Genomic DNA, 109,680 nt, shown 5'->3' on the forward strand with positions numbered 1-109,680 from the left:
TCGATGTACTAAGCAGCCCGCGAAATCTAATCAACATCTCGGCAGGCAAAAAGTGAAGTAAAATTTCTATAAGAGGAAAAATGCGAAGGCATAAAAAAATCCAGTCACCGCTAAGTGACTGGATTCTTTGGAGTATTTTGGTCGGGACGGAGTGATTCGAACACTCGACCCCTTGCACCCCATGCATGCCAAGCCACCGTAAAGGCATGATACCACAGGATTTTCCGCCAGGCGCTCGCTGCAACGAAGGCCAACGAGGGCGGACAGATCCGAGCAAAGTCACTTCGAAAGTCACTGGCTCAAGCCAGCCCGCCTTCGGCGTTCTGCCGACCCCGTCAGCCGTCCTTGCTGGCGTCCATTTCAATCCGTTTCACGCTCAGATCGCTTTACCGGCAACAATGGACTGCGCAGAAAACTAACAGATGGGACATACAGCGTATTCAGCGCATAGCTGCGAGACTTCAGCAGCTGGTTGCCGCCAGTGCCTGGAGCTATGGCTCCGACAGTGGCATTGAACAGGATTGGCTTGGCGCCGATAGACTGGATGTAATTGACCAGGTATGTGATCTGAGCCTGGAATAGCAAGCCGGTGGTGTTGTGGTAGTAGTCGTTGGTACCAACCATAATCCACACATAGTCCGGCTTCTCGCCCGGCACATCATTGAAGAAGCGCGCCACCAGCTGGTCACTTCGATTGCCAACGATACCCTTGCTGACAACAGTTGCCTTGTTCAATCGCTTGATCAGGTGGTAGTGAAGATCCCCGCCGGAGGCAAACCAGCTATCTCCGAACAGGACGTGCTTGCCGCGGTTGATGTCTTCAGCCTGCGACAGCGCATGGTAGTGAGTGATGGAGCCAGGGTAGAACACCGATTCACTCGAGGACGGCACCGTCACCTTAACGCGAATCTTGCTTCCGGCCGTGATCGTGTACGGGATATCAACTGATGCGATTGTGTCATCGCGGGTAACTTGGGTTCGTGCCGCTTCGATGATCTCACCACTTGGGCGAATCTCAGTGACAACAATGTCGAGGGTTGCGGCTTGCTTGCCGGCCTGCTTGCCCGGGTTGATCACTACGTTCGTGACCATGTTTTCGTAGAGTGAGACGACAGGCTTTGATGCAACCCCGGCCCCAGCATTGCCGGAATGCACCGCGATACCAACCCCATCCTCAGGCTGTCCACCAACATCCCCGTAGCCGGCCGCTGGTTGCGGGACAGACCGTGCGCCGTTGATCACTTCCCAGCCGGACGCTGACTTGTACTGCGCCGCGCGACGAAGCATTGGGCGCTCTGCCAACTGGCGCAGCGCGTCATCAGCAACGCAGACGAACCCGAAGTGGTTGGCGTGAGCATCATTGCCATAGAAGTTGTAGAACTTCGCCCCTGCCGGCATTGCCCGTGGCAGCGGCCTGTCGATGACTACCTGGTCTGGCTTCACGTCCTTGATGACAACCGGGTAGAGCGTGTCATCGTCACCCTGGTAGCAAGCAAGCTGACCACGACTGAAACCGGCAGTGGATGCGAGGTTGATGGTGAAGTCCCCGAGCTTTGATTCGCTCGTTGAAACAGCCTCAATTGCGCCGCCTGGCTCATTCGTGTACCAACCCACGCCAGCCAACGTGCCGAAATGAAGATCAACTAATGCAGGGTTCAGGTCGTTGTGTTTGATAGGCTCAGCGACAGCTGATGCAGAGATCAAGACCGCAGTGAACAGGGAAAACAGAAATCGCATGCGGAACTATCCGTCCATGAATCGTCCCGCATTATCACACAAGAGACTGTTGCCAACACAAGTCGGCTACAACCCACGTTGTGATAGGCGAGCCTGTTCCATTGACTGCGCTAAGCGTCATGTACCGCAGAGCGGTATCTGCCCTGGCGGCGATGAAGTCCTTGGTCGGGGAAGTCCCGCCGAAATCACTCGGGTCTACCGCGCCGGCGCCATCTGGGGTTGACGAGAACTGCACTCGCAGTGTCAATCCGGTAACCGCTTGTGTCAGGAAGCGCACGAAGCCAGGCAGCCTGGTCTGCCCAGGGCTCACGGCAAGCAGAACAGTCGCCTGTGGAGTTCGAGGCGCTGTGCGCCATCCAGGACGACCTGGGTGAAGGTTCCTACCTGTTCCGGAACCGCACCACCAATGTCCGTTTTTCACTTCGCGAACTGGGCGATGGTCCGGTGCGGCGCAATGAGAAGATCCCTTCCTGCTCGTTCTTCTGCGAAATGGCAGAATCCGAGATAAGCCTTGCTTAATAGTGCCTATAAATTTGACGATCCGCTGCCACCAATTCCAGTGCCCGGTATCGCATGCTTTCGATTACGCTAGAAACATATTGAGGAAACACGTCACGCAAGATACCGTCTCTCACATCTAGGTGTTCATGAGTAGCACTTAGCTCCCTCACGCCACCATGAACGAGAGCATTACGCACAACCCGAACATTCTTATCAAGAAAATCGATAAGCGATTTATTGAAGTGCTTACCATCTGCAGACTCAATTCTCTCAATATATTTGAAAAACAGCGATCCACCGCCCTTGAACTTCACCCACGGAGTTCCTTTAATGCTATATAACTCAGTTGCTATTGCGTCTAGATTTTTTTCAAGCATAGACCAGAGCATTATCACTTGAGACTCAATGACGTATATTGGAAACTCCTCCTTGAACACCCCATCTAAATCGTATTCAGAGCCAGAAATTCCAGATATGTGAAGCTCATCTCGCTCATCATCATAATTGAACCCATGAGCCTCGCGCGAAGCTTGGTCAAAGCTATCACAGAAAGACCGAGACTGCTCATTTTGCTGATCAATAAACGCAGCCATAAATTTAACGGCGTCAAGCAAAGAATATCTCACCGATGTTTCATGGGTCCCTGGATTAACATTAAATACAAATTCCACGAACTCTCTCCGTCAGCATAGCTACATATACCGATTTTACACTCATAAGGTATCCCCATGCCCACAGAAAACCGATCCAGCGCAGAGCAGAACGCAAAGCAGGCCTTCCGTGACTACTGCGACCGCTGCGCCGAGATAGTGGCGACCTGGCCGGTGTGGAAGCGTGAAGCGATCAAGTCACCTCCCGTGCCTGCTGTTGTGTGCAGGCCTGGCATCAATTGCGGCAAGTGCTTCGGGTGCGCCAGCAGAGCGCGAGGCAAGCAGCCATGACCGAAAGAGCACATTTGTACTCCACCCAGCTGTAACCCCTCTCCCCTCTATTCACTGCCGCGATATTGCGGCCAAGGAACCTGCATGCCTGCAAAACAGTATCCGCTGGACGTGCAAAGCGTCGGCAGCGACATGTACATCGCGATGAGCAAAGGCCACCACGATCTTGAGGAGTTCATGAAGGCGGCGGTTGCCGAGCATCCTGGCTGGTCGCTTGGAGGGCCAGCGCATGTCTGGGTAAAGACCACGCCAGGTAACGGTACTTACGACTGTATGTACAACATCGTCCAGCAGGGCGTTCGTGGAGCATGGCCGGCGACCTACTGCTGGGAGTTCGGCGAGGACTACAAGCGCTACAACGCCGAGGTGCAGCCATGACCCGCCTCGCCCTCTGCCTCCTGCTGCTGGCCACCGGCGCCAGCGCAACCGAGAACGTCATCGATGTGCAGCACGACAGCCAGCGCGGCGTCACCTGCTACCTGCTCAACGGCGTCGGCATCAGCTGCATCCCCGACAGCCAGCTCAGCGCAGGCAACGAGCGCCAGCTCTCCCCGCACGAACAGCAAAACGGACCAACACCTGCAGGTGCGCCTGCGCCATGGAATGAAGAGAGGTATTCGCTGTGAAGGCGCTTTCAATTCGCCAGCCATGGGCCTGGCTGATCATCAGCGGCGGGAAGGACATAGAGAATCGAACCTGGCACACGAAATTCCGAGGCCGTTTCTTGGTGCACGCCGCCGCAGGCATGACCCGGCGTGAGTTTCTCTCGGCGTTTGATTTCATGGCGCACAGAGGGATCAAGCCGCCATTCCCGGTGCCGCCTGACAACCTGTTGCGAGGCGGGCTCATCGGCTCAGTTGAGCTTGTCGACAGCGTCGATCACAGCGAATCTCCCTGGTACATGGGCGAGAAAGGGTTCGTGCTGCGCGATCCGCAACCGCTGCCGTTCCTACCGATGAAGGGGCGCCTGGGGTTCTTTGACGTGCCTGAGGGTGCGCTGTGCACCTGCCCGAGCGGCGACGGCTCACTGCGCTGGCCGTGCCCGGCTCATCCGCCGAAGGAGGAACGCAAATGATCGCCCTCGCCTACATGGCCTACCTGATCTATCGGGCGCCGCGATGATCCCGCATACAGGCTGGCTGCGGCGCCAGCTTGAGTCGGCGCTGATCCTGCTGGCCGCCTGGATCCTTGGCGGCCGCAACGTCACCAGATGCGGGGTCGTCTCGCGTCGAGACAACAACGAAATGTTCGAGATGGACGGCGACTTACGCGCCATCGCCCGCCGTATCCGCAAACAGTACAGAGAGTAACCCCTCCCCAACTACTCAAGCCCGCCGACATGCGCGGGCATGGAGAGCTATTGCCATGCCAATCATCACCGTGACCACTACAGTCGTCACCCGCTTCGATGTGCCCGAAGGGCTGAGCATCGATCTTGTACGGCACCAAGCGCTTCCTGACCTCAGCGAGGATGAGGTGGGAACTGACGCAGTTTTGGTCCTGCAAGACACCGCCATGAACATGGTGTACCTGGGCTCAGCAGAAGCTCGATCACAGTCAGTTGGGCATTCCATCGCCGAAGGCGAGGCCTGACCACCAACCTGCCGCCACCGGCGGCGTGGAGACCATCCTGTGAACCTGATCGACTGCTACGTCACGAAGATCCTCGGCGAGCCGTACCGCAAGTTCGGCGCCTGGTGGGTCGATGTCGAGTACAACGCCTACGGCAAAACCAGCAAGACCCAGCTGATGGCCAGGACCGAAGAAGGTGCACGGCGCTTTCAGGTCGGGCACCACTTCTTGGCCTGAGGAGGACCAAATGGCAAACGCCACAGCTGCAGCGCAGCCAGGCCTGCTGCCGAGAATCATCCGGGCCGGCGAGGCGCCTGGATATCTCGGCATGTGCAAGGACGAATTCAAGAACACCGTGAGGCCATACGTCCGCGAGTTCCCAATAGGGAAGCAGGGCATCGGCTTTGAACGGCTCGAGCTGGACGCCTGGGTCGACGCCTATATCGAGGCCATGGCCGTTGAAAAGGCGAGCAATCAGGACAACAATCGGCCCCGCAGCGAGCGCTTGGCCGTGACCTACAAGGAGAACCCATGGCCAAAAAGGCAATCACAGGCCTCCAGAAAATGCCCAGCGGCATCTGGAAAATCGACAGAGGGGAGCGAATTCAAGAGAGCACTGGCACTTGTGACCGGGAAGAAGCGGAGCAGTACCTGATCCACCTGCTGGAGAAAATGCGCCAGCGAAAGGTGTATGGCGTTCGCGAGATCAAGACCTTCGACCAGGCCGCGGCGCGTTACCTGGTCGAGCACAAGGACCAGCCATCGATCAGACTAACTGCGCTGTACCTGGACCAGGTCATGCCCTACCTGGGCAGCCTGCCACTGACGCACATCGACGATGCCGCTTTGGCACCGTACATCCGTGATCGCAAGGCCGGGGCTGTGTTGCCGGATGGGAAAGTGAAGGAAGGCGTCAGCAACAGGACCATCAACATCGCGATCGAGCGCGTGATCAGGGTCCTGTCGTTGGCGTGCAGGAAGTGGCGGGATGAGGAGCGCCGACCGTGGCTCGACAGCGTTCCACTGCTGACCAAGCTCGAGGAAAAGAAGGCGAGCCGCAAGCCATACCCCATGTCATGGGAGGAGCAGTCGGCTCTCTTCGCTGAGTTGCCCGACCACCTGCAGCGCATGGCCCTGTTCAAGGTGAACACCGGCTGTCGCGAGCAGGAGGTCTGCAAGTTGAGGTGGGACTGGGAGATATTCGTGCCCGAGCTCGACACCAGCGTGTTCCTGATCCCGGCCGAGTTCGGCGGCCGGCATGAGAATTCCGGAGTGAAGAACAGGGACGAGCGCCTGGTTGTGCTGAACAGCGTGGCGTGGTCAATCATCGAGAAACAGCGCGGGATCAGCAGGGAATGGGTGTTCCCCTACAATGGCACCGCGATGCATCGGATGAATGATTCGGCGTGGAAAAAGGCGCGAGTGCGCGCGGCCAAGCACTGGCAGGAGCAGCATTTGAGGCCGGCGCACCCAGGGTTCGCTTCAATACGCATCCACGACCTGAAGCATACCTTCGGCAGGCGCCTTAAAGCAGCAGGTGTAACAGAGGAAGATCGGAAGTCGCTGCTTGGCCACAAGAACGGAAGCGTGACCAGCCACTACTCGGGTGCCGAGCTCGGGCAGTTGATCGAAGCGGCAAACAAGGTATCGGCAACCGACTCGCGCGGACCGGTTCTGACAATTTTGAAGAGGCGGATCGGGTAAGAAATTGGGCGAAGTCACTCGAAAAGTCACTAGCCCCAGAAATAACAAAGCCACCATAAGGTGGCTAAGTCATTGAGGTATATGGTCGGGACGGAGTGATTCGAACACTCGACCCCTTGCACCCCATGCAAGTGCGCTACCGGGCTGCGCTACGCCCCGACAAGGCGGTTCTCAATGTTGCCGAGAACGAGAAGAAATGTACCCTAACCTTTTGATTAATGGAAGCTTTTTTTCAAAAAACTTTCCACTCATCGGCTTTGGTCACTTCTTGAGCACCACCAACACATCCTCCAACTCCGCAATCATCTGCCGAATCAGCTGCTTGTATTGGCTGGACTCATCCTTGACCTCATCACTGGAGAGCCTTAACCGCGCCCCGCCAATGGTAAAGCCCTGGTCATACAGCAAAGCGCGGATCTGGCGGATCATCAGCACGTCTTGCCGCTGATAATACCGCCGATTCCCACGGCGCTTCACCGGGTTGAGCTGCGGAAATTCCTGCTCCCAGTAGCGCAGCACGTGCGGTTTTACCGCACAGAGCTCGCTGACTTCACCGATGGTGAAGTAGCGTTTGCCCGGGATGGGGGGCAGCTCGTCGTTATGGCTTGGTTCCAGCATAGGCCTCTACCCGGGCTTTCAGCTTCTGCCCTGGACGAAAGGTGACGACGCGGCGCGCGGTGATCGGGATCTCTTCCCCTGTTTTAGGGTTGCGGCCCGGCCGCTGGCGTTTGTCGCGAAGGTCGAAGTTGCCGAAACCGGACAACTTGACCTGCTCGTTGTCTTCAAGCGCGTGCCGAATTTCTTCGAAAAACAGCTCGACCAGCTCCTTGGCCTCACGCTTGTTAAGCCCCAGCTCCTCGTACAGCCTTTCGGCCATCTCAGCTTTCGTCAGAGCACCCATGCCGTTATTTCCTTAACGTGGTGTTCAACCTTTGTTCAAGCGAGGTGAGGATGGTTTGCAGGGTTTCATTCACCTCATCGTCGTTAAGAGTGCGCGATGGATGTTGCCAGGTCAAGCCGACGGCCAGGCTTTTTCTATCAGGATCAATGCCTTTACCCTGGTAGACGTCAAACAGCCTGAGGTCTGTGAGCCATTCGCCTGCATTGTCACGAATTACTTCAAGCACCGAGCTAGAAGCCACATCACGACCTGCGATCAAGGCCAGGTCACGGCGGGTTTCCGGGAACTTGGACAGCTCGCTGAACTTCGGCAGGCGGCCTTCGACTACATCACCGAGCACCAGCTCGAAGACGAACACCGGGCGGTCGAGGCCGAGGGTCTTGGCCAGCTCCGGGTGGATGGCGCCAAGGTAGCCGACTTCCTTGCCGTCGCGCTCGATGCGGGCGGTCTGGCCGGGGTGCAGGGCTGGGTGCTTGCCGGCGACGAAGCTGAAGTCGCTCAGGGCACCGGAGTAGCCCAGCAGGGCTTCCACGTCGGCTTTGACGTCAAAGAAGTCGATGCCGTCGCGACCGTTCGCCCAGCCTTCAGGCTGGCGGCTGCCGGTGACGACGCCGGCGATCATCGGCTGCTGCTTGAGGTCACCGAGTTGGCCGACAAAGCGCAGGCCGCTTTCGAACAGGCGCACGCGGTCTTGCTGGCGGTTGAGGTTGTGCTGCATCGCCTTGACCAGGCCCGGCCACAGCGAGGCGCGCATGGCGGCCATGTCGCTGGAGATGGGGTTGGCCAGCAGCAGCGGCTCGACGCCTGGGGTGAACAGCTCGAACAGTTTCGGGTCGATGAAGCTGTAGGTGATGGCTTCCTGGTAGCCGCGGGCGACCAGCAGGCGACGCAGGTTCGGCAGCTCGCCGCGGGTTTCCGGGCGGGCTTGCGGGGCCAGGCGGGCCTGCGGGTAGCGCACCGGCAGGTTGTTGTAGCCGTATAGGCGGGCCAGCTCTTCGATCAGGTCGACTTCCAGGCTGACGTCGAAGCGGTGGCTTGGGACGGTGACCGTCCACTGCCCTGCCCCATTGGCGCTGGTCTTCAGCTCCAGGGCGTTGAGCAGTTGCTCGACCTGGGCGGCGTCCATTTCCATGCCGAGCATCTGGGTGATGCGTTCGGCGCGCAGGGTAATCGGGGCGATGTTCGGCAGGTGCTGCTCGCTCACGGTCTCGACTACGGGGCCTGCTTCGCCGCCGACGATCTCCAGCACCAGGGCGGTGGCGCGCTCCATGGCTTCACGGGCCAGTTGCGAGTCCACGCCGCGCTCGTAGCGGTGCGAGGCGTCGGTGTGCAGGCCGTAGGAACGGGCCTTGCCGGCGACGGAGATCGGCTCGAAGAAGGCGCTTTCGAGGAACAGGTCGCGGGTCTTCTCGGTGTTGACGCCGCTGTGCTCGCCACCCATCACGCCGGCAATGGCCAGGGCGCGGGTGTGGTCGGCGATCACCAGGGTGTCGGCGCGCAGGGCGACTTCCTGGCCATCCAGCAGGACCAGCTTCTCGCCCTCCTCGGCCATGCGTACGCGAATGCCGCCGTTGATTTCGGCGAGGTCGAAGGCGTGCATCGGCTGGCCGAGCTCGAGCATCACGTAGTTGGTGATGTCGACGGCGGCGTCGATGCTGCGCACGTCGCTGCGGCGCAGGCGCTCGACCATCCACAGCGGGGTCGGCTTGCTCAGGTCGACGTTACGGATCACGCGGCCCAGGTAGCGTGGGCAGGCGGCCGGGGCGCTGACTTCGACCGGGCGCACTTCGTCGTGGGCGGCCGGTATGGCTGGCACAACTGGGCGGGTGACCGGCACGTCGTACAGGGCGCTGACGTCACGGGCCAGGCCGGCCAGGGACAGGCAGTCGCCGCGGTTCGGGGTCAGGCCGATCTCGATGCTGGCGTCGTCCAGGTTCAGGTACTGACGGATGTCCTGGCCCACCGGGGCGTCGGCAGCCAGTTCCAGCAAGCCGTCGTTCTCTTCGGTGATCTGCAGTTCAGCCGCCGAGCAGAGCATGCCGAACGACTCAACGCCGCGCAGCTTGGCCTTCTTGATCTTGAAGTCGCCGGGCAGTTCGGCGCCGATCATGGCGAACGGGATCTTGATGCCTGGGCGGGCATTCGGGGCGCCGCAGACCACCTGGAAGGTTTCTGCGCCGTTGCTCACCTGGCACACGCGCAGCTTGTCGGCGTCCGGGTGTTGTTCGGTGGTGAGGATCTCGCCCACCACGATGCCGCTGAACTGGCCGGCAGCGGGGGTCACGCTGTCGACTTCGAGGCCGGCCATGGACAGGCGGGCGACCAGTTCGTCACGGGAGACTTGCGGGTTTACCCAACCGCGCAGCCACTGTTCACTGAATTTCATGCTGTTCTCCTGAAAGTTGCGTCGATTGGGCCTAGCGGAATTGAGCCAAGAACCGCAGGTCGTTGTCGAAGAACAGACGCAAATCGTTGACGCCATAGCGCAGCATGGCCAGGCGCTCGGCACCCATGCCGAAGGCGAAGCCCTGGAATTCTTCCGGGTCGATGCCGGACATGCGCAGCACGTTCGGGTGGACCATGCCGCAGCCCATCACTTCCAGCCAGCCGGTCTGCTTACAGACGCGGCAGCCGTTGCCGGAACACATCACGCACTGGATGTCGACTTCGGCGCTCGGCTCGGTGAAGGGGAAGAACGACGGGCGGAAACGCACAGCCAGTTCTTTCTCGAAGAACACCCGCAGGAACTCTTCGATGGTGCCCTTGAGGTCGGCGAAGTTGATGCCGCGGTCGATCAGCAGGCCTTCGACCTGGTGGAACATCGGCGAGTGGGTGATATCCGAGTCGCAACGGTACACACGGCCTGGGCAGACGATGCGGATCGGGGGTTGCGAGGATTCCATGGTGCGGACCTGTACCGGCGAGGTGTGGGTGCGCAGCAGCATGTTGGCGTTGAAATAGAAGGTATCGTGCATCGCCCGGGCCGGGTGGTGGCCGGGGATGTTGAGCGCTTCGAAGTTGTGGTAGTCGTCTTCGACCTCAGGGCCTTCGGCGATGCCGTAGCCGATATGGGTGAAGAACTGCTCGATGCGCTCGAGGGTACGGGTGATCGGGTGCAGCCCGCCGGTGGTCTGGCCACGGCCTGGTAGAGTCACGTCGATGCATTCGGCGGCCAGGCGAGCGTTGAGCTCAGCCTCTTCAAAACCGGCCTTGCGTGCGTTGAGCACGTCAGTGACGCGTTCCTTGGCGTCGTTGATCAGCGCGCCAACCTTGGGGCGCTCTTCGGCTGGCAGGTTGCCCAGGGTCTTCATCACCTGGGTCAGCTCGCCTTTCTTGCCGAGGAATTGAACCCGGATCTGTTCCAGGGTAGTGATGTCTTCAGCGCGTTCCACGGCCTCGAGGGCTTGGGCGACCAGCGCGTCCAGGTTTTCCATGTACAGACTCCAGATACGAAAATAGGGGAAGAGCTTTTGAAGGCTCTTCCCCTATCCGATGACGTTTTACACCCGACGGCGCAGGCGCCGCCGGATGATTGTCGTGGGTACTTAAGCCAGTACGGCTTTAGCCTTCTCGACAATCGCAGCAAACGCCGCTTTTTCGTTCACTGCCAGATCGGCCAGAACCTTACGGTCGATTTCGATCGACGCCTTTTTCAGGCCAGCAATCAGACGGCTGTACGACAGACCGTTGGTGCGGGCACCGGCGTTGATACGAGCGATCCACAGTGCGCGGAACTGACGCTTCTTCTGGCGACGGTCGCGGTAGGCGTATTGGCCTGCCTTGATGACCGCTTGCTTGGCAACGCGGAATACGCGCGAGCGTGCACCGTAGTAGCCTTTAGCCAGTTTCAGAATTTTTTTGTGACGCTTACGAGCGATAACGCCGCGCTTAACACGAGCCATGAGTAACTTCCTCTATCTTAACCAGAATTAACGAACGCGCAGCATGCGCTCGACTTTTGCCACGTCAGACGGGTGCAGCAGGCTGGCACCGCGCAGTTGACGCTTACGCTTGGTCGACATTTTGGTCAGGATGTGGCTCTTGAAAGCGTGCTTGTGCTTGAAGCCGGAAGCCGTCTTCAGGAAGCGCTTCGCAGCACCGCTCTTGGTTTTCATTTTTGGCATGTTGGAACTCCGCATTCGAATAAAAATTACACAATAATCATCAGGCCTGCCGTGCCCGGGAGATTACTTCTTCTTTTTGGGGGCGATGACCATCATAAGCTGGCGTCCTTCCATCTTCGGATGCTGCTCAACGGTGCCGTATTCCACGAGGTCGGCTTCGACCCGCTTCAACAGCTCCATGCCCAGCTCCTGGTGGGCCATCTCACGGCCGCGGAATCTCAGAGAGATCTTGGCCTTGTCCCCATCACTAAGGAAACGTACCAGGTTGCGTAGTTTTACCTGGTAATCCCCTTCTTCCGTCCCTGGACGAAACTTGATTTCTTTGATCTGGATCTGCTTCTGGTTCTTCTTGGCTTCGTTGGCCTGCTTCTTCTTCTCGAAGAGGTGCTTGCCGTAGTCCATCACCTTGCAGACGGGCGGTTGCGCGTCTGCAGAGATTTCCACCAGATCCAGCTTCGCTTCATCAGCGATACGCAGCGCTTCATCAATCGAGACGATGCCAATCTGCTCGCCGTCAGCACCAATTAACCGAACCTCGCGTGCCGAGATATTCTCGTTGATCGGGGCTTTCGGTGCAGTTCGTTTATCGTTTCTCATTTCACGCTTAATAGTCATTACTCCGATTCTTGGCGACCACGCCGGGAAACCGCTTGCGACAGCAGCTCAGCGAACTGCGCGACGGGCATCGAGCCCAGGTCAGCGCCTTCGCGGGTGCGCACAGCGACGGTTTGCGTTTCGACTTCGCGATCCCCTATAACCAAAAGGTAAGGGACCCGCAGCAACGTATGCTCGCGGATTTTAAAGCCGATCTTCTCATTTCTCAAGTCCGACTTGGCACGGAATCCGCTACCGTTCAGGGCTTTTTCTACCTCGAGGGCGAAATCGGCCTGCTTGTCGGTGATGTTCATGATCACGGCTTGGGTCGGGGCGAGCCAGGCCGGGAACACGCCGGCGTAGTGCTCGATCAGCATGCCGATGAAGCGTTCGAACGAGCCGAGGATGGCGCGGTGCAGCATCACCGGGCGCACGCGGCTGTTGTCTTCGGCAATGTAGCTGGCGTCCAGGCGCTCCGGCAGGTTCGGGTCGTACTGCAGGGTGCCGCACTGCCAGTTACGGCCGAGGCAGTCGCGCAGGGTGAACTCGATCTTCGGGCCGTAGAACGCGCCCTCGCCCGGCTGGTATTCCCACTCCAGGCCCGATTCGTTCAGGGCGTCGGCCAGGGCGCCTTCGGCGCGGTCCCACAGCTCTTCGGAGCCCACGCGCTTGGCTGGGCGGGTCGAGAGTTTCATGGCGACGTCGGTGAAGCCGAAGTCCTTGTACACGTCCAGGGTCAGCTTGATGAAGTCGGCGGCTTCTTTCTTCACCTGGTCTTCGGTGCAGAAGATGTGCGCGTCGTCTTGTACAAAGCCACGCACGCGCATGATGCCGTGCAGGGCGCCGGACGGCTCGTTACGGTGGCAGGCACCGAACTCGGCCAGGCGCAGCGGCAGGTCGCGGTAGGATTTCAGGCCCTGGTTGAACACCTGCACGTGGCACGGGCAGTTCATCGGCTTTACCGCGTAGTCGCGGTTTTCCGACGAAGTGGTGAACATGTTCTCGGCGTAATTGGACCAGTGGCCGGAACGCTCCCAGAGGATGCGGTCGACGACCTGCGGGGTCTTGATCTCTTGATAGCCGTTTTCACGCTGGACCTGGCGCATGTACTGCTCGAGCACCTGGTACACGGTCCAGCCGTTGGCGTGCCAGAACACCATGCCAGGGGCTTCTTCCTGCAGGTGGAACAGGTCGAGCTGCTTGCCGATCTTGCGGTGGTCGCGTTTTTCGGCTTCTTCGATGCGCTGGATGTAGGCGGCCAGCTGCTTCTTGTCGGCCCAGGCGGTGCCGTATACGCGTTGCAGCTGCTCGTTCTTGGCATCGCCGCGCCAGTAGGCGCCGCTCAGCTTGGTCAGCTTGAACGCTTTGAGGAAGCGAGTGTTCGGCACGTGCGGGCCACGGCACATGTCGACGTATTCTTCGTGGTAGTACAGGCCCATGGCCTGTTCATCCGGCATGTCCTCGACCAGGCGCAGTTTGTAGTCTTCGCCACGCTGGGTGAACACGTCGATGACTTCGGCGCGCGGGGTCATCTTCTTGACGACGTCGTAGTCCGTGTCGATCAGCTGCTGCATGCGCTTTTCGATCGCGGCGAGGTCGTCCGGGGTGAAGGGACGCTCGTAGGCGATGTCGTAATAGAAGCCTTCGTCGATCACCGGGCCGATCACCATCTTGGCGGTCGGGTACAACTGCTTCACCGCGTGGCCGATCAGGTGGGCGCACGAGTGACGGATGATCTCCAGTCCCTCTTCATCTTTGGGGGTGATGATCTGCAGGGTGGCGTCGTGGTCGATCTTGTCGCAGGCATCGACGAGCTTGCCGTCGACCTTGCCGGCGAGGGTCGCCTTGGCCAGGCCTGCACCGATCGAGGCGGCGACTTCGGCTACGGATACCGGCTGGTCGAACGTGCGTTGACTGCCATCGGGAAGAGTAATAACGGGCATGGCGCCTCCTCTCCTAGTGGTGACCCCTACCAAAGGTCACGTGGGTTGGGATGAGCCAGTACAAGATCCGCCCTGCCTTTCCCGCGGGAAAGCCTGCCTCACAGTGGCAGAGACCTGTTCGGTCTGCCAGGGACGAACCAGAGTGACTGGAAGGTAAACGCTGCAAGCCGCAAGTGGCGAGCTGCAAGCCGAGCATGCTAGCACGCGGGTTGCACCGGGAAGCAGAAATATTTGGAAATTACGGCCTTGGGGTGAACTTGTACGGAAAATTTTCTATCAGACCTTCTGAAGCAACCTACTCTTGATGAGACCTTAACCTAAGGAGTGTCTGGTTATGCGACTTCAGTCCCTTCTGGCTGCCTGTGCCGCAAGTGCCCTGCTGCTGCCTCTGGCCGCCCATGCGGGCAATTTCCCAGCAGGCAAGGAAGCGGCCTACATGACCCAATGCCAGCAAGTGGCCATGGGCCAGGGCCTGGACACGGCAAAGGCGAAGAAGCACTGCGAATGCGGCGCCCAAACCATCAAAAAGAAATTCAACGACAAGGAGATCGAGGACCTCGACAGCCAGGACGGCGTGGATGCCAAGCTGATGCAGAAGGCCCAGGTGGCCGTGCAGGCAGCCTGCAAGCCGAAATAGAGGGGTCGCGGGACGATTCGACGCATCTTTTGCGCCAGATCAACATCCTGCGAAGGTAAAAGGCGCTAGATGCGCAGAAATGGACTATGATGTCGCCGGTGCACCTGTAGCCTCGGCAACATCGCACTTCGATAAAAATCATGTTTCTGGAGATTCACCTCATGTCCAATCGCCAAAACGGCACCGTCAAATGGTTCAATGATGAAAAAGGCTACGGCTTCATCACCCCAGCAGGCGGCGGCGACGACCTGTTCGTACACTTCAAGGCCATCGAATCCGACGGCTTCAAGAGCCTGAAAGAAGGCCAGGCTGTAACCTTCGTTGCCGAGAAAGGCCAGAAGGGCATGCAGGCTGCACAGGTTCGTCCGGAGTAATTCGGATCGCAACAAAAAACCCGCCACTTGTGGCGGGTTTTTTATGGGCGCGTTTCGGGTTTTGCGAAACGGCCCTCCGTCTGTAGGAGCGGCTTCAGCCGCGATGCAGGCGACGCGGTGCGAATGGCACCCGCTGTGCGGGTGATCGCGGCTGAAGCCGCTCCTACAGGGGTAGCGCCTAGCTTCGGGTCAGCCGCAATTGACGCGGGTTACCACGCCCTTTTCGTCGACATTCAGGTTCAGCCGCTCGGAGCGGTATTCCAGGGTGATCACGTCGTGCGGGGTGAGGACGCGCGCCATCTGCGAACCACTGGCCTTGCGGGCCTGGTCCAGCAGTTCCGGCGAGGCTTGCTTGCCGACAGCGAAGCCGGCGCCACTGGCCTCGCAGCGGCCGTCGTTGCCGGCCGGGGCGCTCGGGGCGCTGCTGCCGCCCGAGGAGCCGCCAGTGCTGCAACCTGCCAGGACGGTGGCCAGCAGCAGGGTCGCCAGGGAAGCGCGGGTACGGAACATGAATCCTCCTAGATCGATCTGGGTACTGCCTTATCCGACAGTACCGCGGAATGTTTGTTGCAAAACCGCACGATTCTGCCCGAACTCGCCACATGACGCGAAGGGCAATCGTGACTGGATTTTGCACCAAACCGTAGGTTCGGCCAGATGCGCCGCTTATACCTAAGTCGCAGGCCGCTTGATGCAAAGGCATGATTTACTGCAATAAGTGGAGCGCGACATGCCTCCCCTTCGAACGCCAGGACGCGGTATTCGACCTATCACCCAGGCCACAACGAGAACCGCCCCATGAGCAGCCACAGCATCGATGCCGACATCAAGGTCAAGTGGGACGAAGGCCAGAGCGCCTACAGCCCGGGCACGCCCGAAGAGCTGGTGCTGATCGCCATCGACCTGCTGGTACGCGACCTGGGCGGCGAGGCGGCGCGCAGCTTCATCGAGCAGGTGCTCGAGCACCACGCGCCGCAGGGGGCTATTTCAATCGAGCCAGCCGTGCGCTGAGCAGGTCGAAGAAGCCCTGGGCATCGCCCTCCTTCACCCACATCACATTGGCCGGCTGCTTGAGCACGCCGTACCAGTCGGCGACGGTCTGGCCGAAGGTCGGGCCTTCGCGGCTGTCGACTGCCAGGTGCACCTGACGGCCCTGGAACAGCTCGGGCTTGAGCAGGTAGGCGATGACGCTGGCGTCGTGTACGGGGCCGCCAGGGATACCGTAGGTGTCCATGTCGTACTTGATGTAAGCGTTGAGAATGTCCACCACCAGCTTGCTGGCATGGTTGTTCACCGCGGCCAGCTGCTTTAGGCGCGCGTCGCTGGTGAGCACCTTGTGGGTGACGTCCAGCGGCAGGTAGGTCAGCTTGACGCCGCTGGCCAGCACCACTTCGGCGGCATGGGGGTCGGCGAACAGGTTGAATTCGGCGGCCGGGGTGATATTGCCGCCATTGAAGTGGGCCCCGCCCATCACCACCACTTCCTTGATACCGTTGACGATCTCGGGCTTCTGGATCAGTGCCAGGGCCAGGTTGGTCTGTGGGCCGAGCATCGCGATGGTGATGCTGTGGGGCTCGGCGGCGCTCAGGGTGTCGATCAGGTACTGCACGGCATTGCCCTTGGCCAGGGGCTTTTTCGGTTCGTGGACCTGGACGCCGGTGAGGCCTTCCTCGCCATGCACGTTGGCAGCGTAGATGGGCGTGCGCACCAGTGGGCGCCCTGCCCCGGCGTACACCGGGATCTCTTCGCGACCACCCCATTCACGGGCCAGGCGGGCGTTGCGCGAGGTTTTTTCCAGGCGCACGTTGCCGGCGACGGTGGTAATGGCGCGGATCTTCAGCTCTTCGGGGGACGCCATGGCCAGCAGCAGTGCCACCACGTCGTCGGCGCCGGGGTCGGTGTCGATGATCAGGTCGCGAGGGGCGGCCTGCAGGGCGGTGGCGGCTAGCGCGGACATGAGGACGGCTCCTTGGAGCAGGCGTTTGAGGGACATTCAGCACTCCTTGTTGCTAGGGGATGGATTCAACAGGGGCCGCCTTGCGGCCCTTTCGCGGCACAAGGCCGCTCCTACAGGAACCGCATCGCCCCTGTAGGAGCGGCCTTGTGCCGCGATCGAGGGCGCAGCCCTCGCATTCGATATCAAAAGGTGACGCCGGCCATCAGCGCGATATTGCTGTAGGGCCGGCACTCACCGGTACGAACCACGGCCCGTGCCTGCCGGCACAGCGCCTTGAAATCGGCATGGTTCATCACTTCCCGTTGGCCAATCTCGCCACGGGCATGCATCTGCTCAACCTCGATCAGCCCCAGCGGCGCGGCCTGGAACATTTCCTCGGCCAGCACATGCCGCTCCACCTGCATCTCGCTCAGCACCACGCGCAACACGCTGGCGAAGTCCGGGATGCCAGGGGTCAACGCCAGGTCGATGAGCTCCACGCCGGGCGGCACCGGCAAGCCGGCATCGCCAATCACCAGGATATCGCCATGCCCCAGGCCGGCGATGGCCCGCGACAGGGCGATATTCAACAACGGCGTCTTTTTCATGGCGCCAACTCCTTCAGGTAGGGTATCGACGGCTGCGCGCCGGCACGGGTCACCGACAATGCGGCGGCGCGCTGACCGAAGCCGATGGCCTGCTCTTCCGACAGGCCGCGCGCCAGGCCAGCGGCAAAGCCGCCGACGAAGGTATCGCCCGCCGCCGTGGTATCCACCGGCTGCACGCGAGGGGCCGGGAAATGCCGGCTGCCGGCGGCATCGACCAACAGTGCGCCGTCGGCGCCCAGGGTAACGATCACCTTGCCCGCCCCCAGCTGGCGCAGGCGTTCGCCGGCGCGGCGGGCGCTGTCCTGGTCGCTGACCGGCACACCGGCCAGGGCCTCGGCCTCGCTCTCGTTGGGGATGAGGTAGTCGATATGGGCGAACCACTCCGACGGCAACGGGCCGCTGGCCGGCGCCGGATTGAGGATCACCGTCTTGCCCAGTTCACGGCCGCGGGCCAGAGTCCAGGCCACGGTGGCGCTGGGCACTTCCAGCTGGCAGATGATCACTTCGGCCTGCTGCAGCAGGTTGTCGAAGCGGCGCACCGACTCAGGCCCGAGCAGGCCGTTACCACCGGGGATGATGACGATGGCGTTCTGGCTGGCGGCGTCCACCACGATCAGCGCCACACCGCTGGACACGCCCTCGCACACGCTCACGCCCTGGCAATCGACGCCCTCGGTCTGCAGGGCCTGGCGCAACTGCTGGCCGTAGGCGTCGTCACCGACATTACCGACCATCGCCACGCTGGCGCCCAGCCGGGCCACGGCCACGGCCTGGTTGGCGCCCTTGCCGCCGGGGGCGGTGAAGAAACTCTCGCCGGCCAGGGTCTCGCCTCCCCGGGGCAGGCGCTGGGCGCGGGCCACCAGGTCCATGTTGAGGCTGCCGACCACTACCACCTTGGCATCCATGGGTATTCCTTAACGGTAATCGTTGAACAGGTCCGGGCGTGGCCCGGTGGATTCGCGCAGGACGATGCGCGGGGCGACGATGCGCTGCTCCGCGCCCTCATGCTGGCGCGCGCCGATGCGCGACAGCAGCAGGCCTGCGGCGTTTTCGCCCAGCTCGCGGATCGACTGGCCGACCGTGGTCAGCGCCGGGTACACGTAGCGGCTGAGTTCGATGTCGTCGAAGCCGATCACCGACAGCTCGCCCGGCACGTCGATGTTGCGCTCGGCGGCGGCGCGCAGCACACCGAAGCCGATCATGTCGTTGGCGGCGAAGATCGCCGTGGGCCGCTCGCCATCGAGCAGCCGCGCCGCCGCGGCATGGCCACCGGGGCTGGTGAAGTCGCTGTGCAGCACATGCCCCTTGGCCACCGCCACCCCGGCTTCGGCCATGGCGCGACGGAAACCGGCCAGGCGCAGTTGGCTCACGCCGGTGTCGGCGGGGCCGGCGATGGTGGCGATCTCGCGGTGGCCCAGCTCCAGCAGGTGACGGGTAGCCAGGTAGGCGCCGTGCTCATGGTCGATGCGCACCAGGTCGGCGGCGACACCGTCCAGGGCGCGGTCGACGATGACCATGGGCGTGCGCACGCCGCCGAGGCTGTCGAGCAGGTCCTGGTCCTCGCCCACCGAGGCGACGATCAACCCGTCGATGCGTTTTTCCAGCAACACGCGCAGGTAGCTGCGCTGCTTTTGCGGGTTGTCGTCGGAGTTGCACAGGATCACGCAGTAGCCATTGCGCTCGCAGGCGTCCTCGATACCCCGGGCCAGTTCGGCGAAGTACGGGTTGACGCTGTTGGGCACCAGCAGGCCGATGGTGGCGGTGCTGCGGGCCTTGAGCGAGCGGGCCACGGCGCTGGGCACGTAGTCGAGCTCGGCGATCGCCGCCTCGACCTTGAGCCGCACGGGCTCACTGACCGGGCGGGTCTTGTTCAGTACATGGGACACGGTGGTGTAGGAAATACCCGCCAGTGCCGCGACATCTTTGATGGTTGCCATGGTTTCAGTTCCGCCGGTTCGCGCGCCGGCTACGGTAAGTGTCGAGCACCACGGCGATGACGATGACCGCCCCGGTGATGATGCGTTTGGTCGGTTCCGAAGCGCCGATCTGGGCCAGGCCCGCGGCCAGCACCGAGATGATCAGCACACCGAAGAAGGTGCTGATGACCGAACCGCGCCCGCCCATCAGGCTGGTGCCACCGATCACCACGGCGGCGATCACCTGCAGCTCGAGACCGGCGCCGGCGTTCGGGTCGGCGGCCTCCAGGCGCGAGATCTGGAACAGCGCGGCGAGGCCCGCGAGCACACCCATCAGGGTGAACACCAGGATCTTGTAGGGGCGCGGGTCGATGCCGGCCAGGCGCACGGCCTCTTCGTTGGTGCCGATGCCGATCAGGTAGCGGCCGAACACGGTGCGGGTCAGCACCAGCTGGGCCAGCACGATCACCAGCAAGGCGATGATGAAGGCCGGCGAGATGCCGAAGGCGATGGGGTTGGAGAACCAGGCGAAGGCATCGCCGATGTAGGCGGTGCGCGAGTCGGTGAACTGGTAGGCCAGGCCTCGGGCCATCTCCAGCACGCCCAGCGAGACGATGAACGAGGGGATGCGCCAGGCCACGGTGATGCTGCCGGTGATACTGCCGGCCAGTGCCGCCACGGCCATGCCAAGCAAGGCGGCGGGCAATACGCTCCAGCCCCAGCCGAGGATGGCCACGCTGACAGCCGAGGCGGCCAGGGCCAGCACCGAGCCCACCGACAGGTCGATGCCGCCGATGATCAGCACGAAGGTCATGCCCACCGCCAGCACCATCAGGTCGGGAATCTGGTTGGCCAGGGTGCTGAAGGTGGCATAGGAGAGGAAGTGGCTGCTCAGCATCGAGAACAGCACGATCATCGCCAGCAAGGCGCCGGCCAGGCCCAGGTAGGTGCCCAGGCCATAGTAGTTGCCGCTGCGGCGGGCGGGCGCTGCGCCCGGGGTGTCGAGTGTGGTTTTCATGCATCCATCCTGGGGGCTGCGTCGTGCAGCAGGGCATCACGTTTCTGGTAGCCGGCGAAGGCGGCGGCGAGCAGTTGGTCCTGGCTCCAGTGGTCGCGGTCGAAGGTGTCGATCAGGCGCCCGGCCGACAGCACGGCGATGCGGTCACAGATCAGCATCAGTTCGCGCAGGTCGCTGGACACCACGACAATGGCCTTGCCCTGGCGGGCGAGCTCGGCGAGCAGGCCATAGATGTCGAACTTGGCGCCGACGTCGATGCCACGGGTGGGCTCGTCGAACAACAGCACCTGGCAGTCGCGCTCCAGCCAACGGCCAATCACCACCTTCTGCTGGTTGCCACCGGACAGCTCGCCCACCGCCTGCGCGGGGCTGGCGCTGCGGATGCGCATGGCACCGATCTGACGCTCGGCCAGTTCACGCTCGGCGTTGCTGTCGAGCACCCCGGCGCGGGACACGGCGCCGAGGTTGCCCAAGGCGATGTTGGCGCTGATCGACTGGGTCAACAGCAGGCCTTCGCCCTTGCGGTCTTCGGTGATCAGGGCAATGCCCGCCTTGACCGCGGCCTTGGGCGAGTCGATGGTCACGGGCGCTGGCGGTTGGCCAAGGGCGACCTGGCCGCTGTCGGCGCGGTCGGCGCCGTAGATCAGGCGCAGCAGCTCGGTGCGCCCTGCACCGATCAGGCCGGAGATACCGAAGATCTCCCCTGCCCTGACCTCGAGCGACACCTCGCGCACCTTGTCGCCACGGCTGAGCTTGTCGACCTTGAGCAGCGGCGCGCCGATGGTGCGCTGGCCCAGGTCGATATGCTCGCCCAGCTCGCGGCCAACCATCAGGTTGACCAGTTGTTCGCTGTTGTAGCGCTGGATCGGCTCGGCGCACACCAGTTTGCCGTCGCGCAGCACGGCGATGCGCTGGGCCACGCGCTGCAACTCTTCGAGGCGATGGGAGATATAGACGATGGCCACGCCGCGCTGGCGCAGGCGCTCGATCTGGGTGAACAGCAGCTCCACCTCGCGGGCGGTGAGCATGGCCGTGGGTTCGTCGAAGATCAGCACATGGCAGTCGCCGATCAGGTTGCGGGCGATCTCGACCATTTGCTGATGGCCGATGCCCAGCTCGCCGACCGGCGTGTCCGGGTCGATCGCGTCCAGGCCGACCTGGGCCATGGCCGCCGTCGCCAGCTGGCGCAGGCGCTTCTGGTTGACCCAACCGAGCCGGCTGGGCAGGTTGTCGAGGAACAGGTTCTCGGCCACGGTCAGGGTGGGCAGCAGGTTGAGCTCCTGCATCACCATGCGCACGCCCAGGCGCTCGGCTTCGGCGCGGCTGCCGGGGCTGTAAGGCTGCCCGCGATAGGTCATCTGCCCGGTGGTGGGGACCTCCAGGCCGCTGATCAACTTGGACAGGGTCGACTTGCCCGCGCCGTTCTCGCCGGTCAGGGCCAGCACCTCGCCGCCGCGCAGCTCGAGGGTGACGTCGCCGAGCACGGGCTGGGCGTAGGTCTTGCCCAGGCCGCTGACGGCCAGCATGGTTTCATTGGCCGCTACTGACATGGCCATTTCTCCTGGATAGACATACCACCCCTGTAGGAGCGGCTTCAGCCGCGATCACCCGCGAAGCGGGTGCCAGGCATCGCAATGCCCGCATCGCGGCTGAAGCCGCTCCTACAGAGATCATTTTGTCACTGGGTAATCAGCTCGACCGGGGTCTGGATGACGTTGTCGGCATCCACGCCGGGCTTCTCGCCCTTGAGCATCTTCAACGCCGCCTGGATGCCGAACACCGCCTGCTGGCTGGCCGCCTGGTCGAGGGTGGCGAGCACGCGGCCGTCCTTGAGCATCGGCTTGATGGCATTGATGTTGTCGTAGCCGACCACCTGCACCTGGCCGGTCTTGCCGGCGGCGCGCACGGCCGAGACCGCGCCCAGGGCCATGCTGTCGTTGCCGGCCAGCAGCGCCTTCAATTCGGGGTATTCGTTGAGCATCGAGGCGGCCACGGCGTTGCCCTTGTCGATCTCCCAATTGCCGGACTGCACCGAGACGATCTTCATCTGCGCGGCTTCCATGGCGTCCTTGAAGCCGGCGGTGCGCTGTTGGGCGTTGGTGGTGGTCGGCACGCCTTCGATGATGCCGACCTGGTCACCGGCCTTGAGCTTCTGCTGGGCCAGGTAATCGCCGACCAGGCGCGCGCCCTTGCGGTTGTCCGGGCCTACGAACGGCACGCTGATGCCCTTGCTCTTGAGCACGTCGGGGTCGAGGCGGTTGTCGATGTTGACCACGGTGATGCCGGCGTCCATGGCCTTCTTGATTACCGGCACCAGCGCCTTGGAGTCGGCCGGCGCAATGACCAGGGCCTTGGCGCCGGTGGCGATCATCTGCTCGACGATGCGGATCTGGTTGCCGGTGTCGGTCTCGTCCTTGATGCCGTTGGCCACCAAGGTGAAGTCGTTCGGGTGGTCTTTCTGGTAGGCCTTGGCGCCGTCTTCCATGGTGCGGAAGAACTCGTTGGCGAGGGATTTCATCACCAGGGCGACCTTGGGGGCGTCCTCGGCGTGGGCGGCGGACATGGAGAAGATCAGCGAAGACAGTACGGCGAGGGCCAGCGGACGGCCGGAGAACGGCAGTTTCATGGAATTGACTCCGAATCTTGTGGTTTTTATCGGATCGCAAACGTTTGCGGTGACCAACTATGGAAACAGGCGCCGCTTTTGTCAAATCCCCGCGCAGGCCGCCCCAGGCTACGCCGGTCGGATTATCCGCAATTTATCCGAAAAACCGAACACCTTTTCCTGCAAATGTTCGGAAAGCCGAACAAGGGCAGCCCTGGTGACCTTGCGGTCAGCTCTCGATATCCCCAGTCTTTTCAGGGGATTCAAGATGAAATACGACGAACGGTAGTTGCTGGTACGAAATCTGCCTTTCCAGAAGTGCGACATAACGCACATCTCACCCAGGAAGAGAGAAGCAGAAATGATGAAATCCGCATTCCAGACCTTCGCACCGGGCGCCCTGGCCCTGTTGCTGGTCCTGCCAACCTCGGTTTCCGCCAAGGAAGCCGCGCAACAACAGAAGCTCGCCAACGTGGTGATCCTGGCCACCGGCGGCACCATCGCTGGCGCCGGCGCCAGCGCTGCCAACAGCGCCACCTATCAGGCCGCCAAGCTGGGCATCGACAAGCTGATCGCCGGCGTGCCGGAACTGCAGGACCTGGCCAACGTGCGCGGCGAGCAGGTGATGCAGATCGCCTCCGAGAGCATCGGCAACGAAGACCTGCTGAAACTGGGCAAGCGCGTCGCCGAACTGGCCGACAGCAAGGATGTCGACGGCATCGTCATCACCCACGGCACCGACACCCTGGAAGAGACCGCCTACTTCCTCAACCTGGTAGAGAAGACCGACAAGCCGATCATCGTGGTCGGCTCCATGCGCCCGGGCACCGCCATGTCCGCCGACGGCATGCTCAACCTGTACAACGCCGTGGCCGTGGCCAGCAGCAAGGATGCCCGCGGCAAGGGCGTGCTGGTCACGATGAACGACGAGATCCAGTCGGGTCGCGACGTGAGCAAGGCGGTCAACATCAAGACCGAAGCCTTCAAGAGCCAATGGGGCCCGCTGGGCATGGTCGTGGAAGGCAAATCGTACTTCTTCCGCCTGCCGGCCAAGCGCCACACCCTGAACTCCGAGTTCGACATCAAGACCATCAGCAGCCTGCCGGCGGTGGATATTGCCTACGGCTATGGCAATGTGACCGACACTGCCTACAAGGCCCTGGCCCAGGGTGGCGCCAAGGCGATCATCCATGCCGGTACTGGCAACGGTTCGGTGTCGTCGCGCGTTGTGCCGGCCCTGCAGGAACTGCGCAAGGACGGTGTGCAGATCATTCGTTCGTCCCACGTCAACCAGGGTGGCTTCGTACTGCGTAATGCCGAGCAGCCAGACGACAAGAACGACTGGGTCGTTGCCCATGACCTGAACCCGCAGAAGGCGCGGATCCTGGCAATGGTCGCGATGACCAAGACCCAGGACAGCAAGGAACTGCAGCGGATCTTCTGGGAATATTGATCGGCGCTTGAGTTGAACCGGGGCGTTGTTTGCTCCGGCCAGTTCGCCGGCAAAGCCGGCTCCTACAGGGGATTGCGCCACACCTGTAGGAGCCGGCTTGCCGGCGAACAGGGAACCAATCCCTCTACCACGGTCTTATAGGGCTTTCGCCCTACCTGCTGTTGCGAAATGGCCCACAGTCAAATACTGTATGCACATACAGCAAAACAAGGAACAGACCCGTGGCCACCCCCTCCTCCGCCTCGCCAAGCAGTTATGAGCAACTGGGCCAGCGCATCCAGAAGATCATCAACAGCCCGACCGCCCAGCGCAGCCGCGCCGCGCTGATCTTCCGCCTGGAGCACGAGTCGCCCGACGACTGGGAAACCCTGCTCGAGGAAATCGCCGAGAACGACAACGTCACCCTCGCCCACCGCGACGATGGCGGTGTGCAGATTTTCTGGACCGTGCCGAAGGAAGACTGACCGCGCATGAGAGTTTCGCTTTTTGCCACCTGCCTGCTGTTGATCACCCCATTCGCCCACGCCGACGCCCCACGCACCTTCCAGGAGGCCAAGAAGGTCGCCTGGAAACTGTATGCGCCGCAGTCCACCGAGTTCTACTGCGGCTGCAAGTACAAGGGCAACAAGGTCGACCTGGCCTCCTGCGGCTACGAGCCGCGCAAGAACCTCAACCGCGCCTCGCGCATCGAATGGGAACACATCGTCCCGGCCTGGCAGATCGGCCACCAGCGCCAGTGCTGGCAGGACGGCGGGCGCAAGAACTGCTCGCGCAACGACAAGGTCTACCAGCGCGCCGAGGCCGACCTGCACAACCTGGTACCGAGCATCGGCGAGGTCAACGGCGATCGCAGCAATTTCAGCTTCGGCTGGTTGCCCGAGCAGCACGGCCAATACGGCAGCTGCCTGACCCAGGTCGACTTCAAGGCCAAGAAGGTGATGCCGCGCCCGTCGATCCGCGGCATGATCGCGCGCACCTACTTCTATATGAGCAAGCAGTACGACCTGCGCCTGTCCAGGCAGGACCGGCAACTGTTCGAAGCCTGGAACAAGACCTACCCACCGCAGGCGTGGGAGCTGCAGCGCAACCAGCAGGTGGCCTGCGTGATGGGCCGCGGCAACGAGTTCGTCGGCCCGGTCAACCTCAAGGCCTGCGGCTGAGCACCGTCAGGTCAGCGTCTGCAGATAGGCGCTGGCCTGCCGGTAGCGGGAAAGCCGCGCCATGTCCGCCGGGCCCGGGTGGGCAATGCGCGACAGGTCACTGTTGTCGGCCAGGTCCGCCAGCTTGACCTGGCGGGCCAGAGGATCGACGCCCAGGCGAATGACGAACGCCTCGTAGCTTTCGCCTTGGCGGCGGCTCAAGGCCAGCAGTGCGGCGAGTATCTTCAGTGGGAAACCTTCCCGGGCCAGGTCGGACAGCGTGACCGGGGTGTCTTCCAGCACATCGTGCAGCACCGCGACGATCCGTTGCTCCGGGGTGATCACCCGCTCCATCACCCGCAACGGGTGGAGGATGTAGGCCGCACCGCCCTTGTCGAATTGCCCTTCATGAGCCTTGATGGCCATCGCGATGGCCCGCTCCAGCGTCGCCATGAAGTGATCCCCCATTCAACCCCCGCCCTAGACAGCATAGCCGCGCCCTCGCCGCTGCGACAGCCAGGCCCTCACCCGGCAAAAGGTTCATAAACCAACAGGCCTGCGCAATAAAAGCGATATTTTTTCTGTAACGAAAATGTAATATTCGCATTCGCATACCTATAACAAGCTTGGAGCTTCAGATGCTTGCCTTCTTCCGCCCTGCCCCGCACCGGGCGCCGCTGCCCGACGAGCACGTCGACAGCACGTACCGCCGCCTGCGCTGGCAGATCTTCGCCGGGATCTTCTTCGGCTATGCCGGCTACTACCTGCTGCGCAAGAACTTCTCCCTGGCCATGCCCTACCTCATCGAGGAAGAGGGCTACACCCGTGGCCAGCTGGGCCTGGCCATCTCGGCGATCGCCATTGCCTACGGCCTGTCCAAGTTCCTCATGGGGCTGGTCTCGGACCGTTCCAACCCGCGCTACTTCCTGCCCTTCGGCCTGTTGATCTCCGCCGGGGTGATGTTCATTTTCGGTTTCGCGCATTGGGCCACTTCCAGCGTGGCGATCATGTTCGTGCTGCTGTTCATCAACGGCTGGGCCCAGGGCATGGGCTGGCCGCCAAGCGGGCGGACCATGGTGCACTGGTGGTCGCAGAAAGAGCGCGGCGGCGTGGTGTCGGTGTGGAACGTCGCCCACAATGTCGGCGGCGGCCTGATCGGCCCGCTGTTCCTGCTGGGCCTGGGCTGGACCAACGACTGGCACGCGGCCTTCTACGTGCCTGCCGCCGTGGCGGTGCTGGTGGCGGTATTCGCCTTCGCCATGATGCGCGACACCCCGCAATCGGTCGGCTTGCCACCGGTGGAGCAATACAAGAACGACTACCCCGAAGGCTACGACGAGAGCCACGAGCAGGAGTTCAGCGCCAAGCAGATCTTCGTCGAGTACGTGCTGCGCAACAAACTGCTGTGGTACATCGCCCTGGCCAACGTGTTCGTCTACCTGCTGCGCTATGGCGTGCTCGACTGGGCGCCGACCTACCTGAAAGAGGCCAAGCACTTCAGCGTCGACACCACCTCGTGGGCGTACTTCTTCTACGAGTGGGCCGGCATCCCCGGCACCCTGCTGTGCGGCTGGATGTCCGACAAGATCTTCCGTGGCAACCGTGGCCTGACCGGCATCGTGTTCATGGCGCTGGTGACCGTCGCCACCCTGGTGTATTGGCTCAACCCACCGGGCAACCCGACCATCGACATGATCGCGCTGTTCTCCATCGGCTTCCTGATCTACGGGCCGGTGATGCTGGTCGGTTTGCAGGCGCTGGAGCTGGCACCGAAGAAAGCTGCCGGTACTGCGGCGGGCTTCACCGGCCTGTTCGGCTACCTGGGCGGCTCGGTTGCGGCCAGCGCGGCGATGGGCTACACCGTCGACCACTTCGGTTGGGATGGTGGCTTCGTGATGTTGGTAAGCGCATGCGTGCTGGCCATCGCCTTCCTGATTCCGACCTTGCGCCATACCAAGGTCGCCAGCAGCGAGCGTGAAGCACTGGCCTGACGCATGAAGCCGGTGTAAATGACAAAGCCCGGGGTTTCGCCCCGGGCTTTGTGTTTTCAGGCGGCCTGGAACAGCCGCGTGATGGCTGGCTGCTGGCGGTTTCGAGCCTGCCAGATGTCGTAGTCGACCTGGATCGTCAGCCACAGCCGCGCGGTGCTGATGCCGGCCATTTCCAGGCGCACGGCCAGGTCGGGAGAGACCGCCGCGCGGCCGTGCAAGACGCGGGACAGCGCCTCGCGCGCGAAGCCCAGGTGCGCGGCGAACGCTTTTACCGTCAGGCCCAGTGCGGGCAGGACGTCCTCTCGCAAGGTTTCGCCGGGACGCGGCGGGTTGTGCATGGCCATGAAGAGCCTCCTGATCAGTGATCGGACCGAGTGTGACCCCATGCATCACAGATCGCAAAGCACCATGTGTGACTCGATACGTCACAACACACACTCACCAAAAGCACCTCGCTCGAGCCAATGAACAGGATTTGATCAGCCTGTAGAAGCCCTCATAATTGCCTTCCATTTGATTGTCCGAGAAGGACCTCCCTTGCGACGACTCAGCCTGAGCAACAAGAAACTGCGCAACATCCCCCGCCATCTGCGGGCGCTGGAGTATTGGGCGTCGACCTTCGAGGGTGAATTCCATCCTCGCCCAGGGATGGAACGCTACTGGAACTGGAAGATTCCGGTGATCAACTCGCTGGTCCAGGGCCCCTGGGCGCGTATCGAGGTGCAAGCCCTGTGCGTGCAGCAACTGCTGGAGGCAGCGCGCCATCTGGCCGAGGCAGCGGACCGTAGCCAGGGCTACTACCGTGTCGCCTGCCTGCTGGTCTGGCCGTGGCTGCACCAGAGCGAAGTGACGATCTTCCACGACCGTGATTACTACCTGTCCTTCCTCGGCGAGCACAACGCCCTGGCGCCGCTGCGCCTGAGCGATACGCTCGCCCTGGACCTGCCCGACGGCTTCATCGAGCATGGGCACCCCGTCATCGGCGAGGAAGGCGAAACGCAGCACTGGTGGTGCATCGGCGAACCGGCCTGAGCGCTCATGGCTATTTTGGGCCGACCAGCGACTTGCGCATGAACACCCGCGCGAAGCCATCTTCGACTGCTCTGCGGGTCTCTAGGTAGCCCAGCTTGCCGTAGATCTCGATGTTCTCGGTCATTCGCTCATGGGTATAGAGCCGAACAGCCTCGCAGCCTGCGGCGAGTGCATGGGCTTCACTGAAATCCATCAGTAAACGGCCGATACCCTGCCCCTTGCATGCAGCCAGTACGGCGACGTTCACCAGCAGCAATTCGCGGCCCTCGCGCCGCAGCACGAGCACGCCGACGATACGCGTGCCCTGAACGGCCACGAACACCTCGTCGTCACGCACCACCTGCGCGTAGTCATCCAGCATCGGCGCCGGCTTGCGGCCGATCCTGGCAATGTAGGGGGCATAGGCTTCGGCGACCAGCGCTGCAATGGCATCGGCCTCGGCGACCACGGCCGGGCGCAAGGTGATGGCGGCCCGGCTGACGCTCAATCCCGTGCGGCCCCGCCATGCCCCGGCCACAGCACCGCCTGGGCGGCAACCACGTGCCCCTGGGTGGCGTCGAAGGTCACGCTGGGCGAGCCATACAGCTGGTAGCCCATGGCCAGGATCTCGGAAATACGCTTGCAGAAGCTGGCGTCGTCCTTGCCGGTGATCAGGCGGTAGACCGGTAGGCCGTTGGGTGGGGTCGAGGTCATTGAAGGGGCCTTCTCGATACATGCGCCAAACGCGCGGCCAAGCATGATGACATACCTGTCTCGGCAATTGCTGCGCCCTGGAAACCTTACCGCGAATGCCTCAGCACGCAGCATTTCGGAAACGGATCACAGAAAGCCCGGCAAAAACAGGCTTGGATGCAGTTCCCAAACTCATTTATTCACATCTACGATGATGGCTTCACGGCAAGCCTTGCGCAACGCTTCCAACGTCAAGTCGAACCGCATGGACGCTCCGCTGCTACAGACCTAAAATGCCAGGCACGAAAGGACGCGATAATGATTTTCCCCGATGGGCTGCCCAAAAACTGCCCGCTGCCAAATGCCGTGAGCTGCTCTGGAACGATTTACATGATTTCGCCCAACTACCCTGTGGACCAACAGGATTGCCTTTCACAGGCGGAGCGTGGCCGTGCCGTCGATGCAACGGGTGATCTTGCATGCACACGCCACGGGCTTTCCGTATTTCCCGACTTCGCCAGTTGCAGCCATCAACAATCCTTGTTCCCCGGGCTTGGAGAACACATCGTTGCCGCCCAGCTTGATCCCAGCCACGGCAAAACGATGGAAACCCCCACTAAACGCAACCCCCGGCACATGACCTGGTGGCCGCGCAAAGACCTTGAGCGCAGTGTGCTCTTCAAGCTAGTGGAGGCCTGAACATGCCATGGCCCATCACCTCACCCACCATCAGCACCCAACCCTTTGAAGACCTGCAAATCGCAGAAGTTCTTTATGAGTTCGATGGCCCCAAGATTTTCACCTCCCTTGGCCAGGATGGCCTTCTGCGCTTCTGGTACGAAAGCAAGGAAGACCGGGACAATAAATTGATCCGCTACCTGGTCACCCCAAGTAGCGCCTCACTGATCCAGCAGTTGAAGTCTGGACACAAGTCGGTGCATGACCTGCTCAAGCAGAGTTGGCTTTGGGCTGTCGACCTGCGCTATGACATGTCGCCGTCAAAAGCCTGGAATATCGCAAGCCTTGATGAAGTACCCGCCAAGTTCAAACCAGAGCCCCATGCCACGCTTTACCCGGAACATATGCCTTTACTATCCTATCGCTTGTTGGGGCAAGGGTTGAAAGAGGGCACCGTCCCCGCCAGTGTCATTGCGCGAGCAGTCAACAGCCCTGCAAATGCGCTGAAGAAAATTCTGGAAGCCATCACCCAGAGCGCTGCCCAAGGAAGGCCGGAGGAAAGCTTCAGGAAATCGTATGACCTCCCGGCAACGCGATTTGCCTACAACAGTTTCGAAGTTTCCTTCTCTGCTCCCTGCCTCGAGCAATTGGACTTGCCAGACCCTGGCATCGGCGCTTACACCCAAAGTGCGCAGGTACTCGAAAAAGGGCTGCGCTGGCTCGTCGATCAATCAGGCGGCGAACCCGAACTGTCCGTGCTGGAAGCCCTGAAAGACCTGACTCCCCCCACCCATGGCCAAGTGGAGTCTGCCGAGCTTCGTGGCCAGTTGATCAGCAACAACCATGTGTTTCGGCTCACCCGCGCCCACCGCAAGCGCATCAGTGAAGCCCTGGCACGACATCAAACGCTGAAGCATCAGCTCATGAAGACCAGCGGCAAGATTCGGGAGCTGGACAAAGATAATCTGACATTCATTCTGCGCAGCCGCCCCAACGCAGAACCTGAACTCAAATGCGCATTCAACGACACCTTGTACGACGATGTCGTCGAGCACTTTGCGAGTGAAGTGAACATCAGCGTCACTGGGCGACTAAAGCACGCCAAAGCCGTTCTGGAAATCAGTGATATCGAAGCCATCCCGGATAATCTCACGTGAGGCTCTGGCTGCAACTGCATACTGCAAATTTGACAAGTGTCCAGCCAACAAGCTGGACATCTGCCAACGCTTAATCACACTTTGCCCGATCCCGCACCGGGCACTGCGCCCGGTGCAGGTTCAACGCAGTGTTAATGATCCCGATATGGCTGAAGGCCTGCGGAAAGTTCCCCAGCATGCGCTTGCCCACCGGGTCGTACTGCTCGGCCAGCAAGCCGACGTCGTTGCACAACCCCGTCAACCGCGCATACAACGCCTGCGCCTCCTCCCGCCGCCCCAACAACACGTACACATCCGCCAACCAGAACGAACACACCAGGAACGTCCCCTCCCCCGGCGTCAGGCCGTCGCTGCAGCTGTCGCTGTCATAGCGCAGCAGCAATCCATTGCGCAGCAACCGCCCCTCGACCTGTTCGAGGGTGCGCAGGAACCGAGGGTCGTCGGCCGGCAGGAACCCGGTCAGGGCGATTTGCAACAGGCTGGCATCGAGTTCGGTCGAACCGTAGGCCTGCACGAAGAACTGCCCTTGGGCATCCAGCCCGCGAACGCAGACCTCACGATGGATCTCGTCGGCCACCTGACGGTAATGGCTGCTGCGCTCACGGCCTTCCTCGGTGGTGTCGGCCAGGCCCGCCGCACGGTCGAAGGCGACCCAGGCCATGACCTTGGAGTGAATGAAGTGCTGGCGACCTCCGCGCACCTCCCAGAGACCTTCGTCGGGCTCGCGCCAGATGCGCTCGACATAGGGCAGGATCGCCCGGGCGATGGCGGCGCTGCGCGGGTGGCGCGGCAGGCCGCCCTTGATTGCCTGGGCCATGGCGTCGCCAAGTTCGCCGTAGATGTCGAGCTGGCGTTGCTCGGAGGCGGCGTTGCCCACGCGCACCGGCTGCGAACGCTCATAGCCCGCCAGCCAGGGCAAGGTGAACTCGGGCAGGTCACGCTCCCCCGCCAGGCCGTACATGATCTGCATCTGCTCAGGGTTGCCGGCTACCGAGCGCAGCAGCCATTCGCGCCAGGCCTGGGCTTCGTCGAAGTAGCCGAGGTTCATGAACGCCAACAGGGTCATGGTGGCGTCGCGCAGCCAGCAGTAGCGGTAGTCCCAGTTGCGCTCGCCGCCGACGCGCTCGGGCAACGAGGTGGTGACGGCGGCGACCATGCCACCCGTGGGCGTGTAGGTCATGGCCTTGAGGGTCAGCAGCGAACGGCGCACCAAGGTGCTGTAAGGGCCCACGTCGGGGCATCGGGCGGCAAAGGCCTGCCATTGGTCGACGGTCTGCGCCAGGGCCTGGCCGGCATCGAAACCAGGTTGCACGGGCAGGTGCGAGGGTTGGTGACAGAGGCTGAAGACTTGCCGCTCGCCGGCGCGGACACGAAAGCGCGCGACGCTGTGGTGGTCGCGACCGTGGGTTTCGGTGGTGCTGCGCAAGACCAGGCGGTCGGGGCCTGCGACGGCGCTGAGGGTCAGCGGGTCGAGCTTTTCCACCCAAGGCACGCTACGGCCGTAGTCGAAGCGCAGCACCAGGTCCATCTCGAAGGCGGTTTCGCCAGCGATGCCTTCGACGATGCGCAGCACGGCATTGCTGTCGCCCAGGGGCATGCAGTCAAGCACGCGGGCGCGGCCGCTGGCGGTGGTCCAGGTGGTTTCCAGTACCAGGGTGTCTTCAAGGTACTGTCGGGTAGTGCGCTCGACCGGGTCACTGGGCGCCAGGCGCCAGCGGCCGTTTTCTTCGTTGCCCAGCAGTGCCGCGAATACGGCCGGGGCGTCGAAGCGCGGCAGGCACAGCCAATCGAGGGCGCCGTCGCGATTGATCAGCGCGGCGCTGCGGCAGTTGCCGATGAGGGCGTAGTCTTCGATCGGGGCAGGCATCTGGACTCCTGGTGGCGGGCACTTGGAGTGTTGGATGCCTGGATCGGGTGGGTGTTCCGCTGAGCGAGCGTGTTGCGGTTGAAAGCGGTTCGCCGGCAAGCCGGCTCCTACAGTTTGCGCGTCGCGTTGTAGGAGCCGGCTTGCCGGCGAACAGGTACTTCAGCCCAGCTTGTGCCACTCGCGCTTGTCACGCGCCAGCAGTTCGTTGCCCGCCTCAGGGCCATCCTCGCCTGCCGGGTAATCATGCACCTCGCTTCCCTCGCCAGCCCAGGCATCCAGGAACGGCTGCACGGCACGCCAGCCGTTCTCGATGTTGTCGGCGCGCTGGAACAGCGTCTGGTCACCGGTGAGGCAGTCGTAGATCAGGGTTTCGTAACCGGTCGCCGGGGTCATCTTGAAGAAGTCCTTGTAGGCGAACCCCAGCTCGACATTCTCCATCACCAGCTCCGGCCCCGGGCGCTTGGCCTGCAGGTCGAACCACATGCCCTCGTTGGGCTGGATCTGGATCTTCAGGTAGTTGGGCTTGGGCCGCGCCAGCTCGCTTTCACGGAACTGGGCATAAGGCGCGGGCTTGAAGCAGATGGCGATCTCGGTGTCACGCACGCTCATGCGCTTGCCGGTGCGCAGGTAGAACGGCACTCCGGCCCAGCGCCAGTTGTCGATCATCACCTTCAGCGCGACATAGGTTTCGGTCTGGCTGCCCTTGTCGACGTTAGCTTCTTCACGGTAGCCCGGCAGTTGCTTGCCTGCGGTGTACTGGCCACGCACGGAGTTCTTCAAGGCCATCTTCGCCGACCAGGGGCGAATGGCGCCGATCACCTTGGCCTTCTCGCCGCGCACGGCATCAGCGCCGAATGCGGCGGGCGGCTCCATCGCCACCATCGCCAGCAACTGGAACAGGTGGTTGGGCACCATGTCGCGCAGGGCGCCGGTACTGTCGTAGAAGGCGCCACGGGTCTCGACGCCGACGGTCTCGGCGGCGGTGATCTGCACGTGGTCGATGTAGTGGTTGTTCCAGAACGCCTCGAACAGGCCGTTGGAGAAACGGCTGACCAGGATGTTCTGCACCGTCTCTTTACCGAGGTAATGGTCGATACGGTAGATCTGCCGCTCGCTCATCACCTTGAGCAGACAGGCGTTGAGCGCCTCGGCGCTGGCCAGGTCGGTGCCGAAGGGCTTCTCCACCACCACCCGGCGAAAACCGCCGGCGGACTCGTCGAGCAGGCCGGCCGCGCCCAGGCGTTGGGCCACCTCGGGGAAGAAACGCGGCGAAGTGGCCAGGTAGAAGATGGCGTTGCCGTGGCGGGTCGCGTCGATGCGCGCCGCCAAGGCCTTGTAGGTCTCAGGGTCGAGAAAATCACCGGTCTGGTAGTCGATGCACTTGGCCAGGCGCTCCCAGAGCGCGTCATCCAGGCAACGCTCATCGCCTTCACGCCCCTTGTCGCGCTCCTGCATGAAAGCATGCAGGCGCTCGGCGAAAGCTTCGGCGGTGGCCGGGTTGTGGTCGACACCGACGATACGCAGGTTGCGGTCAAGCAGGCCGTCGCGGGCCAGGTTGTACAGCGCCGGCATCAGCAGGCGCTTGACCAGGTCGCCATTGGCGCCGAACAGGAACAGCGTGCAAGGCGGCGCGGCAGGGATCGTCTGCTTGGTCATTCGCCCTTCTTCTCGACGTGGCCGCCAAAGCCCAGGCGCATGGCGGAGAGGATCTTGTCGCCGTAGGTGCCCTGCTGCTGGCGCGAGCGGAAGCGGGCGAACAGCGCGCTGGACAGCACCGGCACCGGCACGGCCTGCTCGACGGCGGCATCGATGGTCCAGCGCCCTTCGCCGCTGTCGGAGACCGAACCGCTGAATTCGCTGAGCTGCGGATCGGCGACCAGCGCGTCGGCGGTCAAATCCAACAGCCAGGAGGTGACCACGCTGCCACGGCGCCACACCTCGGCGATTTCCGCCACGTTGAGTTTGAAGCGCTGGTCTTCCGGCAGTTCGTTGCCGCCCTTGCTGCGCAACAGGTCGAAGCCTTCGGCGTAGGCCTGCATCAGGCCGTACTCGATACCGTTGTGAACCATTTTCACGTAGTGCCCGGCGCCGGGTGGGCCGGCGTGAATGTAACCGTGCTCGGCGCGGTCGTACTCGCCCGTGCGGCCCCGGGTTCGCGGGATATCGCCGACGCCGGGGGCCAGGGCCTTGAACAGGGGTTCCAGGCGTTTGAACACCTCCTCCTCGCCACCGATCATCATGCAGTAGCCGCGCTCCAGGCCCCAAACGCCACCGGAGGTGCCGACGTCGAGGTAGTGCAGGCCGTCCTTGGATAATTTGGCGGCACGGCGCACATCATCTTTGTAGAAGGTGTTGCCGCCATCAATGATTGCGTCGCCCGGACTCAGCAGCTTGGCCAAAGCATTGATCGTATTTTCGGTTGGCTCGCCCGCCGGCAGCATGACCCACACTGCCCGGGGCGCTTCGAGCTGCTCTACTAACGCTTCAAGCGTGTTGGCGCCCAAGGCACCGTCGCCTACCAGAACTTTGATGGCCTCGTCGTTGAGATCGTGGACCACAGTGCTGTGACCTGCGCGCATCAGGCGCCTTGCGATATTGCCGCCCATACGGCCCAGCCCGATGATTCCCAGTTGCATGTGCCGACGCTCCCCTTGGATTTGGATGACAACATTTTGAAGATTTCAGATTAGTCCAGCGATCCGCTCGAGGGTTCACCGACGAACGGGGTGACAACGATAAACAAAAAAGGTTCCAAAGGGCCTGCAAAGAATTCAGAATGCGCGCCGCCTGAAGCGTCTACGCTTTTGAATGTCACCAGCCAAGCGAGGTGTGCCAATGGGTACCTTGATGCCTGCCACTCCCACCCAGACCCTCTACGTGACCGTGCGCCGTGACGAACTGCGCCAGTTGAAGGACGAACGTGACCAGTTGCGCCAGCAGGTCGCCCAGTTGAACCTGCTGCTGGAGCAGGCCCGCCTGGACGGCAAGGCCGCCACCCGCTGATCGCCGCCGTGGGCGCTCGCTGGCGCCCACCTTGCCCCCGCATGCTTCGCATCAAGCAACATTCTGCAGACAATTCCCGCCTCAAGCAGTGAACCTGCCTACAAAAAAGCGGTCTTTCGCTGACGGTCAACCCACCCGACCGGATCGCCGGCCCAGTCATCGGGCCCTTATTTGTCCTGTTGCAGCGAAGATCACCATGCCAGAAAACCAGCCTGCCTCCTCCGCCCTGCCCGCCCTGCGCGGCGGCCTGATCGCCGCCCTGATCGCCCTGGCCGCGCCCGCCCACGCCGAAGAACCGACCAGCGATGCGCGCTGGGTCAGTGACAGCCTGAGCACCTATGTGCGCAGTGGCCCCACCGATGGCCACCGAATCGTCGGCACGCTCAAGTCCGGGCAGAAAGTCACGCTGCAGACCACCCAGGGCAACTACAGCCAGGTGCGCGGGCAAAGCGGCGACCTGGTGTGGATCCTCACCAGCGACCTGCAGGCGGTGCCAGGGCAAAACGAGCGCCTGCCACAGCTCGACGCCCAGGTGGCGGACTTGTCCGGCCAGCTCAAGACCATCGATGACAGTTGGAAGAGCCGTGTGCAGGGCATGCAGGAAACCCTTGATTCGCGCAAGGCGCTGATCGATGAGCTGGAAACCCGCAACAAGGCGCTCAACGAGCAGTTGGCGCAGAGCCAGTCAACCCTGCGCGACACCCAGGCACGCCTGGGCGACGAAAACAAGCAGGTGATGATGCGCTACATGGTCTACGGCGGCAGCATCGCCGGTGCCGGGCTGCTGGTGGGGTTGATCCTGCCGGCGCTGACCCGCGGCCGCAAACGCAACGATCGCTGGTTCTGAAACCAGGCACGCCCCCTGTAGGAGCCAGCCTTGCTGGCGAACAGCTTCGCGCACAGACCAGAGATCGGCATTGGCCCGGTTCGCCAGCAAGGCTGGCTCCTACCGTGATCGGTTGGTCACGCCGAAGGGGATGTGCACCGAGGGCACCACGGTGCTGGTGCTCTTCAGGTGCCCCGACTGGTCGTCGAAGAAGATGTGCGGCTTGAGCACCCGCAACACCCGGCGCTTCTCGATACCCCCGAGAAAGAATGCGTCGTTGGCCATCACTCCCCAGCTTTTCAGGGTGTTGAGCGCACGCTCGTGGGAAGGCGCGTTGCGCGCAGTGACGATCGATACCCGCAGGCGGTTCTCGTAGCCAGGGTGCTCGAGCTTGTACTGCTCCTCTGCCGCCTGGATCCGCGCGATGCGCACGAAGAACTCCTTCAATGGCCCTGGGTTATGCGGCTGGGCGACGTTCATCACTTCGTGGGCGTGAAAACTGTCCAGGCCACCCGCCTGCATCACCGCTTCCGATTCGTCGCCGGCCAGCACGCCGTCGAAGTCGAAGGCGATGCGCAGGTTGTCATCGCTCTCGTCATCATCGAACTTCGAGTCGAGCACCTGGCCCGCGGGGTAACCCGCCTTGATCGCAGCGTCGACGTGCTGCTTGTCAGCGGACAGGAACAGCGCGATGTTCAGCGCCGGGATGTATTCGTAGGGCGAGCGGCCCTGGGTGAAGATGGCCCGGGTCATGTTGAGCCCGTAATGGCCGATGGTTTTCATCACCCGCAAGCCGGTGTCCGGGTCGTTCTGCGACAGCAGCACCACTTCCACCAACGGGTCTTCCGGGTCGTCGCGCAGGTCGTTGAGGGCCAGCAGGCGCTTGATGAATGGGTAGGCAATGCCTTTGCCCAGGGGCACGTCGAGGTGCTGCTCCTGGTACTTGCGGTACTGGGCCTCGCCCTCGCGGCGAAACACCGCGTCGGACTCGCTCAGGTCGAACACCGCGCTGGAAGCGACTCCGATCACCAGGCGGTCATCCAGTTCGAAAGGCATGGGGCAATCCTTGTCTTGAAAACAGTTGAAAGCGCCTGGGCTCAGGCGTCGGTACGGCCTTGCAGACGCGACGTCCAGTCTTCGACCTGGTGCTGCTCCAGGCGTTTCTCCAGGGTGCGGCGCCAGTTCGGCACCAGCGGCAGCTCGAGGCATTCGCGCAGCAGCTCGGGCTCCAGGCGTTTGTCGAACAGTACCGCCGACAGGCGCGCCACCGACCACTGGCCATGGGGTCGTTCGACCAGTTCCAGTGTATCGCCCGCCGTCACCACACCTTCTTCCAGCACCCGGTAGTACCAGCCGGTGCGCCCGCTCTGCTGCACCCGCAGTGCCATCTGCGCCACGTCGAAGCGGTCATTGAGCTTCCAGCACGGCATGCGGCCCTGGGAGATCTCCAGCAGCGCCGTGCCGACACGGATGCGGTCACCCAGGCAGACGTCGGTTTCACGCCAGCCATGGCTGCTGAAGTTCTCACCAAAGGCGCCTGGCTTGGCCAGCAACGGGTGATCGCCGAGTTCGGCCGCCCAGTCCGGATAGTGGTCGCGGGGATAGTGATGGATGGCCTTCTCGACCCCACCGTGTACACGCAGGTCGCCCTGTTCATCCCCGGCGATACCCAGGAAGGTCACGTGCAAGGCGCCCTCGCGGGGCTGCTTGTCGATGGCGCTGTGCGAGCCTGGGCGGGTGAACGGCCGGGCGCTGCCGGTGAGCAGGCTGTCGAGGCGCGGAGGGGTCGGGTTCATGCGGCGGTCTCGTGGAGTGTCGGGCGCGAGCTTACACGAGACCTGGCCGCCTTCGGAAATTACCGTCGGCTACTTGCCGCGCGCCTTGTTGTAGATGGTCTTGGCGCGGTCGGCGGAGCTCATGCAGGTGGCCATGTCACCCTTGGACTGGGCGGCCTTGGCCTGCTTGAGCAGCTCATGGTAGTCGTGGGCCATGCCGCCATGCAGCGCCTGGCCATCGCTCTTGCTGATGTACTCGAGGTCCTTGATCTTGGCGTCGCAGTTGGTCGCCGCGCTGTCTTCGGCGTGGGCGGCGAAACTGAGCACGGACGCGATCACAAGCAGTGTCATGGATTTCATGGCGCGTTCTCCTGGGCAATGACCGGACTGCCGGCCTGAACGCCGGCCGGGTCGCCGACGCAGCAACAAGAATAGTCAGCCAGGGCACGGCCGACGCGGCTTCAGCCCAACGGTCGGGCCACCGCGGCCACCAGGAAGTCGATGAACACCCGCACTTTCAAGGGCATGTGCCGGGCCTGGGGGTAGACCAGCATGAATGGCCGCGACGTCCCGCCGTAGTCGCCCAGCACCTCCACCAGTTCACCGCTGTCCAGGGCGTCCTGCACGGTGAAGCGGTAGGCCTGCATCAGGCCGCCGCCATGCCTGGCCAAGGTGCTGGTGGCGAGAAAGTCGCCCAGGCAGGTGAACCCGCCCTGGGTGTCGATTTCCACCACCTGCCCGTCCTGACGAAAGCTCCAGGGGGGCCGGCGGCCGCTGCTGGGCATTTCGAACTGGATGCAGTCGTGAGCGGCCAGGTCGGCAGGTGTGCGGGGCACGCCCTTGCGCGCCAGGTAGCCCGGGGTGCCGACAACCACCAGCTCAGCGTCCTCCAGACGCCGGGCCACCAGACGCGAATCGGCTGGAGCACGCCCCCGGATAGCCAGGTCGAACGGCTCCTCGGCGAAATCGACGTTGCGGTTGCTGACGTGAACATCCACCTGGACCTGGGCAAAGCGCTCGCGAAAACGCGGCAGCAACGGCAGCAGACGGTGATGGGCATAGGGGGTCGGCGCGCTGATGCGCAAGCGACCGCTGGGCTCGAGTTGCCCGCCCGCCACCTGGCGCTCGGCCTCGACCAGTTGCCCCAGGGCCTGCCGGCATTGCTGGTAGTACGCCTGCCCGGCCTCGCTCAGGCGCATCTGGCGCGTGGTGCGGACGAACAGGCGCACGCCCAGACGCTCCTCCAGGCGCGCCACGGAACGGCTCACCGCTGCGGGCGTGACGCCAGCCTGGGTGGCCGCCTCGGTAAAACTGCCGGCGTCGGCGGCAAGGCAGAACAGCTCCAGGCTGCCCAATTGCAGGTCATCGAAATGGCGGGTCATGGCAGCCTTATTGATTACATGATGTATCGATTGAAATGCCATGTGCCTCATTTTTCAAGCTCGCGTTGCAATTTAAAGTGAACCCATACCGAGCTTGCGGCTCACCCACCTGGAGATCACCTTCATGAGCACCCCGCGCACCGTCATCATCACCGGCGCTTCCAGCGGCCTGGGCTTCGCCCTTGCCCAGGCCTTCCTCAAGCGCGGCGACAACGTGGTCGGCAACGCCCGCACCGAGGCGCGCCTGAACGAAGCCGCCGTCCGCCTTGGCAACCCGGCGAACTTCGTCGGCGTGGCGGGCGACATCGCTGAGAAAGCCACCGCCGAACGCCTGTTCGCCACCGCCCAGGAAGCCTTTGGCCGGGTCGACATTCTGGTCAACAACGCCGGCATCTTCATTCCCAAGCCAGTGACCGACTACACCGAGACCGATGTCGATGCACTGGTCGGCACCAACCTCAAAGGCTTCTTCTACCCCGCACAAGCGGCGGCACGGGTCATGAAACAACAAGGGCACGGGCACATCATCGCCATCACCGCATCGGTGGCCCTGCAACCGGATACCCGCGTCCCGGCGCTGCTGCCAGTGCTGGTCAAGGGCGGCCTCAACCAGGCGGTCAAGGGCCTGGCCCTGGAACTGGCCGCCAGCGGCGTACAGGTCAATGCGGTGGCACCGGGGATCATCGAGACCCCACTGCATGGCAACCAGGTCGAAGGGCTTGGGGCGTTGTCGCCCAGCGGTCGGGTCGGCAAGCCCGAGGATGTAGTGGACGCCGTGCTGTACCTGACCGACGCACGCTTCGTCAGCGGCGTCATCCTGCCGGTGGACGGCGGCAGCACCGCTGGCACCTGGCACTGAGCGAAGGAGGATACGACCATGCCTTATGTCCATATCCGCGTGACTGACGAAGGCGTCAGCGCCGAGCACAAACGCCTGCTGATCGAAGGCACGACGCAGTTGCTGGAGCGGGTGCTGAACAAGCCGCCGGCCAGCACCTTCGTGGTGATCGAAGAGGTGCCCACCGACAACTGGGGGGTGGGCGGTGAAACAGTGACGGCACTGCGCAAACGATCGACGTAGGAGCCGGCTTGCCGGCGAACCGGGGCAACGCCGAGCCTTGGTTTTCGAAAATGCCGTTCGCCAGCAAGGCTGGCTCCTACAGGTGGCGCGCCATGCTCAGCGTCTGCAGTGCAGCCAGCACATGGCCCGTCGCCCGTTCCACTTCGCCCTGGCGGCAGGCGATTCCCAACTGCCGCCACAACCCCGGCCGCAACGGCCGCTGCGCGATCCGCGGATTGTGCTGTTGCACCTCGCCCTCCTGCGGCAGCAGCGTCGCCCCGTAACCCGCTGCCACCAGGCTCTTGATCGCGTCGTTGTAGTTCAGCTCGATGCGCGGCTCGGGGTACAGCCCGGCCGCCGCGAACCACTTCGACGTCACCCGCGACAACTGCGTGGTGCTGTCGTTGAGGATCAGCGCCCGCCCGGCCAGCCAGCCCGGCGTGACCCGCGTCGGTGGCCGCCAGTCGGCGGGTACGTAGGCCATGATCGGGTCGCGTCGCCAGGGGGTGACCTTCAGCCCTTTGCCCGCCACCTGCGGCAACGCCACCAGGCCGATGTCCAGGGTGCCCTCGCGCAGGCGCGCCAGCGAAGCTTGCGAGGTGAGTACCTGGACCTGCACGTCGATCCCTGGGTGATCCACGCGCAAGGCTTCCAAGGCCTTGGGCAGCAAGTGGGCGATGGCGCCGGTCGAAGCGCCCAGGCGCACCCGGCCGGTCAGGCCTTCGACCTGCCGGCGCACCTCGTCCAGCGCCTGGTCGGCGTCAGCCAGCAAGCGCCGGGCACGGGCCAGCAACGTCTCGCCGACGGCAGTGGGCCGCACCTGGCCGCGGGTACGGGAAAGCAAGGGCGCGCCGATCCGCGCCTCCAGTTCGGCGACATGCAGGCTGATGGTCGGCGGCGCCAGATTGAGCTGGCGGGCGGCGTCGGCGAACGAGCCGAGGTCGGCAATCACCACCAGGGTGCGCAGGCGGTCGAGGCTGATTTCTCGCATTGGGGTCTCGCGTATCGCGGATGACACCGCCCTCTGTAGGAACGGGCTTACCCGCGAACACCGGCGAAGCCGGTGCCATGCACCGTGTTGCCTGATTCGCGGGGCAACCCATTCCCGGAGGGGGCGGGGGCGGCTTCAAAATTGTTCATTTTTCCTGAAGTTGAACATCATGATATTCAAATTTTCTTTCGTCCAGCCGCAGGCGAGGATATCCCTATTCCCCTCCCCTACGGACACCCGCCATGCACCAGCCCCTCGTTTTCATCGACGGCGACCAAGGCACCACCGGCCTGCAGATCCACGCCCGCCTCAACGGTCGCCAGGACCTGCGCCTGCTGACCCTGCCCGAGGCCGAGCGCAAGGACCCGGCGCGCCGGGCCGAAGCCATCAACAGCGCCGATATCGCCCTGCTCTGCCTGCCCGATGACGCGGCCCGCGACGCCGTGGCGACGATCCACAACCCGGTGGTGCGGGTGATCGATGCCAGCTCCGCCCACCGCACCAGCCCAGGTTGGGTCTACGGCCTGCCAGAACTGAATGCCCAACAGGCCGAGCGCATCGCCCAGGCCAAGCGGGTGAGCAACCCCGGCTGCTACCCCACCGGCGCCATCGCCTTGCTGCACCCACTGGTCAAGGCCGGGTTGCTGCCGGCGGACTACCCGCTGAGCATCCACGCCATCTCCGGCTATTCCGGTGGCGGCCGCGCCGCAGTCGAGCGCCATGAACAGCCCAGCGAAGGCTACCTGCCGACGCTGCAGCTGTATGGCCTGGAGCTGGCGCACAAACATGTGCCGGAAATCCAGCAACACGCCGGGCTCAGTGCGCGCCCGCTGTTCGTGCCGGGTTACGGCGCCTACCGCCAGGGCATCGTGCTGAGCATCCCGCTGCAGCTGCGCCTGCTTCCGGGTGTTGCCGTCGAACAGTTGCAGGCCTGCCTGGAGCAGCACTACCAGGGTGCCCGCCATGTGCAGGTGATGCCGCTGCACCAGCACGGCCCGGCCACCGCGCTGGACCCGCAGGCGCTGAACGACAGCAACGACCTGCGCCTGGCCCTGTACGCCAACCCCGAGCATGGTCAGGTGCTGCTGACCGCTGTGTTCGACAACCTGGGCAAGGGCGCCTCGGGTGCCGCGGTACAGAACCTCGACCTGATGCTCGCTGCTCTGTAGGAGCCAGCTTGCTGGCGAACGATGCCAGGTACGATCCAGAGTCTGCGCGGGGCCCGGTTCGCCAGCAAGCTGGCTCCTACCAGTACACAGTAAGCGGCGTGCTGCAACAACGGTTAGACTGGGCGCCCGCGTCGGTGTGACGCGGGTGTTCATGCCCAACCGGAGCCCTGCCCGCGATGTTCATCCTCCGCCGCCTCGACGGCGTGCCGCCCGAATCCTTCCAGAACCAGATCCGCCAGCTGGTGATCGACCATGTCGGCCAGCTCAGCAGTGTCGCCATCAGTGCGGACAATCCGCTCTACCCGCTGTACCAGTACGGCGTGGGGCTTGAGGTGCACCAATACCTGATGGCCCTGGACGGCACCCGTGGCCTGGCCGTGGAACTGACCCTGGCGCTGGACGCCGAGGCCCCGGACCAACTGCTGGGCTTCGCCCTGGCGCTACCGGCACAAGACAACCCGCAAGCCTGTGCCCTGGCCTACCTTGCCGTGGACTCACGCCATCGCCGCCAAGGCATCGCACGCGGCCTGCTGGACGACCTGCGCGCGCGTTACGGCTGTGTCGAGCTGAGCGCCTTCGCCGCGCAGGTACCGTGGTTCGAAGCCATGGGCCTGCAAGTGGTGGCCAGCGCCGGGCCGCAAGTGCTGATGAGCAGCACCGGGCATGCCAGCGGGGCGTTGATCGGGCGGCTGGATATCGCGCCGATCTACCAGACCGTCGAAGTGCGGCAGATCCATGCGTACCTGCTCAAGCAGCAGGGTGAGGAGGCAATGGTGGAGGCGGAGCGGCTGCGCGACGAGCGGCTGGATGAGTTGGCGGAACAGGCCAGGGTGTGCGTCAAGCAACGGCTTACCCGGCATTGAGTGTAGGAGCGGCTTCAGCCGCGATCACCCGCGAAACGGGTGCCAGACACCGCAGCGCCTGCATCGCGGCTGAAGCCGCTCCTACAGCGAACAGGTCGATCAGGCATGCACCCAACGCCGGTGCAGCCCGCGTGCCAGTGCATCGAGCATGAAGCCGAGCACGCCGATCAGCAGCACCATCGCCATCAACTCGGAATACGCCAGCCGGTCCCGGGTATCGAGAATGAAGTAGCCCAGCCCCGCGCTCACCCCGAGCATCTCGCACGGCACCAGCACGATCCACAGGATGCCGATGGCCAGGCGCACCCCGGTCAGCACATGGCCGATCACCCCGGGAACGATCACCTTGCACAAGGTCTCCCAGCGCGTGGCGCTCAGGCTGCGGCTCAGCTGCAACCAGCGCGGGTCGAGCTGGCGCACGCCCGCCGCCGTATTGAGCAGGATCGGCCACAGCGCGGCAAAGGCCAGCAGGAAGTAGATCGGCTGGTCGCCCACCCCCATCAGCATCACCACCACCGGCATCCACGACAGCGGCGAGATCATGCGCAGGAACTGGAACGCCGGCGTGGTCGCTGCCTCCAGGTGCCGGTAGCTGCCCACCAGCAAGCCCAGCGGCACACCGATCAGCAGCGCCAGCAGCAGGCCGACCAGGATGCGCTTGAGGCTCACCCAGACATGCCCGTACACCTCGCCCTGCCCCAGCAACTCGACCAGGCTGTGCAACGTGGCCTGGGGCGAGAAGCGCGCGGACAACCCATCGGCTTCGCCGAACACCCGCACCCCCAACCACCACAGCAACAGCAGCGCCGCAAGGCCGGCAAGGCCCAGGGCGCCATGTACGACGTGCTTGCGCATCAGACCGCGAACTCCTCGCTACGCTGGAAGTTCTCGGCGATACCGAATGTAGCCGGGCCACCGACGGCGGCGATGGCGTTACGCACGAAGCGGTCGTCGACCAGGTCGCGGGCGGCGTGGGCCGGGTCCAGATTGGCGAGGAAACCGTTCTCGCCTTCGATCAGGGTGTTCTTCAGCCGCTTGACCAGTTCCTCTGTGTAGCTGGGGTACGGGTACGGCTGGAAGTCGATGCGCTTTTCATCCCACTGCTGGTGCTGGATGGCACCGCTGGCGATATAGCCCGCGCGGTCGTCGGCGGACGGTGCCAGCACCCGGGTGAGCACTGCCGGCTCGTGCGGGGTGTACTTGTTGGGGCCAGCCTTGGACAGCAGCGCGGCCGCCTCGGCGCGGTGCTCGCGGGTCCACTGCTGGGCCTTGACGATGGCGTTGACCACCTTCTGCGACCACTCGGGGCGATTATTGAGGTCGTGCTCATGCATGAACACCACGCAGCAGGCATGGTTACGCCACACATCGCCGGTAAAGCGCTGCACGCGACCGACCTTGAGGTTCTCGGCCAGGGCGTTGAACGGCTCGGCGACGATGTAGCCGGCGATGCGCTTGCTGGCCAGGGCCGGTGGCATGTCCGATGGCGGCAGCACCAGCAGGTTGACTTCGTTGGCGGCCAACGGCGCGGTGGCGGGCTTGGACACTGCCTTGAGGCCGTTGTCGGCGAGCATCTGCTGCAGCACCACGTTGTGGATCGAATACCAGAACGGGATGGCCACGGTCTTGCCACCGAGTTGCTTCATGTCGGTGATGTCCGGCGCCACGGCCAGGCCCGAGCCACCGACGTGGTTCCAGGCCACGACCTTGGCCGGCACCTTGCTGCCGTAACGCGCCCACACGGTCATCGGCGACAGCAGGTGGATGACGTTGACCTGGCCGGAGATGAACGCCTCGATCACCTGGGCCCAGCTGCGCAGCAGCACCGGGCGTTCGGCCTTGATGCCTTCGGCCTCGAACAGGCCGTTGTTGTGCGCCACCAGCAGCGGCGTGGCGTCGGTGATCGGCAGGTAGCCGATGCGTACCGGCGCATCCGGTTCGGCGGCGGCGCGGGCCTGCAGGCTGGACAGCAACGGCACGGCACCGGCGGCGGTGAGCATGGCGCTCAACTTGAGGAAATCGCGACGGGACGTCGAGGAACAGCAGTCATCCATGCACATGGACAGCCTCCGAGGGCAAGGGGGATGGGGTGGGTTCGGCTGTGCGGCTTGCCCGCCGTAGGGTTTTCAGGATGTCGATACGTAGGGCGCCCAGTTCCTCGACCCGCTGCGCGCGCGGCTGCGGCAGGTCGATGCGCCACTGGCCGAGGGTGCGCGCCGGGTGGTCGCCCAGTAGCAGCACGCGGTCGGACAGCAGCAGGGCTTCGTCGATGTCGTGGGTGATCAGCACGGCGGCGGTGTTGTGGGTGGCGATCAGTTGCAGCAGCAGTTGCTGCATGTCGGCGCGGGTCACCTCGTCCAGCGCGCCGAACGGCTCGTCGAGCAGCAACACTTCGGGTTGGCGCGCCAGGCAGCGGGCCAGCGCGGTGCGCTGGGCCATGCCACCGGACAACTGGGCGGGGTACTGAGCGCGCGCATGGGCCAGGCCTACCGCCTCGATGGCATGGTCGATCCGCGCCCGGCGCTCGTTGCTCGAGAGCTTGGGCTGGCGGGCGAAGTCGAGGCCGAAGGCGACGTTCTTTTCCAGGCTGAGCCAAGGCAGCAGGCTCGGGTCCTGGAACGCCACAGCCAGGCGCGGATGCGGCCCCTGCAACGCCTCGCCATGCAACGTGACGACACCGTCACGTGGTTGCTGCAGGCCCGCCAGCACCCGCAGCAAGCTGGACTTGCCCACCCCACTGGGGCCGAGGATGGTGACCACCTCGCCAGCGGCCAGGGTCAGGTCGAACTGCGCCAACACCGCCTGCCAGCCACCCTCGCGGGGGTAGCCCAGGCTGATGCCCCGGGCTTCGAGCAACGCATCGCTCATGCCGTGGCCGCCTGGCGCTGCAACTCGGCGCGCAGTTGCACCAGGCTCGGGGTGACGATCGGCACGAACGCCGACTCGCGCCAACGGCGGGCGAAGCCTTCGCCGTAGGCGGTCAGGTACGCTTTGCCACCGCTGGCCTGAAGCTCCAGCTGCACGGCGTCGGCGGCGCTTTCGGCGAGGGTGATGCGCAGCTTGAACAGGGCGGCCGGCTGCTTGAGGAAGCGGCCGTCGAGCAGGCCCTGCTTCAACTCACCGACGGTGTTCTCCAGGCGTTCCCTGAGTACCAGGCTGGCCTCTTCGAGGAACGAGCCACGGCCTTGCAGGTGCTCCTGCACCTCGTCCAGTGCGCGTCGGGCCAGGCCGATGGCCATGCCGCACTGCAGCGCGAGAAACGCCGGGCGCACCTTGGGCAGGAACTCGCGGGCATTGTCATGCAGCAGCCAGTCGCGGGCCAGCTTCACCTGGTGGAAGGCCAGTGCGGCGGTGTTGCTCGATTGCAGCCCCATCAGTTGCAGGTCGTCGGAACGTTCCAGACCTTGGGCGGTGGACGGAATCGCGACCACGAACGGTGCGCCACCGGCATCGTCCTCGATGGCCGCGGCCACCACGAAGCCGCATTTGCGCAGGTTGGTCACCCAATGCAGGCGGCCTTCCAGGGTCCAGCCGTCCGCTTCGGGCCGACCGCGCACTTGCAGGGCCTCGATGCCGGACAGGAACTTCATGGCATTGGACAACCCCGTGGCGCCGGCCAGTTCGCCCTTGAGCAGGTCTGGGATCAAGCGCTCGCGCAGGCGTTGGTTGGGGCTTTGCAACAGGTATTCGATGAAGGCGCGCTGCCCCCAGCAGACGAAGGCCGCGGCCAACGAGCGGCTGGCGATGGCGGCAATGGCTTCCACCGCCTCGGTGACGTCGCCGCCCGAGCCGCCCAGGGCTGGGTCGACGCCGACGCGCAGCAATTGCGACTCGGCGATGTGCGCCAGGACCAGGTGCGGGTCGCACCGACCCTGGTCGATGGCCTCGGCATTGGCATCCAGCCAGTGGCGAAATGCGGAATCAAGCATGTCCCTACTCCTTTGAAACGCCGGCCACGCCGGCACCGGGCGTGGTTTACGCCGAAGGCTGCCAGCGGTACTTGCCCAGCTCGTCATTGAGCGGCGTCTGGGCGAACACATTAGCAAAGTTGCACAGGGTTGCGAGGCTCACGCCGAGGATCACTTCCAGGGCGTTGCCCTCGGTGAAGCCGGCGTCGCGGAAGGCCTGGTAGGTGGCATCACTGACGTTGCCGCGGGTGGCGATCACTTCACGGGCGAACTCGGCCAGGGTCTCGAAGCGGGCATCCGGCAACTCGCCACGGGCGCGCAGCGCATCGACCACCTCTTGCGGCAGCTTGGCCTTGTTCAGCGCCACGGCGGTGTGGCCAGCCACGCAGAAGTCGCAACCGTGCTTTGTAGCAGCAATCAACTGCACCACTTCGCGCTCGGCCAGGGTCAGTTCGGCCTTGCCGTTGAGCGCCGACACCGTGACGTAGGTTTCCAGGGCGGCCGGGGCGTTGGCGAGGATGCCCAGCAGGTTGGGGATGAAGCCGGAGTTCTTCTGCGCGTTCTCGAGGAACGGACGCGCGGCTTCCGGGGCGGTCTGCAGGCTGTGTAGAGTAATGCGCGCGGACATGGAGTGGTCTCCTTTGATGTAGGTCGCTACAGTCTGTTGGTTATAAGAAGTAGCATCCATATTCATCAGTCGCCTTTACTTGCTCCAGAGTCCTTGCATTAGATGATTTCATCCAGCCACCTCGTCGATTGGTTATTAGAAGGCCTGGAGCTCGACGCCAGCCTGTTCCATGTCGGCCGCTACTGCGGCGGCTGGCATGCCAGCACCCAGGGCATGGGCCGGGCCAGTTTCCACCTGGTGGTGCAGGGGCATTGCTGGCTGCACATCGATGGCCAGCCTGAAGCGCTGCGGCTGGACAGCGGCGACGCAGTGTTCCTGCTGCGTGACCTGGGCTATCGACTGTCCAGTGACCGCAACGCAACCGATGCCTGCGCCCAGCCGCGCCAGACGATGCAGGGGCTGGATCTGGAAGCGGGTGATGGCGTGGGGTTGGTGTGCGGGTTCTTCCATTTCCAGACGGGGCTGTCGACGCTGATCGTCGAAGGGTTGCCGGGCTGGATCCTGCTACGTGCCGGGGACCCGGCCGGAAGCGCGGCACGGGCGCTGTTCGAGTTGATCCTCGAGGAGTGCCGGCGCACGCCTCAACCGTCGGCCACGTTGCTCGAGCGGCTGACTCACCTGTTGTTCCTCTACGTACTGCGCCAGCAGGTGCATGAGGGGCTGTCGCTCGGCGGCCTGGTCGCCCTCGCCCGCCAGCCGGCCTTCGCCGGGTTGCTGGAGCAAATGATCGAGCAGCCTGGGCAGGCCTGGACGCTGGAGAGCATGGCGGCCTGCGCGGGGCTTTCGCGCTCGGCGTTCTTCAAGCGCTTCAACGAGCTGGCCGGGCAGTCGCCGGGGCAAGTGCTGCTGGCGCTGCGCATGCGCCATGCCTGCCAGTTGCTCAAGGCGGGAAGTACCGTCGAGCAGGTGGGGGCGCAGGTGGGGTATCAATCGGTGGCTGCGTTTACCCGGGCGTTTGCCAAGGCAGTGGGGGTGCAGCCGGGCGCTTATCGCAGGCAGTGCAATGAGCCGTGAAGGCTTCGGCATTCAGTGGCTGGGTTTTGACGAAGGCTGAAGCGGGCCGCCCACCTATCGCATTTCACGATCATTGCCCAGCACATTCTCGATTGGTCAAAAGGCCCGCGCTCGCGCAAGCTGCGCGCTGCCTGTACCTGTTCTAGGACCCTGCCCCATGCCCACCTGGCTTCCCGCTCCACTTCGCAAACAGCGCCTGCGCAGCGAATCCGTCGTGAACAGCGCGCTGCCGGGCCACTTCCGGCAAAAGGCGATCGAGCGCGGCTACACCCTGAGCGACAGCCAGAACCGGGTGATCGAAGCCATGGCCCGCACACTGGCCACGCTCGACACCGATCAGCCGCGCAGCCTGTACCTGCATGGCGCGGTGGGGCGCGGCAAGAGCTGGCTGCTCGATGGTTTCTTCCAGGCGGTGCCTACGCCCGACAAGCGACGCCTGCACTTCCATGACTTCTTCGCTCGCCTGCACCAGGGCATGCACCACCACCGGGCGCTGGACGATGCATTGGGGGCGACGCTCGACACGTTGCTGGGCGATTGCCGGGTGCTGTGCTTCGATGAGTTCCATGTGCACGATATCGGCGACGCCATGCTCCTCACCCGGCTGTTCAGCGCCCTGTTCCAGCGCGGCGTGCTCTTGCTGGTGACCTCCAACTACGCCCCCGAAGGGCTGCTGCCCAACCCGCTGTACCACGAACGCTTCCTGCCGGTGATCCGCTTGATCAACAGCCGCATGCAGGTCCTGGAAGTCGGGGGCGACACGGATTTTCGCAGCCTGCCGGCCAACCGTGAACACCAGCGTTTCACCCGGGGGCATTACGTCTGGCCTGGTACCCCGGAACAGCGCCAGGCGCTGGCGCTGCCGACAACTTCGCCAAGCGTGCTGGACATCAACAAGCGGCCGCTGCGCGCCCTGGCCAGCGAAGATCGACAGGTGATGTTCGCCTTCGACGACCTGTGCGAGCAGCCTACCGCGGTGATCGACTACCTGGCGCTAGCCGAACGTTACGATCAGTTCACCATCGATGGCCTGGACGACCTGGCCGAGTGCTCGCTCGCCGCGCAGCAGCGGTTCGTCAACCTGGTGGATGTGCTGTATGACCTGGATCGCCAGGTGACAGTGATTGGCAAACGGCCGCTGGAGCAGAGCCTTGGCGGAGCGCTCGCCGACCTGATGCGTACACGAAGCCGACTGGGGCAGCTGCATCGGATTGGCCCCTGTAGGAGCGGCTTGAGCCGCGATGCAGGCAACGCGGTGCCTGGCACCCGCTTCGCGGGTGATCGCGGCTGAAGCCGCTCCTACAGAGGTTGCATCAGGTCGATGGGTTCAACCCGCCCGGGGCAGGTCCGCCAGCACCCCTTCGATCTCCTCCAGCACCGCCGGGTCGTCCAGGGTCGAGGGCGCAACATAGTCCTGCCCGTCGGCGATCTTGCGCAGCACCGCCCGCAGGATCTTGCCCGAACGGGTCTTGGGCAGGCGCTTGACCAGCCGCACGCGGTTGAAGCAGGCCAGGGCGCCGATCTGCTCGCGCACACTGGCCACCAGCTCGCCCTGCAACTGTGCCTCGCCGATGCCCTGCCCGTCCTTGAGCACCACCAGCGCCAGCGGCACCTGCCCCTTGATCTCGTCATGCACGCCGATCACCGCGCATTCGGCCACCGCCGGATGCCGCGCCACCAGGTCCTCCATCTCGCCCGTGGACAGGCGATGGCCGGAGACGTTTATCACGTCGTCGGTACGGCCCATGATGTAGACGAAGCCGTCGTCATCCAGGTAGCCACCGTCACCGGTGTGGTAATAGCCCGGATAGCTGCGCAGGTAAGCTTCCAGATAGCGCGGGTGATCGCCCCAGAGTGTCTGGCTGCAACCGGGCGGCAACGGCAAGGCGATCACGATGGCGCCCTGCTGATTGGGCCCAAGCGGCTTGCCCTCGTCGTCCAGCACCTGCACGTTGTAACCCGGCACCGCACGGTTGCTGGACCCCGGCCGGGCGGCACAGCCCTGCAGCCCCACGCAAGGCGCGGTCACCGGCCAACCGGTCTCGGTCTGCCACCAATGGTCGTGCACCGGCTTGCCGCTGACCCGCTCCAGCCATTCATGGGTGCTGGAATCGAGCTTCTCTCCCGCCAGGAACAACTGGCGCAAGGCGCCCAGGTCGTGACGGCGGATCAGCTCACCGTGCGGGTCTTCCTTGCGGATCGCACGCATCGCGGTAGGTGCGCAGAACAGGCCATTGACCTTGTACTGCTCCACCACCCGCCAATAGGCCGAGGCGTCCGGGGTGCGGATCGGCTTGCCTTCGTAGAACACGGTGGTGCAGCCGCTCATCAGCGGCCCGTAGACGATCAGCGAATGGCCGACCACCCAGCCCACATCGGAAATCCCCCACCACACATCACCCGCCTGCATGCCATAGACATGGCGCATGGCGTAGCACAGGGCCACTGCGTTGCCGCCATTCTCGCGCACGATGCCCTTGGGTTTGCCGGTGGTGCCGGAGGTATACATGATGTACAGCGGGTCGCCCGCGTCCAGCTCCACCGGGGCGGCCGGCGCGGCGCCCGACAATGCCTGTTCCCAGTCCAGGTCGCGGCCGGGTTGCAGCTCGGCCTTCGCCTGGGGCCGCTGCAGCACCAGCACCTGCCGGGGCTGGTGCCGGGCCAGTTGCAGGGCGCGATCGACCAGCGGCTTGTATTCGATGACCCGGTCGAACTCCAGCCCGCACGAGGCCGTGAGCAACAACGTAGGCCGCGCATCGTCGATGCGCAGGGCCAGTTCGTTGGCGGCAAAGCCACCAAACACCACCGAGTGCACCGCGCCGATTCGCGCGCAGGCGAGCATGGCCATCGCCGCCTGGGGCACCATGGGCATGTAGATGATCACCCCATCACCCTTGCTCACACCCAGCGAGCGCAACAAGCCAGCCAGGCGCGCGACTTCGTCCCGCAGTTGGTTGTAGGTGAAGGTCTGCTGCACGCCGGTCACGGGCGAGTCATAGATCAGCGCCAACTGCTCGCCACGGCCCTGCTCGATCTGATGGTCGAGGGCCAGGTAACAGCTGTTCAGCCGGCCATCGGCAAACCAGCGGTGGGTACCGTCGGGGTTTTCCTGCAAGGTGAGCGAGGGCTTGCGGTGCCAGGCCAGCTGTTCGGCCTGGGCGTGCCAGAAGGCGGCGGGATCGCTGATGGAATGGGCGTAGCTGTGCTGGTAGGTCATTGGTTCGCAACCCGGTACTTGTTGTTATAGAAGGGCGAACTTCGAGTATGGACCGCTGCCTGCAGCCTGCCATTTGACTTAAGTCGCAACCCATATGCAGATTTGCAGTGGTCATCTGGCTAGAATGGCCGCCCACCGATGCCAGACCCGTTCCATGCACAACCTCGACGACCTCCGCGCCGGCCGCCTGCGCGGCATCACCCGCCTTGACCTTGAGTTGGGCCTGAGCGAATTCCCCCGCGAGATCTTCACGCTGGCCGACAGCCTGGAGGTGCTCAACCTCAGCAACAACGCCCTGAGTGAACTGCCCGACGACCTGCATCGCCTGACGCGGCTGAAGGTGCTGTTCTGCTCCGGCAATCGCTTCACCGAGCTGCCAGCAGCGCTGGGACGTTGCGCGAACCTCGAAACGGTGGGCTTTCGCGACAACCAGATCCAGCTCGTCACCGCACAGGCGCTGCCTGCCAGCCTGCGGGCCCTGATCCTCACCGAGAACGCACTGGAAACACTGCCGGATGCCTTGGGCGACTGCACCTGGCTGCAAAAGCTGATGCTTGCCGGCAACCGCCTCATCGCCCTGCCCGCGGGCCTCGCCCGTTGCGAACGGCTTGAACTGCTGCGCATCGCCAGCAACCACCTGCCCGCCCTGCCTGAGTGGCTGCTGCGCATGCCCAGCCTGGCCTGGCTGGCCTATGCCGACAACCCGATGCCGCAGGGTTTCATCGCGCCCGTCGACGAGGGCCACTGCCCACGGATCGACTGGCAGGATGTTCACCTCGAGCAGGTGTTGGGCCAAGGCGCCTCCGGCGTGATCCACCGCGCCATGTGCCAGGATGCGCCGATGGCGGTCAAGCTGTACAAGGGCGCGCTCACCAGCGATGGCTCGCCCCTGGCGGAGATGAGCGCCTGCATCGCGGCCGGCGATCATCCGAACCTGGTGCGCCTGGCCGGCCGCATCGATGATCATCCACAACAGTTGCCCGCCCTGGTGATGCACCTGATCGCCCCGCACTGGCGCAACCTTGCCGGCCCACCCAGCCTCGACAGCTGCACCCGCGACCGCTATGCCGATACGTTTGCGTTGCCCCTGAGCAACGTGCGACGCCTGGCTTCCGGTATCGCCTCGGTGTGCGCGCACCTGCATGGGCGCGGCCTGAGCCACGGCGACCTGTACGCCCACAACATACTGTTCGACGACGGCCAGTGCCTGCTGGGCGACTTCGGTGCGGCGTCGTTCCATCCCCGGTCTCAGGCCCTTGAGCGCCTGGAAGTCCGTGCCTTTGGCATCCTGTTGGAAGAGCTGCTGGCGCATTGCCCGGAAAGCGACAAGGTGTTGCACGCCTTGGCCAGGCGTTGCCAGCACCCCGACGTGACTGAACGACCGCTGTTCAACGAACTGGTGGAAAGGCTGTCAGCCTGATTGCCCGCCCCATTTCGGGGCAAAAGCCCTAGAATGGATGCCCCTCCTCCCTAGAGCCCACCATGGACATCGATCAGGCCCGTACCTTCCTGGAAATCGTCCGCTGCGGCAGCCTGGTGGCCGCAGCCGAACGCCTGTTCGTGTCGCAGACCGCCATCACCGCCCGCGTGCAGCGCCTGGAGCAGCAACTGGGCTGCCAACTGTTCGTGCGCAGCCGCAACGGCGCCAGCCTGACCGCCGACGGCGAGGCGTTCGTCAGCTACGCCAACCAGCTGGTGCAGACCTGGGAAGCCGCACGCCGCGACCTGCCGTTGCCCCAAGGCTGCCAGCAAGTGCTGCATGTGGGCGGCGAGGTGAGCCTGGGCAACCCGATGATGCTCGACTGGGTCAGCGCCCTGCACCAGGAGATGCCCAACCATGCCATCCGCAGCGAAGTCAGCGACGGCGAGTCGCTGTTGCGCAAGGTGGAGATGGGCCTGCTGGATGCCGCGCTGGTGTACCAGCCGACCTACGGCCCAGGCCTGCAGGTGGAGCAGTTGATGGAGGAAAAGCTGATCCGCATTCGCCGGATCGATCAGCCCGAGCCCTATGTCTACATCGATTGGGGCGCCGCCTTCCGCCGCCGCCACGACGCCGCCCTGCCCGACCTGGCGCGCGCGCCGCTGAGCTTCAACCTCGGGCCGCTGGCGTTGCAGTTCATCCTCGACCGTGGCGGCAGTGGCTACTTCCGTACCCGCGTGGTGCAGGCCTATCTGCAGAACGGGGTGTTCGAGCGGGTGCCCCAGGCGCCGGAGTTCACCTACCCGACCTACCTGGTGTATGCCCGCGAGCGTGACAGCGCGGCCCTGCAACAGGCCTTTGCCATCCTGCGCCGGCTGGTCGCGGCCGGCGAGAGCGACTGGTCACAACGCTGGGACCCGCTCATCTGAGCCCTGCGCGGCGGCAGTGAGCAGGTGCCGCTTGAGGCCTGCGATCAGGTCAGTCTGGGTGATCACGCCGACCAGACGCTCGCCGTCCAGCACGGGCAGGCAGTGCCGGCCCTGCTCGCCGAGCAAGGGCAACAGCCGTTCCAGCGGGTGCCGCGGGGTAACGCTGACCACCTGGCGGTTCATCACCTGCGCCAGGCGCACGGGCTGGCGTCGCAACAGGCTGCGCCAGCGGATGCGTCCACGCGCCATGGCCGCCTCGACCAGATCGGCGACGCCGACGAGGCCCACCAGACGCCCCTCGTCCAGCACCGGCAGGGTCTGCAGGTGATGGCTGGCCAGCAGCTTCCAGGCCTGCTCAAGGGACATGCCTGGCGTGGCCACCTGCACATCGCGGGACATCACCGCCCCGGCATCGATGCCGCCCAGGCTGCGTTGCAAGGCATGCTGCTCGGTGGCCAGGACAATGCGTTCGAGCTCGTCGCGGGTGACATCGACGAACTCGCCGATTTCCGCCAGGGCCAGGTCGAGGTCGGCGCTGCTGATCCCGACCCGCTCGCTGGGCAGTGGGTCGCGGGTGTGGTGAAGGTCCTTGCGCGGCACCGCGCCCTTTGGGTAGCGCACACCGGTGAGGCGGTTGTAGAGCACCGCCACGGCGACCAACACCAAGGCGTTGAGCAGCACCGGCTCAAGCAGATGGTCACCCAGCGCCACCAGCCCCGGGTCAGCCAGCACCGCGCTCACGGCCACGCCACCGCCGGGCGGATGCAGGCAACGCAGCAGGCACATCACCAGGATCGCGATGCCCAGCGCAGCCGCCGCCACCCACAGTCCGTCGCCGAAACCCTGGCGCATGGCCAACCCCACGACACCGGCCAGGGCATAGCTGCCCAGCACCGGCCAGGGCTGGGCCAAGGGCCCGGAGTGCACGGCGAACACCAGCACCGCCGAGGCCGCCAGCGGGCCGAGCAGGTGCAAGGCGATGGATGGGCCATAGGCGAGGCTGCACAGGTAACCGGCGAAGAACAGCCCAAGCAACGCGCCAATGCCGGCACGCAGCCATTCTTTGGGAGGGATGTTCAAGGGCGCCGGGAGCAGGCGTTGCAAGCGGGTTTCGGGACGCGAGGCAGGCATCGGGGTATTCGGGTCGTGTTCTTCTGATCAAAAAGAAAGCCCAGCGCAACCGGCCTGGGCCCTGTGTTGCGCAATGCAGTGGCGCAAGGGGCTCCGTCCATGGAGAGATGGAAACCGGGAGGTTTCATGGAGAGGGATTTTGCCGGGAGGGCGTTGGGGTGGCCAATTCAAAAAACTGCGGCTGAACTGCAATTTTTTTGCAGTGCCAATGGCCCTGTTCGCCGGCAAGCCGGCTCCTACGACAACGGGTATGGCCGATTCGATGTAGGAGCCGGCTTGCCGGCGAACCGGGCCACCGCCGATCAACGCCCTTTGCGCGGCAATTCGATACTGACCCGCAAGCCGCCCTGCGGGCTTTCCAGCAACGCGATTCGCCCGCCCCAGGCCTCGACGATATCGCGCACGATCCCCAGCCCAAGGCCATGGCCGTCAACCTGCTCGTCCAGCCGCGAACCCCGTTCGAGCACTTGCAGGCGCTGCGACTCGGGGATGCCCGGACCATCGTCATCGACCCACAGCCGATAACCCGCTTTCGTCGGCGCAATGCCCACCCGCACTTCGCTGTCGGCCCATTTGCAGGCGTTGTCCAGCAGGTTGCCGAGCAGCTCCAGGAGGTCTTCGCGGTCCCAGGGCAACAGCAGGCCCGGCGGCACGTCGCGCTCGAGCAGCAAGCCTTCGCCATGGATCATGCCCAAGGTGGCCAGCAACCCCGGCAGTTCGGCGTCGCAATCGAACTGCGCGCCAGGCAAGGCATCCCCGGCCAGGCGTGCGCGGTTGAGCTCGCGGGCCAGACGCTGCTGGATCTGCTCCAACTGCTCGCGCATTTGCGCGCGCACTTCGGGCAGCGCCTGCAAACGCTCACTGGACGCCAGGCTGAGCAGCACCGCCAGCGGCGTTTTCAGTGCATGACCAAGGTTGCCCAGGGCATTGCGCGAACGGCGCAGGCTGTCTTCGGTGTGTGCCAGCAGATGGTTGATCTGACCGACCAGCGGCTGCAGCTCGCTGGGCACCTCGGCGTCGAGTTGCGAACGCTGCCCCTGCTGCAACTGGGCGATCTGCCGGCGCGCTCGCTCCAGCGGGCGCAGCGAACGGGTCACGGTGATGCGTTGCAGCACCAGCACCAGCAGCAGCGCCACCAGGCCCATGCCCAGGCCGATCTGCTGCATGCGTCGGAAGCCTTCGCGCACGGGGGAATAATCCTGGGCGACGCTGATGGAAATATCCTGCCCCAGGCGCCGGTAGTCACCGCGATAGGCCAACAACTGCTGACCTTCCGGGCCCAGTTCATGGCCATCGTCCAAACCCGGCTTGCCAGGCTTGGGCATGTCCAGGTCCCACAACGAGCGTGAGCGCCAGGTGCCCTGGTCGAAATCGATGCGAAAGTAATAACCCGAGAACGGCCGCTGGTACGCCGAAGAGATGCGCCGCTCGTCCAGCTGCAAACCGGATGGCCCCCGCACCAACGCCACCAGCAGGTTTTCGCTTTCCTGGCGCAGGCCGGTTTCCAGGTAACGCTGCAGGCCAGCCTCGAACAGCCACAAGGTCAGTTGCGCCAACGCCACGCCAACCACCACCAGCACCGCCACCAGCCCCAGGCTCAGGCGCGCCTGGATCGACTTCACGCAGCGCTCCCGGCGTACACGTAGCCTTGGCCGCGACGGGTCTCGATCACACTGCGCCCAAGCTTGCGCCGCAGGTGGTTGACGTGCACTTCGAGCACGTTGGAATCACGCTCGGTCTCGCCATCGTAGAGGTGCTCGGCCAGGTGGCTCTTGGACAGCACCTGCCCCGGGTGCAGCATGAAGTAGCGCAGCAGACGGAACTCGGCGGCGGTCAGCTGGATATCGACACCCTCGCGGCTGACGCACTGGCGCGACTCGTCCAGGTGCAGGCCGGCGGCCTCCAGCGTGGGCTGGTTGGCCAGCCCCTTGGCGCGGCGCAGCAAAGCCTGGATGCGCAGTTGCAGCTCTTCCGGGTGGAAGGGTTTGGTCAGGTAGTCGTCGGCCCCGGCCTTGAGCCCTTCGATGCGCTCGGCCCAGGAACCGCGCGCGGTCAGGATCAGCACCGGAGTGACCAGGTTCGCGGCACGCCATTGCGCCAACACCTCGAGCCCCGGCAGGCCCGGCAGGCCGAGGTCGAGAACGATCAGGTCATAGGGTTCGCTCTGGCCCTGGTACAACGCGTCGCGGCCATCGGCCAGCCAGTCCACGGCATAGCCCTGGCGCTGCAGTGCGGCCGTCAGTTCGTCGGCCAGGGGCACATTGTCTTCGACCAGCAGCAGGCGCATTCAGTCGTCTTCCTCGTCTTTGAGCAGCGCACCCGTGCGCGCGTCGAGCTTGATCTCGCGCACCACGCCCTCGGGGGTCAGCAGTTCGACTTCGTATTCGTAGCGCTCGTGCTTCTCTTCCAGCTCCGCCTCCAGCAGGCGCGCCCCGGGGTAACGCCCCAGGGCGGCCTCGAGCAGTTGCTCGAGGGGCAGGATGATGCCTTGCTGGCGCAGCGCCAGGGCTTCGTCCTGGTCCAGGTCGCGGGCGGCGGCCAGCGAACAGGCGGCCATCAAGGCCAGGGCCAGCCAGCGCGCCGTTCGCGGTAGTTCAGTCATCAGTTGTCTCGCGCATCCTTCAACACTTCACCGGTCTTGGCGTCCAGGTCGACGTCCCACTCGATGTTCTGTGCATCACGCAGTTCGACCTTGTAGATATAGCGGCCGTATTCATCCTCGAGCTCGCTGTCGGTGACGGTGGCACCTGGGTGCTTGGCCACGGCGGCGGCCTTCAGCTCGTCCAGCGACTTGATGGTCTTGGCGTTCACCAGCTTGACCACTTCATCAGGCTGTACGTCCTTGGCGAAGGCGGCGTTGGCTGCAAAAGCGAGGGTGGCGGCGGTGAACAGGGCAGTCAAAGTTTTCATGGGGTCACTCCATCGGGGTGTGCAAGTTGTCTACGGGATCAAGACTAACCGGGGGTCCTTAACTCAACCTGAAAACAGCTGGCCGCATGATAGCGCATGTTCGCCGGCAAGCCGGCTCCTACCGCGATACCAGGTAGGAGCCGGCTTGCCGGCGAACAGGACCGGCAAATCCCCTATACTGCCCGCTTGCCAATCGCGAGCCAGGCCATGACCGCCATCCACATCAAGTACCCCGCGTTGACCTTCAAGGCCGGCCAGCGCGCGCTGCGGCAGATCCGTGAGCGCGGCCTGCAGGCGGCCGATGTCGGCGTGCTGCCGGGCGCGGCCGGCGGCCCCAAGCCACTGGGCATCCAGGGCCTGGACCTGGCGCTGTTCGGTGAATGGCTGCCGTCGGCGCCACGCCAGCGCGCGCTGATCGGCGCTTCGATCGGTTCCTGGCGCTTCGCCAGCGCCTGCCTCGACGACCCGGTCGCCGGCATCCGTCGCCTCGGCGAGCTGTACACCGAGCAGGACTTCGCCAAGGGCGTGACACCCAAAGAGATCAGCCAGAGCAGCCAGCGCATGCTCGACGACCTGCTGCAAGGCCGCGACGGGCAGATCCTCGCCAACCCGCATTACCGCCTGAACATCCTGGTGGTGAAGAGCCACGGCCAACTGGCCCACGACCACCGCGGCCGCCTCGGCATGGGCCTGGGCTCGGTGATCGCCAGCAACCTGCTGGGGCGCGAGCGCCTTGGGCGGCACTTCGAAAGGGTCATCCTGCATGATGTACGCGAGGCGCCGCCCCTGGAGGCGCTCACCGACTTCCCCTCGCGCAACCTGCCGCTGGACCTGGCCAACCTGCGCCACGCCCTGCTCGCCTCGGGCTCGATCCCGATGGTCATGGAAGGCGTGCGCGACATCCCCGGCGCGGGTGCCGGCACCTACCGCGACGGCGGCCTGCTCGACTATCACCTCGACCTGCCCTACCGCGGCGACGACCTGGTGCTCTACCCGCACTTCACCGACAAAGTGGTGCCCGGCTGGTTCGACAAGGCCCTGCCCTGGCGCAAGGGCGATGCCACGCGCCTGCGCAACGTGCTGTTGATGACACCCTCGCCGCAGTACCTGGCCGCCCTGCCCTACGGCAAGCTGCCCGACCGCAACGACTTCAAGCGCTTCATGGGCGATGCCCCCAGCCGCAAGCGCTACTGGTACCAGGCCATCGCCGAAAGCCGGCGGCTGGGCGACGAGTTGCTCGAGCTGATCGCCACCGGGCGGTTGCAGGATCGCCTGCAAGCCTTGTAGCGGGCATGCTGGTAGACTGCGCGCATCATTGATTCACACAGAGTTCTGACAGCGTGGAAATCTTCAAGGAATTTACCTTCGAATCGGCTCACCGCCTGCCCAACGTCCCGGCCGGGCACAAGTGCGGCCGCCTGCATGGCCACTCGTTCAAGGTCGCCCTGCACCTGACCGGCCCGCTCGATCCGCATACTGGCTGGATCCGCGACTTCTCCGAGATCAAGGCGATCTTCAAGCCGATCTACGAGCAGCTCGACCACAATTACCTGAATGATATTCCAGGCCTGGAAAACCCCACCAGCGAAGTGATCGCCAAGTGGATCTGGGAACAGGTCAAGCCGTTGCTGCCGGAACTGTCGAAGGTGCGCATCCACGAGACCTGCACCAGCGGGTGCGAGTACACCGGCGATTGATCCGGCGGGTTCGCCGGCAAGCCGGCTCCTACGGGACGGTGCGCTCTTCGTAGGAGCCGGCTTGCCGGCGAACCATCAGCCCTGCCCATCCCCTATGGCATCGCGCAGAAAGCTCGGCGCGATATAGCGCTGGTAATGCGCCTCCGACAGCAGGAAGAACTCCCGGTCGATGGCATCGCGCAACTGCGGCAGTTCCCAGTCGCGAAACTCCGGCAGCAAGGCCATCCCGTATGCCTCCAGGTCGCGGATCATCCGTGCCCCGCGGGCGATCAGCTGATACGCCCAGCAGTACTCCGACTGCTGCGCCACGAAGCGGATCGAGCGCTGCTCCAGCTGCTGGCGCAGCAGCCCTTTGTCGAACACCTCCAGCTTGGCCATCATCACCTGCACCAGCAGTTGCTCCAGGCGCAGCCAGACCGCGCGCTTCTGCGTGTCGTCGTAGCCGTTCCAGTGGATCACTTCGTGGTGGAAGCGCTTGCAGCCGCGGCACACCAGGTCTCCGTACACCGTGGAGCAGAGGCCGACGCAAGGCGTCTTGATGGATTGGTTGGACATGTAGAAACAACGGCTTGGCGGGGGAACACCGGTTCATGTTAGCCCTTTGTCTAACCAGGGTCACCCGTTAAAGTCATCTTCGCCGCCTTACCTTCGGCTGATTTTTGCCGTAGAATCACTCCGCCTTTTCAAGGCAACAATGTCCGTTGGAAGCTGTTTTCAAAGCGTCACGAGCACAGTTCATCCGGTAGAACGGCGTTGGCCCTGTCCATGCAAACGCGCATGTCCATGGCCAACCCCTCATCAGCCTTCCGTTCTACAGGCGTAAAACTTTGAAAGCAGCTTCTGTAAGGATTCTCTGCGACCCTGGCTTGCCGGCTCAAAAAGCCGCCATTAGCGCATGGGTGCATGGGAATGCTGGATGAGCGTCCCGGACTCCCTTTAGGGACCACTGATGAGGGTAATAACTGTGCTTGAAGCCTACCGCAAACACATCGAAGAGCGTGCCGCTCTGGGTATCGTGCCCCAGCCGCTGAACGCCGAACAAACTGCAGGCCTGGTCGAGCTGCTGAAAAACCCGCCGGCCGGCGAAGAAGCCTTCCTCGTAGACCTGATCACCAACCGCGTCCCGCCAGGGGTGGACGAAGCCGCCTACGTCAAGGCCGCCTTCCTCTCCGCCGTCGCCAAGGGCGAAGCCAAGTCGCCACTGATCGACCGCAAGCGCGCCACCGAACTGCTGGGCACCATGCAGGGCGGCTACAACATCGAAACGCTGGTCGCGCTGCTGGACGACGCCGAACTGGGCGCCGTCGCGGCCGAACAGCTCAAGCACACCCTGCTGATGTTCGATGCCTTCCACGACGTGGCTGAAAAAGCCAAGGCCGGCAACGTCCACGCCAAGGCCGTGCTGGAATCCTGGGCCGCCGGCGAGTGGTTCACCGCCCGCCCGGCCATCGCCGACAAGTACACCCTGACCGTGTTCAAGGTGCCTGGCGAAACCAACACCGACGACCTGTCGCCTGCCCCGGACGCCTGGTCGCGCCCTGACATCCCGCTGCACGCCCTGGCCATGCTGAAGATGGCCCGTGACGGCATCGAGCCGCAGCAGCCAGGTTCGGTCGGCCCGCTGGCCCAGATCGAAGCCGTTAAAGCCAAGGGCTTCCCGGTCGCCTACGTCGGCGACGTGGTCGGTACCGGTTCCTCGCGTAAATCCGCCACCAACTCGGTGCTGTGGTTCTTCGGCGACGACATCCCGTACGTTCCCAACAAGCGCGCCGGTGGCTTCTGCTTCGGCACCAAGATCGCCCCGATCTTCTACAACACCATGGAAGACGCCGGCGCCCTGCCGATCGAGTTCGACTGCACCAACCTGGCCATGGGCGACGTCATCGACGTCTACCCGTTCAAGGGTGAAGTGCGCCGCCACGGCAGCGACGAACTGGTCACCAGCTTCGAGCTGAAAACCGAAGTACTGCTGGATGAAGTCCGCGCCGGTGGCCGTATCCCGCTGATCGTCGGCCGTGGCCTGACCGAGAAAGCCCGCGCCGAACTGGGCCTGGGTGCTTCGGACCTGTTCAAGAAACCCGAACAGCCTGCCGCTTCGACCAAGGGCTTCACCCTGGCGCAGAAGATGGTCGGCCGTGCCTGCGGCCTGCCGGAAGGCCAGGGCGTGCGCCCAGGTGCCTACTGCGAACCGAAGATGACCACCGTCGGCTCCCAGGACACCACGGGCCCGATGACCCGCGACGAGCTGAAAGACCTGGCGTGCCTGGGCTTCTCCGCTGACCTGGTGATGCAGTCGTTCTGCCACACCGCGGCTTATCCGAAGCCGATCGACGTCACCACCCACCACACCCTGCCAGACTTCATCCGCACCCGTGGCGGCGTGTCGCTGCGCCCGGGCGACGGCATCATCCACAGCTGGCTGAACCGCATGCTGATGCCGGACACCGTCGGTACCGGTGGCGACTCGCACACCCGCTTCCCGATCGGCATCTCGTTCCCGGCCGGTTCCGGCCTGGTGGCCTTCGCCGCCGCCACCGGCGTCATGCCGCTGGACATGCCGGAGTCGATCCTGGTGCGCTTCAAGGGCAAGCTGCAGCCTGGCATCACCCTGCGTGACCTGGTGCATGCGATCCCTTACTACGCGATCCAGAAGGGCCTGCTGACCGTCGAGAAGAAAGGCAAGAAGAACGCCTTCTCCGGCCGCATCCTGGAGATCGAAGGCCTGAACGACCTGACCGTCGAGCAAGCCTTCGAGCTGTCCGACGCCTCGGCCGAACGCTCCGCCGCCGGTTGCACCATCAAACTGCCGGAGAAGGCCATCGCCGAGTACCTGCAGTCCAACATCACCCTGCTGCGCTGGATGATCGGCGAAGGCTACGGCGATGCCCGCACCCTGGAGCGCCGCGCACAAGCGATGGAAGCCTGGCTGGCCAAGCCTGAGCTGCTGTCGGCTGACGCCGACGCCGAATACGCCGAAATCATCGAGATCGACCTGGCCGACGTGAAAGAGCCTGTGCTCTGCGCGCCGAACGACCCGGACGACGCCCGCCTGCTGTCGTCGGTACAGGGCGAGAAGATCGACGAAGTGTTCATCGGTTCGTGCATGACCAACATCGGTCACTTCCGCGCCGCCGGCAAGCTGCTGGACAAGGTCAAGGGCGGTATCCCGACCCGCCTGTGGCTGGCCCCGCCAACCAAGATGGACGCCCACCAGCTGACCGAGGAAGGCTACTACGGCATCTACGGCAAGGCTGGCGCACGCATGGAAATGCCAGGCTGCTCGCTGTGCATGGGTAACCAGGCACGTGTGCAGACCGGCTCCACCGTGGTCTCCACCTCGACCCGTAACTTCCCGAACCGCCTGGGCGACGCAACCAACGTGTACCTGGCCTCGGCCGAACTGGCCGCAGTCGCTTCGATCATCGGCAAGCTGCCGACCGTCGAGGAGTACATGCAGTACGCGAAGGATATCGACAGCATGGCTGCCGACGTCTACCGCTACCTGAGCTTCGACCAGATCGCCGAGTTCCGCGAAGCCGCGGCCAACGCCAAGATCCCGGTGGTCCAGGCGTAAGCTGAGCGGCAAGTTGTAAGCTGCAAGCTACAAGAAGAAGCCCTGGCAGAAATGCCGGGGCTTTTTTGTGCTGTTTGTGTTGGCTTTGCTGGCCTCTTCGCGGCTAAAGCCGCTCCCACAGGAAACCCGAAATCTTTAAGACTACGATGGACCCGTGGGAGCGGCTTCAGCCGCGAAGAGGCCCTCAGATCACGAACAGATCGACAAACCTGTGCACCGGCATGGCTTCTAGCGCAGCCTGGTTCTTGCACAGCGCCAGAATCTGCTCACACCGCTGCCGAACAAACCGCGTCGCCAGGTTCTCCCTGAACTTGGCCTCCAGCAACGGTATCCCCTCTGCCCGGCGCCGACGATGGCCGACCGGGTACTCCACCACCACTTCCTGCGTATGGCTGCCATCCTTGAAAAACACCTGCAGGCCGTTGGCGATCGAACGCTTGTCAGGCTCCAGGTATTCGCGGCTGAATCGCGGTGCCTCGACGACCTCCATCTTCTCGCGCAGGCGGTCGATGCTCGGGTGCGCCGCGTGGAAAGCATCCTCGTAATGCTCGGCCACCAGGCTACCGAAGATCAGCGGCACGGCAGTCATGTACTGCAGGCAATGATCGCGGTCGGCGGCATTGGCCAGCGGGCCCTCCTTGGAAATGATGCGGATCGCCGACTCCTGGGTGGTGATGACGATCCGCGTGACCTCGTGCAGGCGGTTGCGCACCTGCGGATGCAGGACCAGCGCCGCCTCGCAGGCAGTCTGCGCATGGAACTCGGCGGGAAAGCTGACCTTGAACAGCACGTTCTCCATCACATAGCTGCCAAAGGCCTGGGGCAGGCGCAGTGCCTGCTGTTCGTCAGGCTTGAGCGCCAGGTCCTTGTTGGTGTGGCTGAACGACACGTCGTAGAACCCCCACTGCGCCGCCGTCAGCACGCTGGGCACGCCCATTTCGCCACGCATGGCGATATCGGCCAGGCGCACCCCGCGACTGGAGGCATCCCCCGCCGCCCACGACTTGCGCGAACCGGCATTGGGTGCGTGACGGTAGGTGCGCAAGGCCTGGCCGTCGACGAAGGCATGGGACAGCGCCGACAGCAGTTGTTCGCGGTTGGCGCCCATGAGCTTGGCGCAGACCGCCGTGGAAGCCACCTTGACCAGCAGCACATGATCCAGGCCGACCCGGTTGAACGCGTTTTCCAACGCCAGCACACCCTGGATCTCATGGGCCATGACCATCGCATCGAGCACAGTGCGCATGGTCAGCGGCGCCTCGCCACCGGCCACACGCTTTTGCGAAAGATGGTCGGCGACGGCAAGGATGCCGCCGATGTTGTCCGAGGGGTGGGCCCACTCCGCCGCCAGCCAGGTGTCGTTGTAGTCCAGCCAGCGGACGGTACAGCCAATGTCCCAGGCGGCCTTGACCGGGTCCAGCCGGTAGCTGGTGCCGGGCACCCGTGCGCCGTGGGGGACCACGGTGCCCTCGACCAGCGGGCCGAGCAGCTTGGTGCATTCGGGGAAGCGCAGGGCCAGCAGGCCGCAGCCCAGGGTATCCATCAGGCAATTGCGGGCGGTGTCGAGGGCTTCGGCGGAGTCGACGCGATAGTCGAGGACGTAGTCGGCGATAGCCTGCAGGATCTGGTCGTAGTCGGGGCGAGTGTTGAAGTCGACGTTGGCGCTCATTGGCGGCTCCTTGATAACGGGGGCTGCTGTGCAGCCCTTCGCGGGACAAGCCCGCTCCTACAGGTCCGCGCAAATCCTGTAGGAGCGGGCTTGTCCCGCGAAGGGCCGCACAGCGGCCCCGCACAACGAAAGCCGTGCGCCGTTGGTGCGTTAGAAGCTGTCGCCAGGCACGCGCACCCAGCCCTCCATCAGCACCCGAGCGCTGCGGCTCATGATGGCCTTGGTCACGGTCCACTGCCCATCAACCTGACGTGCCTCGGCACCGACCCGCAACGTGCCGGATGGGTGCCCAAAGCGCACGGCGCTACGCGCTCCCCCGCCGGCCGCAAGGTTGACCAGGGTTCCGGGAATCGCCGCCGCCGTGCCGATGGCCACCGCGGCGGTGCCCATCATCGCGTGGTGCAACTTGCCCATCGACAGCGCGCGCACCAGCAGGTCGACTTCTTCGGCATTGACCGTCTTGCCACTGGAAGCAGTGTAGGTGGTCGGCGCCGCGACGAAAGCGACCTTGGGCGTGTGCTGACGCCCGGCCGCCTGGTCGACATGCGCGATCAAGCCCATGCGCACTGCGCCATGGGCACGGATGGTCTCGAAACGGGCCAGTGCCGCAGCATCACCATTGACCGCATCCTGCAGCTCGGTACCGGTGTAGCCGAGGTCGGCGGCGTTGACGAAGATGGTGGGGATGCCGGCGTTGATCAGGGTTGCCTTGAAGGTGCCGACACCCGGCACCTCGAGGTCGTCGACCAGGTTGCCGGTGGGGAACATCGCCCCGCCGTCGCCGTCCTCGTCGGCGGCCGGGTCGAGGAACTCCAGTTGCACCTCGGCGGCCGGGAAGGTCACGCCGTCGAGTTCGAAGTCGCCGGTTTCCTGCACTTCGCCATCGGTGATCGGCACATGGGCGATGATGGTCTTGCCGATGTTGGCCTGCCAGATGCGCACGGTGGCGATGCCGTTGCGTGGGAGGCGCGCAGCATCGACCAGGCCACTGGCAATGGCGAACGAGCCGACCGCGGCGGACAGGTTGCCGCAGTTGCCGCTCCAGTCGACGAAGGCTTTGTCGATCGACACCTGGCCGAACAGGTAGTCGACGTCGTGGTCGGCCTTGATGCTTTGCGAGAGGATTACCGTCTTGCTGGTGCTGGAGGTGGCGCCACCCATGCCGTCGATCTGCTTGCCGTACGGGTCGGGGCTGCCGATCACCCGCAACAGCAGGGCGTCGCGGGCCGGGCCGGGGACCTGGGCCTGCTCGGGCAGGTCCTGGAGGCGGAAGAACACGCCTTTGCTGGTACCGCCACGGATGTAGGTGGCGGGGATTTTTATTTGCGGTACGTGTGCCATTGCATTGCTGTCCTGTCTGAAATGAAAACAGAGCACCCTAGGGCCCTTTCGCCGGCAAGCCGGCTCCTACAGAAGATCAAGCCCCCTGTAGGAGCCGGCTTGCCGGCGAACACGGCTCAGGCCACGCCTTCCAGGAAGTCCTGGGCAAAGCGCTGCAGCACCCCACCCGCCTCGTAGATCGACACTTCTTCAGCCGTATCCAGGCGGCAGGTCACCGGCACCTCGACACGCTCGCCATCACGCCGCGTGACTACCAGGGTCAGCGTCGCGCGAGGCGTGCGCTCGCCCAGCACGTCATAAGTCTCGCTACCGTCCAGCCCCAGCATCTTGCGGTCGGTGCCCGGCTTGAACTCCAGCGGCAACACACCCATGCCCACCAGGTTGGTGCGGTGGATGCGCTCGAAGCCTTCGGCAACGATCGCCTCGACCCCCGCCAGGCGCACGCCCTTGGCCGCCCAGTCGCGGGACGAGCCCTGGCCGTAGTCGGCACCGGCGACGATGATCAGCGGCTGCTTGCGCTGCATGTAGGTTTCGATGGCTTCCCACATCCGGGTCACCTTGCCTTCCGGCTCGATGCGCGCCAGCGAACCCTGCTTCACGCTGCCGTCGTCCTTGCGCACCATCTCGTTGAACAGCTTGGGGTTGGCGAAGGTGGCGCGCTGCGCGGTCAGGTGGTCGCCGCGGTGGGTGGCGTAGGAGTTGAAGTCCTCCTCCGGCAGGCCCATCTTCGCCAGGTACTCGCCGGCGGCGCTGTCGAGCATGATGGCGTTGGACGGCGACAGGTGGTCGGTGGTGATGTTGTCCGGCAGCACCGCCAGCGGGCGCATGCCACGCAAGGTGCGCTCGCCGGCCAGGGCGCCTTCCCAGTACGGCGGGCGGCGGATGTAGGTGCTCATCGGGCGCCATTCGTACAGCGGCGCAACCTTCGGCCCCCTGTCCTCTTCGATGGCGAACATCGGGATGTACACCTGGCGGAATTGCTCCGGTTTCACCGAAGCACGCACCACGGCGTCGATTTCTTCATCGCTCGGCCAGATATCCATCAGGCGGATTTCCTTGCCGTCGACCACGCCAAGCACATCCTTCTCGATGTCGAAGCGGATGGTGCCGGCAATGGCGTAGGCCACCACCAGCGGCGGCGAGGCCAGGAAGGCCTGCTTGGCGTAGGGGTGGATGCGCCCGTCGAAGTTGCGGTTGCCCGACAGCACGGCGGTGGCGTACAGGTCGCGGTCGATGATCTCCTGCTGGATCACCGGGTCCAACGCGCCAGACATGCCGTTGCAGGTGGTGCAGGCAAAGGCGACGATGCCAAAGCCCAACTGCTCCAGTTCCTGCTCCAGCCCCGCTTCTTTCAGGTACAGCTGCACGGTCTTGGAGCCAGGCGCCAGCGACGACTTCACCCAGGGTTTGCGGGCAAGCCCGAGCTTGTTGGCATTGCGCGCCAGCAGGCCCGCAGCGATCACGTTGCGCGGGTTACTGGTGTTGGTGCAGCTGGTGATGGCGGCGATGATCACCGCGCCATCCGGCATCTGCCCCGGTACTTCCTGCCACTGGCCGGCAATGCCCTTGGCCGCCAGGTCGCTGGTGGACACCCGGGCGTGCGGGTTGGACGGGCCGGCCATGTTGCGCACCACGCTCGACAGGTCGAAGCTCAGGGTGCGCTCGTATTCGGCCTTGGCCAGGCTGTCGGCCCACAGGCCGGCGACCTTGGCGTAGGTCTCCACCAACTGCACCTGCTGCTCGTCGCGGCCGGTGAGCTTGAGGTAGTCGATGGTCTGCTGGTCGATGGCGAACATCGCCGCGGTGGCTCCGTATTCCGGGGCCATGTTGGAGATGGTGGCGCGGTCGCCCAGGGTCAGCGCGCTGGCGCCGGCACCGTGGAACTCGAGGTAGGCGCCGACCACTTTCTGCTTGCGCAGGAACTCGGTGAGCGCCAGCACCAGGTCAGTGGCGGTGATGTTGGGGGCCAGGCGGCCCGTCAGCTCGACGCCGACGATTTCCGGCAGGCGCATCCACGACGCGCGCCCCAGCATCACGTTCTCGGCCTCCAGGCCACCGACGCCGATGGCGATCACGCCCAGGGCATCGACGTGCGGGGTGTGGCTGTCGGTGCCGACGCAGGTGTCCGGGTAGGCGACGCCACGGTCGCTGTGGATCACCGGCGACATTTTCTCCAGGTTGATCTGGTGCATGATGCCGTTGCCCGGCTGGATCACGTCGACGTTCTTGAACGCCTTCTTGGTCCAGTTGATGAAGTGGAAACGGTCCTCGTTGCGGCGATCCTCGATGGCGCGGTTCTTCTCGAACGCCTGTGGGTCGAAGCCGCCGCACTCCACGGCCAGCGAGTGGTCGACGATCAACTGCACCGGCACCACCGGGTTGACCTGGGCCGGGTCACCGCCCTTGTCGGCGATGGCGTCGCGCAGGCCGGCCAGGTCCACCAGCGCGGTCTGGCCGAGGATGTCGTGGCAGACGACGCGGGCCGGGAACCAGGGGAAGTCGAGGTCGCGCTTGCGCTCGATCAGTTGCTCGAGCGAGGCGTTGAGGGTGGCTGGATCGCAACGGCGCACGAGGTTTTCGGCCAGCACGCGGGAGGTGTACGGCAGGCCGTCATAAACGCCGGGCTTGATCGCCTCGACCGCGGCACGGGCGTCGAAGTAGTCCAGGGCGGTGCCTGGCAGGGGCTTGCGAAATTCTGTATTCATGGCACAGGGACTCAATCACGGTAAGGTCGGTGCTGTTGCGGCCGCCCTGCGTCCCTGTAGGAGCCAGCCTTGCTGGCGATGGGCGGCGAAGCGCCCCCAGACCCGGCGTCACCGGGGTTCGCCAGCAAGGCTGGCTCCTACAGGGATCGCGGGCTGACTCAGCGTTGCTCGATCGGCACGAACTGGCGTTGCTCGACGCCGACATACTCGGCGCTTGGGCGGATGATGCGGTTGTTGGCGCGCTGCTCGAACACGTGCGCAGCCCAGCCGGTCAGGCGCGAGCAGACGAAGATCGGGGTGAACAGCTTGGTCGGGATGCCCATGAAGTGATACGCCGAGGCATGGTAGAAGTCGGCGTTGGGGAACAGGCGCTTCTGTTCCCACATGGTCTTGTCGATGGCCTCGGAAACCGGGTACAGCACGCTGTCGCCCACTTCGTCGGCGAGCTTTTTCGACCAGCCCTTGATCACCTCGTTGCGCGGGTCGGACTCTTTGTAGATCGCGTGGCCGAAGCCCATGATCTTGTCCTTGCGCTCAAGCATGCGCAGCAGCTCGGCGGTGGCTTCCTGCGGGGTCTGGAAGCGTTCGATCAGCTCCATCGCCGCCTCGTTGGCGCCACCGTGCAGCGGGCCGCGCAACGAACCGATGGCGGCGGTCACGCAGGAGTACAGGTCGGACAGGGTCGAGGCGCAGACCCGGGCGGTGAAGGTCGAGGCGTTGAATTCGTGCTCCGCATAAAGAATCAGCGAGACGTTCATCACCTTGACGTGCAGTTCGCTGGGCTTCTTGCCATGCAGCAGGTGCAGGAAGTGGCCGCCAATCGTCTCTTCATCGCTGGTGCAATCGATGCGTACACCGTGGTGGGTGAAGCGGTACCAGTAGCACATCACCGCCGGGAACAGCGCCAGCAGGCGGTCGGTCTTGTCGCGCTGGGCATCGAAGGTCAGCTCCGGTTCCAGGGTGCCGAGCACCGAGCAACCGGTGCGCATCACGTCCATCGGGTGGGCGTCGCGCGGGATGCGCTCGAGGACTTCCTTCAGCGCTTGCGGCAGGTCACGCAGCCCCTTGAGCTTGCGCTTGTAGTCGGCGAGCTCGGCCTTGCTTGGCAGCTCGCCGTACAGCAGCAGATAGGCGACTTCCTCGAACTCGGCGCCGGCGGCCAGGTCGCGCACGTCATAGCCGCGGTAGGTCAGGCCGGCACCGGCCTGGCCGACGGTCGACAGCGCGGTCTGCCCGGCCACCTGGCCACGCAGGCCTGCGCCACTGAGTACTTTTGCTTCGGCCATGGTGTTTCTCCTTTCTTGAATTTGTTATCGAAGTCTTTTCTGGCTAATCGGGTGTCGGGCCTGTTCGCCGGCAAGCCGGCCCCTACAGGTACAGCGGTGTTTCGCAAACCTGTGGGAGCGGGCCGGCACAGGCATGCACTTATCCCTTCTTCTGCGCGAACAGCGCATCGAGGCTCTGCTCGAAGGCGTGGTAACCGATGGCATCGTAGAGCTCCATGCGGGTCTGCATGGTGTCGATCACGTTCTTCTGCGTACCGTCGCGGCGCAGCGCGGTGTAGACGTTCTCGGCGGCCTTGTTCATGGCGCGGAACGCCGACAGCGGGTACAGCACCAGCGACACGTCGACCGAGGCCAGCTCTTCGGTGGTGTACAGCGGCGTGGCACCAAACTCGGTGATGTTGGCCAGGATCGGCGCCTTCACCCGGTCGGCGAAGGTCTTGTACATCGACAGTTCGGTGATCGCTTCCGGGAAGATCATGTCGGCGCCGGCTTCGACACAAGCCGCGGCACGGTCCAGCGCGGCGTTCAGGCCTTCCACCGCCAGGGCGTCGGTGCGCGCCATGATCACGAAGCTGTCGTCGGTACGGGCATCCACCGCCGCCTTGATGCGGTCGACCATCTCCTGCTGGCTGACGATCTCCTTGTTCGGGCGGTGGCCGCAGCGTTTGGCGCCGACCTGGTCCTCGATGTGGATCGCCGCAGCGCCGAACTTGCTCATCGACTTGACGGTACGGGCGACGTTGAAGGCCGAGGCACCGAAGCCGGTGTCGACATCCACCAGCAGCGGCAGGTCGCACACGTCGGTGATGCGGCGCACGTCGGTGAGCACGTCGTCCAGGCCACTGATGCCCAGGTCCGGCAGGCCCAGGGAACCGGCGGCGACACCGCCGCCGGACAGGTAGATCGCCTTGAACCCGGCGCGCTTGGCCAGCAGGGCGTGGTTGGCGTTGATGGTCCCGACCACCTGCAGCGGATGTTCGGCGGCAACCGCGTCACGGAAACGCTGGCCGGGGGTGCTCTTCACTGTCATGACTCACCTCGTGGGCTATTGTTGTCGGCGCCCTGGTAGTGGCGCTCGATATTGCGCTTGGACGCGCCGATGTGGCGGCGCATCAGGAGTTCTGCGAGCTCGCCGTCGCGGGCCTCGATGGCGTCGAGGATACGGTGGTGTTCGGCGAAGGCCTGGCGTGGCCGGTTGGGCGTGGTGGAGAACTGGATGCGGTACATGCGCACCAGCTGGTACAGCTCGCCGCACAGCATCTTGTAGAGGGTCTGGTTGCCACTGCCCTGGATGATCCGGTAGTGGAAGTCGTAGTCGCCTTCCTGCTGGTAGTAGCCCTGCCCGGCCTGGAACGCGGCATCGCGCTCGTGGGTGTCGAGTACGTGGCGCAGCTCGTCGATGGCCGCCTGGCTCATGCGCTCGGCGGCCAGGCGGCAGGCCATGCCCTCGAGCGATTCACGGATCTCGTACAGTTCGATCAGCTCGGCGTGGCTCAGCGACACCACCCGCGCCCCGACATGGGGCACGCGCACCAGCAGGCGCTGGCCTTCCAGGCGGTGGATCGCCTCGCGCAGCGGGCCGCGGCTGATGCCGTAGGTGCGCGCCAGCTCCGGTTCGGAAATCTTGCTGCCGGGGGCGATTTCACCCTTGACGATGGCCGCCTGGATGCGCCGGAAGACGTTCTCCGAGAGGGTCTCGGTCTCGTCCTGGTTGATCGTGGCTGCCTGGGCTGTGTCCAGCATGATTGTCGACACCTTCAAAATCAATGACGGCAAAACTAGCTAAACCAAGGCTTCGAGTCAAAGACAAAAAGAATATTGTCGACAATCGTCTAATAACGAACTTACCCCGCCTCCCGGCGGTCTGATCGCGGGCGCGCTGGCGTCAAGACATCGGCGTGATAGAATGCCGCGCTCCTTTCGGAGCATGGATCGCGTGTCTGTCATCTTTTCATGCTACCGACACACTCATGAGGACGCTTGGCCAGTCGCCTTGCCCTGAACCCCGCACAGCACCGCGCCAGGATTATGAGACTCATACCCGCTTCACTGCTGCTCTGCCTGACCCTGCTGCCGGCCCTCGCGCCCGCGGCGGAAAAGACCGTGTACGGTCTGAACGAATATGCCCGCCTGGGCGACCTGGACCTGGAGGTGGCGGCCAAGCTCGATACCGGCGCCAAGACCGCCTCGCTCAGCGCCCGTGACATCAAACGGTTCAAGCGCGACGGCGAGAGCTGGGTACGTTTCTACCTGGCCATCGACGCCGCCCACAAACACCCTATCGAACGCCCCCTGGCCCGGGTCAGCAAGATCAAGCGCCGCGCCGGGGACTATGACGCCGAATCCGGCAAGGCCTACACCGCCCGCCCGGTCATCGAGCTCGATATCTGCATGGGCCAGACACGACGCACCATCGAGGTCAACCTCACCGACCGCAGCGCCTTCCAGTTCCCGCTGCTGATCGGCTCCGAGGCCCTCAAGCACTTTGGTGCCCTGGTCGACCCAAGCCTTAAATACGCGGCCGGCAAACCTGCCTGTGCCACCGAAGCTCCCAAAGCAGAGTAATTCCGATGCGCTCTCTTACCCTCCACCTGAAAGTCTTGATCACCGTCCTGGTGTTGCTGGGCGTGGCGATCACGGCCTATCAGATCTTCGCCCTAGGTATCCCGGTGACCGAGGATGAAACCGACGACCTGTGGAACATCGACGCCAAGGTCGAGTTCGTCGCCAGCGCCAAGGACCCGGTCAAGGTGCAGATGTTCGTGCCGCCGCTGAACCGCGACTATGTGAGCCTCAACGAGAGCTTCATCTCCAACAACTATGGGGTGAGCGTCAACCGCGTCGACGGCAACCGCAAGGTCACCTGGTCGGCCCGCCGCGCCAGTGGCAACCAGACCCTCTACTACCGCCTGGTGCTGACCAAGCGCTACAGCAACGAGAAAGCCAAGATCAAGGGCCCGACCTTCCGCGACAGCCTGGCCCTCGAGGGCCCGGAGAAGATCGCCGCCGAAGCGCTGATGGCACCGATCCGTCAACACTCTGCCGACGTCGAGACCTTCGTCGGCGAGACCATCAAGCGTGTCAACAATCTCAACGACGACAACGTCAAGCTGCTGCTGGCTGGCGACACTTCGTCGATGAAGAAGGCCCAGGTCATCGACTTGCTGCTGTCCATCGCCCACGTGCCGCTGGAGAAAGTCCACACCATCCGCCTGATTGCCGACACCCCGCAAACCCCTGAACTGTGGCTGCGCAGCTTCAACGGCAACGACTGGCTGTATTTCAACCCGGACACCGGTGAACAAGGCCTGCCCGCCGACCGCCTGCTGTGGTGGACCGGCGACGAGAACCTGATCACCGTCGATGGCGGCAAGAAAGCCAACGTCACCTTCAGCATGAACAACAGCGAGATGAACGCCATCCGCCTGGCCAAGCTGACCGACGAGAACACCGACGCCGATTTCCTCGAGTACTCGCTGTACGGCCTGCCGCTGCAAACCCAGCAGACCTTCATGATCATGGTGATGATCCCGATCGGCGTGCTGGTGATCCTGGTGCTGCGCAACCTGATCGGCATCCAGACCCTGGGTACCTTCACCCCGGTGCTGATCGCCCTGGCCTTCCGCGAGACGCAGCTGGGCTTCGGTATCGTGCTGTTCACGGTGATCACCGCCCTGGGCCTGTCGCTACGCTCGTATCTCGAACACCTCAAGCTACAGATGCTGCCGCGCCTGTCGGTGGTGCTGACCTTCGTCGTGGTGCTGATTGCCGCCATCAGCCTGTTCAGCCACAAGCTGGGCCTTGAACGCGGCCTGTCGGTGGCACTGTTCCCGATGGTGATCCTGACCATGACCATCGAACGCCTGTCGATCACCTGGGAAGAGCGCGGTGGCGGCCACGCCATGAAAGTGGCCATCGGCACCCTGTTCGCCGCCTCTGTCGCGCACCTGCTGATGACCGTGCCGGAGCTGACCTACTTCGTCTTCACCTTCCCGGCGGTGCTGCTGATCCTGGTGGGCTTCATGCTGGCGATGGGTCGCTACCGCGGCTACCGCCTGACCGAGCTCGTGCGCTTCAAGGCCTTCCTGAAGAAGGCTGACGCCTGATGTTCGGCCTGTTCAAGACATGGAAAGCCCTGGAGGCCCGGGGCATCATGGGTATCAACCGGCGCAACGCGGACTACGTGTTGAAGTACAACAAGCGCCACCTGTACCCGATCGTCGACGACAAGATCATCACCAAGGAGCGCGCGCTGGCGGCCGGCATCCATGTGCCGGAGATGTACGGCATCATCGAGACCGAGAAGCAGATCGAGAAGCTCGACGAGATCATCGGCGAGCGCAACGACTTCGTCATCAAGCCGGCCCAGGGGGCTGGCGGTGACGGCATCCTGGTGATCGCCGACCGCTTCGAGGACCGCTACCGCACGGTATCGGGCAAGATCATCAGCCACGAGGAGATCGAGCACCAGATCTCCAGCATCCTCACCGGTCTCTACTCGCTGGGCGGGCACCGCGACCGTGCGCTCATCGAGTACCGGGTCACCCCGGACCAGATCTTCAAGAGCATCAGCTACGAAGGCGTGCCGGACATCCGCATCATCGTGCTGATGGGCTACCCGGTGATGGCCATGCTGCGCCTGCCCACCCGCCAATCCGGTGGCAAGGCCAACCTGCACCAGGGCGCCATCGGCGTGGGCGTGGACCTGGCCACGGGCCTGACACTGCGCGGCACCTGGCTGAACAAGATCATCAGCAAGCACCCGGACACCACCAACGCAGTGGACGGCGTGCAGCTGCCCAACTGGGACGGCTTCATGAAGCTCGCCGCCAGCTGCTACGAATTGTGTGGCCTGGGCTACATCGGCGTGGACATGGTGCTGGACCAGGACAAGGGGCCGCTGATCCTCGAGCTCAACGCCCGCCCCGGCCTGAACATCCAGATTGCCAACGACTGCGGGCTCACCCAGCGTACCCACGCCATCGAAGCGCACCTGGAGATGCTGGCGAAGGAAGGCCGCACCGAGGATGCCGCGCAACGCGTGCGGGTGTCGCAAGGGCTGTTCGGGCACGTTCAGCCGCTGTAGCCGCGCTCGATGTAGGAGCGGCCTTGTGCCGCGAAAGGGCTGCAAAGCAGCCCCGGCAATCTCTGCATCAACGCTGAATCTCGGGGCCGCTTTGCGGCCCTTTCGCGGCGCAAGGCCGCTCCTACAGGGGGATTGCGCAAATCCGGATAGTGAATGTCGTTGCCAGTGCTAGGCGCATTTCCTACACAGGTCTACAATCGCCTCCCTCGCTTTTTCATCGCCGTCCATTCTGATGCCGACCTGTACGCTCCACCCCCTGCCCTACCAGCCCGACCCCGCGTTCTATTTCGCACGCCTGCGCACAGCGCCAGGCGCGATCCTGCTCGACAGCGCCCGCCCCCATGCCGAGCGCGGCCGCTTCGACCTGCTCAGCGCCTGGCCACGGCAACAGCTGCTGGCACAACCGGACGAAACCGGCCAAGGCTACCTGCACCGCTTGCGTCAGGCGCTGGCCGACCTGGGCACGGCACAACTGCCTGAAGGTGTGGAACTGCCATTCGCCGGCGGGCTGATCGGCTACCTGAGCTACGACTTTGGACGCCGCCTGGAGCATCTGCCAGCCGAAGCTGCGGACGACCTCGGTCTACCTGACGCTCACCTGGGCCTCTATGACTGGGCACTTGTGACCGACCACCATGTACAGCGCAGCCAGTTGGTGTTCCACCCCAGCCTCGAAACGACCGAGCGGAACCGCCTGGTCCAGCTGTTCGCGACACCAGCCCAGGCCGCGCCTGGTGCGTTCCACCTGCTCGCCCCCATGGCCGGTGACCTGGCCCCCGAGCAATACCGCACCGCATTCGACAAGGTCCAGCAGTACATCCAGGCCGGCGACTGTTACCAGATCAACTTGACCCAGCGCTTCCGCGCGCCCTGCCAGGGCGATCCGTGGCACGCCTACCAAGCCCTGCGCGCTGCGTGCCCGACGCCGTTTTCCGGGTACCAGCAGCTGGATGCCAGTACCGCCCTGCTCAGCTTTTCTCCCGAGCGCTTCATCCGCATCAGCCAAGGTGAAGTCGAGACCCGTCCGATCAAGGGCACCCGTCCGCGCGCCAGCGACCCCATCGAGGATGCACGCAACGCCGACGAGCTGCTGAACAGCACGAAGGACCGCTCGGAAAACCTGATGATCGTCGACCTGCTGCGCAACGACATCGGCCGCACCTGCGAGATCGGTTCGGTGAAGGTGCCGGAACTGTTCAGCCTGGAGAGCTACCCCAACGTCCACCACCTGGTCAGCAGCGTCACCGGGCGCCTGGCCGCTGGCCGCGACGCGCTGGACCTGATCGGCGGCAGCTTCCCGGGCGGCTCGATCACCGGCGCGCCGAAGATCCGCGCCATGCAGATCATCGACGAGCTGGAGCCCACCCGCCGGGCGCTGTACTGCGGCTCGCTGCTGTACATCGATGTTCGCGGCGAGATGGACAGTTCCATCGCCATCCGCAGCCTGCTGGTCAAGGATGGCCAGGTCAGTTGCTGGGGCGGCGGCGCGGTGGTTGCCGACTCGCACTGGCAGGCCGAATACGAAGAGTCGATCGCCAAGGTGCGGGTGCTGATGGAAACACTGCAAAGCTTGTAAAACATCGCCAGCAAACCGGTAGGAGCCGGCTTGCCGGCGAATCGGCCGCCGCAGTCCAAGCCGCCATTTTTTGTTACCATCTGGACACTACGAGCGCACAGCGCCACTCACCTGATGGAAACCGCCTGATGAGCCAACCCTTCGACGTCGCCGCCCTGGCCGCGACCTACGCCAGCAAGTCCCCGCAGGAGATCCTCAAGCTCGCCTTCGAACACTTCGGCGACGATCTGTGGATCTCCTTCAGTGGCGCCGAGGATGTGGTGCTGGTGGACATGGCCTGGCGGCTGAACAAGCAGGTCAAGGTGTTCAGCCTCGACACCGGGCGCCTGCACCCGGAAACCTATCGTTTCATCGACCAGGTGCGCGAACAGTACAACCTGCCCATCGAGATCCTCAGCCCCGACCGCGACAAGCTCGACCCGTTCGTCAAGGAGAAGGGCCTGTTCAGCTTCTACAAGGACGGTCACGGTGAATGCTGCGGCATCCGCAAGATCGAACCGCTGCGCCGCAAGCTGGCCACCGTGAGCGCCTGGGCCACCGGCCAGCGCCGCGACCAGAGCCCCGGCACCCGCAGCCAGGTGGCGGCGCTGGAGATCGACAGCGCCTTTTCCACCCCCGAGCGCCCTCTGTACAAATTCAACCCGCTGGCGCAGATGACCAGCGAGGAAGTCTGGGGTTACATCCGCATGCTCGAGCTGCCGTACAACAGCCTGCATGAGCGTGGCTTCATCAGCATCGGTTGCGAGCCGTGCACCCGGCCGGTGTTGCCGAACCAGCATGAGCGCGAGGGGCGCTGGTGGTGGGAAGAGTCGACGCAGAAGGAATGCGGGCTGCATGCCGGCAACCTGATTACCAAGGCATAACTAGAAGGGGCCGTTTCACGGCCCATCGCGGCACAAGGCCGCTCCTACAGGTACAGCGCCGCCTGCAAATGCGCTGCAATACCTGTAGGAGCGGCCTTGTGCCGCGATGGGCCGCAAAGCGGCCCCGTACTATCTCGAATCAATGCACCGGCAGCTCGACGCCCTCGAACAGCTCTTCCAGCTCCTGCTTGTTGTGGCACTGGATCGCCTTGGCCATCACCTCACGGGTCAGGTGCGGCGCGAACTTCTCGATGAAATCGCACATGAAGCCGCGCAAGAAGGTGCCACGGCGGAAACCGATCTTGGTGATGCTGGCCTCGAACAGCTCGCTGGCATCCAGGCACACCAGGTCGCTGTCGAGCTTGGGATCGACCGCCATCTTGGCCACGATACCCACGCCCAGCCCCAGGCGCACATAAGTCTTGATCACGTCAGCGTCGGCGGCGGTGAACACCACCTTCGGGGTCAGGCCGCGGTGGCTGAAGGCCTCGTCCAGCTTGGAACGGCCAGTAAAACCGAACACGTAGGTGACGATCGGGTATTCAGCCACCGCTTCGAGCGTCAGCTTCGGCAGCTTGGTCAGCGGGTGCCCCTGCGGCACCACCACACAACGGTTCCACTTGTAGCAAGGCATCATGATCAGGTCGCCGAACAGCTCCAGCGCCTCGGTGGCGATGGCGAAATCGACGGTGCCATCGGCCGCCATCTCGGCGATCTGCATGGGCGAGCCCTGATGCATGTGCAGGGCCACTTCCGGGTATTGCTTGATGAAGTTGCTGATCACCGGCGGCAAGGCATAGCGCGCTTGCGTGTGAGTGGTGGCGATGGACAGCGTGCCCTTCTTCTCGTTGGAGAATTCCTGGGCGATCTGCTTGATGCTCTCGACCTTGCGCAGGATCTCGCCGGCGGTATTGATGATGCGCTCGCCGGCCGGGGTGACGCGGGTCAGGTGCTTGCCGCTGCGGGCGAAGACTTCGACGCCCAGTTCGTCCTCGAGCAGGCGGATCTGTTTGCTGATACCGGGCTGGGAGGTGTACAGGCTCTGCGCCGTCGCGGAAACGTTGAGGTCATGGTGCGCCACTTCCCAGATGTAGCGCAGTTGCTGAAGCTTCATAGATATCCCTCAAAGGCGGTAGGTCACCGGCGCGCCGGCAGCGACGAGTTATAACTATATTAGTGGCTTGAGAAATAAATCTAGAACTATTTTGTTACGATCGCCGGAAAATACCTACCGCCACTTTCACCCTTTCCTACGCCCAAGATGTTGGGCAAGCGGCACCATGTAGACCGGCACCGGGGACAGCTGCAGCAGCCGCACCGCCGTGCGACCGATGGGGACGTCCACCCCCGCGCCTGCGCTGTGGCTGCCGAAAATCAGCAAGTCGACCGACAGGCGCTGCGCCTGTTCGAGGATCACCTGTGCCGGGTCGCCCTGACGCACCCGTACCGCACGAATCAGCGCAAGATCGGCCGCCTCACCCAACTCTTCGCGAAAGTTGTCCAGCACCCGCTGCTCGATATTGGCCATTACCGTGTTGACCCCCTCGCTGTGCAAGGCGTCGAGGGTCTGCTCGTCGAGATAGCTCTGCAGGAGGGATTCGGCGAACTGCCCCATCGGCTCCACCGCATGAATGACATACAGCTCTGCGTTGAAGGTCCGCGCCAGCGCCAGCGCGTGCTGCATGACAAAAGGCGCGTACACACCGAGGTCAGTGGCGTACAGCATGGAACGGATCATTCGACCTCCTCGACTGCCGCTGCGGCAGAGCAAGGTTCAGCTTAGCAGCGCGCTGGACTGGCGCCTTGCCGTCCAGCGCGCTGCCGGCGCGGGCTGCGGGAGGGTCAAGGCATGCGATTGCGCCGGTCGACGAACGCCAGCGCCTGGTACAGCGCTTCCATGCGCGACAGGCTGCATCCGGCCGCCCTCGCGCGGGCCAGGGGTTCGCCATAGATCGCCTGCAGTTCCAGCGGCCGCTGCTGGACATGGTCGTGGTGCATGCTCGGCCAATAGTCCGGCATCTGTTCGGTGACACGGAACAAGTGGGCGGCGTACCCCTCCGGCAAATCATGCCCGCACGCCTTGGCCCCCTCGACCACTTCGGCCATCAACGCCTGGATCAGCGCACGGCTGTCGGGGTCATTCATCAAGGGCGTGGTGCTGGCTTTGAGCAGCACCGAAAGACCGTTATAGGGGACGTTCCAGACCAGCTTCTGCCAGCGCGCCTGGTTGAGATCGGCCATGGCCTGGGAGTCGATGCCTGCGGCACGGAACAGCGCGGCGCCCTCTTCCACCACCGCCAGGCCACCCGGCCCGCTGTGATAACCCAGGTTGACCGCACCCAATGCCTGGTGGCGGATTTCCCCGGGGCGCTCCCGGTTCACGCAGATAAAACAGAGCCCACCGAGCAGATGCATGTCCGAACGCAGGGCGGGGCGCAACTGATCCTCCACCCCCAGGCCATTCTGCAGCAACACCACCTTTGCACCCGGCGCCGCCACCTGGACGATCAGTGGCGCCAACTCGGCATTGCTGGTGGCTTTCGCCCCGACCAGCAACCAGTCGCAAGGCGGCATGTCGGTGGCCGAGGCGTAGGCCTGTACCTTGTCCAGCCGTAGCTGGCCATGCACGGCACTGTCGAGTTTCAGGCCCTGGGTGCGCACCACGTCATACTCGCTGCGCAAAAGAAAATGCACATCGAACCCGGCGCGGGCGAGCATCAGACCATAGAAGCCACCAATGGCGCCGCTGCCAATGATGCCGATACGGATATTGCGAGGGACCATGCTGCACTCCTGATCGGGTGTCGTTGTTGTTTGTCCGGTTTTTCTACACGCAAACCCGCCGTTTTTCGATCCCTCACTATACTGGGGCAATGAAGGTCAAATAATCGACACGGAGTCGAGCATGTGCGTATACCTGCCCCATCCTGATGATATTCCTGTCGAACTGGCCCTGCGTCCATCATCCAGCCTCTTTCGTCGTCACCTCTACACCCAAGGCCTGGGCGGCATAGCCTGCAACCAGCCACGTGCTTACCGGCGCGGCACGGCGGTGGAGGTGCTGATGCCCTCGCTGGGGCTGGATGCGCGCTACCCCGGCTATGTCGCCTGGTGCCAGAAGCTCGACGCGGGCTATCGGGTGGGCGTGGCCTTCACCGACAGCCAGGCGCTGTTCGCCGCGCGCATGAGCGAACAGGTATGCCAGATCCATCATTATTGCCAGCAGCAAGTACCCGGCGAGCGGGACAGCGACACCACCCAGCGCCTGGCCGCGCAGTGGGTCGACCAGCACGCCGACGCCTTCTCCGAGGCCAGCCTGCACACGCCCTCGCCCACCTGAGCCCGCCTCGCCTGCAAAAACCCCGTGATTACGGGCCCAGGCCATTGTCGTGCCCCCGCTAACGCGTTAAGGTTCGGGGCTCCCCGCTGCGAACAAACTGCTGCTGGGCCGCACGGGGATTGCTGGCGGCCGGCACCCGTGACCTGACGAGTAACACGATGGCTGATTTACCGATCGATGACTTGAACGTTGCCTCCAACGAGACCTTGATCACCCCTGATCAGCTCAAGAAGGAAATCCCCCTCAGCGCCAAAGCCCTGCAGACCGTGACTGCCGGCCGCGAAGTGGTGCGCAATATCCTCGACGGCAAGGATCATCGCCTGTTCGTCGTGGTCGGCCCCTGCTCGATCCACGACATCAAGGCCGCCCACGAGTATGCCGAGCGCCTCAAGGTGCTGGCCGAAGAAGTCTCCGACACGCTCTACCTGGTGATGCGCGTCTACTTCGAGAAACCGCGCACCACGGTGGGCTGGAAAGGCCTGATCAACGACCCGTACCTGGATGACTCGTTCAAGATCCAGGACGGCCTGCACATCGGTCGCCAGTTGCTGCTGGATCTCGCGGAAAAAGGCCTGCCCACCGCCACCGAAGCGCTCGACCCGATCTCCCCGCAGTATCTCCAGGACCTGATCAGCTGGTCGGCCATTGGTGCCCGCACCACCGAATCGCAAACCCACCGCGAAATGGCTTCGGGCCTGTCATCGGCGGTCGGTTTCAAGAACGGTACCGATGGCGGCCTGACCGTGGCGATCAACGCCCTGCAATCGGTCTCCAAGCCGCACCGCTTCCTCGGCATCAACCAGGAAGGCGGCGTATCGATCGTCACCACCAAAGGCAACGCCTACGGCCATGTGGTGCTGCGCGGCGGCAACGGCAAGCCCAACTACGACTCGGTCAGCGTCGCCCTGTGTGAACAAGACCTGGCCAAGGCCAAGATCAAGCCCAACATCATGGTCGACTGCAGCCACGCCAACTCCAACAAGGATCCGGCCCTGCAGCCGCTGGTGATGGAGAACGTCGCCAACCAGATCCTCGAAGGCAACCAGTCGATCATCGGCCTGATGGTCGAGAGCCACCTGAACTGGGGTTGCCAGGCCATTCCGAAGAACCTCGACGAGCTGCAGTACGGCGTGTCGGTGACCGACGCCTGCATCGACTGGGCGGCCACCGAGAAAACCTTGCGCAGCATGCACGCCAAGCTCAAGGACGTGCTCCCCAAGCGCCAGCGCGGCTGACCGCCACGCAAACGAAAACGCCGGGCAATGCCCGGCGTTTTCATGTGTGAAGCCTGATCAAACCTTGCTCGAGTGGCGCTGCTGGCGCTCCATGTAGCGCTCGACGTAGGAGCAGGACGGAATCACCGTGTAGCCCATCTGCTCGGCATAGGCCAGGGCCTCTTCGGTCAGCGCGGCGGCGATCCCGCGGCCACGCAAGGCATTGGGCACGAAGGTGCGATAGATATCCAGCGTCTGCTTGCCCAGGTCCATGTACGTCAGGTAGGCCCGGTGACCGTCCACGGTGGTCTCGAACTGATGACCCGCCTGGTCATGGTGGATGGTCAGCGTCTCGCTCATCACTACTCCTCGCAGGTCTTGTCGGCAGACCCTTACCTTACCGATGGGGATTATCCGGCGGAGGAACCTCTACGCCACCTGTTGGCCGTTGGACAGCGGGACGATCTGGATCGTTCTGCCGTGCAGGGCACCCTCAAATAGTAGGCGGCGCCTGCAAGATTGCTCAAGCCACCACGTATGAAAATGCTGACAGCAACCTCCCCGATCATGCCCTGGCCAGACAACAGCAACCGGATGTTCTAGGGCTAAGACGCCAGCCGACAGTTAAAGTCACCGTTAGTTCAACAAAAAAGTTCCCGTACTACAATCGCTTGCGAACGCCGCGCAAGATTTTCACACTTTGCTCACAAACCCCGTCGCGCCCCCCATCGCGACATTTTTTTTGCAGTTCTTGCGCTCAGTCAGTTTACTTACTACAAGTAATGGGTACTATGTACGCCGGCCAGTTTCTCTTTTCCGAGAGATGGCTATTTAATAGAAAGTCCTTGAAGGGGAACACGATGAACAACGTTCTGAAATTCTCTGCTCTGGCTCTGGCCGCAGTTCTGGCTACCGGTTGCAGCAGCGTATCCAAAGAAACCGAAGCTCGCCTGACTGCTACCGAAGACGCAGCAGCTCGCGCCCAGGCTCGTGCAGACGAAGCCTACCGCAAAGCTGATGACGCTCTGGCAGCTGCTCAGAAGGCTCAGCAGACCGCTGACGAAGCCAACGAGCGCGCTCTGCGTATGCTGGACAAAGCCAGCCGCAAGTAATAATCCTCACGGATTGTTATGGAGCCGACCCACTTGTGGGTCGGCTTTTTTATTGCCCGAAGAACGCCAGGCCACACAAACAAAAAAGGGCCTGCACTAAGGCAGGCCCTCGAGAGTAGTACGAAATGGCTTACTGCAGTTCGGGCGGAATGCTCGACACGACCGGCGCTCCGCCAGCGGTACCGACCGGCACGGCGATTTCAACGGGCATGCCATCTTCAGCAGCAACCACGTCACGCACCATGTCCCAGTTCATGCGCAAGTTGTTGGCCAGGTCTTCACGCTTGAGCAAGGCGTTGATGACAGCGGTGTGCTTGTCGACCACCGACGGGTTGCCATGGTCGTCCAGCGGCGTGTGCGCCTCGAGATAGACCTTGCCGCCACTGATACCGAATTTGTAGGGCTCGTTGATGATCCGCACCGGCGTACCCACCGGCACCATCTTCGACAGCTCCAGCACATTGTTGTTGAGCATGCGGAAGCAGCCGTGACTGGTGCGCATGCCGATGCCGAACTTCTTGTTCGAACCATGGATCAGGTAGCCCGGCACTCCCAGGGTGAACTTGAACGGGCCCAGCGGGTTGTCGGGGCCTGCCGGCACCACCGCAGGCAGGATATCGCCATCGGCGGCATGCTCGGCACGGATCGACGCTGGCGGGGTCCAGGTCGGATTCGGGGTCTTGGCGGTGATCTTGGTGTTGGCGATTGGCGAGCCCCAACCCTCACGGCCGATACCCAGAGGGAAGGTGTATACCACGCCCTGCCCTTTCGGGTAGTAGTACAGGCGATACTCGGCGAGGTTGATGACGACGCCTTCGCGTGGCCCTGGCGGCAGGACGTAGCGGGTGGGCAGGACGATCTCGGTACCAGCACCCGGCAGCCACGGGTCGACACCCGGGTTGGCGGCGATCATCTCGAGGTAGCCCAGGTCGTTGGCGGTACCAATATCGGCGAAAGTGTCTTCGTACTTGGCCTTGATGGTCTGGACCTGGCCGACGACGTCCTCACCGGGAGGTGGCAACGGCAGCTCCAGCGCAACAGCGGGGCCTGCTACCAGCAAGGTGGCAAGCGAGAGGCTACGGGCGACGGCGGGAAAGCGCGGCAACATCCGGTAAATCCTTCGAAAGTTCAGTCAAGAGATCGATTGTACACCCGCGCGGAAACAAGCGGGAGGCGCAGGCGTCCTGCAAGCGTTTCAGATGATGAAAGGCGCTCAGAGCTCCGGCCACACCGGGCGCATGCCGCGCCGCTGGGCATCGAGGATCGCCTTGCACAGCAGGCACAGGCGATCGTCGCGGTAGATTGTGCGCTCCACCCCCGACCAGCGCGGCTGCGCAGGCAGCAGGCCACCGCACAGGGTACGGTCAACCGGCACGCCCAGCTCGAACTGGCGGGCCGCCAGGTGAATGCGCACTTCCTGGCAGGCGAACAGGTCCAGCTGCTCGTCGGGCTCGATCAGTTGATAAGCGTACAGGGACCAGGCGGGGCGCGGCATCGGGGGCACTCGAAACGGGGGGCGCAACAGTATCTGAAAGCGGCCCCCGATTAAAGCGTCACAACAAGGGTTTTATCGTCGGCCAGGCATTTTCCAGCAAGCGCTGCTGGGCGACCGGCGCCGGGTGGATGCCATCGGCCTGCATCATCGCCGGCACCCCGCCCACACCCTCCAGAAAAAACGGTACCAACGGCACCTGCTTGTCGTTGGCCAACTGCTCATAGACCTGGGCGAAGGCAGTGGTATAGCGCACGCCGTAGTTGGGTGGCAGGCGCATGCCCAGCAGCACGACCTTGGCCCCGGACTCGCGAGCACGATCGATCATCAGGGCAAGATTTTGTTGCAATTGCTGTGGCGGCTGCCCGCGCAGGCCATCATTGCCCCCCAGCTCCAACACCACCAGGCCCGGCTTGTGCGCTACAAGCAGCGCCGGCAGCCGCGCCGAACCACCCGCGCTGGTGTCGCCACTGATCGAGGCATTGACCACCTGGTCGTCGAAACCCTCGTCCTTCAGGCGCTGCTGCAACAGCTCGACCCACCCCTCGCGGGTATCCAGGCCAAAACCGGCGCTGATACTATCGCCGACAACCAGCACGGTTCCGGCCATCGCGCCCTGGGCCAGGCAACACAGGGCAAGCCCGGCACTCAACCACCACATTCGCATCGGATTCTCCATGGGCCCCAGCATTCTCGTTGCGCAGCACCTTAGCAAAGTGGTCCCCAGCGCGGAAGGCGACCTGACCATCCTCCACGCCCTCTCCCTCGACCTCGCCCAGGGCGACAGCCTGGCCATCGTCGGCGCCTCGGGCTCGGGCAAGTCGACACTGCTCGGCCTGCTCGCCGGCCTCGACCGCCCCAGCGCCGGCAAGGTCGTGCTGGCCGGCCACGACCTTGGCCCGCTGGACGAAGACCAGCGCGCCCGGGTGCGCGCCGAGCATGTCGGCTTCGTGTTCCAATCATTCCAATTGCTCGACAGCCTCAATGCCCTGGAGAACGTCATGCTGCCACTGGAGCTGGATGGCCGTCGTGACGCCCGCGAACATGCCCGCACCCTGCTCGAGCGGGTCGGCCTGGGCAAGCGCCTGAGCCACACGCCACGCCAGCTCTCCGGCGGCGAGCAGCAACGGGTGGCGATCGCCCGTGCCTTTGCTGCGCAACCCGCGGTGCTGTTCGCCGACGAGCCCACCGGCAACCTCGACAGCCACACCGGCGAGCGCATCAGCGACCTGCTGTTCGAGCTGAACCAGGAGCGGGGCACCACGCTGGTGCTGGTCACCCACGACGAGCGCCTGGCCACCCGCTGCCGGCGCCGGATCCGCCTGGACGCCGGTCGCCTGGTGGCGCCCCTGGAGCCATGATGACCCGACTGTCTTTCCCGCGCCTGTGCGTCCTGGCCCTGCGTCAGCTGCTGCGCGATGCCCGCGCCAGCGAAGTGCGGGTGCTGTTCTTCGCCTTGCTTGTGGCAGTGGCCGCCAGCACCGCCATCGGCTACTTCGGCGCGCGGCTCAATGCTGCCATGCAACTGCGTGCCAGCGAGTTCCTCGGTGCCGACCTTGTCCTGCAGGGCAGTGCCCCGCCCAGCGAACAACAGATTGCCAGCGGTACCGCACTGGGCCTTAGCCATGCGCGGGTGGTGGAGTTCACCAGCGTGGTCGGTGGCGATAGCGGCATCCAGCTGTCGAGCATCAAGGCCACCGACCCCGCCTATCCGCTACGCGGCCAACTGCGCAGCGCGCCAGCACCCTATGCGCAGGAGACAGTCGGTGGCGGGCCGGCGCCGGGTGAGGCCTGGGTCGAACCACGTCTGCTGGCGGCCCTCGGGCTGGCGCTTGGCGACAGTATCGATGTGGGCATGAAGACCTTGCGCATGACCCGCGTGCTCACCTACGAGCCGGACCGCGCCAACAACTTCTACAGCCTCACCCCACGGGTACTGATGAACCTCGCCGACCTTGACGCCACCGGGGTCGTCCAACCAGGCAGCCGGGTCAGCTACCGCGATCTCTGGCGCGGCGATGTCGAGCCCCTGGCGCAGTATCGCCAGATCACCGAGAACAGTTTGGCGGCCAACCAGCGCTTGCTTGATACCCGTGATGGCAACCGGCAGATCGGCGGCGCCCTGGGCAAGGCCGAACGCTACCTGAACATGGCCAGCCTGGTGGCCGTGCTGCTGGCCGGCGTCGCCGTGGCCCTGTCAGCCTCGCGCTATGCCGCGCGGCGCCTGGATGCCAGCGCGTTGTTGCGCTGCCTCGGATTGTCCCGGCACCAGGCTTTGGGCCTTTATTGCCTGCAACTGGCCATGCTCGGCGTGGTCGCGGCGCTCGCCGGCGCCTTGCTCGGCTGGCTGGCGCAGCTGGGGTTGTTCCACCTGCTCGAAGGCCTGCTGCCCAGCCAGGTACCACCCGGCGGCCTTACGCCAGCGCTGGCCGGGATCGGCACCGGCCTGGTGGCACTGGCCGGCTTCGCCCTGCCTCCACTGGCCGCCTTGGGCCGAGTACCGCCCTTGCGCGTACTGCGCCGCGATCTTCTACCGATCCCTCCCAGCAGCTGGCTGGTGTATGGCGCCGCCCTGCTCGCCCTGGGCCTGATCATGTGGCGCCTGAGCCTGGACTTGCTGCTCACCTTCGCCTTGCTCGGTGGCGGGTTGATCGCCGCCCTGCTGCTCGGCGGCCTGCTGCTGCTCGGGCTACGTAACCTACGCCGCCTTCTGGCCGACGCCCCACTCCCCTGGCGGCTGGGGCTGGGGCAGTTGCTGCGTCACCCGCTGGCCGCCGCCGGCCAGACCTTGGCCTTCGGCCTGATCCTGCTGGCCATGGGGCTGGTCGCCCTGCTACGCGCGGAACTGCTCGACACCTGGCAGGCACAATTGCCCAAGGACGCCCCCAACCATTTCGCCCTGAACATTCTCGCTGACGATCGCCAACCCTTTACCGAGCGCCTGGCGCAGATCAACGCCACTTCCGCACCGCTGTACCCGGTGATACCCGGGCGCCTCACGCACATCAACGATCAACCGGTTCGTCAGTTGGTAAGCAAGGAGTCAACCGGCGAGCGCGCCATCCAGCGCGACCTCAGCCTCACCTGGGCCGCCGAGCTTCCCCAGGGTAATGCCCTGAGTGCCGGCACCTGGTGGCAACAGGCACCTTCCAGCGACCAGGTGCCTGGCGTCTCCGTGGAGGCAGAGCTGGCCCAGAGCCTCAAGCTGCAATTGGGCGACCTGCTGACCTTCGATATCGGCGGCCAGCAACGCCAGGCACGCGTCAGCAGCCTGCGCACAGTGCACTGGGACAGTTTCCAGCCGAACTTCTACATGATCTTCCAACCCGGCACCTTGCAGGGACTGCCCGCCACCTACCTGACCAGCTTCTACCTGGCACCAGGGCATGACCAGGAAGTGGTGGCCCTGTCACGCGCCTTCCCGGCAGTGACCATCCTCCAGGTCGATGCCCTGCTCGCCCAACTGCGCAGCATCCTCGCCCAGGTCACCCTGGCGGTGGAGTACGTGCTGCTGTTCGTGCTGGCGGCCGGGCTGGCGGTGTTGTTCGCCGGGCTGCAGGCGACGCTCGACGAGCGTATCCGCCAGGGGGCGCTGCTGCGCGCGCTGGGGGCCACGCGACCGCTACTGGTCAAGGCGCGGCGCATCGAGTTCGGCCTGCTCGGGGCGGCCAGCGGCGTGCTGGCCGCACTGGGCTGCGAACTGATCACCTGGGCACTGTATCGCTATGCCTTCGACCTGCACTGGGCACCGCACCCGTGGTTACTGCTGCTGCCAGTGGCTGGCGCGATACTGGTCGGCGCTGCCGGTGTAATCGGAACGCGCCGGGCACTCAATGCCAGCCCGCTGGCGGTGTTGCGGGAAAGTTGAGGCTCACCTCTGTAGGAGCGGCTTCAGCCGCGATTGGACATCGCGGTGCCCGGCACCCGCTTCGCGGGTGATCGCGGCTGAAGCTGCTCCTACAAAGGTCGCGCCAAGCTCTATGGGTTGTAACTGATGGTGTTGACATACCAGGTGGCCTCGCCCGTGGGCGTATGCACGACCACTTCGTCGCCCTCCTCTTTCTTCAGCAGGGCACGGGCCATGGGCGAATCGATGGAGATGTAGTCGTTGCGCCCATGGATCTCGTCATAACCGACGATGCGGAACTTCAGTTGCTCGCCGTCGTCGTTCTCGATCTCGACCCAGGCCCCGAAGAACACCTTGCCTTCCTGTTGCGGTGAATAGGCGACGACCTTGACGTCCTCCAGGCGCTTGCGCAGGTAGCGCACGCGACGATCGATCTCGCGCAACAGCTTCTTGTTGTACTGGTAGTCGGCGTTCTCGCTGCGATCGCCAAGCGATGCCGCCCAGGCCACCTTCTGGGTGATTTCCGGGCGATAGACGCGCCACAGATGGTCGAGCTCCTTCTTCAGGGCTTCATGACCTTCCGTTGTGATGATGTTGGTGCTCAACGACTGTCTCCTCAGTGCATCCGCGGCAGGCGCCAGGGCGCCCACCGAGTGACCGAGCTTAGCGAAAAACGCGTGGCGGCGACATGCCGTTCAAGGGCGCGTGATCAGGCCTTGGCGAGCGATGCGGGTCAGTTGGCCGATGACTTCGGCGGCATCTTCGGCCGCAGGGGCTGGGATCACGGCCAGGTCGAAGCGGTCGTTGCCGTACTGATCGAGCTGATCGCAGGTATCGGAGAACTGGATGAGGAAGGCACAGGCCTGGCCTTTGCGGCGGGAGAAACCGTCGAGATTGCGCAAAAGCGTGGGTTGATGCTGGCCGCCGAGCAGGATGCGCGGGGTGCGGGAGGCCTGATTCTTGGCCAGGGGGGTCAAACAGACACTGGTACGTGGGCAACTCATGGAGTCTCTCTCCGCCTCGCTGAACCCGCTGGGCAGCGGTGGGAGGCGTCACCGAACCAGCGCTTTAGCGGTATTTCGGATGACCCACCGGGGGGCTTCTCCCGCGCCCCGCAAGTAGCTGTTTAAATCGGCGCAGTCCGTATGCTAGAGGCTGAAGCTTCAAGTTACAAGTGGATGTTCAAACGTAATCGCGGGGCAAGCCCGCGCCCTGCGCGACCACGCCGGCCTCAGCCTTGCACCGTCTCTGTAGGAGCGGCGTTAGCCGCGATCATCCGCGAGGCACCGCGTCGGCTGCATCGCGGCTAAAGCCGCTCCTACACAAGACCCTGCATCAACGTGCGATGAGGCGGTCCAGCGACAGGCGGCCAGCACCTTCGATCAGTACCGCGACAGTCCCTGCAAGCAGCGCCAGGGCGAACTCATAACCGTTGTTGGACATGAACAGGCCGTTGCCGATATGCACCGAGAAGATCGCCACGACCAGGGTCACGGTCAGGGCCAGCGCCGCCGGGCGGGCCAGCAGGCCGACCACCAGGGCCAGGCCGCCGAAGAACTCGGCGCTACCGGACAGCAGGGCCATGAAATAGCCTGGCGCCAGGCCGATGCTTTCCATCCACTGGCCGGTGCCTTCGAGGCCGTAGCCGCCGAACAGGCCGAACAGTTTCTGGGCGCCGTGGGCCATGAAGATGACGCCGACCAGGATACGCACGACGCTCAGGCCGAAACCGGCGCGGGTGGCAAACAGGGCTTTGAGGGAGTTGTTCATTTCTTGCTTCCTTGGGTGAGCAGGTGTGTGTTGGATGAGCGCCATCTTAATCAAATCAACAGATAAGAAAACCGCAAATAATGCGACTTTAAAATCGATTAATTCGATTGATTAGCGCTTTGCCACCCGCTCGAGCGACGCCCGCTCGCGATTGAACGCCAGGAAGTACTTGTTCACGCTGTTGACGAAGTTCACCGGCCCCATACCCACCTGCTCCATCGCGACACGCTCGGTCTGGAAGAACCATTGGTTGCCGTTGAGGCCGCGCCGCCGCGCCTCGGCGCGCATGGCCTGGACCCGCTCCGGGCCGAGGTTGTAGGCCGCCAGGACGAACGCCATGCGCTCACGCTCGTTGAGCTGGGGGCTGGCGAAAAAGCGACGGCGGATCATGGCCAGGTAGCGCGCACTGGCCTGGACATTGCCGTCGACCGTGGCGGTGTTGCCGACCCCGACACGCTTGGCTGCCGACGGGGTGATCTGCATCAGCCCATGGGCACCACCCATGCCCCTTGCGGTGGGGTCCAGCGTCGATTCCTTGTAGGCCAGGGCCGCCAGGTTGAGCCAGTCGATCTGCAAGTCGCCACCATGCTTCTGCAGCACCGGGCGCAAAGACGCCAGGCGCTGGCGGTCCTTGCTGGCCAGCGGGTTGTGCACCCGGTACTGGCGCCGGTAGATGCGCTCGAACGCGGCATCCTGGTTCTCCGGCGCCCGGTAGCTGGCCAGGAAGCGATCGACTGCGGCCTTCAGTTGAGGCGCGTCGCGCCGTACATACCAGCGCATGGCCCCGGGTTGCGCCAACGCCACCTTGCTGTCCAGGCGCAGGCGCGGCATCACCCGCGCCCAGCGCTGGGCGATCGGCCGCTCGACCACGGTCAGCGGGTAGATGCCGGCCTGGACCATTTCCAGCACATCCTCTACCGCCAGGGTCGGGTCGACCCACTCCACCTTGATCGGCGCCCGCTTGCGCAATTGCAGCTGCTGGTTGATGACCTGGATCGCCGCCCCTGCGGCGCTGGCGCTGGTCAAGGCGATGGTGCGCCCGGACAGCTGCTCGACATGGCTGTAGCTCCGGTCGCCTTTGCGCCCGACCAGCAGCAAGGGCACCTGGTCCACCACCGGCGCACTGGCCTCAACGCCCAGCACCTGGGTCGGGTCGAGCAGTTCACCTGGCGCCGCCAGATCCCCCTCGCCACGTTGCAAGGCGCCGATCAGTTGCTCCTTGGCCCGCGGAATGATCTTCAAGCGGATATCCTGCCCATCGGCAGCGCGAGCGTTGAGGGCGTGCTCAAGCGACCTCAACCGATAGTATTCGACGCCCACCGGCTCGCCCTTGACCTCGCCGGAGCTGTTACGGCTCTGGTTGACCAACACCCGCAGCACCTTGCTTGAGCGCACCTGTTCCAGGTCGCGCACCTGGCTGGCCGGCACATGCTGCTGAGGCCCCGGCTGGGCGGCATGGGCTGGCCCGACCGTGATCGTCCCGGACACCAGAAACGTAATCAGCAAGGTTCGCAGCATGGGGGAAAGGGTCCGAATGGGGTTGGCGAGCACCATGTGCTGTGATCGATCCTTGATAAATGGCTGCAAAAGACAACGGCAAACGTTTGAAGTTCTTGAATTTTCCGCGTTTTCCCGGTTTTTGCTATGCTGGCCGCCCCGCGGCACGAGGTAGCAACATGCAACTGATCGATATCGGCGTCAACCTGACCAACAGCAGTTTTCACGACCAGCAAGCAGCGATCGTCGAACGCGCCGTGCAGGCCGGCGTGGCGCAAATGGTTCTCACCGGCACCAGCCTGGATGTGAGCCATGCGGCACTCGAACTGTGCCAGCAGTTGGATGAGACCGGCCAACGCCTGTTCAGCACCGCCGGTGTGCACCCCCACGACGCCAGCCACTGGAACACCGACAGCGAGCGGCAGCTGCGCGACCTGCTGGCGCAACCCAGGGTCAGGGCCGTGGGTGAATGCGGCCTGGACTTCAACCGCGACTTCTCCCCTCGCCCCCTGCAGGAGAAAGCGCTGGAAGCCCAACTGGCCTTGGCCGTCGAACTGCGCCTGCCGGTATTCCTCCATGAACGCGACGCCAGCGAACGCCTGCTGGCCATCCTCAAGGGCTACCGCGACCAGCTACCCGCCGCCGTGGTGCACTGTTTCACCGGTGAGCGCCAGGCGCTGTTCGCCTACCTGGACCTGGACCTGCATATCGGCATCACCGGCTGGATCTGCGATGAGCGTCGCGGTACTCACCTGCACCCGCTGGTGGGCAACATCCCGGCAGGCCGCCTGATGCTGGAAAGCGACGCGCCGTACCTGCTGCCACGCAGCCTGCGCCCGAAACCAAAGAGCGGCCGCAACGAACCGGCCTTCCTGCCCGAAGTGCTGCGCGAGGTGGCACTGCATCGCGGTGAAACCGTCGAACACACTGCGGCACACACCACGGCCTGCGCACGTGCCTTCTTTGCTCTGCCTGAGGTTTCTTGACGCATATCAAGAAGGATCCTGGCCTTGGCGGGCACAATGATGGCACCTTGCCAATAATGTTTCCGCCAACTCAGAGAAGACCTACCATGGGTGCCTGGCTTAGCAATATTTCCCTGAAGTACAAGTTCTGGGCTGTCAACGCGGTGGCATTCGTCACCACCCTGATGCTCGTGCTCTACGCCGTGTACCTGGAGCAACAGGCCCGTGCCAGCGGCGTCGAGGCCCAGGTGCAGAGCCAGGCCCAGCTGCTGGCCGCCTGGCCAGCCGGGCAGCCCCTGCCTACCCAAGGCAACCTGGTCACCTGGCGTACCGGCCAGACCCCCACCTTTGCCGGCGAACCGCTGGAGGCCCTGCGCGACGCCCAAGGCTGGGTCGCCCTGCCCAGCGCCTGGATCCTCGGCGACAATCCTCTGTTCGGCGCCCAGGTGCTTCGCCAGGGCGACCAGCACCTGGCCGTCCTCGCCCAATCGCCGAGCCTGCGCCAGGTCTACTTCGATCGTTTCAGCAACTATGCGGTGTGCGTGCTGATCCTGATGCTGGCGATGCTGTGCGCCTCGCAGTTGCTGATCCGCTTCCTGCTCAGCCAGCTCAACACACTCAAGGACGTGATGCTCCACGTCGAAAAAACCGGTGATCTCTCGGCCCGTGTACCGCTGGCCTGTGGCGACGAGGTTGGCCAGATGGCAGGGGCCTTCAACGCCATGCAAGCCACCTACCACCGTGTGGTCAGCACCGTGGCGCGCACTGCCGCCCAGCTCGACTCGGGTGCTGCGCGCCTGGCCGGCAGCATGAGCGAAGTGCGCCACGGCATGATCGGCCAGCAGAGCGAGACCGACCAGGCCGCCACGGCGATCAACGAAATGACCGCCACCGTGCACCACATCGCCCAGCATGCCGGCGCCACCCGCGACCTGTCGCAGACCGCCGACACCCTTGCCGGCAGCGGCCAGGCCGTGGTCAGCCGCGTGCAGGACTCGATCGCCGGCCTGTCCAGCGGCGTGCAGCAGACCGCCGAGATGATCCGCCAACTGGCCGACGACAGCCAGAAGATCAACGGCGTGGTCGGGGTGATCCACAGCATCGCCGAACAGACCAACCTGCTCGCCCTCAACGCGGCCATCGAGGCGGCCCGGGCCGGTGACCTGGGCCGTGGTTTCGCCGTGGTTGCCGACGAAGTGCGCAACCTGGCCAAGCGCGTGCAGACCTCCACCGATGAGATCACCACCATGGTCGCCGACTTGCAGGCCGGCACCCGCGACGCAGTGGATTTCATGCAGGAGAGTTCGTACAAGGCCAACGATTGCGTCAAGCAGGCCCGCGAGGCTGGGGAAGCCCTGGCCGAGATCACCAGCGCAGTGGCGCAGATGCGCGAGAGCAATACCCAGATCGCCGTGGCGGCCGAACAACAGAGCCAGGTCGCCGAGGAGATGAACCGTGCGGTGGTGAGCATCCGCGATGTCACCGAAGAAACCGTGCAGCAGACCGTGGGCTCGGCCACTACCAGCAGCGAACTGGCCACCCTGGCCGGCGAGCTGAACAAGGCGATCGGCCAGCTCAAGCTCTAGGCCATGCTATAGCCATCATAGCCAGCCTCGATTGGCCCCCACCCGGGGGCCGCACTAAGCTTTGGACATCCTTGTGAGGAACCTGTCCATGAGCAAACGACTGCCCAACCTGCCCGCCTGGCAATGGCGTGGCTACCACCACAACCACCGCCACCCGACCAACCTGGTCCTGCACCTGATCGCCGTGCCGCTGTTCATCCTGGGGGCGCTGCTGGTGCTGTCGGGACTGTTCGCTCTCGAGCTGTCGCAGATTGCCGTGGGCATCATCGCCCTGATCGCCGGCCTGGGCCTGCAGCGCCAGGGGCACCGCCTGGAGGCCGAACAGCCCGAACCGTTCGCCAACCGCAAGGACGCCGAGCAACGACTGTTGACCGAGCAGTTCATCACCTTCCCGCGGTTCGTTCTAAGCGGTGCCTGGTGGCGAGCATGGCGTGAACGGCACAAGCACCGGCATTGATCTGTAGGAGCGGCTTTAGCCGCGATCACCCGCGAAGCGGGTACCAGACCGCGTTGCCGGCATCGCGGCTAAAGCCGCTCCTACAGAGGACGTGAGCACCCGCGCTCAAGCGAAAACGGTCACCGTCTGCCGGCTCAACGCCAGCAACTCCCCTTGCGCCGTCCACAACGCCGCCGCGGCATGCCCGTAGCCATCGCGCGCATGCTCGGTCTCGACAACATAACGGCACCAGTCCAGGGTCGACAGCGTGGGCATGGGCTGAATGAACTCGATGGTCCAGGTCAAGGTACTGCCGGCAGCAGGCTGCTTGAGGAACGGCATCAGGCTTGGCGGCCAGGCATCGACCAGCGCCAGCAGATGCGCCACCTCCACCGGCCCCTCGGCCACATCGCGCAAGCGCACCCAGCCCCCCATGTACCGCGAGTCGTTGCCACTGAACGGCAGGCCTCCCATCGCCCAGCGCAATGCCACATGGCGCATGAACTCGGGGGTCACACCCTTGATATAGGGCAGCTCAGGCGCCGATTGCTCCAGCGGCTTGATGGCCATGGCCGGCTGCGCCTTGACCGCGACCACCGACGGGCGCCCGGCACCGAAGCTGCCCTGCACCAAGGTCACGACCTGGCCATCCTGCACTGCACGCCCAAGCAACGTGCTGACCGCCTTGCCCTCGCGCAGCACTTCGACTTCAAGACTGATCGGCACATCCGGTGCCGCAGGGCCGACGAAGGTGATGGCCAGCGATCGCACCGGGCGATCATCCACCAGCTTCTGGCGCATCGCCTCATGCACCATCGCCGCCATCAGCCCACCGAATACCGCCCTCCCCTGCGCCCAGCTGGCGGGCACGCTGACCGCCTCGGGGTGCGCGCGCGCCGCCGCTATCAAATCAGTGAAGTTCATGCCCCGGGCTCCTGCGCAAAAGTCTCGATCTTAACCAGCGGCCGCTTCGGCGGCAGCCCGCATATCGGTCATTTGCAGCGGCTATCGGCGCGCCAGGGCCTCGCGCAGCGCTTCGAGGGTGATGTCGGAGCGGCGCTCGGCTGCATGCAGCTCACGCTCCCAGGCCACCTTGCAACCGGCCAGATCGCTGTGTTCGCGAACCTGCAACAACCACTGCACACGGTCGTGCCAGTCGCCCAGGTCGCCCTGTGCGCGCTTGAGCAACCGTTGCAGCGGCCTGCGGGCATGCTCGAGTTGCGGGTAGGCTTCGTCGCCGTAGCGCACCCGTTTGATCAGCAGGCGCAGGCGATGGCGATCGTGGGCCGGGTCTTCCAGCGCCTTGCCAAGCGTGCGCCACTGCTTTTCCAGGCGCTTGTCGATGCGCCGCTGGAGATTCTTCACCAACCCCTCACGGTCCGCCGCCCGCAGAAACAGCGGAAACGCGTCCAGGATCGCCAGCACCCGCGTTAGCTGAGGGCTTGCCGCGACACTGGCGAAGGTACGCGCCCTGCCCTCCAGGCGACGCTGCCCCGCCTGCAGGTGGCCATGCTCGATCAGTTGCGCCGCCAGCACCTCGCGATCCCGTAGCGGTGTCGTGAGCGTACCCAGCGACGCCGTGGCGCTTTCCAGTTGCTCGACACCCGGGAGTTCGCGCAAAGGCCGCAGCAAGCTGCGCAGACGGCACAAGGCGATGCGCAGGTCGTGCAGCGCCTCGCTGTCGGTATCCGCGGCCAAGCGCTCGCGGCAGGCCAGCAGGCGTACGTTGAGGGCCAGCACCTGGGAAACCACATGGTCGAGCATGGCGCCCTCCTCGGATCAACGTCCGGCGCGAGACTCACGAATGTAGAACCGTGCCTTTTCGGCTTTGCGGGTGCAGCCCTCGAAGCCTTCGAACTGCTGCTGGGTCTTGGCGCCGGTCAACAATGACAGCGCCTTGGAGTAACTGACGGTGCCGGCGAAACCTTCGGCCTTGGCCAGGTCCAACTCCTTCCAGGCGGCATCGAGCTGCGTCGCGCAGCTGTCACGGTAGGCCGTCTTGCCCGCGCAGCCCACCAGGGCCAGGGCAATCAGAGGAAGGGTGATCCAAGCTTTCATCGGTGATACCTCAAGGCTGTAAGACATAGATGGCCGTTCGACGGCAAAGCAAACGAAAAGTGCCCTGCTCAGCGTAGTCCAGCGCGGGCTACATTGAAGCACAGGTGGCAATGGGTGCATTGTAGGACCATGGTGGCACAAGCCCGGGGGGGAAAATCATGAGCAAACGCGTGGCACTGGTACTTGGCTCGGGCGGCGCACGGGGGTACGCGCACATCGGCGTGATCGAGGAGATCGAGCGGCGCGGCTATGAAATCGGCTGTATCGCCGGCTGCTCGATGGGCGCCGTTATCGGCGGTATCTATGCCGCCGGCAAGCTCGACGAGTACCGCAGCTGGATCGAGAGCCTGGACTACCTCGACGTGCTGCGCCTGGTCGATGTGAGCTTTCGCCTGGGCGCCATAAGGGGCGACAAGGTGTTCGGGCAGATCCGCAAGATCGTTGGTGAGATCGACATCGAACAATTGCGCATTCCCTACACAGCGGTGGCCACCGACCTGACCAACCAACAGGAAATCTGGTTCCAGGAAGGCTGCCTGCATCAGGCGATGCGCGCCTCGGCGGCGATCCCCAGCCTGTTCACCCCTGTGGTGCAGGGCAATCGGATGCTGGTCGACGGCGGCATTCTCAACCCGTTGCCGATCGTTCCGGTGGTGTCCAGCCACTGCGACCTGATCATCGCGGTCAACCTCAATGCGACTAACCAGAAGCAATACCAGTTGCCAGTGATCGAACGCCCGGCAGCGTTCAAGATGCGTTTCGACTCGTTGATCAGCTCGCTCGGCTCGCGCCTGCCGTTCCGCCGCAAGCCGGCCGAGCAATTGATGCGCATCGAACAGGAGATCACCGTGGAGAGCCTGGCGCCCCCCAACCCTTGGCTGGGCGAAAGCGCCGAGCCCGAAGGCCAGCAGCCGGCAGCGGCACCGGAAAGCGAGGGCGCCCCGAAGTCGGCCACGGGCTCTTTCATTATCGACAACGTTGGCCCGGCCTCCCTGCTCGACCTGATCAACCAGAGTTTCGAGGTGATGCAGACGTCGTTGGCGCAGTACAAGATCGCGGGTTATCCACCCGATGTGCTGATCAACGTGCCCAAGCGGGTCTGCCGGTTTTTCGAGTTCTACAAGGCGCCGGAGTTGATTGCCCTGGGGCGGGAAATTGCGCGGGATACGCTGGATGCCCATGAGGGGCAGCGACGCTAGTCACGTACGTGTAGGAGCGGCTCCAGCCGCGAACACCGGCGCAGCCGGTGCCAGATACCGCGTCGACCGCATCGCGGCTGAAGCCGCTCCTACAGGCAGAACGCCCGGAAACGAAACAGGCCGCATAAGCGGCCTGTTTCGTGATCAGCGCACCACTCAGTAGCGCGTGATGTCGGCACTGCCTTCGAGCAGCTTGCGGTAGGCTGCAAAGTCCTGCGAACCGGCACGCGAAGCGAGGTAGCGACGAATCTGCGCCTTCTCCTCGTCGGTGGCGGCGGCGCCTTCGTTGACACCCTTGAGCTGCAGCACAACCAGGCTGCCATCGCCCAGCACCACGCTGCCATACACGGGCTTGTCCTTGGACTCGGGCTTGGCCATGCGGAACACTGCCTGCAGCTCGGCCGGGTCGATAGCGTCCTGACCGCGGGTCGCCGCTTCCTGGACCTTCCAGTTCTGGCTGGCGGCCTTGACCGAGCCATCACGCAGGCCGGCGATCAGCTTGTCGGCCTTGGCCTTGAGTTCGGCGGTTGCCTTCTCCTTGGCCAGGTGCTGGCTGATGTTCTTGGCCACGGCCTCCAGCGGCAACTGTTCAGGCTTGCGGTGCTCCTTGACCCGCAGTACCACCACGGTCTCCGGATCGAGCTCGATGCCATTGCTGTTGGCGCTCTCTTCCAGCACCTGCTCGCTGAAGGCTGCCTGGATCACCGCACGGTTGGCAGTGATACCTTCGCCGCCTTCACGGCCGAACGCTGCGGAGGTCTGCACTTTCAGGCCCAGGTCCTGGGCTGGCTGCACCAGGTCGGATGCCTCGAATGCCGCATCCTCGAGTTGCTTGGTCGCCTCGACGAAGCGCTGCTCCACTTGCTGGGTCTTCAGTTCGTGGGTCAGCTTGTCCTTCAGGCTGGCGAAACTCGGTACGTCAGGCGCCTGGACGCCCAGCAGCTTGACCAGGTGATAGCCGAACTGAGTGCGCACCGGGGTGGACACCTGATCCTTGTTCAGCTTGTACAGCGCGTCCTCGAAGGTCGGGTCGTACACACCTGGACCGGCAAAGCCAAGATCACCGCCTGCATTGGCGGAACCCGGGTCCTGGGAGAATTCCTTGGCCAGCTTGGCAAAGTCCTCGCCCTTTTCCAGGCGTTGCTGGATTTCCTCGATGCGGGCCTTGGCCTGGGCATCGGTGGTCTTGTCATTGACCTCGATCAGGATGTGCGCGGCATGGCGCTGCTCGCCGAGGTTGGCGATTTCCTTCTCGTACAGTGCCTTGAGCTCGTCGTCGCTGACCTTGACCTGGTCGAAGAAGGCCGACTTCTTCAGCTCGATGTAGTCGATGACCACCTGGTCGGGGGTCATGAACTCCTTGGCGTGCTGGTCATAGTGCGCCTTGACTTCCTCGTCGCTCACCTTGACCGCGGCCGGATCGGCCTTGAAGGTCAGGGCGGCGAAGTCACGGGTCTGCTTCTCCAGACGAGCGAAGGCTTCGACCTGCTTGTCGGTGACGAAGCTGCTGCCGGCCAGGCCGGTGCGCAGTTGGCCGATGAGCATTTCCTGAGCGAGCATCTCGCGGAACTGCATACGCCCGTAACCCATCTGGCGGATGACCGAGTCGAAGCGCTCGGCGCTGAACTTGCCATCGACCTGGAATTCAGGTGTCTGCAGGATCAGTTGATCCAGCGCGGCCTCGGAGAAAGCGAACTTGGCATCTTCGGCGCCCTGCAACAGCAGCTTGCGATCGATCAGCCCCTTGAGCGCGGCTTCGCGCAGCATCTTTTCGTCCAGCAGCGCAGGGTCGAAATCCTTGCCCAGCTGTTGCATCAGCTGGCGGCGCTGCATGTCGACGGCCTGGCTCAGCTCGTTCTGGCTGATGGTCTGGCCGTTTACCTTGGCGGCGTCCTGGCTATGGGTGGCGGCTTGGAAGATGGCTTCGAAGCCGGTCAACGCCATGAGCACGACGATGAGGCCAATGATGGTCTTGGCAATCCAACCTTGTGAATTGTCCCTGATATTCTGCAGCATGCGTCCCCCAGAAACGGCTGTACCACTGCGTCGACAACCGCGGAGCGTGGGTAGAATCCTGATAGAAGAAAGGCGCATCCAGTGGATGCGCCTTTTCGAAGCGAGCGTGCCAGCGGGAACGTTTGCGACCCGCCGTCACGCGGTCGGCTCGTTGAAGCCCGAGCCGGCTGAAGAGACGACTTAGTTGACGGCGTCTTTCAGGCCCTTGCCAGCCTTGAAGCCTGGAACCTTGGCGGCAGCGATCTTGATCGCCTTGCCGGTTTGCGGGTTGCGACCGGTGCGCTCTGCGCGCTCCTTGACCGAGAAGGTACCGAAACCAACCAGTACCACATCGTCACCTTGCTTCAGGGCGCCGGTGACGGATTCGATGACTGCGTCCAGCGCACGGCCGGCTACAGCTTTCGGGATGTCAGCAGATGCGGCGATAGCGTCAATCAGTTCCGACTTGTTCACTCTAAGTCCCCTTATTTCTCTATTGAGTTTGTTTCTAAGTATGTAATGAAAAGCTTATGAAACGAGCGCTGAGTGGCCTGTTGACACTGGCGTGCCGCTTTATAGCAAGGCCCCGAAAATGCTGTCAACCAAGCCCCCCAGCGAAATACGTACTAGTGCGTGCTGATTCTTTCCTTAGCATCGCCGTCGCGCTTTTCATCTTTCGCGACAATCTCCGGAGCCACATCTGGCAAGGGCTCCGGGGCGTATTGCAGCGCAATTTGGAGGACTTCGTCAATCCATTTGACCGGTTTGATCTGAAGATCCTGCTTGATGTTTTCCGGAATCTCCTTGAGATCGCGAACGTTTTCCTCGGGAATGATCACCGTCTTGATCCCGCCACGGTGCGCCGCCAGCAGTTTTTCCTTGAGCCCGCCAATGGCCAGGACCTGGCCACGCAGGGTGATCTCACCGGTCATGGCGACGTCGGCACGCACAGGAATCTGGGTCAATGCCGACACCAGCGCGGTGCACATGCCGATACCCGCGCTCGGGCCATCCTTGGGAGTGGCGCCTTCCGGCATGTGGATGTGAACGTCGCGCTTCTCATGGAAGTCTGCGGCGATCCCCAGGCTCTGGGCACGACTACGCACGACTGTCTGCGCGGCGGTGATCGATTCGACCATGACGTCACCGAGCGAACCGGTCTTGATCAACTGGCCCTTGCCCGGGATGACCACGGCCTCGATGGTCAGCAGTTCGCCACCCACCTGGGTCCAGGCCAGGCCCGTGACCTGACCGATCTGGTCCTGCTGTTCAGCCAGGCCGTAGCGGAACTTGCGCACACCCAGCAGCTGCTCGAGCTGTTCGCCGGCCACCTTGACCTTCACCTGCTTGCTGCCGGTGTGTTCCTTGACCACCTTGCGGCAGACCTTGGCAATCTGCCGCTCCAGGCCACGCACGCCGGCTTCGCGGGTGTAGAAGCGGATGATGTCGCGGATTGCCGACACATCGACCTCCAGCTCATCCTTCTTCAGGCCGTTGGCCTTGACCTGCTTGGGCACCAGGTACTTGACCGCGATGTTGATCTTCTCGTCCTCGGTGTAACCCGGCAGGCGGATGACTTCCATGCGGTCGAGCAGCGCCGGCGGGATGTTCATCGAGTTCGAGGTGCACAGGAACATCACGTCCGAGAGGTCGTAGTCGACTTCCAGGTAGTGATCGTTGAAGTTGTGGTTCTGCTCGGGGTCGAGCACCTCCAACAGCGCCGAGGCGGGATCGCCACGCATGTCGCTGCCCATCTTGTCGATCTCGTCGAGCAGGAAGAGCGGATTGCGTACACCGACCTTGGTCATTTTCTGAATCAGACGACCAGGCATCGAACCGATGTAGGTGCGACGATGACCACGGATCTCGGCCTCGTCACGCACGCCACCCAAGGCCATGCGCACGAACTTGCGGTTGGTGGCGGCAGCGATCGATTCGGCCAGCGAGGTCTTGCCGACGCCGGGCGGACCGACCAGGCACAGCACCGGGCCACGGATCTTCTTCACGCGCTTCTGTACGGCGAGGTATTCGAGGATGCGCTCCTTGACCTCTTCCAGGCCGTAATGGTCCGAGTCGAGAATCTCTTCGGCCTTGGTCAGGTCCAGGCGCACCTTGCTCTGGGCTTTCCATGGCACCTGCACCAGCCAGTCCAGGTACGAACGCACAACAGTGGCTTCAGCCGACATCGGCGACATCTGCTTGAGCTTGTTCAGCTCGGCCTGGGCCTTGGCCAGGGCGTCCTTGGGCAGGCCGGCGGCATCGATGCGCTTCTTCAGCTCCTCGACTTCGTTGTGGCCTTCGTCGCCATCACCGAGTTCCTTCTGAATGGCCTTCATCTGCTCATTCAGGTAGTACTCGCGCTGGCTACGCTCCATCTGCTTCTTCACGCGACCACGGATGCGCTTTTCGACCTGCAGCAGGTCGATCTCGGCATCCAGCAAGGCCAGTACGTGCTCGACACGGGCCTGCAGGTCGACGATCTCGAGGATCTCCTGCTTCTGCTCGATCTTCAACGCCATGTGCGCGGACATGGTGTCGACCAGGCGCCCTGGCTCCTCGATGCTGTTGAGCGAGGACAGTACTTCGGCCGGGACTTTCTTGCCCAGTTGCACGTACTGCTCGAACTGCGACAGCAGGGTGCGCACGAACACCTCGGACTCGCGCTCGGCGGTCTCGGTTTCGTCGATCAGGCTGACTTCGGCACGGACGTGCCCTTCGACTTCGGTGAAGCGCTCGACCGCGCCGCGCTGCTCGCCTTCGACCAGCACCTTGACGGTGCCATCGGGCAGCTTGAGCAGTTGCAGCACGGTCGCGACAGTACCGACGCGATACAGGGCATCTTCGCCCGGATCATCGTCGGCGGGATTCTTCTGGGCCAGCAGCAGGATCTGCTTTTCGCCCGTCATCGCGGCCTCGAGGGCTTCGATGGACTTCTCACGCCCCACGAACAGCGGGATAACCATGTGCGGATAGACGACGACGTCCCGCAATGGCAAAAGAGGCAAGTCGAGGGTGGTCTTCATGATTTCGCCTCTACAGCGGCCTTGTGGCCGGAAACCGTTGGAAATGGTGCTTGGGGCTAATGTGGGGGCAGCCTTGGGAAATTACAAGCGCGGTGTCCATGAAATGCAGAAAGGGGCCCGAAGGCCCCTTTGCTGGTTGCTGCACCCCTGCCCGAATCAGGCGTCGGGGGCGGCCTTGGCTTGCGGCTCGCTGTTCTCGTAGATCAGCAGCGGCTGCGAAGTCCCTTCGATGACGCTTTCATCGATCACCACCTTGCTGACTTCCTTCTGCGAAGGAATTTCGTACATGGTGTCGAGCAGCACGCCTTCGAGGATGGAACGTAGGCCGCGGGCGCCGGTCTTGCGCTCCAGAGCCTTGCGTGCAACGGCCTTGAGCGCATCGCTGCGGAACTCGAGGTCGACGCTTTCCATCTCGAACAGCTTGGCGTATTGCTTCGTCAGCGCGTTCTTCGGCTCGGTGAGGATCTGCATCAGCGCAGCCTCATCCAATTCGTCCAGCGTGGCCAGCACAGGCAGGCGACCGACGAACTCGGGGATCAGGCCGAACTTGACCAGATCGTCCGGCTCGACTTCACGCAGCGACTCGCCAACTTTCTTGCCTTCTTCCTTGCTGCGTACTTCAGCGCTGAAACCGATGCCACCCTTGGTGGAGCGGTTCTGGATGACCTTTTCCAGGCCAGAGAAGGCGCCACCGCAGATGAACAGGATATTGCGGGTATCGACCTGCAGGAATTCCTGTTGCGGGTGCTTGCGACCACCTTGTGGTGGTACGGAAGCCACGGTGCCTTCGATCAGCTTCAACAGCGCCTGCTGCACGCCCTCACCCGAGACGTCACGGGTGATGGACGGGTTGTCCGACTTGCGCGAGATCTTGTCGATCTCGTCGATGTAGACAATGCCCATCTGGGCCTTTTCCACGTCGTAGTCGCACTTCTGCAGCAGTTTCTGAATGATGTTCTCGACATCCTCGCCCACATAACCGGCCTCGGTCAGTGTCGTGGCGTCGGCAATGGTGAACGGTACGTTCAGCAGGCGTGCGAGTGTCTCGGCGAGCAAGGTCTTGCCCGAGCCGGTCGGCCCGATCAGCAGGATGTTGCTTTTGCCAAGTTCGACTTCGTCGCCCTTCTTGTCACGCTGGTTCAGGCGTTTGTAGTGGTTGTACACCGCTACGGCCAGGACCTTTTTAGCGCGCTCCTGACCAATGACGTACTGGTCCAGGATGCCGCTGATTTCTTTCGGCGAGGGTAATTTATGCGCGTTGCTCTCGGCCTGGGCTTCCTGCACCTCCTCACGGATGATGTCGTTGCACAGGTCGACGCACTCGTCGCAGATAAATACCGAGGGGCCGGCAATCAACTTGCGTACTTCGTGCTGGCTTTTGCCGCAGAAGGAGCAATAGAGCAATTTGCCGTTGTCCTCGCCATTACGGGTGTCAGTCATTCGATCGATCCAATCCGGTAGGCTTGAAACACAAGATGAAGGCAATCGCTGGCTTTTTCAAGTCCGCGGACGGGCACAATCCGTGCCCGCCCGCTCTGGCGCATTGCTTCAGGATGCCAGTTGCCGCTTGTCGTAGACCGAGTCGATCAGGCCGTACTCGGCCGCGCGCGCAGCGCTCATGAAGTTGTCACGCTCGGTGTCGCGCTTGATGGTTTCCAGCGACTGGCCAGTGTGGTGGGCCAGCAGCTCGTTCAGGCGCGCCTTGATGTTGAGGATTTCCTGGGCGTGGATCTCGATGTCGGTCGCCTGGCCCTGGAAGCCGCCCAGCGGCTGGTGAATCATCACCCGCGAGTTGGGCAGGCAGTGGCGCTTGCCGGCGGCACCGGCCGCCAGCAGGAAGGCGCCCATGCTGCAGGCCTGGCCGATGCAGATGGTCGAGACGTCCGGCTTGATGAACTGCATGGTGTCGTAGATCGACATGCCGGCAGTCACCGAACCGCCCGGCGAGTTGATGTACAGATGGATATCCTTGTCCGGGTTTTCCGCCTCAAGGAACAGCAGTTGCGCCACCACCAGGTTGGCCATGTAGTCTTCTACGGGGCCGACCAGGAAGATCACCCGCTCCTTCAGAAGGCGCGAGTAGATGTCATAGGCGCGTTCGCCACGGGCGGACTGCTCGATAACCATCGGGACCAGGCCGCCTGCGGCCTGGATGTCAGAGCTCTGCTGAATATAAGAATTGCGGGACATGTCCTGCACTCACTCCCAAATAGTCATGGCTTGAATACGCACAAGCCAGCGCGAAGGCTGGCTTGTGGGGTTCCTACGAGAGAAGCCTTATCACTCAGCGGCGGCAGGTGCCTGTGCTGGCTTGACAGCTTCTTCGTACGAGACCGATTTGTCGGTCACAGTCGCTTTCTGCAGGACAGTATCTACAACTTGTTCTTCCAGTACAACCGAACGGACTTCGTTCAGTTGCTGGTCGTTCTTGTAGTACCAGGCAACGACCTGCTCAGGCTCTTGATAAGCCGAGGCCATTTCCTCGATCACCTTGCGAACTTCGGCTTCATCAGGCTTCAGCTCGAACTGCTTGACCACTTCGGCGACGATCAGGCCCAGCACGACGCGGCGCTTGGCTTGCTCTTCGAACAGTTCGACCGGCAGCTGCTCAGGCTTGATGTTGCCACCGAACTGCTGGACAGCCTGCACGCGCAGACGGTTGACTTCGTTTTCCAGCAGGGCTTTCGGGACTTCGATCGGGTTGGCGGCCAGCAGACCGTCCATGACCTGGTTCTTGACCTTGGCCTTGATGGCCTGACGCAGTTCACGCTCCATGTTCTTGCGAACTTCGGCGCGGAAGCCTTCCAACGACGATTCCTTGATACCGAACTGGGCGAAGAAGGCTTCGTTCAGCTCAGGCAGCACAGGCGCGGAAACGCTGTTCACGGTGATGGTGAACTCAGCGGCTTTGCCAGCCAGGTCGAGGTTCTGGTAGTCCTCTGGGAAGGTCACGTTGACCACGCGCTCTTCGCCAGCCTTGGCGCCGACCAGGCCGTCTTCGAAGCCCGGGATCATGCGGCCGGAGCCCAGCACCAGTTGAGTGCCCTTGGCCGAACCGCCGGCGAAGGCTTCACCGTCGATCTTGCCGACGAAGTCGATGTTGACCTGGTCGTCGTTCGCAGCAGCGCGCTCGACAGCCTCGAAACGGGTGTTCTGCTTGCGCAGGACTTCCAGCATGTTGTCCAGGTCGGCGTCAGCGACTTCAGCGCTCAGGCGCTCGACGTTGATCGACTCGAAACCGGCAACGGTGAACTCGGGGAAGACTTCGAAGATGGCGACGAACTCGAGGTCCTTGCCTTTCTCGAACGATTTTGGCTCGACGGCAGGGGCGCCAGCCGGGTTCAGCTTCTGCTCGACGATGGCTTCGTAGAAGGAAGCCTGGACCAGATCACCGAAGGCCTCTTGACGGGCATCGGCTTCGAAACGCTGGCGGATCACGCTCATCGGCACCTTGCCCGGACGGAAGCCGGCAACCTTGGCGCGCTTGGCAGTCTGCTGCAGACGCTTGTTGACTTCGTTCTCGACGCGCTCGGCCGGAACGGCGATGGTCATGCGGCGCTCGAGAGCGGAAGTGTTTTCAACAGAAACTTGCATGGATATTCCTCGTTGCACAGACGTTAGCCGGCGATAGCCCGACTCCAGAATCAAGGGCAAACATTCTAGTGACTCATGCAACAGAAGTCACGCCACCTGGAGGGTCGGCAAACCATGCCGGTCGAATTCATTGAAAGGCCCGCCCGCCGCGGCGTCGAGCCGTTCGTTATCAGGGTCGCGGCGGACATCGTACGCCGTGCGACTGTAAAACTTTGTCAAACAAACCACAGGCAGTTGATATGTGGCTTTTTTTCGAGATTTCAAGGGCATTTGCGTAGAGGCCGGCAAGGGCTTGCCGAAGAGCTTGCAGCGCTCTTGAGACCGAGCGCAGCAAGACTATCGCCCCACACCTGGCCGCCTCAACGCGATACCACCGGAAAACACCAACCCTATTCCGGATCGATCTCATTGAACTGGCAGTACTCTTCCCACTCCATGCCCAGCGCCTCGGCCACCTCACGATGGGTCTCCAGGCGCATGGCCTGCAATTGCTCCGGCGACTCGGCGATCAGCTGCAGCGCGTATTCCCAAGGCTCGACGCCCTGCTCCTGCGCCGCATCCTCGAACGCCCATTCGATCTGCTGGGCCTGCTCGCGCGCATCCAGCTCGCGGATCTCCTCGAGCAATTGCGGATTCACTTCGGCAAAACGTTGCAATGCCAGGGCCTGGCGCGCTTCTTTGGCAATCATCGGTATTTCCCCTGCCGGCCCCAAGCCGGTGTTTCAACCGCCTGAAATCTATCAGTTTTCAGGCCGCCGCCACCAGAGGCGCAGGGCGACGAAACGCCCCGCGCAACCATCAGACGAAGCTGACGTTGTGACGTTGAGCGCCATAGACCACACGCGCCGCCGTGATCAACTGATGCGGAATTTCGACGTAAGGCACGTCCGAATTTGCCAGCGCCATGTCCAGGAGCTGAACCATGACCGAATTACGGCGCACCAGGATCACATCGGACCAATCGGTATTGGTCATCGCCACCGGAATGAAGTCGGAGCGCTTCATGAAGCTGCCCAGCGCTTCCAGCACGCCCAGGTTCTGCTTGGTGCCATTGACGCTATGGCAGCAGTCATTGAGCATCATCACGCCATCCGGGCCGACCAGCTCCTGGTAGTACATCAGGTCGCGCAGGACGAACTCGTATTGGTGGCTGGCGTCGACATAGACCACGTCGAACTGCTCGATACCCGTCTGCTGGCGCACCTTGTCGATAGCGCCGATGGTGTCGGAGCGGATCACCGTCACATCGGAGAGATGGGCAACATTGCTCAGGCACTCCTGGTAGAGCTTCTCCCAGGTGGCATCATCATGCAGCGAGCCACCATAGTAGTACTCGTACTCATCCACCGGAGACACCCATGGCGGCAGTTGGTCGAAAGGGCTGTAGGCCTCATTGGACAACTTGCTCCAGCTGTCGATCAGCACCATG

At 63.7% G+C, this 109,680-nt stretch carries 116 protein-coding genes and 2 tRNA genes (1 of these 118 only partly in view); 46 read left to right on the top strand and 72 right to left on the bottom strand.

Annotated elements, in window-relative coordinates; all coding sequences use genetic code 11:
* Window positions 1–138: 138 nt before the first annotated feature.
* Window positions 139–227, bottom strand: a tRNA-Pro gene (locus NGM28_RS18295).
* Between the two features lie 133 nt (window positions 228–360).
* Complete coding sequence (locus tag NGM28_RS18300; protein WP_252091048.1) at window positions 361–1,737, bottom strand: SGNH/GDSL hydrolase family protein; 1,377 nt, start codon at window positions 1,735–1,737, stop codon at window positions 361–363.
* A gap of 330 nt (window positions 1,738–2,067) precedes the next feature.
* On the opposite strand from NGM28_RS18300, the gene NGM28_RS18305 reads away from it, so the two are divergent.
* Entirely contained in the window at window positions 2,068–2,256 is a 189-nt protein-coding gene (locus tag NGM28_RS18305) for a hypothetical protein (protein WP_252091049.1), read from the top strand.
* Here the strand turns inward: NGM28_RS18305 and NGM28_RS18310 are convergent.
* Window positions 2,253–2,909, bottom strand: a complete 657-nt coding sequence (locus NGM28_RS18310) for a hypothetical protein (protein ID WP_252091050.1) — start codon at window positions 2,907–2,909, stop codon at window positions 2,253–2,255. The two genes, NGM28_RS18305 and NGM28_RS18310, sit on opposite strands and share 4 nt — an antisense overlap.
* A 354-nt stretch (window positions 2,910–3,263) precedes the next feature.
* Between NGM28_RS18310 and NGM28_RS18315 the strand changes: the two genes are divergently transcribed.
* Genes NGM28_RS18315 through NGM28_RS18350 form a run of 8 tightly spaced genes read left to right on the top strand, consistent with a single transcriptional unit; the run spans window position 3,264 to window position 6,455 of the window.
* Window positions 3,264–3,557: a hypothetical protein gene (locus NGM28_RS18315; protein ID WP_252091051.1), complete on the top strand. Its 294-nt coding sequence runs from the start codon at window positions 3,264–3,266 to the stop codon at window positions 3,555–3,557.
* A complete protein-coding gene (locus NGM28_RS18320) occupies window positions 3,554–3,805 on the top strand; it encodes a hypothetical protein (RefSeq protein WP_240063423.1) in 252 nt (83 codons plus the stop codon). The genes NGM28_RS18315 and NGM28_RS18320 overlap by 4 nt, the downstream gene beginning before the upstream one ends.
* A complete protein-coding gene (locus tag NGM28_RS18325; RefSeq protein WP_252091052.1) occupies window positions 3,802–4,254 on the top strand; it encodes an ASCH domain-containing protein in 453 nt (150 codons plus the stop codon). Before NGM28_RS18320 ends, NGM28_RS18325 begins: the two co-directional genes overlap by 4 nt.
* A gap of 43 nt (window positions 4,255–4,297) precedes the next feature.
* Window positions 4,298–4,489 (top strand): hypothetical protein, encoded by a 192-nt coding sequence (locus NGM28_RS18330; protein WP_252091053.1) that lies wholly within the window; start codon window positions 4,298–4,300, stop codon window positions 4,487–4,489.
* 55 nt (window positions 4,490–4,544) lie between these two features.
* Window positions 4,545–4,772, top strand: a complete 228-nt coding sequence (locus NGM28_RS18335) for a hypothetical protein (protein ID WP_252091054.1) — start codon at window positions 4,545–4,547, stop codon at window positions 4,770–4,772.
* Between the two features lie 39 nt (window positions 4,773–4,811).
* A complete protein-coding gene (locus tag NGM28_RS18340; RefSeq protein WP_169740505.1) occupies window positions 4,812–4,988 on the top strand; it encodes a hypothetical protein in 177 nt (58 codons plus the stop codon).
* Between the two features lie 10 nt (window positions 4,989–4,998).
* The gene (locus NGM28_RS18345) at window positions 4,999–5,406 is read left to right on the top strand and encodes a hypothetical protein (RefSeq protein WP_252091055.1); all 408 of its coding nucleotides are present in this window, start codon (window positions 4,999–5,001) and stop codon (window positions 5,404–5,406) included.
* On the top strand, window positions 5,316–6,455 hold the full coding sequence (locus NGM28_RS18350; RefSeq protein WP_252091116.1) for a tyrosine-type recombinase/integrase: 1,140 nt from the start codon (window positions 5,316–5,318) through the stop codon (window positions 6,453–6,455). Before NGM28_RS18345 ends, NGM28_RS18350 begins: the two co-directional genes overlap by 91 nt.
* Window positions 6,456–6,537: 82 nt before the next feature.
* Here NGM28_RS18350 and NGM28_RS18355 read toward each other — a convergent pair.
* The 9 genes from NGM28_RS18355 to thrS all read right to left on the bottom strand — a co-directional run bounded on the left by NGM28_RS18355 (window position 6,538) and on the right by thrS (window position 14,017).
* Window positions 6,538–6,614 (bottom strand) — tRNA-Pro (locus NGM28_RS18355).
* 102 nt (window positions 6,615–6,716) lie between these two features.
* Entirely contained in the window at window positions 6,717–7,073 is a 357-nt protein-coding gene (locus tag NGM28_RS18360) for a MerR family transcriptional regulator (protein ID WP_011533210.1), read from the bottom strand.
* Window positions 7,054–7,356: an integration host factor subunit alpha gene (ihfA, locus tag NGM28_RS18365; protein WP_009394049.1), complete on the bottom strand. Its 303-nt coding sequence runs from the start codon at window positions 7,354–7,356 to the stop codon at window positions 7,054–7,056. The genes NGM28_RS18360 and ihfA overlap by 20 nt, the downstream gene beginning before the upstream one ends.
* A 4-nt stretch (window positions 7,357–7,360) precedes the next feature.
* Window positions 7,361–9,742, bottom strand: a complete 2,382-nt coding sequence (pheT, locus tag NGM28_RS18370; protein WP_252091056.1) for a phenylalanine--tRNA ligase subunit beta — start codon at window positions 9,740–9,742, stop codon at window positions 7,361–7,363.
* Window positions 9,743–9,773: 31 nt separating this feature from the next.
* Entirely contained in the window at window positions 9,774–10,790 is a 1,017-nt protein-coding gene (gene pheS, locus NGM28_RS18375; protein ID WP_240064912.1) for a phenylalanine--tRNA ligase subunit alpha, read from the bottom strand.
* Between the two features lie 111 nt (window positions 10,791–10,901).
* Window positions 10,902–11,258, bottom strand: coding sequence for a 50S ribosomal protein L20 (gene rplT / locus NGM28_RS18380; RefSeq protein ID WP_003250671.1), 357 nt, complete (start codon window positions 11,256–11,258; stop codon window positions 10,902–10,904).
* 27 nt (window positions 11,259–11,285) lie between these two features.
* Window positions 11,286–11,480: a 50S ribosomal protein L35 gene (gene rpmI, locus NGM28_RS18385; RefSeq protein ID WP_003250667.1), complete on the bottom strand. Its 195-nt coding sequence runs from the start codon at window positions 11,478–11,480 to the stop codon at window positions 11,286–11,288.
* 63 nt (window positions 11,481–11,543) lie between these two features.
* Window positions 11,544–12,095, bottom strand: coding sequence for a translation initiation factor IF-3 (infC, locus tag NGM28_RS18390; RefSeq protein WP_023629190.1), 552 nt, complete (start codon window positions 12,093–12,095; stop codon window positions 11,544–11,546).
* A complete protein-coding gene (gene thrS, locus NGM28_RS18395; RefSeq protein ID WP_186600445.1) occupies window positions 12,095–14,017 on the bottom strand; it encodes a threonine--tRNA ligase in 1,923 nt (640 codons plus the stop codon). Before thrS ends, infC begins: the two co-directional genes overlap by 1 nt.
* Before the next feature lie 334 nt (window positions 14,018–14,351).
* Here thrS and NGM28_RS18400 point away from each other — a divergent pair, with 334 nt between their 5' ends.
* Window positions 14,352–14,654 (top strand): hypothetical protein, encoded by a 303-nt coding sequence (locus NGM28_RS18400; protein ID WP_252091057.1) that lies wholly within the window; start codon window positions 14,352–14,354, stop codon window positions 14,652–14,654.
* A 161-nt stretch (window positions 14,655–14,815) separates the two neighbouring features.
* Complete coding sequence (locus NGM28_RS18405) at window positions 14,816–15,028, top strand: cold-shock protein (RefSeq protein ID WP_011533204.1); 213 nt, start codon at window positions 14,816–14,818, stop codon at window positions 15,026–15,028.
* 189 nt (window positions 15,029–15,217) lie between these two features.
* Here NGM28_RS18405 and NGM28_RS18410 read toward each other — a convergent pair whose 3' ends face one another.
* Window positions 15,218–15,538, bottom strand: coding sequence for an I78 family peptidase inhibitor (locus NGM28_RS18410; RefSeq protein WP_240064914.1), 321 nt, complete (start codon window positions 15,536–15,538; stop codon window positions 15,218–15,220).
* Between the two features lie 288 nt (window positions 15,539–15,826).
* Here NGM28_RS18410 and NGM28_RS18415 point away from each other — a divergent pair, with 288 nt between their 5' ends.
* Window positions 15,827–16,039, top strand: a complete 213-nt coding sequence (locus NGM28_RS18415) for a hypothetical protein (RefSeq protein ID WP_213660461.1) — start codon at window positions 15,827–15,829, stop codon at window positions 16,037–16,039.
* Here NGM28_RS18415 and NGM28_RS18420 read toward each other — a convergent pair.
* The 7 genes from NGM28_RS18420 to NGM28_RS18450 form a co-directional block, all read right to left on the bottom strand.
* Window positions 16,011–17,021, bottom strand: a complete 1,011-nt coding sequence (locus NGM28_RS18420) for a nucleoside hydrolase (protein WP_240064915.1) — start codon at window positions 17,019–17,021, stop codon at window positions 16,011–16,013. The two genes, NGM28_RS18415 and NGM28_RS18420, sit on opposite strands and share 29 nt — an antisense overlap.
* 146 nt (window positions 17,022–17,167) lie before the next feature.
* Window positions 17,168–17,572: a D-ribose pyranase gene (gene rbsD, locus NGM28_RS18425; RefSeq protein WP_252091058.1), complete on the bottom strand. Its 405-nt coding sequence runs from the start codon at window positions 17,570–17,572 to the stop codon at window positions 17,168–17,170.
* Window positions 17,569–18,477 (bottom strand): ribokinase, encoded by a 909-nt coding sequence (rbsK, locus tag NGM28_RS18430; protein ID WP_252091059.1) that lies wholly within the window; start codon window positions 18,475–18,477, stop codon window positions 17,569–17,571. Before rbsK ends, rbsD begins: the two co-directional genes overlap by 4 nt.
* Before the next feature lie 9 nt (window positions 18,478–18,486).
* A complete protein-coding gene (locus NGM28_RS18435) occupies window positions 18,487–19,509 on the bottom strand; it encodes a LacI family DNA-binding transcriptional regulator (protein ID WP_240064918.1) in 1,023 nt (340 codons plus the stop codon).
* A gap of 4 nt (window positions 19,510–19,513) precedes the next feature.
* The gene (locus NGM28_RS18440) at window positions 19,514–20,506 is read right to left on the bottom strand and encodes an ABC transporter permease (RefSeq protein WP_240064919.1); all 993 of its coding nucleotides are present in this window, start codon (window positions 20,504–20,506) and stop codon (window positions 19,514–19,516) included.
* Window positions 20,503–22,056 (bottom strand): sugar ABC transporter ATP-binding protein, encoded by a 1,554-nt coding sequence (locus tag NGM28_RS18445; protein WP_252091060.1) that lies wholly within the window; start codon window positions 22,054–22,056, stop codon window positions 20,503–20,505. Before NGM28_RS18445 ends, NGM28_RS18440 begins: the two co-directional genes overlap by 4 nt.
* A 128-nt stretch (window positions 22,057–22,184) precedes the next feature.
* Window positions 22,185–23,132, bottom strand: coding sequence for a sugar ABC transporter substrate-binding protein (locus NGM28_RS18450; protein ID WP_011533195.1), 948 nt, complete (start codon window positions 23,130–23,132; stop codon window positions 22,185–22,187).
* A 343-nt stretch (window positions 23,133–23,475) separates the two neighbouring features.
* Here NGM28_RS18450 and NGM28_RS18455 point away from each other — a divergent pair, with 343 nt between their 5' ends.
* The 3 genes from NGM28_RS18455 to NGM28_RS18465 all read left to right on the top strand — a co-directional run bounded on the left by NGM28_RS18455 (window position 23,476) and on the right by NGM28_RS18465 (window position 25,724).
* Window positions 23,476–24,564, top strand: a complete 1,089-nt coding sequence (locus tag NGM28_RS18455; RefSeq protein WP_213660454.1) for an asparaginase — start codon at window positions 23,476–23,478, stop codon at window positions 24,562–24,564.
* A 221-nt stretch (window positions 24,565–24,785) separates the two neighbouring features.
* Window positions 24,786–25,028: a DUF1654 domain-containing protein gene (locus NGM28_RS18460; RefSeq protein ID WP_011533193.1), complete on the top strand. Its 243-nt coding sequence runs from the start codon at window positions 24,786–24,788 to the stop codon at window positions 25,026–25,028.
* A gap of 6 nt (window positions 25,029–25,034) precedes the next feature.
* Entirely contained in the window at window positions 25,035–25,724 is a 690-nt protein-coding gene (locus NGM28_RS18465; RefSeq protein ID WP_240064922.1) for an endonuclease, read from the top strand.
* Window positions 25,725–25,730: 6 nt separating this feature from the next.
* Here the strand turns inward: NGM28_RS18465 and NGM28_RS18470 are convergent, their stop codons facing one another.
* Entirely contained in the window at window positions 25,731–26,156 is a 426-nt protein-coding gene (locus NGM28_RS18470) for a GTP pyrophosphokinase (protein WP_240065021.1), read from the bottom strand.
* 185 nt (window positions 26,157–26,341) lie between these two features.
* Here NGM28_RS18470 and glpT point away from each other — a divergent pair, with 185 nt between their 5' ends.
* Window positions 26,342–27,694 (top strand): glycerol-3-phosphate transporter, encoded by a 1,353-nt coding sequence (gene glpT, locus NGM28_RS18475; protein ID WP_240064923.1) that lies wholly within the window; start codon window positions 26,342–26,344, stop codon window positions 27,692–27,694.
* A 56-nt stretch (window positions 27,695–27,750) separates the two neighbouring features.
* Here glpT and NGM28_RS18480 read toward each other — a convergent pair whose 3' ends face one another.
* Window positions 27,751–28,038, bottom strand: a complete 288-nt coding sequence (locus tag NGM28_RS18480) for a HigA family addiction module antitoxin (protein ID WP_252091061.1) — start codon at window positions 28,036–28,038, stop codon at window positions 27,751–27,753.
* 193 nt (window positions 28,039–28,231) lie between these two features.
* Here NGM28_RS18480 and NGM28_RS18485 point away from each other — a divergent pair, with 193 nt between their 5' ends.
* The gene (locus NGM28_RS18485; RefSeq protein WP_252091062.1) at window positions 28,232–28,726 is read left to right on the top strand and encodes a DUF3916 domain-containing protein; all 495 of its coding nucleotides are present in this window, start codon (window positions 28,232–28,234) and stop codon (window positions 28,724–28,726) included.
* A gap of 10 nt (window positions 28,727–28,736) precedes the next feature.
* Here the strand turns inward: NGM28_RS18485 and NGM28_RS18490 are convergent, their stop codons facing one another.
* Window positions 28,737–29,213: a GNAT family N-acetyltransferase gene (locus tag NGM28_RS18490; protein WP_252091063.1), complete on the bottom strand. Its 477-nt coding sequence runs from the start codon at window positions 29,211–29,213 to the stop codon at window positions 28,737–28,739.
* A complete protein-coding gene (locus tag NGM28_RS18495) occupies window positions 29,210–29,419 on the bottom strand; it encodes a DUF1737 domain-containing protein (protein WP_240064927.1) in 210 nt (69 codons plus the stop codon). The genes NGM28_RS18490 and NGM28_RS18495 overlap by 4 nt, the downstream gene beginning before the upstream one ends.
* A 156-nt stretch (window positions 29,420–29,575) precedes the next feature.
* Between NGM28_RS18495 and NGM28_RS18500 the strand changes: the two genes are divergently transcribed.
* Window positions 29,576–30,097, top strand: a complete 522-nt coding sequence (locus tag NGM28_RS18500; RefSeq protein WP_252091064.1) for a hypothetical protein — start codon at window positions 29,576–29,578, stop codon at window positions 30,095–30,097.
* Between the two features lie 2 nt (window positions 30,098–30,099).
* Window positions 30,100–31,233, top strand: coding sequence for a hypothetical protein (locus NGM28_RS18505; RefSeq protein ID WP_252091065.1), 1,134 nt, complete (start codon window positions 30,100–30,102; stop codon window positions 31,231–31,233).
* 70 nt (window positions 31,234–31,303) lie between these two features.
* On the opposite strand, the gene NGM28_RS18510 is transcribed toward NGM28_RS18505, so the two are convergent.
* From NGM28_RS18510 to gnd, 3 genes are all read right to left on the bottom strand, one after another.
* Window positions 31,304–33,100 carry a glycoside hydrolase family 15 protein gene (locus NGM28_RS18510; protein WP_240064930.1) on the bottom strand — a complete coding sequence of 599 codons (1,797 nt, stop codon included), beginning with the start codon at window positions 33,098–33,100 and terminating at the stop codon, window positions 31,304–31,306.
* Between the two features lie 159 nt (window positions 33,101–33,259).
* Window positions 33,260–34,756 (bottom strand): glucose-6-phosphate dehydrogenase, encoded by a 1,497-nt coding sequence (gene zwf / locus NGM28_RS18515; protein ID WP_252091066.1) that lies wholly within the window; start codon window positions 34,754–34,756, stop codon window positions 33,260–33,262.
* Window positions 34,753–35,736: a phosphogluconate dehydrogenase (NAD(+)-dependent, decarboxylating) gene (gene gnd, locus NGM28_RS18520; protein WP_252091067.1), complete on the bottom strand. Its 984-nt coding sequence runs from the start codon at window positions 35,734–35,736 to the stop codon at window positions 34,753–34,755. Before gnd ends, zwf begins: the two co-directional genes overlap by 4 nt.
* A gap of 199 nt (window positions 35,737–35,935) precedes the next feature.
* Between gnd and NGM28_RS18525 the strand changes: the two genes are divergently transcribed.
* Together NGM28_RS18525 and NGM28_RS18530 are read left to right on the top strand one after the other, a co-directional pair.
* Window positions 35,936–36,103, top strand: a complete 168-nt coding sequence (locus NGM28_RS18525; protein WP_011533181.1) for a DUF6026 family protein — start codon at window positions 35,936–35,938, stop codon at window positions 36,101–36,103.
* A 196-nt stretch (window positions 36,104–36,299) separates the two neighbouring features.
* Window positions 36,300–36,950, top strand: a complete 651-nt coding sequence (locus tag NGM28_RS18530) for a TIGR04211 family SH3 domain-containing protein (protein WP_240064932.1) — start codon at window positions 36,300–36,302, stop codon at window positions 36,948–36,950.
* Between the two features lie 99 nt (window positions 36,951–37,049).
* Here NGM28_RS18530 and NGM28_RS18535 read toward each other — a convergent pair whose 3' ends face one another.
* The 4 genes from NGM28_RS18535 to NGM28_RS18550 form a co-directional block, all read right to left on the bottom strand.
* On the bottom strand, window positions 37,050–37,985 hold the full coding sequence (locus NGM28_RS18535; RefSeq protein ID WP_240064933.1) for a 5'-nucleotidase: 936 nt from the start codon (window positions 37,983–37,985) through the stop codon (window positions 37,050–37,052).
* A 41-nt stretch (window positions 37,986–38,026) separates the two neighbouring features.
* The gene (locus NGM28_RS18540; protein ID WP_240064934.1) at window positions 38,027–38,725 is read right to left on the bottom strand and encodes an MOSC domain-containing protein; all 699 of its coding nucleotides are present in this window, start codon (window positions 38,723–38,725) and stop codon (window positions 38,027–38,029) included.
* 69 nt (window positions 38,726–38,794) lie between these two features.
* Window positions 38,795–39,064 (bottom strand): PA2433 domain-containing protein, encoded by a 270-nt coding sequence (locus tag NGM28_RS18545; protein ID WP_240064935.1) that lies wholly within the window; start codon window positions 39,062–39,064, stop codon window positions 38,795–38,797.
* A 101-nt stretch (window positions 39,065–39,165) separates the two neighbouring features.
* A complete protein-coding gene (locus NGM28_RS18550) occupies window positions 39,166–40,086 on the bottom strand; it encodes a LysR family transcriptional regulator (RefSeq protein ID WP_252091068.1) in 921 nt (306 codons plus the stop codon).
* 124 nt (window positions 40,087–40,210) lie between these two features.
* Between NGM28_RS18550 and NGM28_RS18555 the strand changes: the two genes are divergently transcribed.
* Window positions 40,211–40,945 (top strand): SDR family NAD(P)-dependent oxidoreductase, encoded by a 735-nt coding sequence (locus NGM28_RS18555; RefSeq protein WP_252091069.1) that lies wholly within the window; start codon window positions 40,211–40,213, stop codon window positions 40,943–40,945.
* 18 nt (window positions 40,946–40,963) lie between these two features.
* Window positions 40,964–41,167 carry a tautomerase family protein gene (locus NGM28_RS18560; protein ID WP_240064938.1) on the top strand — a complete coding sequence of 68 codons (204 nt, stop codon included), beginning with the start codon at window positions 40,964–40,966 and terminating at the stop codon, window positions 41,165–41,167.
* A gap of 76 nt (window positions 41,168–41,243) precedes the next feature.
* On the opposite strand, the gene NGM28_RS18565 is transcribed toward NGM28_RS18560, so the two are convergent.
* Window positions 41,244–42,137 carry a LysR family transcriptional regulator gene (locus NGM28_RS18565; RefSeq protein ID WP_252091070.1) on the bottom strand — a complete coding sequence of 298 codons (894 nt, stop codon included), beginning with the start codon at window positions 42,135–42,137 and terminating at the stop codon, window positions 41,244–41,246.
* A 242-nt stretch (window positions 42,138–42,379) separates the two neighbouring features.
* On the opposite strand from NGM28_RS18565, the gene argC reads away from it, so the two are divergent.
* Together argC and NGM28_RS18575 are read left to right on the top strand one after the other, a co-directional pair.
* Window positions 42,380–43,306, top strand: coding sequence for an N-acetyl-gamma-glutamyl-phosphate reductase (gene argC / locus NGM28_RS18570; protein WP_252091071.1), 927 nt, complete (start codon window positions 42,380–42,382; stop codon window positions 43,304–43,306).
* Between the two features lie 176 nt (window positions 43,307–43,482).
* The gene (locus NGM28_RS18575) at window positions 43,483–44,169 is read left to right on the top strand and encodes a GNAT family N-acetyltransferase (protein ID WP_240064941.1); all 687 of its coding nucleotides are present in this window, start codon (window positions 43,483–43,485) and stop codon (window positions 44,167–44,169) included.
* 99 nt (window positions 44,170–44,268) lie between these two features.
* Here NGM28_RS18575 and NGM28_RS18580 read toward each other — a convergent pair whose 3' ends face one another.
* Genes NGM28_RS18580 through NGM28_RS18600 form a run of 5 tightly spaced genes read right to left on the bottom strand, consistent with a single transcriptional unit; the run spans window position 44,269 to window position 48,705 of the window.
* Complete coding sequence (locus tag NGM28_RS18580; protein ID WP_252091072.1) at window positions 44,269–45,024, bottom strand: ABC transporter permease; 756 nt, start codon at window positions 45,022–45,024, stop codon at window positions 44,269–44,271.
* A complete protein-coding gene (locus tag NGM28_RS18585; protein ID WP_252091073.1) occupies window positions 45,024–46,229 on the bottom strand; it encodes an ABC transporter substrate-binding protein in 1,206 nt (401 codons plus the stop codon). Before NGM28_RS18585 ends, NGM28_RS18580 begins: the two co-directional genes overlap by 1 nt.
* Window positions 46,216–47,037 (bottom strand): ABC transporter ATP-binding protein, encoded by an 822-nt coding sequence (locus tag NGM28_RS18590; protein ID WP_252091074.1) that lies wholly within the window; start codon window positions 47,035–47,037, stop codon window positions 46,216–46,218. The genes NGM28_RS18585 and NGM28_RS18590 overlap by 14 nt, the downstream gene beginning before the upstream one ends.
* On the bottom strand, window positions 47,034–48,098 hold the full coding sequence (locus NGM28_RS18595) for an acyl-CoA dehydrogenase family protein (protein ID WP_252091075.1): 1,065 nt from the start codon (window positions 48,096–48,098) through the stop codon (window positions 47,034–47,036). Before NGM28_RS18595 ends, NGM28_RS18590 begins: the two co-directional genes overlap by 4 nt.
* Before the next feature lie 46 nt (window positions 48,099–48,144).
* Window positions 48,145–48,705 carry a carboxymuconolactone decarboxylase family protein gene (locus tag NGM28_RS18600; RefSeq protein ID WP_240064946.1) on the bottom strand — a complete coding sequence of 187 codons (561 nt, stop codon included), beginning with the start codon at window positions 48,703–48,705 and terminating at the stop codon, window positions 48,145–48,147.
* Window positions 48,706–48,807: 102 nt separating this feature from the next.
* Here NGM28_RS18600 and NGM28_RS18605 point away from each other — a divergent pair, with 102 nt between their 5' ends.
* Window positions 48,808–49,719: an AraC family transcriptional regulator gene (locus NGM28_RS18605; protein WP_240064947.1), complete on the top strand. Its 912-nt coding sequence runs from the start codon at window positions 48,808–48,810 to the stop codon at window positions 49,717–49,719.
* Window positions 49,720–49,876: 157 nt separating this feature from the next.
* On the top strand, window positions 49,877–51,010 hold the full coding sequence (gene zapE, locus NGM28_RS18610; protein WP_252091076.1) for a cell division protein ZapE: 1,134 nt from the start codon (window positions 49,877–49,879) through the stop codon (window positions 51,008–51,010).
* A gap of 36 nt (window positions 51,011–51,046) precedes the next feature.
* On the opposite strand, the gene NGM28_RS18615 is transcribed toward zapE, so the two are convergent.
* Window positions 51,047–52,936 carry a propionyl-CoA synthetase gene (locus NGM28_RS18615; protein WP_252091077.1) on the bottom strand — a complete coding sequence of 630 codons (1,890 nt, stop codon included), beginning with the start codon at window positions 52,934–52,936 and terminating at the stop codon, window positions 51,047–51,049.
* Between the two features lie 154 nt (window positions 52,937–53,090).
* Between NGM28_RS18615 and NGM28_RS18620 the strand changes: the two genes are divergently transcribed.
* Both NGM28_RS18620 and NGM28_RS18625 read left to right on the top strand, forming a co-directional pair.
* Window positions 53,091–54,356, top strand: a complete 1,266-nt coding sequence (locus NGM28_RS18620) for a leucine-rich repeat-containing protein kinase family protein (RefSeq protein WP_252091078.1) — start codon at window positions 53,091–53,093, stop codon at window positions 54,354–54,356.
* Window positions 54,357–54,418: 62 nt separating this feature from the next.
* On the top strand, window positions 54,419–55,285 hold the full coding sequence (locus NGM28_RS18625) for a LysR family transcriptional regulator (protein WP_240064951.1): 867 nt from the start codon (window positions 54,419–54,421) through the stop codon (window positions 55,283–55,285).
* On the opposite strand, the gene NGM28_RS18630 is transcribed toward NGM28_RS18625, so the two are convergent.
* From NGM28_RS18630 to NGM28_RS18650, 5 genes are all read right to left on the bottom strand, one after another.
* Window positions 55,259–56,416, bottom strand: coding sequence for an HPP family protein (locus NGM28_RS18630; RefSeq protein ID WP_252091079.1), 1,158 nt, complete (start codon window positions 56,414–56,416; stop codon window positions 55,259–55,261). The two genes, NGM28_RS18625 and NGM28_RS18630, sit on opposite strands and share 27 nt — an antisense overlap.
* A 302-nt stretch (window positions 56,417–56,718) precedes the next feature.
* Window positions 56,719–58,038: a sensor histidine kinase gene (locus NGM28_RS18635; RefSeq protein WP_252091080.1), complete on the bottom strand. Its 1,320-nt coding sequence runs from the start codon at window positions 58,036–58,038 to the stop codon at window positions 56,719–56,721.
* A complete protein-coding gene (locus tag NGM28_RS18640; RefSeq protein WP_252091081.1) occupies window positions 58,035–58,703 on the bottom strand; it encodes a response regulator transcription factor in 669 nt (222 codons plus the stop codon). The genes NGM28_RS18635 and NGM28_RS18640 overlap by 4 nt, the downstream gene beginning before the upstream one ends.
* Entirely contained in the window at window positions 58,704–59,018 is a 315-nt protein-coding gene (locus NGM28_RS18645; RefSeq protein WP_240064955.1) for a PepSY domain-containing protein, read from the bottom strand.
* The gene (locus NGM28_RS18650; RefSeq protein ID WP_240064956.1) at window positions 59,018–59,326 is read right to left on the bottom strand and encodes a PepSY domain-containing protein; all 309 of its coding nucleotides are present in this window, start codon (window positions 59,324–59,326) and stop codon (window positions 59,018–59,020) included. The genes NGM28_RS18645 and NGM28_RS18650 overlap by 1 nt, the downstream gene beginning before the upstream one ends.
* A 207-nt stretch (window positions 59,327–59,533) precedes the next feature.
* Here NGM28_RS18650 and NGM28_RS18655 point away from each other — a divergent pair, with 207 nt between their 5' ends.
* On the top strand, window positions 59,534–60,613 hold the full coding sequence (locus NGM28_RS18655) for a patatin-like phospholipase family protein (protein ID WP_252091082.1): 1,080 nt from the start codon (window positions 59,534–59,536) through the stop codon (window positions 60,611–60,613).
* Between the two features lie 53 nt (window positions 60,614–60,666).
* Entirely contained in the window at window positions 60,667–61,023 is a 357-nt protein-coding gene (gene queD / locus NGM28_RS18660; protein WP_011533154.1) for a 6-carboxytetrahydropterin synthase QueD, read from the top strand.
* 75 nt (window positions 61,024–61,098) lie between these two features.
* Here the strand turns inward: queD and NGM28_RS18665 are convergent, their stop codons facing one another.
* Window positions 61,099–61,578, bottom strand: coding sequence for a DUF1289 domain-containing protein (locus NGM28_RS18665; RefSeq protein ID WP_252091083.1), 480 nt, complete (start codon window positions 61,576–61,578; stop codon window positions 61,099–61,101).
* A gap of 409 nt (window positions 61,579–61,987) precedes the next feature.
* On the opposite strand from NGM28_RS18665, the gene acnB reads away from it, so the two are divergent.
* Window positions 61,988–64,597, top strand: coding sequence for a bifunctional aconitate hydratase 2/2-methylisocitrate dehydratase (acnB, locus tag NGM28_RS18670; protein WP_240065022.1), 2,610 nt, complete (start codon window positions 61,988–61,990; stop codon window positions 64,595–64,597).
* 184 nt (window positions 64,598–64,781) lie between these two features.
* On the opposite strand, the gene prpD is transcribed toward acnB, so the two are convergent.
* The 6 genes from prpD to NGM28_RS18700 form a co-directional block, all read right to left on the bottom strand.
* Window positions 64,782–66,266 carry a 2-methylcitrate dehydratase gene (prpD, locus tag NGM28_RS18675; RefSeq protein ID WP_240064959.1) on the bottom strand — a complete coding sequence of 495 codons (1,485 nt, stop codon included), beginning with the start codon at window positions 66,264–66,266 and terminating at the stop codon, window positions 64,782–64,784.
* A 150-nt stretch (window positions 66,267–66,416) separates the two neighbouring features.
* Window positions 66,417–67,607, bottom strand: a complete 1,191-nt coding sequence (prpF, locus tag NGM28_RS18680; RefSeq protein ID WP_252091084.1) for a 2-methylaconitate cis-trans isomerase PrpF — start codon at window positions 67,605–67,607, stop codon at window positions 66,417–66,419.
* A gap of 116 nt (window positions 67,608–67,723) precedes the next feature.
* Entirely contained in the window at window positions 67,724–70,312 is a 2,589-nt protein-coding gene (gene acnD / locus NGM28_RS18685) for a Fe/S-dependent 2-methylisocitrate dehydratase AcnD (protein WP_252091085.1), read from the bottom strand.
* A 158-nt stretch (window positions 70,313–70,470) separates the two neighbouring features.
* Window positions 70,471–71,598: a bifunctional 2-methylcitrate synthase/citrate synthase gene (gene prpC / locus NGM28_RS18690; RefSeq protein WP_252091086.1), complete on the bottom strand. Its 1,128-nt coding sequence runs from the start codon at window positions 71,596–71,598 to the stop codon at window positions 70,471–70,473.
* 139 nt (window positions 71,599–71,737) lie between these two features.
* Window positions 71,738–72,628 (bottom strand): methylisocitrate lyase, encoded by an 891-nt coding sequence (gene prpB, locus NGM28_RS18695; RefSeq protein WP_232855879.1) that lies wholly within the window; start codon window positions 72,626–72,628, stop codon window positions 71,738–71,740.
* Window positions 72,625–73,341 (bottom strand): GntR family transcriptional regulator, encoded by a 717-nt coding sequence (locus tag NGM28_RS18700; RefSeq protein WP_240064963.1) that lies wholly within the window; start codon window positions 73,339–73,341, stop codon window positions 72,625–72,627. The genes prpB and NGM28_RS18700 overlap by 4 nt, the downstream gene beginning before the upstream one ends.
* 285 nt (window positions 73,342–73,626) lie before the next feature.
* Here NGM28_RS18700 and rloA point away from each other — a divergent pair, with 285 nt between their 5' ends.
* The 5 genes from rloA (at window position 73,627) to NGM28_RS18725 (ending at window position 79,123) form a co-directional block, all read left to right on the top strand.
* Window positions 73,627–74,163, top strand: a complete 537-nt coding sequence (rloA, locus tag NGM28_RS18705; protein ID WP_240064964.1) for a retropepsin-like aspartic peptidase RloA — start codon at window positions 73,627–73,629, stop codon at window positions 74,161–74,163.
* A gap of 5 nt (window positions 74,164–74,168) precedes the next feature.
* Entirely contained in the window at window positions 74,169–75,704 is a 1,536-nt protein-coding gene (gene rloB, locus NGM28_RS18710) for an osmotic stress tolerance membrane protein RloB (RefSeq protein WP_240064965.1), read from the top strand.
* Window positions 75,704–76,684, top strand: a complete 981-nt coding sequence (locus tag NGM28_RS18715) for an alpha-L-glutamate ligase-like protein (protein WP_240064966.1) — start codon at window positions 75,704–75,706, stop codon at window positions 76,682–76,684. Before rloB ends, NGM28_RS18715 begins: the two co-directional genes overlap by 1 nt.
* A gap of 232 nt (window positions 76,685–76,916) precedes the next feature.
* Complete coding sequence (gene pabB, locus NGM28_RS18720) at window positions 76,917–78,260, top strand: aminodeoxychorismate synthase component I (RefSeq protein WP_252091087.1); 1,344 nt, start codon at window positions 76,917–76,919, stop codon at window positions 78,258–78,260.
* Between the two features lie 128 nt (window positions 78,261–78,388).
* On the top strand, window positions 78,389–79,123 hold the full coding sequence (locus tag NGM28_RS18725) for a phosphoadenylyl-sulfate reductase (protein ID WP_252091088.1): 735 nt from the start codon (window positions 78,389–78,391) through the stop codon (window positions 79,121–79,123).
* 139 nt (window positions 79,124–79,262) lie between these two features.
* Here NGM28_RS18725 and cysB read toward each other — a convergent pair whose 3' ends face one another.
* From cysB to NGM28_RS18740, 3 genes are all read right to left on the bottom strand, one after another.
* The gene (gene cysB / locus NGM28_RS18730; RefSeq protein WP_240064969.1) at window positions 79,263–80,237 is read right to left on the bottom strand and encodes an HTH-type transcriptional regulator CysB; all 975 of its coding nucleotides are present in this window, start codon (window positions 80,235–80,237) and stop codon (window positions 79,263–79,265) included.
* A 126-nt stretch (window positions 80,238–80,363) separates the two neighbouring features.
* Window positions 80,364–80,861 (bottom strand): universal stress protein, encoded by a 498-nt coding sequence (locus tag NGM28_RS18735; RefSeq protein ID WP_240064970.1) that lies wholly within the window; start codon window positions 80,859–80,861, stop codon window positions 80,364–80,366.
* Between the two features lie 104 nt (window positions 80,862–80,965).
* Entirely contained in the window at window positions 80,966–81,907 is a 942-nt protein-coding gene (locus NGM28_RS18740) for a putative 2-dehydropantoate 2-reductase (RefSeq protein ID WP_252091089.1), read from the bottom strand.
* A 121-nt stretch (window positions 81,908–82,028) separates the two neighbouring features.
* Between NGM28_RS18740 and NGM28_RS18745 the strand changes: the two genes are divergently transcribed.
* Entirely contained in the window at window positions 82,029–82,463 is a 435-nt protein-coding gene (locus NGM28_RS18745; RefSeq protein WP_240064972.1) for a PilZ domain-containing protein, read from the top strand.
* 158 nt (window positions 82,464–82,621) lie between these two features.
* Window positions 82,622–83,698, top strand: coding sequence for a 3-deoxy-7-phosphoheptulonate synthase (locus tag NGM28_RS18750; RefSeq protein WP_011533136.1), 1,077 nt, complete (start codon window positions 82,622–82,624; stop codon window positions 83,696–83,698).
* Between the two features lie 57 nt (window positions 83,699–83,755).
* On the opposite strand, the gene NGM28_RS18755 is transcribed toward NGM28_RS18750, so the two are convergent.
* Window positions 83,756–84,037: a GNAT family N-acetyltransferase gene (locus tag NGM28_RS18755; protein WP_011533135.1), complete on the bottom strand. Its 282-nt coding sequence runs from the start codon at window positions 84,035–84,037 to the stop codon at window positions 83,756–83,758.
* Between the two features lie 500 nt (window positions 84,038–84,537).
* Here NGM28_RS18755 and oprI point away from each other — a divergent pair, with 500 nt between their 5' ends.
* Complete coding sequence (gene oprI, locus NGM28_RS18760) at window positions 84,538–84,789, top strand: outer membrane lipoprotei OprI (protein WP_003259780.1); 252 nt, start codon at window positions 84,538–84,540, stop codon at window positions 84,787–84,789.
* Between the two features lie 130 nt (window positions 84,790–84,919).
* Here the strand turns inward: oprI and NGM28_RS18765 are convergent, their stop codons facing one another.
* The 3 genes from NGM28_RS18765 to NGM28_RS18775 form a co-directional block, all read right to left on the bottom strand.
* Entirely contained in the window at window positions 84,920–85,897 is a 978-nt protein-coding gene (locus tag NGM28_RS18765) for a L,D-transpeptidase family protein (RefSeq protein WP_240064973.1), read from the bottom strand.
* 105 nt (window positions 85,898–86,002) lie between these two features.
* Window positions 86,003–86,284: a hypothetical protein gene (locus NGM28_RS18770; RefSeq protein ID WP_213660400.1), complete on the bottom strand. Its 282-nt coding sequence runs from the start codon at window positions 86,282–86,284 to the stop codon at window positions 86,003–86,005.
* 58 nt (window positions 86,285–86,342) lie between these two features.
* A complete protein-coding gene (locus tag NGM28_RS18775; RefSeq protein ID WP_240064974.1) occupies window positions 86,343–86,948 on the bottom strand; it encodes an arylesterase in 606 nt (201 codons plus the stop codon).
* Window positions 86,949–86,958: 10 nt separating this feature from the next.
* Here NGM28_RS18775 and NGM28_RS18780 point away from each other — a divergent pair, with 10 nt between their 5' ends.
* Together NGM28_RS18780 and NGM28_RS18785 are read left to right on the top strand one after the other, a co-directional pair.
* Complete coding sequence (locus tag NGM28_RS18780) at window positions 86,959–87,642, top strand: ABC transporter ATP-binding protein (RefSeq protein ID WP_240064975.1); 684 nt, start codon at window positions 86,959–86,961, stop codon at window positions 87,640–87,642.
* The gene (locus NGM28_RS18785) at window positions 87,642–90,149 is read left to right on the top strand and encodes an ABC transporter permease (protein WP_252091090.1); all 2,508 of its coding nucleotides are present in this window, start codon (window positions 87,642–87,644) and stop codon (window positions 90,147–90,149) included. Before NGM28_RS18780 ends, NGM28_RS18785 begins: the two co-directional genes overlap by 1 nt.
* Before the next feature lie 110 nt (window positions 90,150–90,259).
* Here NGM28_RS18785 and greB read toward each other — a convergent pair whose 3' ends face one another.
* From greB to NGM28_RS18805, 4 genes are all read right to left on the bottom strand, one after another.
* Window positions 90,260–90,733 carry a transcription elongation factor GreB gene (gene greB / locus NGM28_RS18790; RefSeq protein ID WP_240064977.1) on the bottom strand — a complete coding sequence of 158 codons (474 nt, stop codon included), beginning with the start codon at window positions 90,731–90,733 and terminating at the stop codon, window positions 90,260–90,262.
* Between the two features lie 90 nt (window positions 90,734–90,823).
* Entirely contained in the window at window positions 90,824–91,132 is a 309-nt protein-coding gene (locus tag NGM28_RS18795; protein WP_011533128.1) for a hypothetical protein, read from the bottom strand.
* 331 nt (window positions 91,133–91,463) lie between these two features.
* The gene (locus NGM28_RS18800; protein WP_240064978.1) at window positions 91,464–91,898 is read right to left on the bottom strand and encodes a DoxX family protein; all 435 of its coding nucleotides are present in this window, start codon (window positions 91,896–91,898) and stop codon (window positions 91,464–91,466) included.
* A 111-nt stretch (window positions 91,899–92,009) separates the two neighbouring features.
* Window positions 92,010–93,416 (bottom strand): MltF family protein, encoded by a 1,407-nt coding sequence (locus NGM28_RS18805; RefSeq protein WP_252091091.1) that lies wholly within the window; start codon window positions 93,414–93,416, stop codon window positions 92,010–92,012.
* A 158-nt stretch (window positions 93,417–93,574) separates the two neighbouring features.
* Between NGM28_RS18805 and NGM28_RS18810 the strand changes: the two genes are divergently transcribed.
* From NGM28_RS18810 to NGM28_RS18820, 3 genes are all read left to right on the top strand, one after another.
* The gene (locus NGM28_RS18810) at window positions 93,575–94,381 is read left to right on the top strand and encodes a TatD family hydrolase (RefSeq protein ID WP_252091092.1); all 807 of its coding nucleotides are present in this window, start codon (window positions 93,575–93,577) and stop codon (window positions 94,379–94,381) included.
* An 86-nt stretch (window positions 94,382–94,467) separates the two neighbouring features.
* Window positions 94,468–95,946 (top strand): methyl-accepting chemotaxis protein, encoded by a 1,479-nt coding sequence (locus NGM28_RS18815; protein WP_252091093.1) that lies wholly within the window; start codon window positions 94,468–94,470, stop codon window positions 95,944–95,946.
* Window positions 95,947–96,034: 88 nt separating this feature from the next.
* Window positions 96,035–96,403, top strand: coding sequence for an Mpo1-like protein (locus NGM28_RS18820; protein ID WP_252091094.1), 369 nt, complete (start codon window positions 96,035–96,037; stop codon window positions 96,401–96,403).
* A gap of 105 nt (window positions 96,404–96,508) precedes the next feature.
* Here NGM28_RS18820 and NGM28_RS18825 read toward each other — a convergent pair whose 3' ends face one another.
* From NGM28_RS18825 to NGM28_RS18835, 3 genes are all read right to left on the bottom strand, one after another.
* Complete coding sequence (locus tag NGM28_RS18825; protein WP_252091095.1) at window positions 96,509–97,306, bottom strand: acyl-CoA thioesterase; 798 nt, start codon at window positions 97,304–97,306, stop codon at window positions 96,509–96,511.
* Window positions 97,307–97,387: 81 nt separating this feature from the next.
* A complete protein-coding gene (locus NGM28_RS18830; protein WP_252091096.1) occupies window positions 97,388–98,146 on the bottom strand; it encodes a CHAD domain-containing protein in 759 nt (252 codons plus the stop codon).
* A gap of 15 nt (window positions 98,147–98,161) precedes the next feature.
* Window positions 98,162–98,440 (bottom strand): hypothetical protein, encoded by a 279-nt coding sequence (locus NGM28_RS18835; RefSeq protein WP_011533120.1) that lies wholly within the window; start codon window positions 98,438–98,440, stop codon window positions 98,162–98,164.
* Between the two features lie 158 nt (window positions 98,441–98,598).
* Here NGM28_RS18835 and NGM28_RS18840 point away from each other — a divergent pair, with 158 nt between their 5' ends.
* A complete protein-coding gene (locus tag NGM28_RS18840; RefSeq protein ID WP_240064985.1) occupies window positions 98,599–99,639 on the top strand; it encodes a patatin-like phospholipase family protein in 1,041 nt (346 codons plus the stop codon).
* A 156-nt stretch (window positions 99,640–99,795) separates the two neighbouring features.
* On the opposite strand, the gene NGM28_RS18845 is transcribed toward NGM28_RS18840, so the two are convergent.
* From NGM28_RS18845 to NGM28_RS18880, 8 genes are all read right to left on the bottom strand, one after another.
* A complete protein-coding gene (locus NGM28_RS18845; protein WP_240064986.1) occupies window positions 99,796–101,655 on the bottom strand; it encodes a SurA N-terminal domain-containing protein in 1,860 nt (619 codons plus the stop codon).
* Window positions 101,656–101,835: 180 nt separating this feature from the next.
* Window positions 101,836–102,108, bottom strand: coding sequence for a nucleoid-associated protein HU-beta (hupB, locus tag NGM28_RS18850; RefSeq protein ID WP_011533117.1), 273 nt, complete (start codon window positions 102,106–102,108; stop codon window positions 101,836–101,838).
* A 152-nt stretch (window positions 102,109–102,260) separates the two neighbouring features.
* On the bottom strand, window positions 102,261–104,657 hold the full coding sequence (lon, locus tag NGM28_RS18855; RefSeq protein WP_252091097.1) for an endopeptidase La: 2,397 nt from the start codon (window positions 104,655–104,657) through the stop codon (window positions 102,261–102,263).
* Window positions 104,658–104,813: 156 nt separating this feature from the next.
* Window positions 104,814–106,097 carry an ATP-dependent Clp protease ATP-binding subunit ClpX gene (gene clpX / locus NGM28_RS18860; RefSeq protein ID WP_044487893.1) on the bottom strand — a complete coding sequence of 428 codons (1,284 nt, stop codon included), beginning with the start codon at window positions 106,095–106,097 and terminating at the stop codon, window positions 104,814–104,816.
* A gap of 108 nt (window positions 106,098–106,205) precedes the next feature.
* Window positions 106,206–106,847, bottom strand: a complete 642-nt coding sequence (gene clpP, locus NGM28_RS18865) for an ATP-dependent Clp endopeptidase proteolytic subunit ClpP (RefSeq protein WP_011533114.1) — start codon at window positions 106,845–106,847, stop codon at window positions 106,206–106,208.
* A 90-nt stretch (window positions 106,848–106,937) separates the two neighbouring features.
* Entirely contained in the window at window positions 106,938–108,251 is a 1,314-nt protein-coding gene (tig, locus tag NGM28_RS18870) for a trigger factor (protein ID WP_252091098.1), read from the bottom strand.
* A 389-nt stretch (window positions 108,252–108,640) separates the two neighbouring features.
* Window positions 108,641–108,940 (bottom strand): DUF6388 family protein, encoded by a 300-nt coding sequence (locus tag NGM28_RS18875; RefSeq protein WP_252091099.1) that lies wholly within the window; start codon window positions 108,938–108,940, stop codon window positions 108,641–108,643.
* Window positions 108,941–109,049: 109 nt separating this feature from the next.
* On the bottom strand, window positions 109,050–109,680 hold the 3' portion of the coding sequence (locus NGM28_RS18880) for a class I SAM-dependent methyltransferase (RefSeq protein WP_240064990.1). 149 nt of this gene lie beyond the right edge of the window; 631 of the gene's 780 nt are visible here — the last part of the coding sequence; its start codon lies off the right edge, out of view; its stop codon occupies window positions 109,050–109,052.

The sequence above is a fragment of the Pseudomonas sp. MWU13-3659 genome, from assembly GCF_023757525.1.
Taxonomy (GTDB): domain Bacteria; phylum Pseudomonadota; class Gammaproteobacteria; order Pseudomonadales; family Pseudomonadaceae; genus Aquipseudomonas; species Aquipseudomonas entomophila_E.

Excerpts from the sequence above, each read along its gene's own strand:
- NGM28_RS18510 (WP_240064930.1), bottom strand. The coding sequence starts at position 33,100 with ATGCCTGCCCCGATCGAAGACTACGCCCTCATCGGCAACTGCCGCAGC.
- NGM28_RS18400 (WP_252091057.1), top strand. The coding sequence starts at position 14,352 with ATGCGACTTCAGTCCCTTCTGGCTGCCTGTGCCGCAAGTGCCCTGCTG.
- gnd (WP_252091067.1), bottom strand. The coding sequence starts at position 35,736 with ATGCAACTGGGAATCATCGGGCTGGGCCGTATGGGCGGCAATATCGCA.
- NGM28_RS18785 (WP_252091090.1), top strand. The coding sequence starts at position 87,642 with ATGACCCGACTGTCTTTCCCGCGCCTGTGCGTCCTGGCCCTGCGTCAG.
- NGM28_RS18630 (WP_252091079.1), bottom strand. The coding sequence starts at position 56,416 with ATGCCTGCCTCGCGTCCCGAAACCCGCTTGCAACGCCTGCTCCCGGCG.
- NGM28_RS18530 (WP_240064932.1), top strand. The coding sequence starts at position 36,300 with ATGCCAGAAAACCAGCCTGCCTCCTCCGCCCTGCCCGCCCTGCGCGGC.
- NGM28_RS18735 (WP_240064970.1), bottom strand. The coding sequence starts at position 80,861 with ATGATCCGTTCCATGCTGTACGCCACTGACCTCGGTGTGTACGCGCCT.
- NGM28_RS18830 (WP_252091096.1), bottom strand. The coding sequence starts at position 98,146 with ATGCTCGACCATGTGGTTTCCCAGGTGCTGGCCCTCAACGTACGCCTG.
- NGM28_RS18615 (WP_252091077.1), bottom strand. The coding sequence starts at position 52,936 with ATGACCTACCAGCACAGCTACGCCCATTCCATCAGCGATCCCGCCGCC.
- NGM28_RS18795 (WP_011533128.1), bottom strand. The coding sequence starts at position 91,132 with ATGAGTTGCCCACGTACCAGTGTCTGTTTGACCCCCCTGGCCAAGAAT.
- NGM28_RS18805 (WP_252091091.1), bottom strand. The coding sequence starts at position 93,416 with ATGCTGCGAACCTTGCTGATTACGTTTCTGGTGTCCGGGACGATCACG.
- oprI (WP_003259780.1), top strand. The coding sequence starts at position 84,538 with ATGAACAACGTTCTGAAATTCTCTGCTCTGGCTCTGGCCGCAGTTCTG.
- pabB (WP_252091087.1), top strand. The coding sequence starts at position 76,917 with ATGCCGACCTGTACGCTCCACCCCCTGCCCTACCAGCCCGACCCCGCG.
- clpP (WP_011533114.1), bottom strand. The coding sequence starts at position 106,847 with ATGTCCCGCAATTCTTATATTCAGCAGAGCTCTGACATCCAGGCCGCA.
- NGM28_RS18820 (WP_252091094.1), top strand. The coding sequence starts at position 96,035 with ATGAGCAAACGACTGCCCAACCTGCCCGCCTGGCAATGGCGTGGCTAC.
- NGM28_RS18620 (WP_252091078.1), top strand. The coding sequence starts at position 53,091 with ATGCACAACCTCGACGACCTCCGCGCCGGCCGCCTGCGCGGCATCACC.
- NGM28_RS18825 (WP_252091095.1), bottom strand. The coding sequence starts at position 97,306 with ATGAACTTCACTGATTTGATAGCGGCGGCGCGCGCGCACCCCGAGGCG.
- NGM28_RS18470 (WP_240065021.1), bottom strand. The coding sequence starts at position 26,156 with ATGGCGACGCTGGAGCGGGCCATCGCGATGGCCATCAAGGCTCATGAA.
- ihfA (WP_009394049.1), bottom strand. The coding sequence starts at position 7,356 with ATGGGTGCTCTGACGAAAGCTGAGATGGCCGAAAGGCTGTACGAGGAG.
- NGM28_RS18410 (WP_240064914.1), bottom strand. The coding sequence starts at position 15,538 with ATGTTCCGTACCCGCGCTTCCCTGGCGACCCTGCTGCTGGCCACCGTC.
- NGM28_RS18810 (WP_252091092.1), top strand. The coding sequence starts at position 93,575 with ATGCAACTGATCGATATCGGCGTCAACCTGACCAACAGCAGTTTTCAC.
- NGM28_RS18745 (WP_240064972.1), top strand. The coding sequence starts at position 82,029 with ATGTGCGTATACCTGCCCCATCCTGATGATATTCCTGTCGAACTGGCC.
- NGM28_RS18565 (WP_252091070.1), bottom strand. The coding sequence starts at position 42,137 with ATGCGAGAAATCAGCCTCGACCGCCTGCGCACCCTGGTGGTGATTGCC.
- argC (WP_252091071.1), top strand. The coding sequence starts at position 42,380 with ATGCACCAGCCCCTCGTTTTCATCGACGGCGACCAAGGCACCACCGGC.
- NGM28_RS18560 (WP_240064938.1), top strand. The coding sequence starts at position 40,964 with ATGCCTTATGTCCATATCCGCGTGACTGACGAAGGCGTCAGCGCCGAG.
- NGM28_RS18315 (WP_252091051.1), top strand. The coding sequence starts at position 3,264 with ATGCCTGCAAAACAGTATCCGCTGGACGTGCAAAGCGTCGGCAGCGAC.
- NGM28_RS18480 (WP_252091061.1), bottom strand. The coding sequence starts at position 28,038 with ATGGCCATGCACAACCCGCCGCGTCCCGGCGAAACCTTGCGAGAGGAC.
- NGM28_RS18845 (WP_240064986.1), bottom strand. The coding sequence starts at position 101,655 with ATGCTGCAGAATATCAGGGACAATTCACAAGGTTGGATTGCCAAGACC.
- NGM28_RS18595 (WP_252091075.1), bottom strand. The coding sequence starts at position 48,098 with ATGCTTGATTCCGCATTTCGCCACTGGCTGGATGCCAATGCCGAGGCC.
- NGM28_RS18580 (WP_252091072.1), bottom strand. The coding sequence starts at position 45,024 with ATGCGCAAGCACGTCGTACATGGCGCCCTGGGCCTTGCCGGCCTTGCG.
- NGM28_RS18750 (WP_011533136.1), top strand. The coding sequence starts at position 82,622 with ATGGCTGATTTACCGATCGATGACTTGAACGTTGCCTCCAACGAGACC.
- rpmI (WP_003250667.1), bottom strand. The coding sequence starts at position 11,480 with ATGCCAAAAATGAAAACCAAGAGCGGTGCTGCGAAGCGCTTCCTGAAG.
- NGM28_RS18665 (WP_252091083.1), bottom strand. The coding sequence starts at position 61,578 with ATGTCCAACCAATCCATCAAGACGCCTTGCGTCGGCCTCTGCTCCACG.
- NGM28_RS18330 (WP_252091053.1), top strand. The coding sequence starts at position 4,298 with ATGATCCCGCATACAGGCTGGCTGCGGCGCCAGCTTGAGTCGGCGCTG.
- NGM28_RS18625 (WP_240064951.1), top strand. The coding sequence starts at position 54,419 with ATGGACATCGATCAGGCCCGTACCTTCCTGGAAATCGTCCGCTGCGGC.
- tig (WP_252091098.1), bottom strand. The coding sequence starts at position 108,251 with ATGCAAGTTTCTGTTGAAAACACTTCCGCTCTCGAGCGCCGCATGACC.
- NGM28_RS18455 (WP_213660454.1), top strand. The coding sequence starts at position 23,476 with ATGAAATCCGCATTCCAGACCTTCGCACCGGGCGCCCTGGCCCTGTTG.
- NGM28_RS18600 (WP_240064946.1), bottom strand. The coding sequence starts at position 48,705 with ATGTCCGCGCGCATTACTCTACACAGCCTGCAGACCGCCCCGGAAGCC.
- NGM28_RS18700 (WP_240064963.1), bottom strand. The coding sequence starts at position 73,341 with ATGCTGGACACAGCCCAGGCAGCCACGATCAACCAGGACGAGACCGAG.
- NGM28_RS18300 (WP_252091048.1), bottom strand. The coding sequence starts at position 1,737 with ATGCGATTTCTGTTTTCCCTGTTCACTGCGGTCTTGATCTCTGCATCA.
- NGM28_RS18650 (WP_240064956.1), bottom strand. The coding sequence starts at position 59,326 with ATGAAAACTTTGACTGCCCTGTTCACCGCCGCCACCCTCGCTTTTGCA.
- clpX (WP_044487893.1), bottom strand. The coding sequence starts at position 106,097 with ATGACTGACACCCGTAATGGCGAGGACAACGGCAAATTGCTCTATTGC.
- prpF (WP_252091084.1), bottom strand. The coding sequence starts at position 67,607 with ATGGCACACGTACCGCAAATAAAAATCCCCGCCACCTACATCCGTGGC.
- NGM28_RS18335 (WP_252091054.1), top strand. The coding sequence starts at position 4,545 with ATGCCAATCATCACCGTGACCACTACAGTCGTCACCCGCTTCGATGTG.
- NGM28_RS18495 (WP_240064927.1), bottom strand. The coding sequence starts at position 29,419 with ATGACCTCGACCCCACCCAACGGCCTACCGGTCTACCGCCTGATCACC.
- NGM28_RS18590 (WP_252091074.1), bottom strand. The coding sequence starts at position 47,037 with ATGAGCGATGCGTTGCTCGAAGCCCGGGGCATCAGCCTGGGCTACCCC.
- rplT (WP_003250671.1), bottom strand. The coding sequence starts at position 11,258 with ATGGCTCGTGTTAAGCGCGGCGTTATCGCTCGTAAGCGTCACAAAAAA.
- NGM28_RS18535 (WP_240064933.1), bottom strand. The coding sequence starts at position 37,985 with ATGCCTTTCGAACTGGATGACCGCCTGGTGATCGGAGTCGCTTCCAGC.
- NGM28_RS18415 (WP_213660461.1), top strand. The coding sequence starts at position 15,827 with ATGAGCAGCCACAGCATCGATGCCGACATCAAGGTCAAGTGGGACGAA.
- NGM28_RS18550 (WP_252091068.1), bottom strand. The coding sequence starts at position 40,086 with ATGACCCGCCATTTCGATGACCTGCAATTGGGCAGCCTGGAGCTGTTC.
- prpC (WP_252091086.1), bottom strand. The coding sequence starts at position 71,598 with ATGGCCGAAGCAAAAGTACTCAGTGGCGCAGGCCTGCGTGGCCAGGTG.
- rloA (WP_240064964.1), top strand. The coding sequence starts at position 73,627 with ATGAGACTCATACCCGCTTCACTGCTGCTCTGCCTGACCCTGCTGCCG.
- NGM28_RS18320 (WP_240063423.1), top strand. The coding sequence starts at position 3,554 with ATGACCCGCCTCGCCCTCTGCCTCCTGCTGCTGGCCACCGGCGCCAGC.
- NGM28_RS18875 (WP_252091099.1), bottom strand. The coding sequence starts at position 108,940 with ATGATTGCCAAAGAAGCGCGCCAGGCCCTGGCATTGCAACGTTTTGCC.
- NGM28_RS18715 (WP_240064966.1), top strand. The coding sequence starts at position 75,704 with ATGTTCGGCCTGTTCAAGACATGGAAAGCCCTGGAGGCCCGGGGCATC.
- NGM28_RS18525 (WP_011533181.1), top strand. The coding sequence starts at position 35,936 with ATGGGTACCTTGATGCCTGCCACTCCCACCCAGACCCTCTACGTGACC.
- pheT (WP_252091056.1), bottom strand. The coding sequence starts at position 9,742 with ATGAAATTCAGTGAACAGTGGCTGCGCGGTTGGGTAAACCCGCAAGTC.
- lon (WP_252091097.1), bottom strand. The coding sequence starts at position 104,657 with ATGAAGACCACCCTCGACTTGCCTCTTTTGCCATTGCGGGACGTCGTC.
- cysB (WP_240064969.1), bottom strand. The coding sequence starts at position 80,237 with ATGAAGCTTCAGCAACTGCGCTACATCTGGGAAGTGGCGCACCATGAC.
- NGM28_RS18540 (WP_240064934.1), bottom strand. The coding sequence starts at position 38,725 with ATGAACCCGACCCCTCCGCGCCTCGACAGCCTGCTCACCGGCAGCGCC.
- NGM28_RS18755 (WP_011533135.1), bottom strand. The coding sequence starts at position 84,037 with ATGAGCGAGACGCTGACCATCCACCATGACCAGGCGGGTCATCAGTTC.
- prpD (WP_240064959.1), bottom strand. The coding sequence starts at position 66,266 with ATGAGCGCCAACGTCGACTTCAACACTCGCCCCGACTACGACCAGATC.
- NGM28_RS18740 (WP_252091089.1), bottom strand. The coding sequence starts at position 81,907 with ATGGTCCCTCGCAATATCCGTATCGGCATCATTGGCAGCGGCGCCATT.
- NGM28_RS18545 (WP_240064935.1), bottom strand. The coding sequence starts at position 39,064 with ATGAAATCCATGACACTGCTTGTGATCGCGTCCGTGCTCAGTTTCGCC.
- rbsK (WP_252091059.1), bottom strand. The coding sequence starts at position 18,477 with ATGGATGCCAAGGTGGTAGTGGTCGGCAGCCTCAACATGGACCTGGTG.
- NGM28_RS18800 (WP_240064978.1), bottom strand. The coding sequence starts at position 91,898 with ATGAACAACTCCCTCAAAGCCCTGTTTGCCACCCGCGCCGGTTTCGGC.
- NGM28_RS18765 (WP_240064973.1), bottom strand. The coding sequence starts at position 85,897 with ATGTTGCCGCGCTTTCCCGCCGTCGCCCGTAGCCTCTCGCTTGCCACC.
- NGM28_RS18445 (WP_252091060.1), bottom strand. The coding sequence starts at position 22,056 with ATGTCAGTAGCGGCCAATGAAACCATGCTGGCCGTCAGCGGCCTGGGC.
- prpB (WP_232855879.1), bottom strand. The coding sequence starts at position 72,628 with ATGACAGTGAAGAGCACCCCCGGCCAGCGTTTCCGTGACGCGGTTGCC.
- NGM28_RS18440 (WP_240064919.1), bottom strand. The coding sequence starts at position 20,506 with ATGAAAACCACACTCGACACCCCGGGCGCAGCGCCCGCCCGCCGCAGC.
- NGM28_RS18585 (WP_252091073.1), bottom strand. The coding sequence starts at position 46,229 with ATGTGCATGGATGACTGCTGTTCCTCGACGTCCCGTCGCGATTTCCTC.
- rloB (WP_240064965.1), top strand. The coding sequence starts at position 74,169 with ATGCGCTCTCTTACCCTCCACCTGAAAGTCTTGATCACCGTCCTGGTG.
- NGM28_RS18345 (WP_252091055.1), top strand. The coding sequence starts at position 4,999 with ATGGCAAACGCCACAGCTGCAGCGCAGCCAGGCCTGCTGCCGAGAATC.
- acnD (WP_252091085.1), bottom strand. The coding sequence starts at position 70,312 with ATGAATACAGAATTTCGCAAGCCCCTGCCAGGCACCGCCCTGGACTAC.
- NGM28_RS18815 (WP_252091093.1), top strand. The coding sequence starts at position 94,468 with ATGGGTGCCTGGCTTAGCAATATTTCCCTGAAGTACAAGTTCTGGGCT.
- NGM28_RS18555 (WP_252091069.1), top strand. The coding sequence starts at position 40,211 with ATGAGCACCCCGCGCACCGTCATCATCACCGGCGCTTCCAGCGGCCTG.
- NGM28_RS18575 (WP_240064941.1), top strand. The coding sequence starts at position 43,483 with ATGTTCATCCTCCGCCGCCTCGACGGCGTGCCGCCCGAATCCTTCCAG.
- NGM28_RS18465 (WP_240064922.1), top strand. The coding sequence starts at position 25,035 with ATGAGAGTTTCGCTTTTTGCCACCTGCCTGCTGTTGATCACCCCATTC.
- NGM28_RS18505 (WP_252091065.1), top strand. The coding sequence starts at position 30,100 with ATGCCATGGCCCATCACCTCACCCACCATCAGCACCCAACCCTTTGAA.
- NGM28_RS18435 (WP_240064918.1), bottom strand. The coding sequence starts at position 19,509 with ATGGCAACCATCAAAGATGTCGCGGCACTGGCGGGTATTTCCTACACC.
- NGM28_RS18775 (WP_240064974.1), bottom strand. The coding sequence starts at position 86,948 with ATGCGAATGTGGTGGTTGAGTGCCGGGCTTGCCCTGTGTTGCCTGGCC.
- NGM28_RS18835 (WP_011533120.1), bottom strand. The coding sequence starts at position 98,440 with ATGAAAGCTTGGATCACCCTTCCTCTGATTGCCCTGGCCCTGGTGGGC.
- NGM28_RS18840 (WP_240064985.1), top strand. The coding sequence starts at position 98,599 with ATGAGCAAACGCGTGGCACTGGTACTTGGCTCGGGCGGCGCACGGGGG.
- zapE (WP_252091076.1), top strand. The coding sequence starts at position 49,877 with ATGCCCACCTGGCTTCCCGCTCCACTTCGCAAACAGCGCCTGCGCAGC.
- NGM28_RS18350 (WP_252091116.1), top strand. The coding sequence starts at position 5,316 with ATGCCCAGCGGCATCTGGAAAATCGACAGAGGGGAGCGAATTCAAGAG.
- NGM28_RS18450 (WP_011533195.1), bottom strand. The coding sequence starts at position 23,132 with ATGAAACTGCCGTTCTCCGGCCGTCCGCTGGCCCTCGCCGTACTGTCT.
- NGM28_RS18780 (WP_240064975.1), top strand. The coding sequence starts at position 86,959 with ATGGGCCCCAGCATTCTCGTTGCGCAGCACCTTAGCAAAGTGGTCCCC.
- NGM28_RS18645 (WP_240064955.1), bottom strand. The coding sequence starts at position 59,018 with ATGACTGAACTACCGCGAACGGCGCGCTGGCTGGCCCTGGCCTTGATG.
- NGM28_RS18420 (WP_240064915.1), bottom strand. The coding sequence starts at position 17,021 with ATGTCCCTCAAACGCCTGCTCCAAGGAGCCGTCCTCATGTCCGCGCTA.
- NGM28_RS18360 (WP_011533210.1), bottom strand. The coding sequence starts at position 7,073 with ATGCTGGAACCAAGCCATAACGACGAGCTGCCCCCCATCCCGGGCAAA.
- infC (WP_023629190.1), bottom strand. The coding sequence starts at position 12,095 with ATGACTATTAAGCGTGAAATGAGAAACGATAAACGAACTGCACCGAAA.
- NGM28_RS18655 (WP_252091082.1), top strand. The coding sequence starts at position 59,534 with ATGACCGCCATCCACATCAAGTACCCCGCGTTGACCTTCAAGGCCGGC.
- NGM28_RS18770 (WP_213660400.1), bottom strand. The coding sequence starts at position 86,284 with ATGCCGCGCCCCGCCTGGTCCCTGTACGCTTATCAACTGATCGAGCCC.
- glpT (WP_240064923.1), top strand. The coding sequence starts at position 26,342 with ATGCTTGCCTTCTTCCGCCCTGCCCCGCACCGGGCGCCGCTGCCCGAC.
- NGM28_RS18405 (WP_011533204.1), top strand. The coding sequence starts at position 14,816 with ATGTCCAATCGCCAAAACGGCACCGTCAAATGGTTCAATGATGAAAAA.
- rbsD (WP_252091058.1), bottom strand. The coding sequence starts at position 17,572 with ATGAAAAAGACGCCGTTGTTGAATATCGCCCTGTCGCGGGCCATCGCC.
- thrS (WP_186600445.1), bottom strand. The coding sequence starts at position 14,017 with ATGCCCGTTATTACTCTTCCCGATGGCAGTCAACGCACGTTCGACCAG.
- NGM28_RS18640 (WP_252091081.1), bottom strand. The coding sequence starts at position 58,703 with ATGCGCCTGCTGCTGGTCGAAGACAATGTGCCCCTGGCCGACGAACTG.
- NGM28_RS18605 (WP_240064947.1), top strand. The coding sequence starts at position 48,808 with ATGATTTCATCCAGCCACCTCGTCGATTGGTTATTAGAAGGCCTGGAG.
- zwf (WP_252091066.1), bottom strand. The coding sequence starts at position 34,756 with ATGACCAAGCAGACGATCCCTGCCGCGCCGCCTTGCACGCTGTTCCTG.
- pheS (WP_240064912.1), bottom strand. The coding sequence starts at position 10,790 with ATGGAAAACCTGGACGCGCTGGTCGCCCAAGCCCTCGAGGCCGTGGAA.
- NGM28_RS18725 (WP_252091088.1), top strand. The coding sequence starts at position 78,389 with ATGAGCCAACCCTTCGACGTCGCCGCCCTGGCCGCGACCTACGCCAGC.
- NGM28_RS18500 (WP_252091064.1), top strand. The coding sequence starts at position 29,576 with ATGCAGTTCCCAAACTCATTTATTCACATCTACGATGATGGCTTCACG.